108 protein-coding genes (1 of these 108 cut by a window edge) are annotated in these 114,020 nt (G+C 56.4%); 44 read left to right on the top strand and 64 right to left on the bottom strand.

Annotated features, from left to right (window positions below; all coding sequences use genetic code 11):
• On the top strand, positions 1-258 hold the end of the coding sequence (gene radC, locus MED193_RS13675; RefSeq protein WP_009810329.1) for a DNA repair protein RadC. It extends 519 nt beyond the left edge of the window; 258 of the gene's 777 nt are visible here — the last part of the coding sequence; its start codon lies off the left edge, out of view; it ends in the stop codon at positions 256-258.
• Positions 259-408: 150 nt separating this feature from the next.
• Here the strand turns inward: radC and MED193_RS13670 are convergent, their stop codons facing one another.
• The 3 genes from MED193_RS13670 to secA all read right to left on the bottom strand — a co-directional run bounded on the left by MED193_RS13670 (position 409) and on the right by secA (position 5,900).
• A complete protein-coding gene (locus MED193_RS13670) occupies positions 409-1,965 on the bottom strand; it encodes a phosphate ABC transporter substrate-binding/OmpA family protein (protein ID WP_009810328.1) in 1,557 nt (518 codons plus the stop codon).
• Positions 1,966-1,989: 24 nt separating this feature from the next.
• Positions 1,990-2,943 carry a hypothetical protein gene (locus MED193_RS13665; RefSeq protein WP_009810327.1) on the bottom strand — a complete coding sequence of 318 codons (954 nt, stop codon included), beginning with the start codon at positions 2,941-2,943 and terminating at the stop codon, positions 1,990-1,992.
• A gap of 251 nt (positions 2,944-3,194) precedes the next feature.
• A complete protein-coding gene (gene secA, locus MED193_RS13660; protein ID WP_009810326.1) occupies positions 3,195-5,900 on the bottom strand; it encodes a preprotein translocase subunit SecA in 2,706 nt (901 codons plus the stop codon).
• 178 nt (positions 5,901-6,078) lie between these two features.
• Between secA and MED193_RS13655 the strand changes: the two genes are divergently transcribed.
• From MED193_RS13655 to mutT, 3 genes are read left to right on the top strand one after another with little or no spacing between them, the layout of a single operon-like run.
• Positions 6,079-6,930 (top strand): peptidylprolyl isomerase, encoded by an 852-nt coding sequence (locus MED193_RS13655; RefSeq protein ID WP_009810325.1) that lies wholly within the window; start codon positions 6,079-6,081, stop codon positions 6,928-6,930.
• 2 nt (positions 6,931-6,932) lie between these two features.
• Complete coding sequence (argJ, locus tag MED193_RS13650) at positions 6,933-8,159, top strand: bifunctional glutamate N-acetyltransferase/amino-acid acetyltransferase ArgJ (protein WP_009810324.1); 1,227 nt, start codon at positions 6,933-6,935, stop codon at positions 8,157-8,159.
• Positions 8,156-8,554 carry an 8-oxo-dGTP diphosphatase MutT gene (gene mutT / locus MED193_RS13645; protein WP_009810323.1) on the top strand — a complete coding sequence of 133 codons (399 nt, stop codon included), beginning with the start codon at positions 8,156-8,158 and terminating at the stop codon, positions 8,552-8,554. The genes argJ and mutT overlap by 4 nt, the downstream gene beginning before the upstream one ends.
• Positions 8,555-9,325: 771 nt before the next feature.
• Here the strand turns inward: mutT and infB are convergent.
• The 6 genes from infB to pip all read right to left on the bottom strand — a co-directional run bounded on the left by infB (position 9,326) and on the right by pip (position 16,795).
• Positions 9,326-11,824: a translation initiation factor IF-2 gene (gene infB / locus MED193_RS13640; RefSeq protein ID WP_009810322.1), complete on the bottom strand. Its 2,499-nt coding sequence runs from the start codon at positions 11,822-11,824 to the stop codon at positions 9,326-9,328.
• 8 nt (positions 11,825-11,832) lie between these two features.
• Complete coding sequence (locus MED193_RS13635) at positions 11,833-12,453, bottom strand: RNA-binding protein (RefSeq protein ID WP_009810321.1); 621 nt, start codon at positions 12,451-12,453, stop codon at positions 11,833-11,835.
• Positions 12,454-12,484: 31 nt separating this feature from the next.
• Positions 12,485-14,110: a transcription termination factor NusA gene (gene nusA / locus MED193_RS13630; RefSeq protein ID WP_009810320.1), complete on the bottom strand. Its 1,626-nt coding sequence runs from the start codon at positions 14,108-14,110 to the stop codon at positions 12,485-12,487.
• On the bottom strand, positions 14,110-14,700 hold the full coding sequence (gene rimP / locus MED193_RS13625; protein WP_009810319.1) for a ribosome maturation factor RimP: 591 nt from the start codon (positions 14,698-14,700) through the stop codon (positions 14,110-14,112). The genes nusA and rimP overlap by 1 nt, the downstream gene beginning before the upstream one ends.
• A 272-nt stretch (positions 14,701-14,972) precedes the next feature.
• Positions 14,973-15,818 (bottom strand): ABC transporter substrate-binding protein, encoded by an 846-nt coding sequence (locus MED193_RS13620; protein ID WP_009810318.1) that lies wholly within the window; start codon positions 15,816-15,818, stop codon positions 14,973-14,975.
• Positions 15,815-16,795, bottom strand: coding sequence for a prolyl aminopeptidase (gene pip, locus MED193_RS13615; RefSeq protein WP_009810317.1), 981 nt, complete (start codon positions 16,793-16,795; stop codon positions 15,815-15,817). Before pip ends, MED193_RS13620 begins: the two co-directional genes overlap by 4 nt.
• 50 nt (positions 16,796-16,845) lie before the next feature.
• Between pip and ubiG the strand changes: the two genes are divergently transcribed.
• Positions 16,846-17,592, top strand: coding sequence for a bifunctional 2-polyprenyl-6-hydroxyphenol methylase/3-demethylubiquinol 3-O-methyltransferase UbiG (gene ubiG / locus MED193_RS13610; RefSeq protein ID WP_009810316.1), 747 nt, complete (start codon positions 16,846-16,848; stop codon positions 17,590-17,592).
• A 370-nt stretch (positions 17,593-17,962) separates the two neighbouring features.
• Here the strand turns inward: ubiG and MED193_RS13605 are convergent, their stop codons facing one another.
• From MED193_RS13605 to MED193_RS13590, 4 genes are all read right to left on the bottom strand, one after another.
• Positions 17,963-18,403 carry a MarR family winged helix-turn-helix transcriptional regulator gene (locus tag MED193_RS13605; protein ID WP_009810315.1) on the bottom strand — a complete coding sequence of 147 codons (441 nt, stop codon included), beginning with the start codon at positions 18,401-18,403 and terminating at the stop codon, positions 17,963-17,965.
• Entirely contained in the window at positions 18,403-19,233 is an 831-nt protein-coding gene (locus MED193_RS13600) for a carbon-nitrogen hydrolase family protein (RefSeq protein ID WP_009810314.1), read from the bottom strand. Before MED193_RS13600 ends, MED193_RS13605 begins: the two co-directional genes overlap by 1 nt.
• Before the next feature lie 32 nt (positions 19,234-19,265).
• A complete protein-coding gene (gene grxC, locus MED193_RS13595) occupies positions 19,266-19,523 on the bottom strand; it encodes a glutaredoxin 3 (protein WP_039966889.1) in 258 nt (85 codons plus the stop codon).
• 82 nt (positions 19,524-19,605) lie between these two features.
• Positions 19,606-20,334, bottom strand: coding sequence for a ComF family protein (locus tag MED193_RS13590; RefSeq protein ID WP_009810312.1), 729 nt, complete (start codon positions 20,332-20,334; stop codon positions 19,606-19,608).
• A 13-nt stretch (positions 20,335-20,347) separates the two neighbouring features.
• On the opposite strand from MED193_RS13590, the gene MED193_RS13585 reads away from it, so the two are divergent.
• The 3 genes from MED193_RS13585 (at position 20,348) to MED193_RS13575 (ending at position 25,473) form a co-directional block, all read left to right on the top strand.
• Positions 20,348-21,178, top strand: a complete 831-nt coding sequence (locus MED193_RS13585) for a hypothetical protein (RefSeq protein WP_009810311.1) — start codon at positions 20,348-20,350, stop codon at positions 21,176-21,178.
• 153 nt (positions 21,179-21,331) lie between these two features.
• Positions 21,332-22,393, top strand: a complete 1,062-nt coding sequence (hemH, locus tag MED193_RS13580) for a ferrochelatase (protein ID WP_009810310.1) — start codon at positions 21,332-21,334, stop codon at positions 22,391-22,393.
• A gap of 71 nt (positions 22,394-22,464) precedes the next feature.
• Entirely contained in the window at positions 22,465-25,473 is a 3,009-nt protein-coding gene (locus tag MED193_RS13575) for an aminotransferase class III-fold pyridoxal phosphate-dependent enzyme (protein WP_009810309.1), read from the top strand.
• Between the two features lie 90 nt (positions 25,474-25,563).
• Here MED193_RS13575 and MED193_RS13570 read toward each other — a convergent pair whose 3' ends face one another.
• Positions 25,564-25,746, bottom strand: coding sequence for a hypothetical protein (locus MED193_RS13570; protein ID WP_009810308.1), 183 nt, complete (start codon positions 25,744-25,746; stop codon positions 25,564-25,566).
• Between the two features lie 137 nt (positions 25,747-25,883).
• The gene (locus MED193_RS13565) at positions 25,884-26,504 is read right to left on the bottom strand and encodes a L,D-transpeptidase (RefSeq protein WP_009810307.1); all 621 of its coding nucleotides are present in this window, start codon (positions 26,502-26,504) and stop codon (positions 25,884-25,886) included.
• Positions 26,505-26,671: 167 nt separating this feature from the next.
• Between MED193_RS13565 and MED193_RS13560 the strand changes: the two genes are divergently transcribed.
• On the top strand, positions 26,672-27,163 hold the full coding sequence (locus MED193_RS13560) for a CAP domain-containing protein (protein WP_009810306.1): 492 nt from the start codon (positions 26,672-26,674) through the stop codon (positions 27,161-27,163).
• An 89-nt stretch (positions 27,164-27,252) separates the two neighbouring features.
• Here MED193_RS13560 and MED193_RS13555 read toward each other — a convergent pair whose 3' ends face one another.
• The 8 genes from MED193_RS13555 to MED193_RS13520 all read right to left on the bottom strand — a co-directional run bounded on the left by MED193_RS13555 (position 27,253) and on the right by MED193_RS13520 (position 36,693).
• Complete coding sequence (locus MED193_RS13555) at positions 27,253-27,777, bottom strand: murein L,D-transpeptidase family protein (RefSeq protein ID WP_009810305.1); 525 nt, start codon at positions 27,775-27,777, stop codon at positions 27,253-27,255.
• 66 nt (positions 27,778-27,843) lie between these two features.
• Complete coding sequence (locus MED193_RS13550; protein WP_009810304.1) at positions 27,844-28,659, bottom strand: ion transporter; 816 nt, start codon at positions 28,657-28,659, stop codon at positions 27,844-27,846.
• A 28-nt stretch (positions 28,660-28,687) separates the two neighbouring features.
• Positions 28,688-29,935 (bottom strand): class I SAM-dependent RNA methyltransferase, encoded by a 1,248-nt coding sequence (locus tag MED193_RS13545; RefSeq protein WP_009810303.1) that lies wholly within the window; start codon positions 29,933-29,935, stop codon positions 28,688-28,690.
• Positions 29,936-30,035: 100 nt separating this feature from the next.
• A complete protein-coding gene (locus tag MED193_RS13540; RefSeq protein WP_009810302.1) occupies positions 30,036-31,883 on the bottom strand; it encodes an ABC transporter ATP-binding protein in 1,848 nt (615 codons plus the stop codon).
• Positions 31,880-33,718, bottom strand: coding sequence for an ABC transporter ATP-binding protein (locus MED193_RS13535; RefSeq protein WP_009810301.1), 1,839 nt, complete (start codon positions 33,716-33,718; stop codon positions 31,880-31,882). Before MED193_RS13535 ends, MED193_RS13540 begins: the two co-directional genes overlap by 4 nt.
• Before the next feature lie 230 nt (positions 33,719-33,948).
• Positions 33,949-35,118, bottom strand: a complete 1,170-nt coding sequence (locus MED193_RS13530; protein ID WP_009810300.1) for a CCA tRNA nucleotidyltransferase — start codon at positions 35,116-35,118, stop codon at positions 33,949-33,951.
• Complete coding sequence (locus MED193_RS13525; RefSeq protein ID WP_009810299.1) at positions 35,118-35,711, bottom strand: CoA pyrophosphatase; 594 nt, start codon at positions 35,709-35,711, stop codon at positions 35,118-35,120. The genes MED193_RS13530 and MED193_RS13525 overlap by 1 nt, the downstream gene beginning before the upstream one ends.
• A complete protein-coding gene (locus MED193_RS13520; RefSeq protein WP_039966887.1) occupies positions 35,704-36,693 on the bottom strand; it encodes an Hsp33 family molecular chaperone HslO in 990 nt (329 codons plus the stop codon). The genes MED193_RS13525 and MED193_RS13520 overlap by 8 nt, the downstream gene beginning before the upstream one ends.
• Before the next feature lie 95 nt (positions 36,694-36,788).
• Between MED193_RS13520 and MED193_RS13515 the strand changes: the two genes are divergently transcribed.
• A complete protein-coding gene (locus tag MED193_RS13515; protein ID WP_039966193.1) occupies positions 36,789-37,232 on the top strand; it encodes an NUDIX hydrolase in 444 nt (147 codons plus the stop codon).
• A gap of 179 nt (positions 37,233-37,411) precedes the next feature.
• Here the strand turns inward: MED193_RS13515 and MED193_RS13510 are convergent, their stop codons facing one another.
• The gene (locus tag MED193_RS13510; RefSeq protein WP_009810296.1) at positions 37,412-38,644 is read right to left on the bottom strand and encodes a PP2C family protein-serine/threonine phosphatase; all 1,233 of its coding nucleotides are present in this window, start codon (positions 38,642-38,644) and stop codon (positions 37,412-37,414) included.
• A gap of 205 nt (positions 38,645-38,849) precedes the next feature.
• Between MED193_RS13510 and MED193_RS13505 the strand changes: the two genes are divergently transcribed.
• Positions 38,850-39,173: an Hpt domain-containing protein gene (locus MED193_RS13505; protein WP_009810295.1), complete on the top strand. Its 324-nt coding sequence runs from the start codon at positions 38,850-38,852 to the stop codon at positions 39,171-39,173.
• 192 nt (positions 39,174-39,365) lie between these two features.
• Here MED193_RS13505 and ilvA read toward each other — a convergent pair whose 3' ends face one another.
• From ilvA to MED193_RS13490, 3 genes are all read right to left on the bottom strand, one after another.
• Complete coding sequence (gene ilvA, locus MED193_RS13500; protein ID WP_009810294.1) at positions 39,366-40,592, bottom strand: threonine ammonia-lyase IlvA; 1,227 nt, start codon at positions 40,590-40,592, stop codon at positions 39,366-39,368.
• A gap of 75 nt (positions 40,593-40,667) precedes the next feature.
• Positions 40,668-41,393: a hypothetical protein gene (locus tag MED193_RS13495; protein WP_009810293.1), complete on the bottom strand. Its 726-nt coding sequence runs from the start codon at positions 41,391-41,393 to the stop codon at positions 40,668-40,670.
• Between the two features lie 152 nt (positions 41,394-41,545).
• The gene (locus MED193_RS13490) at positions 41,546-42,301 is read right to left on the bottom strand and encodes a hypothetical protein (protein ID WP_009810292.1); all 756 of its coding nucleotides are present in this window, start codon (positions 42,299-42,301) and stop codon (positions 41,546-41,548) included.
• 127 nt (positions 42,302-42,428) lie between these two features.
• Between MED193_RS13490 and MED193_RS13485 the strand changes: the two genes are divergently transcribed.
• From MED193_RS13485 to MED193_RS13460, 6 genes are all read left to right on the top strand, one after another.
• A complete protein-coding gene (locus MED193_RS13485) occupies positions 42,429-43,655 on the top strand; it encodes an argininosuccinate synthase (protein ID WP_009810291.1) in 1,227 nt (408 codons plus the stop codon).
• A 158-nt stretch (positions 43,656-43,813) separates the two neighbouring features.
• The gene (locus MED193_RS13480; protein WP_009810290.1) at positions 43,814-44,860 is read left to right on the top strand and encodes a YjgN family protein; all 1,047 of its coding nucleotides are present in this window, start codon (positions 43,814-43,816) and stop codon (positions 44,858-44,860) included.
• On the top strand, positions 44,857-45,894 hold the full coding sequence (locus MED193_RS13475) for a M48 family metallopeptidase (RefSeq protein WP_009810289.1): 1,038 nt from the start codon (positions 44,857-44,859) through the stop codon (positions 45,892-45,894). Before MED193_RS13480 ends, MED193_RS13475 begins: the two co-directional genes overlap by 4 nt.
• A 49-nt stretch (positions 45,895-45,943) precedes the next feature.
• The gene (locus tag MED193_RS13470; RefSeq protein WP_009810288.1) at positions 45,944-46,396 is read left to right on the top strand and encodes a DUF1810 domain-containing protein; all 453 of its coding nucleotides are present in this window, start codon (positions 45,944-45,946) and stop codon (positions 46,394-46,396) included.
• A gap of 119 nt (positions 46,397-46,515) precedes the next feature.
• Entirely contained in the window at positions 46,516-46,800 is a 285-nt protein-coding gene (locus MED193_RS13465) for an SCP2 sterol-binding domain-containing protein (RefSeq protein WP_009810287.1), read from the top strand.
• A gap of 76 nt (positions 46,801-46,876) precedes the next feature.
• Entirely contained in the window at positions 46,877-47,248 is a 372-nt protein-coding gene (locus MED193_RS13460) for a hypothetical protein (RefSeq protein ID WP_009810286.1), read from the top strand.
• A gap of 37 nt (positions 47,249-47,285) precedes the next feature.
• Here the strand turns inward: MED193_RS13460 and MED193_RS13455 are convergent, their stop codons facing one another.
• The gene (locus MED193_RS13455; RefSeq protein ID WP_009810285.1) at positions 47,286-47,999 is read right to left on the bottom strand and encodes a hypothetical protein; all 714 of its coding nucleotides are present in this window, start codon (positions 47,997-47,999) and stop codon (positions 47,286-47,288) included.
• Positions 47,999-48,907 carry a D-amino acid aminotransferase gene (locus MED193_RS13450; RefSeq protein WP_039966886.1) on the bottom strand — a complete coding sequence of 303 codons (909 nt, stop codon included), beginning with the start codon at positions 48,905-48,907 and terminating at the stop codon, positions 47,999-48,001. Before MED193_RS13450 ends, MED193_RS13455 begins: the two co-directional genes overlap by 1 nt.
• Positions 48,908-49,066: 159 nt before the next feature.
• On the opposite strand from MED193_RS13450, the gene msrA reads away from it, so the two are divergent.
• A complete protein-coding gene (gene msrA / locus MED193_RS13445) occupies positions 49,067-49,732 on the top strand; it encodes a peptide-methionine (S)-S-oxide reductase MsrA (protein WP_009810283.1) in 666 nt (221 codons plus the stop codon).
• A gap of 106 nt (positions 49,733-49,838) precedes the next feature.
• On the opposite strand, the gene MED193_RS13440 is transcribed toward msrA, so the two are convergent.
• Together MED193_RS13440 and MED193_RS13435 are read right to left on the bottom strand one after the other, a co-directional pair.
• Entirely contained in the window at positions 49,839-50,711 is an 873-nt protein-coding gene (locus tag MED193_RS13440; RefSeq protein ID WP_009810282.1) for a ribokinase, read from the bottom strand.
• 5 nt (positions 50,712-50,716) lie between these two features.
• Positions 50,717-52,972 carry an NADP-dependent malic enzyme gene (locus tag MED193_RS13435; RefSeq protein ID WP_009810281.1) on the bottom strand — a complete coding sequence of 752 codons (2,256 nt, stop codon included), beginning with the start codon at positions 52,970-52,972 and terminating at the stop codon, positions 50,717-50,719.
• A 177-nt stretch (positions 52,973-53,149) separates the two neighbouring features.
• Here MED193_RS13435 and mutS point away from each other — a divergent pair, with 177 nt between their 5' ends.
• The gene (mutS, locus tag MED193_RS13430; RefSeq protein WP_009810280.1) at positions 53,150-55,768 is read left to right on the top strand and encodes a DNA mismatch repair protein MutS; all 2,619 of its coding nucleotides are present in this window, start codon (positions 53,150-53,152) and stop codon (positions 55,766-55,768) included.
• A 99-nt stretch (positions 55,769-55,867) separates the two neighbouring features.
• On the opposite strand, the gene MED193_RS13425 is transcribed toward mutS, so the two are convergent.
• Both MED193_RS13425 and hrcA read right to left on the bottom strand, forming a co-directional pair.
• Entirely contained in the window at positions 55,868-56,428 is a 561-nt protein-coding gene (locus MED193_RS13425; protein WP_009810279.1) for a nucleotide exchange factor GrpE, read from the bottom strand.
• Between the two features lie 12 nt (positions 56,429-56,440).
• Positions 56,441-57,508 (bottom strand): heat-inducible transcriptional repressor HrcA, encoded by a 1,068-nt coding sequence (gene hrcA / locus MED193_RS13420; RefSeq protein ID WP_009810278.1) that lies wholly within the window; start codon positions 57,506-57,508, stop codon positions 56,441-56,443.
• Between the two features lie 142 nt (positions 57,509-57,650).
• Here hrcA and rph point away from each other — a divergent pair, with 142 nt between their 5' ends.
• Genes rph through MED193_RS13400 form a run of 4 tightly spaced genes read left to right on the top strand, consistent with a single transcriptional unit; the run spans position 57,651 to position 60,500 of the window.
• Positions 57,651-58,364: a ribonuclease PH gene (gene rph / locus MED193_RS13415; RefSeq protein ID WP_009810277.1), complete on the top strand. Its 714-nt coding sequence runs from the start codon at positions 57,651-57,653 to the stop codon at positions 58,362-58,364.
• Positions 58,361-58,975, top strand: a complete 615-nt coding sequence (rdgB, locus tag MED193_RS13410) for an RdgB/HAM1 family non-canonical purine NTP pyrophosphatase (protein ID WP_009810276.1) — start codon at positions 58,361-58,363, stop codon at positions 58,973-58,975. Before rph ends, rdgB begins: the two co-directional genes overlap by 4 nt.
• The gene (gene hemW, locus MED193_RS13405) at positions 58,968-60,122 is read left to right on the top strand and encodes a radical SAM family heme chaperone HemW (RefSeq protein ID WP_039966190.1); all 1,155 of its coding nucleotides are present in this window, start codon (positions 58,968-58,970) and stop codon (positions 60,120-60,122) included. The genes rdgB and hemW overlap by 8 nt, the downstream gene beginning before the upstream one ends.
• A 24-nt stretch (positions 60,123-60,146) precedes the next feature.
• Positions 60,147-60,500 carry a YbaN family protein gene (locus MED193_RS13400; RefSeq protein ID WP_009810274.1) on the top strand — a complete coding sequence of 118 codons (354 nt, stop codon included), beginning with the start codon at positions 60,147-60,149 and terminating at the stop codon, positions 60,498-60,500.
• Here the strand turns inward: MED193_RS13400 and MED193_RS13395 are convergent, their stop codons facing one another.
• From MED193_RS13395 to MED193_RS13365, 7 genes are all read right to left on the bottom strand, one after another.
• Positions 60,501-61,406, bottom strand: coding sequence for a ParB/RepB/Spo0J family partition protein (locus MED193_RS13395; RefSeq protein ID WP_009810273.1), 906 nt, complete (start codon positions 61,404-61,406; stop codon positions 60,501-60,503). It abuts the gene before it with no gap.
• Between the two features lie 14 nt (positions 61,407-61,420).
• The gene (locus tag MED193_RS13390) at positions 61,421-62,230 is read right to left on the bottom strand and encodes a ParA family protein (protein ID WP_009810272.1); all 810 of its coding nucleotides are present in this window, start codon (positions 62,228-62,230) and stop codon (positions 61,421-61,423) included.
• Positions 62,223-62,843 carry a 16S rRNA (guanine(527)-N(7))-methyltransferase RsmG gene (rsmG, locus tag MED193_RS13385; protein ID WP_009810271.1) on the bottom strand — a complete coding sequence of 207 codons (621 nt, stop codon included), beginning with the start codon at positions 62,841-62,843 and terminating at the stop codon, positions 62,223-62,225. Before rsmG ends, MED193_RS13390 begins: the two co-directional genes overlap by 8 nt.
• Positions 62,840-64,714 carry a tRNA uridine-5-carboxymethylaminomethyl(34) synthesis enzyme MnmG gene (gene mnmG, locus MED193_RS13380; protein ID WP_039966885.1) on the bottom strand — a complete coding sequence of 625 codons (1,875 nt, stop codon included), beginning with the start codon at positions 64,712-64,714 and terminating at the stop codon, positions 62,840-62,842. The genes rsmG and mnmG overlap by 4 nt, the downstream gene beginning before the upstream one ends.
• A gap of 12 nt (positions 64,715-64,726) precedes the next feature.
• Positions 64,727-66,013, bottom strand: a complete 1,287-nt coding sequence (gene mnmE / locus MED193_RS13375; protein ID WP_009810269.1) for a tRNA uridine-5-carboxymethylaminomethyl(34) synthesis GTPase MnmE — start codon at positions 66,011-66,013, stop codon at positions 64,727-64,729.
• 32 nt (positions 66,014-66,045) lie between these two features.
• Positions 66,046-67,317 (bottom strand): transcription termination factor Rho, encoded by a 1,272-nt coding sequence (gene rho / locus MED193_RS13370; RefSeq protein WP_009810268.1) that lies wholly within the window; start codon positions 67,315-67,317, stop codon positions 66,046-66,048.
• 176 nt (positions 67,318-67,493) lie between these two features.
• Entirely contained in the window at positions 67,494-67,949 is a 456-nt protein-coding gene (locus MED193_RS13365) for a CopD family protein (protein WP_009810267.1), read from the bottom strand.
• Positions 67,950-68,361: 412 nt separating this feature from the next.
• Between MED193_RS13365 and MED193_RS13360 the strand changes: the two genes are divergently transcribed.
• From MED193_RS13360 to dnaQ, 4 genes are read left to right on the top strand one after another with little or no spacing between them, the layout of a single operon-like run.
• Entirely contained in the window at positions 68,362-68,961 is a 600-nt protein-coding gene (locus tag MED193_RS13360) for a nucleoside triphosphate pyrophosphatase (RefSeq protein ID WP_009810266.1), read from the top strand.
• A complete protein-coding gene (locus MED193_RS13355; RefSeq protein WP_009810265.1) occupies positions 68,958-69,791 on the top strand; it encodes a shikimate dehydrogenase in 834 nt (277 codons plus the stop codon). Before MED193_RS13360 ends, MED193_RS13355 begins: the two co-directional genes overlap by 4 nt.
• Positions 69,788-70,381, top strand: coding sequence for a dephospho-CoA kinase (gene coaE, locus MED193_RS13350; protein WP_009810264.1), 594 nt, complete (start codon positions 69,788-69,790; stop codon positions 70,379-70,381). Before MED193_RS13355 ends, coaE begins: the two co-directional genes overlap by 4 nt.
• Complete coding sequence (gene dnaQ, locus MED193_RS13345; protein ID WP_009810263.1) at positions 70,374-71,105, top strand: DNA polymerase III subunit epsilon; 732 nt, start codon at positions 70,374-70,376, stop codon at positions 71,103-71,105. The genes coaE and dnaQ overlap by 8 nt, the downstream gene beginning before the upstream one ends.
• Before the next feature lie 73 nt (positions 71,106-71,178).
• On the opposite strand, the gene secB is transcribed toward dnaQ, so the two are convergent.
• Positions 71,179-71,664 (bottom strand): protein-export chaperone SecB, encoded by a 486-nt coding sequence (gene secB, locus MED193_RS13340; RefSeq protein ID WP_009810262.1) that lies wholly within the window; start codon positions 71,662-71,664, stop codon positions 71,179-71,181.
• Positions 71,665-71,755: 91 nt separating this feature from the next.
• Positions 71,756-72,274: an FxsA family protein gene (locus tag MED193_RS13335; RefSeq protein WP_009810261.1), complete on the bottom strand. Its 519-nt coding sequence runs from the start codon at positions 72,272-72,274 to the stop codon at positions 71,756-71,758.
• A 116-nt stretch (positions 72,275-72,390) separates the two neighbouring features.
• Between MED193_RS13335 and MED193_RS13330 the strand changes: the two genes are divergently transcribed.
• From MED193_RS13330 to MED193_RS13320, 3 genes are read left to right on the top strand one after another with little or no spacing between them, the layout of a single operon-like run.
• Positions 72,391-73,047, top strand: coding sequence for a Tim44/TimA family putative adaptor protein (locus MED193_RS13330; RefSeq protein WP_009810260.1), 657 nt, complete (start codon positions 72,391-72,393; stop codon positions 73,045-73,047).
• A 5-nt stretch (positions 73,048-73,052) separates the two neighbouring features.
• On the top strand, positions 73,053-74,120 hold the full coding sequence (locus MED193_RS13325) for a murein transglycosylase A (protein WP_009810259.1): 1,068 nt from the start codon (positions 73,053-73,055) through the stop codon (positions 74,118-74,120).
• On the top strand, positions 74,120-74,719 hold the full coding sequence (locus MED193_RS13320) for a Smr/MutS family protein (protein ID WP_009810258.1): 600 nt from the start codon (positions 74,120-74,122) through the stop codon (positions 74,717-74,719). Before MED193_RS13325 ends, MED193_RS13320 begins: the two co-directional genes overlap by 1 nt.
• 15 nt (positions 74,720-74,734) lie before the next feature.
• Here MED193_RS13320 and MED193_RS13315 read toward each other — a convergent pair whose 3' ends face one another.
• From MED193_RS13315 to hslV, 4 genes are all read right to left on the bottom strand, one after another.
• The gene (locus MED193_RS13315) at positions 74,735-75,859 is read right to left on the bottom strand and encodes an alpha/beta hydrolase (protein ID WP_009810257.1); all 1,125 of its coding nucleotides are present in this window, start codon (positions 75,857-75,859) and stop codon (positions 74,735-74,737) included.
• A gap of 105 nt (positions 75,860-75,964) precedes the next feature.
• On the bottom strand, positions 75,965-77,278 hold the full coding sequence (gene hslU / locus MED193_RS13310) for an ATP-dependent protease ATPase subunit HslU (RefSeq protein ID WP_009810256.1): 1,314 nt from the start codon (positions 77,276-77,278) through the stop codon (positions 75,965-75,967).
• Between the two features lie 13 nt (positions 77,279-77,291).
• Positions 77,292-78,362, bottom strand: coding sequence for a hypothetical protein (locus MED193_RS13305; RefSeq protein ID WP_009810255.1), 1,071 nt, complete (start codon positions 78,360-78,362; stop codon positions 77,292-77,294).
• A 1-nt stretch (position 78,363) separates the two neighbouring features.
• On the bottom strand, positions 78,364-78,954 hold the full coding sequence (gene hslV / locus MED193_RS13300) for an ATP-dependent protease subunit HslV (protein ID WP_039966884.1): 591 nt from the start codon (positions 78,952-78,954) through the stop codon (positions 78,364-78,366).
• A 255-nt stretch (positions 78,955-79,209) separates the two neighbouring features.
• Between hslV and MED193_RS13295 the strand changes: the two genes are divergently transcribed.
• Positions 79,210-79,401, top strand: a complete 192-nt coding sequence (locus MED193_RS13295) for a DUF1127 domain-containing protein (protein ID WP_009810253.1) — start codon at positions 79,210-79,212, stop codon at positions 79,399-79,401.
• Positions 79,402-79,470: 69 nt separating this feature from the next.
• Here MED193_RS13295 and MED193_RS13290 read toward each other — a convergent pair whose 3' ends face one another.
• From MED193_RS13290 to regB, 11 genes are all read right to left on the bottom strand, one after another.
• A complete protein-coding gene (locus MED193_RS13290) occupies positions 79,471-79,836 on the bottom strand; it encodes a Lin0512 family protein (RefSeq protein ID WP_009810252.1) in 366 nt (121 codons plus the stop codon).
• Complete coding sequence (locus tag MED193_RS13285) at positions 79,833-80,183, bottom strand: Lin0512 family protein (RefSeq protein WP_009810251.1); 351 nt, start codon at positions 80,181-80,183, stop codon at positions 79,833-79,835. Before MED193_RS13285 ends, MED193_RS13290 begins: the two co-directional genes overlap by 4 nt.
• A 164-nt stretch (positions 80,184-80,347) precedes the next feature.
• A complete protein-coding gene (locus MED193_RS13280; protein WP_009810250.1) occupies positions 80,348-80,563 on the bottom strand; it encodes a DUF6500 family protein in 216 nt (71 codons plus the stop codon).
• A 71-nt stretch (positions 80,564-80,634) separates the two neighbouring features.
• Positions 80,635-80,955 (bottom strand): thioredoxin, encoded by a 321-nt coding sequence (trxA, locus tag MED193_RS13275; RefSeq protein ID WP_039966187.1) that lies wholly within the window; start codon positions 80,953-80,955, stop codon positions 80,635-80,637.
• A 62-nt stretch (positions 80,956-81,017) separates the two neighbouring features.
• The gene (gene addA / locus MED193_RS13270; protein WP_009810248.1) at positions 81,018-84,386 is read right to left on the bottom strand and encodes a double-strand break repair helicase AddA; all 3,369 of its coding nucleotides are present in this window, start codon (positions 84,384-84,386) and stop codon (positions 81,018-81,020) included.
• On the bottom strand, positions 84,383-87,340 hold the full coding sequence (gene addB, locus MED193_RS13265) for a double-strand break repair protein AddB (protein ID WP_009810247.1): 2,958 nt from the start codon (positions 87,338-87,340) through the stop codon (positions 84,383-84,385). Before addB ends, addA begins: the two co-directional genes overlap by 4 nt.
• Positions 87,327-88,043: a nucleotidyltransferase family protein gene (locus MED193_RS13260; protein WP_009810246.1), complete on the bottom strand. Its 717-nt coding sequence runs from the start codon at positions 88,041-88,043 to the stop codon at positions 87,327-87,329. Before MED193_RS13260 ends, addB begins: the two co-directional genes overlap by 14 nt.
• Entirely contained in the window at positions 88,043-89,050 is a 1,008-nt protein-coding gene (locus MED193_RS13255; RefSeq protein ID WP_009810245.1) for an aminoglycoside phosphotransferase family protein, read from the bottom strand. The genes MED193_RS13260 and MED193_RS13255 overlap by 1 nt, the downstream gene beginning before the upstream one ends.
• Positions 89,037-89,570, bottom strand: a complete 534-nt coding sequence (gene tsaE / locus MED193_RS13250) for a tRNA (adenosine(37)-N6)-threonylcarbamoyltransferase complex ATPase subunit type 1 TsaE (protein WP_009810244.1) — start codon at positions 89,568-89,570, stop codon at positions 89,037-89,039. Before tsaE ends, MED193_RS13255 begins: the two co-directional genes overlap by 14 nt.
• 109 nt (positions 89,571-89,679) lie before the next feature.
• The gene (locus MED193_RS13245; RefSeq protein WP_009810243.1) at positions 89,680-91,236 is read right to left on the bottom strand and encodes a PAS-domain containing protein; all 1,557 of its coding nucleotides are present in this window, start codon (positions 91,234-91,236) and stop codon (positions 89,680-89,682) included.
• 89 nt (positions 91,237-91,325) lie between these two features.
• Complete coding sequence (gene regB, locus MED193_RS13240) at positions 91,326-92,717, bottom strand: sensor histidine kinase RegB (protein ID WP_039966186.1); 1,392 nt, start codon at positions 92,715-92,717, stop codon at positions 91,326-91,328.
• Positions 92,718-92,858: 141 nt separating this feature from the next.
• Between regB and MED193_RS13235 the strand changes: the two genes are divergently transcribed.
• The 3 genes from MED193_RS13235 to MED193_RS13225 all read left to right on the top strand — a co-directional run bounded on the left by MED193_RS13235 (position 92,859) and on the right by MED193_RS13225 (position 95,286).
• Positions 92,859-93,476 carry an SCO family protein gene (locus MED193_RS13235; RefSeq protein ID WP_009810241.1) on the top strand — a complete coding sequence of 206 codons (618 nt, stop codon included), beginning with the start codon at positions 92,859-92,861 and terminating at the stop codon, positions 93,474-93,476.
• Positions 93,477-93,571: 95 nt separating this feature from the next.
• Complete coding sequence (locus tag MED193_RS13230) at positions 93,572-94,126, top strand: ActR/PrrA/RegA family redox response regulator transcription factor (RefSeq protein WP_009810240.1); 555 nt, start codon at positions 93,572-93,574, stop codon at positions 94,124-94,126.
• Positions 94,127-94,134: 8 nt separating this feature from the next.
• Positions 94,135-95,286 carry a DUF563 domain-containing protein gene (locus tag MED193_RS13225; protein ID WP_009810239.1) on the top strand — a complete coding sequence of 384 codons (1,152 nt, stop codon included), beginning with the start codon at positions 94,135-94,137 and terminating at the stop codon, positions 95,284-95,286.
• Positions 95,287-95,312: 26 nt separating this feature from the next.
• Here the strand turns inward: MED193_RS13225 and MED193_RS13220 are convergent, their stop codons facing one another.
• The gene (locus MED193_RS13220) at positions 95,313-95,909 is read right to left on the bottom strand and encodes an HD family hydrolase (protein ID WP_009810238.1); all 597 of its coding nucleotides are present in this window, start codon (positions 95,907-95,909) and stop codon (positions 95,313-95,315) included.
• Between the two features lie 275 nt (positions 95,910-96,184).
• Here MED193_RS13220 and ahcY point away from each other — a divergent pair, with 275 nt between their 5' ends.
• The gene (gene ahcY, locus MED193_RS13215) at positions 96,185-97,576 is read left to right on the top strand and encodes an adenosylhomocysteinase (protein ID WP_039966185.1); all 1,392 of its coding nucleotides are present in this window, start codon (positions 96,185-96,187) and stop codon (positions 97,574-97,576) included.
• A gap of 618 nt (positions 97,577-98,194) precedes the next feature.
• Entirely contained in the window at positions 98,195-98,536 is a 342-nt protein-coding gene (locus MED193_RS13205) for a DUF2853 family protein (RefSeq protein ID WP_009810235.1), read from the top strand.
• 335 nt (positions 98,537-98,871) lie between these two features.
• On the opposite strand, the gene MED193_RS13200 is transcribed toward MED193_RS13205, so the two are convergent.
• Genes MED193_RS13200 through tsaD form a run of 5 tightly spaced genes read right to left on the bottom strand, consistent with a single transcriptional unit; the run spans position 98,872 to position 102,067 of the window.
• Complete coding sequence (locus MED193_RS13200; protein WP_009810234.1) at positions 98,872-99,267, bottom strand: DUF1761 domain-containing protein; 396 nt, start codon at positions 99,265-99,267, stop codon at positions 98,872-98,874.
• A gap of 47 nt (positions 99,268-99,314) precedes the next feature.
• Entirely contained in the window at positions 99,315-99,737 is a 423-nt protein-coding gene (locus MED193_RS13195) for an EVE domain-containing protein (protein WP_009810233.1), read from the bottom strand.
• Entirely contained in the window at positions 99,737-100,009 is a 273-nt protein-coding gene (locus MED193_RS13190) for a YciI family protein (RefSeq protein WP_009810232.1), read from the bottom strand. The genes MED193_RS13195 and MED193_RS13190 overlap by 1 nt, the downstream gene beginning before the upstream one ends.
• Position 100,010: 1 nt before the next feature.
• On the bottom strand, positions 100,011-100,973 hold the full coding sequence (locus MED193_RS13185; protein WP_009810231.1) for an NAD(P)H-dependent glycerol-3-phosphate dehydrogenase: 963 nt from the start codon (positions 100,971-100,973) through the stop codon (positions 100,011-100,013).
• The gene (gene tsaD / locus MED193_RS13180) at positions 100,970-102,067 is read right to left on the bottom strand and encodes a tRNA (adenosine(37)-N6)-threonylcarbamoyltransferase complex transferase subunit TsaD (RefSeq protein WP_009810230.1); all 1,098 of its coding nucleotides are present in this window, start codon (positions 102,065-102,067) and stop codon (positions 100,970-100,972) included. Before tsaD ends, MED193_RS13185 begins: the two co-directional genes overlap by 4 nt.
• Positions 102,068-102,142: 75 nt before the next feature.
• Here tsaD and MED193_RS13175 point away from each other — a divergent pair, with 75 nt between their 5' ends.
• The 8 genes from MED193_RS13175 (at position 102,143) to flgK (ending at position 113,139) form a co-directional block, all read left to right on the top strand.
• Positions 102,143-102,907, top strand: coding sequence for a uroporphyrinogen-III synthase (locus MED193_RS13175; RefSeq protein WP_009810229.1), 765 nt, complete (start codon positions 102,143-102,145; stop codon positions 102,905-102,907).
• A gap of 53 nt (positions 102,908-102,960) precedes the next feature.
• Positions 102,961-104,226, top strand: a complete 1,266-nt coding sequence (locus tag MED193_RS13170; RefSeq protein ID WP_009810228.1) for a hypothetical protein — start codon at positions 102,961-102,963, stop codon at positions 104,224-104,226.
• Positions 104,227-104,236: 10 nt separating this feature from the next.
• Positions 104,237-105,748: a heme biosynthesis protein HemY gene (locus MED193_RS13165; RefSeq protein ID WP_009810227.1), complete on the top strand. Its 1,512-nt coding sequence runs from the start codon at positions 104,237-104,239 to the stop codon at positions 105,746-105,748.
• A 157-nt stretch (positions 105,749-105,905) separates the two neighbouring features.
• The gene (locus tag MED193_RS13160) at positions 105,906-107,528 is read left to right on the top strand and encodes a GMC family oxidoreductase (RefSeq protein ID WP_009810226.1); all 1,623 of its coding nucleotides are present in this window, start codon (positions 105,906-105,908) and stop codon (positions 107,526-107,528) included.
• Positions 107,529-107,546: 18 nt separating this feature from the next.
• Entirely contained in the window at positions 107,547-109,169 is a 1,623-nt protein-coding gene (locus tag MED193_RS13155; RefSeq protein ID WP_009810225.1) for a long-chain-fatty-acid--CoA ligase, read from the top strand.
• A gap of 220 nt (positions 109,170-109,389) precedes the next feature.
• Positions 109,390-110,223 carry a flagellar motor protein MotB gene (locus MED193_RS13150; protein ID WP_009810224.1) on the top strand — a complete coding sequence of 278 codons (834 nt, stop codon included), beginning with the start codon at positions 109,390-109,392 and terminating at the stop codon, positions 110,221-110,223.
• Between the two features lie 124 nt (positions 110,224-110,347).
• Positions 110,348-111,649, top strand: coding sequence for a flagellar hook protein FlgE (locus MED193_RS13145; RefSeq protein WP_039966184.1), 1,302 nt, complete (start codon positions 110,348-110,350; stop codon positions 111,647-111,649).
• Between the two features lie 44 nt (positions 111,650-111,693).
• Positions 111,694-113,139 (top strand): flagellar hook-associated protein FlgK, encoded by a 1,446-nt coding sequence (gene flgK / locus MED193_RS13140; protein WP_039966183.1) that lies wholly within the window; start codon positions 111,694-111,696, stop codon positions 113,137-113,139.
• 80 nt (positions 113,140-113,219) lie between these two features.
• On the opposite strand, the gene istB is transcribed toward flgK, so the two are convergent.
• Positions 113,220-114,011 (bottom strand): IS21-like element helper ATPase IstB, encoded by a 792-nt coding sequence (gene istB / locus MED193_RS13135; protein WP_009810588.1) that lies wholly within the window; start codon positions 114,009-114,011, stop codon positions 113,220-113,222.
• Between the last annotated feature and the right edge of the window lie 9 nt (positions 114,012-114,020).

The raw sequence follows: 114,020 nt of genomic DNA, 5'->3' as shown, positions 1-114,020 counted from the left end.
GAGGAACAGGCCCGTGGTACTGTTGATCACGTGCCGGTCTACCCCCGCGAGGTGGCGAAACGGGCGCTGGATCTCAATGCCAGCGCTCTCATCCTGGTGCACAACCATCCTTCAGGCGATCCGACGCCCTCAGCCAGTGACATCGACATGACTGGGCGAATCAATCAGGCGCTTACGCCGCTGGGAGTTACCCTGCATGACCACCTGATCATTGGCAGCGATGCTGAGCTCAGCTTCCGCTCCGAAGGCCTGTTGTAGCTGCCACAGCAGCCAAGGGCGCAACTGCGCCGCGTCAGCGGCGCCAGGCCCAAAGCGCTTTGTCTCATCTGTGATGAGGCCAAAAGCTGCGGGAGCTCCCCCTTAACGGCGTAGCTCAGTGGCCGGGCGACAGACCAAGGGGGCCATAGGCTATTGCACCCAAACCTCAACCCGGCGGTTGACCTGACGGCCCCAATCACTGTCATCGCAGGCCATGGGCAGCGCCTCGCCAAAGGCATCCACCTGGACGTCAACCCGCGCAACACTGCCCGCCTCGGCGGTAGCGAGCACCGCATCGCGGACGCCCTGCGCGCGCTTCAATGCAATTGCCCGGTTCCCCGATGCAGCACCATCCCCATCGGAGAACCCAACAAAATTGAGCACCTTGCCATCATACAGTCCGGTTTCAAGCGCCCGCGCCAATTGCTCGATATTGCTACGCGACTGCGCATCCGGACGGGCAGAGCCTGCCTCAAACCGAAAAGAAGTAGTCAAGCGGCGAAACCCGGTTAACCTTTTGACCAGACGTTGCAATTCTTCCAGTTTCACCTCTGGCCCCGCTGCCAAAATCGCATTGCTCAGCCGATCACCCTGGGCGTTCATCGAGATTCGCTCTGGCGCCTGGTCAACGAACCCGGCGCGACGGATCACGATCTGCGCACCAGGGCCTCGCGCATAGGCGAGAAAATCTCGCGCCACCTTGGCCAGGCGGCGCTGCGGCAGATAAAGAAACATTGGCGCTGTCAGCGGGTAATCCTCGGTCTTGATGCCCCGTCGATTGGCCCGCAGCGAAAACCCACAGCTCCCCGTCAGCGTCAGCATCCGGGCCGTGCCGGTGTTGGAGAAACTGCTGATGCCAATCGCAAAAGGATCTGTTGCCACCCGCCGCACCAAAGTCGTGCCACGTTCATGATAGCGTAAATCCTGGGTCAACTGCTTTCCGGATGCCGCCAGAACGCGATCTGCAAAACCCTGGGTCAAACCGGAGGTCTCCAAAGGCATATGCACAGTGATTGGTGCATCAGGCCCGCCAAGCGCTTGCCAGTTGGTGATTGCGCCAGAAAAGACCCCTGCCAGATCCGGGATCGAGATCCGCGTAACCGGGTTTTCAGGTGAGACCACAGGCACCATGGCGTCCAGCGCTACAATCCGGCTGCGCGTCGCCGCTGTCATATCACCCAAGCCAGCAGCCCTGGCCAAAGTCTGTTCCGTGGCACGGATTTCGCGCCGTGCCATGACAATATCAGCCTGCTGTGCGATCAGATCAGCAAAGCCCACATCGGTTGAACTGACCAGAAAGGAAAACCGTGCGACTGGTCGCCCCTCACCCTGCAACAAGATATACTCAAAGTTGCCCTTCGGCAGGGGATCACGTCGGGTTTTATACCCATTGCGCAGGGCAAAACCCTCGATCAGTGCCGGCAGCAGCACTTCCGCCATATTTGCCGAACCCGAGAGGGTCACCTCGGCAACAAAATCTGACAGGCTAGGACAACCCGGTCCTTCGCAGCTGACCCCTGACCCATCAAGAGTCAATTCGCCGAACTTGGTATCAACCCGATAGAATTCTCCGTCAAACCCCAAGAGATTGCCAGAAATCTCAACCGCACCATCCGGTGAGGACAGGGTGACATCCTGAGCTCGCCCAATAGTCGCGGGGACAAAAAGGAAAAGTGCGGCGCAGATCGCCGCACGAAAATTGACCATTTGAATTCCTGAGTTAACCGCAGATCACTTGGCTGCGATTTTCAGGTTTTCTACCAGATTATTCAACACCAGAAAATCACCTGAGGCGCTGCAATCAGGCATGTTGAGAACCAAATCCCGTGTTTGCACCCGCCCCTGCACAACGCGCAGGCTCTGAGCAGCTATTTCACGGCCACAATTGATCTGCGTAATCTCTGCCTCAACACTGATTTCGATGAGGCCGGCCTCGACCGGAGCGCTACTGACATCCCGTTGAAAGCTGTAGATCTCCGCCAAGCGTGGCGCCAGCTGTTGGGGATCACCGAGCCGCACCAGGTGTCCAACGCTCTTCTGTGCAGGGTCTGCCCCATGCCAGACGTGACCCTGTTCGCCATATTGAGCCCCAAACTCACGGGCATGTATTTCAAAGCCACTATTCCCGCCCCATTGCAGAACCACCCGGTCCACTTGTGCCATATCTGGCACCTTGACCTGGGCTACGGCACCAATCATCGTCTCTGTCAGGGGCGAAAGGCTGACAGGCTCGACAATAAAGGTAGCCGTTTCCGACAGCGCGGGGATAATCAGGTCCAGCTGCCCCTTTGCGTCCAGCGTCTCTGTCACCATCATACCCTGGTGGTGCAGAGTAACCCGTTCCTTGCCCCGACAGGGCGCGGTGACCTGAAGCTGTACCAAAGCCCCCGGCAGAGCCGTTCCTCGCACCTGCATCGCACAGGGTTCAGGGACCAAGGTGGGCTCGACGGAGGCCGCTTCCTGCGCCTCGACGAGGGCAGGTTTAGCCGATGTCAGTGTGATTTTTTCAATGGCAACCGGGCTGGCCAAAGCAGGTTCCTGTGGCAATGCAACCCCGGTCTGTTCAGACAGCTGATCTTCATTCACTGCTGCAGACCCAGTGGCTGAGGGCTGCATAAAGAAACCAATTCCCAAGGCGCAGGCCGCAGTGGCTGCGCTAATCAGAACGATACGTTTATCCAGCATATCTACCCTCCAAGCACCCGTTTCAAAACCTATTTCGGGCTATTACAACTGACGCCCAAAAGGAGGCCGGTTTATGACCACCCCTTGATAAGATTCAGGCATTTATTCTCAATTTGACCGAATGCATCGCAGGTTCCTGCTTTGCCCCGGAGGTGAACTCACGCCAATGGGTAGCCAAAAAGAATTAACCCCGACCAAAGGCCGGGGCTATTTATGCATTGTTTATGTTCTGAACCGCCGTGGGCCCCTGATCAGGCCAATCGTCCGTGACAGTGTTTGAACTTTTTGCCAGAACCGCAGGGGCACTTGTCATTGCGGGATGGGTTTCCCCAGGTCGAAGGATCATCCTCAACGAATCCAGGAGCCGCCTCCTCTGGATTGGCTTGAGGTTCTGCAGGAGTCCCTCCCAGTGCCATCTGCTGCATAGCTGCCTGACGTGCGGCCATTTCCGCAAGCATCTTCTGCTGCTCTTCATCTGTCATCGGACGGACACGGCTCAGTTGCTGGGTCACATCTTCCCGCAGCGAATCGAGCATGGATTCAAACAGCTGGAAACTCTCATTCTTGTACTCGTTCAGCGGATCCCGTTGGGCGTAGCCACGGAAACTCACAACGGAACGCAGATGTTCCAGCGTCAACAGATGCTCGCGCCATTTGGCGTCGATGGTCTGCAAAAGCACCTGCTTTTCGATGTTGCGCATGCTTTCAGGACCAAAGGCCCCGGTCTTTTCTGCCATCATCTGATTGGCAGCCTCGCCCAGACGTTCAGACATCTGCTCATCATCGACGCCCTCTTCCGCGGCCCATTCGGCGACCGGTGCATCCATGCTCAGTTTTTCCAGAACGGCAGCGTGCAAGCCTTCGATGTCCCACTGATCCGCATAGGTTTTGGGCGGCATATACTGGTCAATCAGCTCGTCGATGACCTCGTCGCGCATGTCTCCTACGATTTCAGACAGATCCTCAGCCGCCATAATTTCACGGCGCTGGCCAAAGATCACCTTACGCTGGTCGTTCATCACATCATCAAATTTGAGCACGTTCTTGCGCATGTCAAAGTTGCGACCTTCAACCTTTGCCTGGGCGCGCTCCAGCGATTTATTCACCCAAGGGTGAATGATCGCTTCGCCTTCCTTCATGCCAAGGCTCGACAGAACCTTGTCCAGACGCTCGGAGCCAAAGATCCGCATCAGATCATCTTCGAGGCTGAGATAGAAGCAGGTCCGCCCGGGATCCCCCTGACGACCAGACCGGCCACGTAGCTGGTTATCAATACGGCGGCTCTCATGGCGTTCAGAAGCCATCACGCATAGACCACCGGCCTCGAGAACCTTTTTCTTCTCTTCTGCGTGTTTTGCCTCTTCTTCGGCCCGTAAGGCCACCGGATCAGCGTCGGGGTTCGCCTCAAGCGCGGCCATCACGATCATATCAACATTGCCGCCCAGCTGAATGTCGGTCCCCCGACCCGCCATATTGGTGGCGATGGTGACAGCGCCAAGCCGCCCGGCATCCGCAACGATCTGGGCTTCCTGTTCGTGGTGACGGGCGTTCAGCACGTTGTGCTTGATCCCTTCCTTCTGCAGCATCATGCTCAGCAGTTCAGATTTCTCGATCGAAGTGGTTCCCAGTAGAACCGGCTGCCCCTTGGCATGGGCGATCTTGGCCTCTTCTACCATCGCCTGGAATTTTTCAGCCGCCGTGCGGTAAACCCGGTCATCCTGATCTTCCCGCGCGATGGGTTTGTTTGTGGGGACTTCGACCACGCCGAGACCGTAGATCTCAGCAAATTCCTCAGCCTCGGTTAGGGCGGTCCCGGTCATACCCGAAAGCTTGTCATAGAGACGGAAATAGTTCTGGAAGGTCACAGAGGCCAGGGTGGTGTTTTCTGGCTGGATAGTGACCGCTTCCTTGGCCTCAATCGCCTGATGCAAGCCCTCCGACAGGCGGCGGCCTGCCATCATCCGGCCGGTGAATTCATCAATAAGCACCACCTCACCATCGCGCACGATATAGTCCTTGTCGCGCAAAAAGAGCTTATGCGCCCGCAGAGCTGAGTTCACGTGGTGCACCACTGTGGTGCTTTCGGGATCATATAAGGAGGCCTCTGCCTCCAGCAGACCGTGCTCGCGCAGGGTCTGTTCCAGGAAGTCGTTGCCTTCCTCGGTGAAGGTCACACCACGGGTTTTTTCGTCAATTTCGTAGTGCTCTTCAGACAAAAGAGGAATTATCTTGTCGATGGTGATATAGAGTTCCGAACGATCCTCGGCTGGGCCAGAGATGATCAGCGGTGTCCGCGCTTCGTCGATCAAGATCGAGTCGACCTCATCCACGATGGCAAAGTTGTGTTGCTTTTGGAAAACTTGATCCAGGCTGGGCTTCATGTTGTCGCGCAGATAGTCAAAGCCAAGTTCGTTATTGGTGGCGTAGGTGACATCGCAGCCATAGGCCGCCATCTTTTCATCATCAGGTTGCCCCGACCAGATCACACCTGTTGTCATGCCAAGCGCATCAAAAACCTTGCTCATCCATTCGGAGTCACGTTTGGCCAGGTATTCGTTCACCGTCACAACATGTACGCCGCGTCCAGTCAGCGCATTCAGATAGGCAGGAAAAGTCGCCACAAGGGTTTTCCCCTCGCCCGTCTTCATCTCGGAGATGTTACCCTGGTGCAGGAAGATCCCGCCCATCAACTGGGTGTCAAAGGCCCGCAGCCCCAGGGCGCGGCGTGCGCCTTCGCGCACATTGGCAAAGGCCTCCGGCAGCAGGGCATCGAGGTTTTCCCCCTCCAGCGCCCGCTTGCGCAGCTCAGTTGTTTTCTCTTTGAGACCCTCGTCGCTGAGTTTCTCGAACGTTTCTTCCAGCGCATTGATCTGTGCAACCAATGGCCGTGTCGCCTTGATTTTGCGGTCGTTCGGTGTCCCGAAAACCTTTTTGGCGAGTGTTCCGATACCCAGCATGTGTTCTCCAACGATCCTCTTCGTGGTCCTTGTGATAGGCAGGCTTGCCCGTCGTGTTCGCAACCCATAAACAATGGTGGAAACGACGGTCCTGCTCTGGACCTATTTGGGATGTAAGGGGCAGGAAAATAAGTGTCAACGCCGCGCCCCTTTGCGGCCCGGGAATAGGAAGAATACAATGCGTAAAGGTCTCACTTTTTTGCAAGGTACAGCGCTGGCCGTTTTTATGGCGCTCCCCCTGCCTGCCTTGGCCGCGCCACATGCCAATACCGTGATCGCCACCGTCAACGGAGAAGAGATCACGCTGGGTCACATGATCATGGCCCGCGACAGCCTGCCCGACCAGTATAAGCAGTTGCCTGATGATGTGCTCTACAATGCAATTCTTGATCAATTGGTGCAGCAGACTGCGCTGAAACAAGAGCTTCACGGTGGCGTACCCCATTACGTGAAGCTGGCGGTTGAGAACGAAATGCGTGCTCTGCTGGCCGCCAATGTCATCGAAACGGTGATGAAGTCCGCCAGCGACGAAGAGGCCGTGCGCCAGGCATATGAGGATAAATACTCGGACGGCGACGGTGGTGATGAGTTCAACGCGGCGCATATCCTGGTTGAAACCCAGGAAGATGCGCTGGAAATCAAATCCGAACTAGATACCGGCGCTGATTTCTCCATCATGGCCAAAGAGCGTTCCACGGGCCCCTCTGGCCCCAATGGCGGCGATCTGGGCTGGTTTACCAGGGGCCGGATGGTGCCCGAATTCGAAGCCGCCGTTCTGGACCTGCGGGCTGGAGAAATCTCTGCTCCGGTTGAAACCCAATTTGGCTGGCATCTCATCTTGCTAAAAGAACGTCGTAAAACCGCCGCCCCGGCCTTTGAAGAAGTCCGCGAGACCCTCAGCCAGGAACTTCAAAATGCAGCTGTTGAAGCCCGCGTCAGCGATCTGACCGCCGCCGCTATCATCGAACGTCCTGAAATTGACGATCTCGATCCCGCGATTCTGCGCGATCTAAGCTTGGTAAGGAACTAAAGATGGGCGATAGCCTTCCCCGGTCGCCGTTGGCACCCTCCGCTTTTCCGCAACTGCCGGTGATCAGGGGTCTGCGCCTGTGTGCCGGTGCCGCCGGGGTTAAATACCAGGGCCGCAACGATGTGATGCTCGCTGTTATGGATCCCGGGACCACCGTTGCCGGCACATTCACCCGCTCCAAAACCCGTTCCGCGCCGGTACGCGATTGCCAGGAGAAACTGGGCGGTGACAGCGCGGCTGGCGCCGCCATTCTGGTGAACTCAGGCAATTCCAACGCCTTTACAGGCCATTACGGTCAAACCTCGGTTGCGGAGATTTGCGCCGCCGTCGCTGACATCACCGGACTGCCCCAAGCGCGTATCTTTACAGCCTCTACCGGCGTTATTGGCGAGCCCCTCCCCCATGAGCGCATCATCGCGCAGATCAAAGATCTGAACGCAGGCCTAGAGGCGGGCGCGCTAGAGGCCGCCGCAGAGGCCATCATGACCACAGACACCTTTGCCAAAGGTGCCTCTGCCGAGGTGACAATCGGGGGGGCGACCGTATCCATTGCAGGTATCGCCAAGGGCTCAGGCATGATCGCCCCGGATATGGCCACCATGCTGGTCTATATCTTTACCGATGCAAAGCTGCCGCAAGAAGCCTTGCAGGGAGAACTGAGCCGTCTTTGCAATCGCAGCTTCAACTGTATCACCGTAGACAGCGACACCTCCACCTCAGACAGTCTGATGCTTTGTGCCACAGGTGCTTCGGGCGTGAATGTCTCCGACAGTGCCGAATTCTCTCACGCTTTGGAAGCCGTGATGCTGGACCTGGCGCACCAGGTTGTGCGCGACGGTGAAGGCGCGACTAAGTTTGTCGAGATCCAGATCACCGGCGCAGTGGATGACGCGGAGGCCAAGGTCCACGGGCTCGCCATCGCCAACTCCCCGTTGGTTAAAACAGCGATCGCCGGCGAAGATCCCAATTGGGGCCGTGTCGTGATGGCGATCGGAAAATCCGGAGCCGAAGCTGACCGTGATCTGTTGTCGATTTCCTTTGGCGATGTTTTGGTCGCTGAAATGGGCTGGGTCTCGCCAAAGTACCGCGAAGAGGACGGCGCAGCCCAGATGACTCAGGACGAGATCACACTCAAAGTGGATCTGGGGCTGGGCAGCGGCAGCTGCACAGTCTGGACCTGCGACCTCACCCACCAATACATCACAATCAATGCAGATTACCGCTCATGAAAACCGTATTGGTCTCAGCCGTTGCGCTGATTGATGTTGAAGGGCGTGTGCTGCTGGCGCAACGCCCCGAGGGTAAATCCATGGCCGGACTCTGGGAGTTTCCCGGCGGCAAAATCGAACCAGGTGAAACCCCGGAGGCGGCACTGATCCGCGAGTTGCAGGAAGAACTGGGCATCGACACTTGGTCTTCGTGTCTGGCGCCGCTTACCTTTGCCAGCCACAGCTATGAAGCCTTTCATCTGCTGATGCCCCTGTTCGCCTGCCGAAAATGGGAGGGCATACCCCAAGCCCGGGAGGGGCAGACCCTAAAATGGGTGCGCCCGCAAGACCTGCGCGATTACCCAATGCCTGCGGCCGATATTCCGCTGATCCCAATACTGCGTGACTGGCTGTAGGCCCAACTGAAAATGCGGAACACTAAAAGGATCTCCGGCTTGCAGCTTGAGGTCCTTTTTTGGTTACCAGAAATCTGACAAACGGAAACATCTCAGCCTAAATACTGTTACAATTTGCCCGCTTTTCACCGGGAAAATTTGGGACGCGCGACTAACGCCAAGGCATCCAAAAAATGAGCGCAAAAAGTCGAGATTTTTCTAAAAATGATTCTTTGGCGAATCACTGGAAACCTTTTGTTAACCATTTTGGCAGAAATTGGGCGCAGGCACTATTTGGCCAACCATCACACACTAATACTGGATGGATCTTTTAAACGGCTCCTGTTCTCCCCCGGATGCCGACAGGAGATCCTCGGCAGTTTTATACAGGCAATACCTATCGAGTCAGTCACTGCGCTGCGAACATAAGATCTCAAATGATCACCGCTTGTCGCACTGCACTCGAAAGACCACCACTCACTCGCAGAACCGGGGCAGCCAATGGCTGCCCCACCTGCGTGACTCTTTTGGTTAGCGGTGCCGATACCATCGAGACGAGACAATACCGAGGACAGCACCGGTATCCCAAAGCGTGGCTTTCCCCACGCTGTCGTTCGCGGCAAGATGTAAGTGTAGCATCCACCCCGGCCTGAGAGAGCTGTCCCCCCCTGTGCTATCCGGTGTCGGGATGAACGCTACACGAATCCCCGTCGCGCCCTCTATTGGGGGGCGCAAAACAAAAAGCCCCGGCACAACGACCGGGGCTTTTTTATGGGTTCAGGATCTTACCGGTTAGTCGAGGCTACGCTCAACTTCCTGACGCTCGAAGATCTCGATAACATCGTCGGCGCGGATGTCTTCGTAGTTCTCAAAGGCCATACCGCATTCCTGACCAGATTGAACTTCGGCAACCTCGTCCTTGAAACGCTTCAGGGTCTTCAGCGTACCTTCGTGGATCACCACGTTGTCACGCAGCAAGCGCACACCAGCGGAGCGGCGGGCCACCCCTTCGGTAACCAGACAGCCAGCAACCTTGCCAACATTGGAAACCTTGAAGACATCCTTGATCTGGGCGTAGCCAATAAAGGTCTCTTTGATTTCAGCGCTGAGCAGACCAGAAGCGGCCTTCTTCACATCGTCGACCAGATCGTAGATCACCGAATAATAGCGGATCTCGACGCCCTTTTGGTTGGCTGTGTTACGTGCCGAGGTATTGGCACGCACGTTAAAGCCCATGACAGGTGCGCCGGAGGCTTCTGCCAGCGCGATGTCCGTTTCAGTGATGGCACCAACACCAGAATGCAGAACCCGCACGCGGACTTCTTCGTTGCCGATTTTTTCCATCGCTTGAACGATCGCCTCAGCAGACCCCTGCACATCAGCCTTAACCAGAATAGGCAGCTCAGAGACGGTTTCGTCGTCTTTGGCCTTCTGCATCAGCTGTTCCAGAGTTGTCGCAGCACCAGCGGCAGCACGTTTGTCCTTGGCAGCCTGGGCACGGTATTCGGCGATTTCTCGCGCCTGTGCTTCTGTCTCGGTCACGTTCAACACGTCACCCGCTTCGGGAGTGCCGTTGAGACCCAGAACCTCCACAGGAACCGAAGGACCAGCTTCCTGAACACGTTCGCCTTTGTCGTTGATCAGCGCACGGACCTTACCGTACTGCTCACCCACAACAAAGATATCACCCTGACGCAGTGTCCCGTTCTGAACCAGAACAGTGGCAACGGGGCCGCGGCCCACGTCCAGCTGCGCCTCAATCACGGCACCCTGAGCAGCACGATCAGGGTTGGCTTTCAGTTCCAGAATTTCAGACTGCAGCGCGATGGCTTCCAGAAGTTGATCCAGACCCTGACCGGTGTGGGCAGAAACCTCGACGTCCTGAACTTCACCAGACATGGCTTCCACGATAACTTCGTGTTGCAACAGATCGGTGCGCACCTTCATGGGATCCGCAGCAGGTTTGTCGCATTTGTTGATCGCAACAATCATCGGAACTTCGGCAGCCTTGGCATGCGCAATCGCTTCGATTGTCTGTGGCATCACAGCATCGTCCGCCGCCACAACCAGTACCACGATATCCGTTACCTGGGCACCACGAGAGCGCATGGAGGTAAAGGCCGCGTGGCCAGGGGTGTCGAGGAAGCTCAGCACAGTGCCGCTTTCGGTGGTGACCTGATAGGCACCAATGTGCTGGGTAATACCACCGGCCTCGCCGGCCACAACACGGGCGTTGCGGATCGCATCGAGAATCGAGGTTTTACCGTGGTCAACGTGCCCCATGATGGTGATCACAGGAGGACGGGGTTTCAGATCTTCGTCTTTGTCTTCGACTTCGTTGATCACGTCTTCGACGTCAGCATCGGAAACACGGACAACCTTGTGGCCAAATTCTTCGATGATCAGTTCCGCAGTATCGGCGTCGATGGTCTGGTTCTGAGTGACCATCATACCCATTTGCATCAGCGACTTCACAACTGCGCCAACACGTTCGGACATCCGGTTAGCCAGCTCCGAGACAAGGATCGCCTCTGGCAGCTGTACTTCGCGCAGAACCTTTTCGCGCTCAACCGTGCCACCCATTGCTTTTTGGCGGGCACGCTCTTGCTTACGCTTCATCGAGGCCATGGAGCGGTGACGGTTACCCGCACCACCTGTGGCCTGACCCAGTGTCAGCTTGCCGGAACGACGGTTGTCGTCGCCGGTGCGGGCTTTAGCACTGCGGCCACGTTCTTCGCGCTCACGATCGGATTTGCGAGGTGTTTGCGCTGGTGCCGGTTTAGAGGCTGGGTTGTTGCGTGGCGCGACGGTCTCGGCAGGCGCAGCTTTTTTGGCGGCAGGCTCAGCAGCACGTTTGGCGGCCTCTGCAGCTTCACGCTTCTTGCGCTCTTCCTCTTCGGCCTTTTGACGGGCTTTTTCTTCCGCTTCGCGCTGCTCGCGTTCCTTGGCCTCAGCCTCGGCACGACGACGGGCACGCTCTTCTTCGCGGGCTTTCTCTTCAGCAGCACGCTTTGCCGCGTCTTCGGCCTCACGAGCCTTAGCAGCCTGCAACGCCTTCAGGCGGCGGCTCATCTCTGCATCGGTAATCCCTGCGGGGCGGCGCGAACCGTCAGTTGCAGGCGCGGCATTGCCGCCCTTGTTGCCACCCGGCTTGGGCACCACAACGCGTTTGCGCTTGGTTTCCACCACGACATTCTTGGTCCGCCCGTGGCTAAAGCTCTGTTTTACGTTCCCAGGCCGGGAACCGCCGCCACGCAGACCCAAGGTCTTTTTGCCGTCACTATCGCTCATAAAGCTCTTTATCCTTCTGTGCGGCCGCTGCCGCCCACCATTTCACGCAAACCCTGCAACCGTTGCGCCTCGTCTACAACACGTTTGCTGAGTCCACCAGAGGCGAGCGCCGCATGTATCATAGTTTGACGCCCAAATGCCATCCCCAGCTCATCCGCAGTGAGACATCCGATAAAACTTCCCCGATGCGGGGTACTCAATTTCGATTTGCCGCGCCCTGATCCATCACTTGCTTGAATCAGAACTGTAGCATGTTCTTTACCTAGCCAATCCTTGACTTTCTCATACCCACCAACAGCCTGACCCGATTTGCGGGCCAGACTTAGCAGATCCACCAAACGGCGCAGCGTCTGACGCTCCACCTCATCCGACAGATCCTCAGGCAGGGTCACCGGCGCCTTGAACCCGCGGGCAAAGAGTTTCTTCTTTACCGCCAGATCCAGTGCTTCACGGCTGGCGGTCACATAAACCCCGCGCCCTGGCAATTTGCCAAAGATATCGGGTACCACCTGAGCCTCAGGCCCCATCACAAATCGAATCAGACCCTGCTTTGGCTGGATCTCACCAGTCGCAATACATTTGCGTTCCGGCCCATCGTCGTGATTTTTGCTGGCGCCACCGCGACCCATGCTCACTCTCTCCTACTCGGAAACCCGAGGCTTACGCCTCGGCTTCCTCTTCATCACCTTCGACAGGTTCTTCTGCACCGTCCTCGGCACCAATCAGATCATCAGGATCCACCCAGCCCAGCATAACGCGCGCGGTCATGACCAGTTCTTGGGCCTCTTCGAGGCTCATGCCAAAGGGTTCCAGAATACCGTCATCCTTGATCCGCTCACCATTATCGTTGGTCCAGCCACCAGCCAGTTCCCAATCCGCGCAGGTCGCGAAATCTTCCAGGGTCAGGATTTCATCCTTGGCCAGGGCCTCAACCATCGGCGGTGTCAAGCCATCGAACTGAATCAAGCTATCCTCGGCGCCCAGCGCGCGTGCCGCATCAATGGCGGCCTTTGCCTTGGCTTCAAGGAAATCACGGGCACGGGCCTGCAATTCTTCGGCTGTACCGTCATCAACACCGTCGATGACAGTCAGCTCGTCCAGCTCAACATAGGCAACCTCTTCCAGGTTGGTGAAGCCTTCGGAAACCAGCAGCTGGGCAAAGAACTCGTCCAGATCCAGAGTTTCCATGAACAAGCCTGTGCGCGCTTCGAATTCCTTCTGGCGGCGGGCCGACTCTTCTTCTTCGGTCATGATGTCGATGTCGAGACCGGTCAGTTGCGAGGCCAGGCGCACGTTCTGACCCCGGCGACCAATCGCCAAGCTCAGCTGCTCTTCGGGCACCACAACTTCGATCTTACCGGCTTCTTCATCCAGAACAACTTTTGACACTTCGGCAGGCTGCAGCGCGTTAACCAGGAAGGTTGGCTGATCATCATTCCAAGGAATGATGTCGATCTTTTCACCCTGCAGTTCGTTCACAACAGCCTGAACACGGCTGCCGCGCATACCCACACAGGCGCCAACCGGATCGATCGAGCCGTCATTCGAGATCACGGCAATCTTGGCGCGCGAACCGGGGTCCCGGGCTACGGCCTTGATTTGGATGATACCATCATAGATTTCAGGAACTTCCATCTTGAACAGCTCGGCCATGAACTCTGGCGCGGTCCGGCTGAGGAAGATCTGCGGGCCACGGGGTTCGCGGCGCACATCCTTGATGTAGCAACGGATGCGGTCATTGGGGCGATAGCTTTCACGACCAATTTTCTCGTTGCGACGCAGGATGCCTTCACCAGCGCCTACATCGACGATGACATTGCCGTATTCCTCGCGTTTGACCAATGCGTTGATGATGGTGCCTGCGCGATCCTGGAACTCTTCAAATTGACGATCACGTTCCGCTTCGCGCACCCGCTGCAGGATAACCTGTTTAGCAGATTGTGCCGCGATCCGACCCATTTCCACCGGGGGGACTTCTTCGACAAAGGTGTCACCAACCGCAGGGTTTGCCATATACTGCTTGGCCTGCTCGACGGTCATTTCGGCCTGGTAGTTTTCCAGCGCCTCATCCTCAACAACCGAACGCACACGGGTAAAGGTCGCCTTGCCGGTCTTGCGGTCGATCGACACGCGAATATCCATCTCGCTGCCGTAGCGGCTCTTGGCGGCACGGGCGAGGCTTTCTTCCATCGCATCAACCACCAGACCGGGGTCGATCATCTTTTCGCGCGCCACGGCTTCGGCAGTTTGCAACAGCTCTAGCTGGTTTGCAGAGGTGATAGCCATTACTTGTTCTCCTCTTCGGACCCTTCGGCCTCGATCTCGTCGAATGCGTCTTCGTTTAATGTGCCGGCAGCTTTGCGCTGGCGCAGCATTTCCGTGATCAGATCATCAGTCAAAACCAGCTTGGCATCTGAAAGCCAATCAAATTTCAGACCAATGGTAACAGTCTTGCCCTGATCTTCGATATTGATCAGAACTTCGTCCTCTTCGGTGCCCGCCAGTTCACCCTTAAAGCGGCGGCGGCCACCAACCAACTCATCGGTTTCCAGCTTGGCCTCATAGCCTTCAAACATGTCAAAGTCTTTCAACCGGGTCAGTGGCCGGTCGATACCAGGGCTGGAAACCTCCAGCGTATAGGCATCCAGAATTGGGTCCTCAACATCCAGTGTGGCGCTCACCGCACTGGAGACGACGGCGCAGTCATCAACCTCGATACCGCCCTCAGGCTTATCCGCCATGATCTGCAGCGTCGTGGTCTTGCCGGACATCAGGCGAATGCGCACCAGCTCATAGCCGAGATCCTCAATCACCGGGATAAGGATTTCGGCAAGGCGGCGATCTATCGCGGCTTTGGCAATCAAGTCGTTGGTCATTTAGCTTCCCACAATCGGGTTGGCCACAATCGGGTTGGGCGGTGGATTTGGCGTCCCTTGGGACACAAAAAAACGGGCGCGCGGCCCGTTGAACTAATCCGGAGGTGTCTTGAACCAGAGCCCAACACGCCGCTGTTGAAAAGCCATATACGCCCCTTGTTACGAATCTGCAAGCCTTGTGTTGCCAAGTGTTGCAACGACCCAGGTTGCAGCGCGTCAGTCCTAAATCCGCAGCCAGTCTGCGGGTCCGCCAAGCGCCAGGTCAGCTATGGTCACAGACGCCACCACCGTTCAGCGATACGGCCATCGTCCAGGGCGGATTGTTGTCCCACCACCCGGGGAATGCCCACATCGGATCGGGTGGCCAGGGCCATATCCTCGGCTGAGGGGTGATACAGAAAACCGCCGCGCTTCAACAATTCGGCTGGTTGCGGCAGAGCAGCCACATCGACAAAACCATCGCGCAGGGCCTCAGCCCGCACAGCAGCGTCAGGAATGACAATCACCTCCAGGCTGTCGATCCAACCCGCCTGACCATCCTTGTAGTGGCCGACAACCTTACTGGCGCGAAAATGGCGATCGGTCTGGGCGCGTTCCACCTGATAGCAACCGCTTCCCACCAACGTTGCCAGTGGCAGGTCCACCGCTCCCTGGGGTGCGATCGCATACCCCTGGCTGGCAAGCAAATAGGGTAAATGCGGGTTCGGTTGGGTCAGTTGGATTTCAACCTGATACGGCGCCAGCGAAGTGACCGACATGTGAACATCGCCCGCAACGCAACGCCCCTGTAGCGAAGCCACAACATCTGCGGCCTGCAGGGCCGTACCATCATGGAAGGACACATCCTGGCGTAACTCGAACCGCCAGGTCTGTGCGGCGTCACGGCTTTCCCAGGCAGAGGCCAGCTCCGCACGCAGCAGCCCATCCGGGGCAATCTCGGTCAGGCAATCCAACACTGCTCCCCGCGCGACCAGGTCCAACAACCCGCTTTCCCGCGGCAACGCCAAACGCAGTGCCCCCCCAGCCCGTGGCGAGGCCGAAAGCGAGGTGCCAGTGGCGGCCAGCAGGGCAGCTGCGGCACCAGAGGTAAAAAGCGCGCGTCGGTCGATACGGGTCAAGGCAACAGTTCCCCTGCAATGCGGTCCATGGCCAGCACCAGCTCTGCGCTGATTCCCGGCTCTGACAGAGCATGCCCTGCATTGCGTACCATGATCAATTCCGCATTTGGCCACAACTCATTCAGCTTATAGGCCGAAACGGGCGGGCAAATCATATCATAGCGCCCCTGCACGATGGTGCCGGGAATATGCGAGATACGGCCCATATTGGCCAGAATCTGCCCATCAAAATCGAGAAAGCCGCGATGGGTGAAGTAGTGGTTCTCCAATCGCGCAAAGGCACGGGCGTAATCACCAGGGCCCTCAACCGAGGTTCCATTGGAATGAATCGAGGCCAGCGCATTTTCCCAGGCAGACCAGCTGCGGCCAAGCGCCACCTCTTCGGACCGGTTTCCAGAAAACAACCGCTTGTTATAGGCTGCAATCAGGTCACCACGCTCAGCTTCGGGAATGGGGGCGACGAACTTGGCCCAGGGTTCCGGCCAAAATCGGCCTGCACCACCGCCGTAGAACCAGTCCAGTTCCGCAGCCGTCATCAGAAACACGCCGCGCAAAACGAGCTGCATCGCGCGCTCCGGGTGAGTCTGCGCATAAATCAGCGATAAGGTCGCGCCCCAGCTGCCGCCAAAAACAACCCAGCGGTCAATCTCAAGCTGCCTGCGGATTTCCTCCATATCGGCAACCAGATGCCAGGTGGTGTTGTCCTCGCAGGAGGCATGTGGCTGTGACCTACCACATCCCCGCTGATCAAACAGAATGATCCGGTAGATAAGAGGATCAAAGTAGCGCCGCATCGCCGGGCTGCTGCCGCCGCCTGGCCCCCCATGGCAGACCACCACAGGGATACCGCGCGGATTCCCAGACTGTTCGACATAGATCTTGTGACCCTGCCCCACTTCGAGCATCCGCTGGTCAAAAGTATCAAGCGGGGGATAAAGATAATGCACTGCGCGCTTTTGATCCGTGAATTTGTCCATTACTGACCTAGATGACATCATAGTTTACAAAAGAACATACGGAGACAGGAATGCAAGCGCCTCAATCCACAGTCGACCCGGCGGAAATCGCAAAATTTGAGGCCATGGCCGCCGAATGGTGGGATCCCAATGGCAAGTTCAAGCCGTTGCATATGCTCAATCCCTGCCGTCTGGACTATATTACCAGCCAGATTGCTGCTGAATTCGACCGGGATCTGACACAGCCTGAACCGTTTAAGGGATTGCGTCTGTTGGATATTGGCTGCGGCGGCGGGCTTTTGTGTGAACCCATGTCCCGTCTGGGCGCAGAGGTCACCGGTGCCGATGCCGCTGCGGGCAATCTGCCGGTGGCACGTCTACATGCGGAACAGACCGGCCTTACCATCGACTACCGTCACACCACCGCCGAAGACATGGCCGCCGCAGGCGAGCAGTTTGACGTTGTGTTAAATATGGAGGTGGTGGAACATGTTGCGGATCCACTCAGCTACCTCACCGCAACCCGCCAACTCCTCAAACCTGGCGGGCTGGAGATCTGTTCCACCATCAACCGTAACCCAAAAAGCTATGCCATGGCCATTTTTGGCGCTGAAGTTGTCATGCGTTGGTTGCCGCGCGGCACCCATGAATGGAACAAATTCATCACCCCAGACGAGCTGTTTGATCTGCTGAGCAAAGCTGGCTTAACCCCGGTCGATCGTAAGGGGTTTGTCTTTAACCCTATCAGCTGGAAGTGGTCGATCTCAGACCGCGATCTTTCGGTCAACTACGTCACCGCGAGCATCAAGGAACGCTGAAAGAAAATGATCGCATCCAGGGGCACATAGCGATGATAACGCTCACCTAACCTTTTGGATATGACCGTTATCTTTTGCAACCTTGGGGAGTAGGCAAAAAACGAATATGGTATTTTTAACTTACCTTTTTAGGTCTGTCTGACCCGGGGGCAGGAAGTTCCCCTGGTCATGAAACCCATGTGAACCCTTCCGCCAAGGCCTTTTCGCCTTGGTTCTGCCACCACTCACATCTCGACAGAGGGTTTATTTGGGAAAGGGGGTGCCTAACTTTGGGCACCCCCGCACTGTTTTAGACTGCGACAGTGCGGCAGCGGGAAAACCGGCAAATGGGCGGGCCCTACGTAGAGTTACATTCTCACCCCATAAGGGTTCAGTTGGTTTCTTCGAGCTTTACGCGCAACTCGCGCAGGATGGGCAGAGTCGCGCGGACCCGCTCCCCTCCGAGATCGCGCACGACTTCAGATATCAATGGCACGATACTGGCCAAAGCAGCATCACGCGCCTGCCGCCCGGCCGGGCTGATCGCCACCATTTTACGCCGGGCATCGTCCCAATCTGGGCGGATGTGGATATAGCCCGCAACTTCCAGCTTGTTCAGCGTATTGGTCATGGCGCCGCGCGTCACATGAAAAGCCTTGGCCAATTGCGCCGGGGACCGCTCAACCCCAGTGCGGGTGAGATGGTTCAGAACAGAGAAATGCGACAGCTCCATTCCTTTTGGCAGGGCCTTGCCCAGACGCGAACGTGCAAGCTGGTCCGCCATCAAGATCTCGCTAAACAGCGAGACCGCCAAAGAATGGGATTCTTCCATCAGGGTCCGTTAAACTCTCGATCATGGGTCAGGGCGGGGACGCGCCTGCGTGCTTCTGCCACTTTTTCCCTATCAAGATCAACGTAACTTATCCCAGGTTCTGTGCCTGCATCCGACATAATCTCGCCCCAGGGTGCGACCACAAGAGAATGACCGTAGGTCTTGCGCACCCCGCCCCGGCTGGATTTATGGGTGCCTGTTTGCGCAGGTGCCAGCACATAACAGCCTGTCTCGATGGCGCGCGCCTGAAGCAACGCGTGCCAATGGGCCGCACCTGTGACCGGCGAGAACGCCGCTGGGGCGATTATTATTTCAGCACCTGCCTTGGCCAATGCCCGGTGCAGATGCGCAAAGCGCAGATCATAGCAAATTGTCAGCCCCAGGGTGCCAAAGGGAGTTTCGGCGACTACCGCGCGATTGCCTGGCCGGTAGCCATCGGATTCCCGAAAGGTTTCTTCTGGTGTGACCTCGACATCAAACATATGGATTTTGTCATATCGCGCGATGATCTCACCCTGCGGCGAGATCAGGAACTGGCGATTGGCAAACCGCCCGTCCTCATCATGGGTCTTGACCCCAAAAGAGCCCAGCGACAGCCAGATACCGTGGTCGGCAGCGGTCTGACACAGCGCCTTGAGGCTGGCGTCTTCCTCTTCGTCACACAGCACCTCCTGCTGATGCGCACGGCTCAGCGAGACGCAGTTGCTCACCTCGGGGGTCAGGACAAACCCGGCGCCATTCTCAACCGCCTCAGCGATCAGGCGCTGAAGCAGGTCCAGGTTTTCGCTTGGGGAATCACTCGATGTGATCTGCAACAAGGCGGCGCGCATCTGGGTGTCCCCTTCTGGCAGTGTTTCACAGTTCAGGCCGCGAGCAAGGAATCCAGCTTACCCGCCTGCTCCAATGCATAAAGATCATCGCAGCCGCCCACATGGGTGTCACCAATAAAGATCTGCGGCACGGTATAACCACCGTTGGCGCGCTGGATCATCTCCTGCTTACGTCCCGGATTGGTCAGCACGTTGACCTCGGAAAACTCCACGCCTTTTTGGTTCAGCAGGCGTTTGGCCGCGTGGCAAAAACCACAAAGTGGCGAGGTGTAGATTTCGACCGATTTCATGCGGGTCTCCAATTGTGTGATGTCGATGTTCTGCGCCATATGGGTTCATATTGCAATAATTGCCAGTGGCGGCAGTCGCGGATCACGCCCGTGTGACCCGTGCCAGTACTGCAACCCGGACATCAGCGGCCCCGGCCTCACGGCAGGCATCTGCACAGGCAGTAAGGGTCGCGCCTGAAGTCATCACATCATCTACCAGTAATACGACCCGTCCCTGCATCAAAGCGCGATGGCGGGGATGGGCAACAATGGCCCGGCTTAGCGCCGAAAATCGCTGCGCCCGGGTTTTGCCCTCCAGGCTGGGGGTAACCTTAACCCGTTTCAGCATATCCGGCCAATAATCCAGCCGCGCCTGTCGGGACAGGTGTTCAGCCAAAAGAGCAGACTGATTATACCGACGTTTTAACAGCCGCGACCAATGCAACGGCACTGGGCAAACCAAGGGATTATCACGCAGTAGAGGTGCAGCTGCACGTTCGATCCAGCCCGCGGCCGGTGCAGCAAGATCGGTACGATCACCATGTTTCAGGGCCATTACCAGATTGCGTGCCTTGTCCTTATACAGCATCGCCGCTCGGCCCTGGCTCCAGGGGCGTGACATAGACATGCATTCATCACAGTCTAACCGGTAGCCATCCTCATCCCCAGGTAAAGGCACACCGCAGCCTTCGCAAACGGTACCGCTGATAAAATGCGCCTCCCCCCAGCAGCCGCCGCACAGGCCAAAGTCTTGTTCAACAAATTCATCGCAGCCCAGGCATTTGGGCGGATAAACAAGCGAAACAGCGGTTTGAAACTGCGCGCGCAACATCTAAAAAGCCCCCATGACGCAAGCACCCAAATCACAGCCAGAGCTGTTCGACCGCCAAGCATTGGCAATCCATCGCACCCGCCACCAGCCTGAGGCCTTGTTCCTTCACGACCTGGCACGGGATGAGGTTGAAGATCGCTTAACATTGGTTAACAGGACCTTTACAAAACCTGCGATTGTTTCACCTTTTGCTAACATTTGGCGAAATACCTTCCCTGATGCCCGGATTGTGGCTGATGACGAGGTGTTGGCGCTCACGCCTGGCGCCCATGATCTAGTGATTCACGCGATGGGGCTGCATTGGGCCAATGACCCGGTTGGGCAGCTGATTCAATGTCGGCGCGCCCTCGCCGAGGATGGTCTGCTCTTGGCCATCACGCTCGGCGGTCGCACCCTGCACGAGTTGCGCAGCGCCCTGGCGGAAGCGGAGACTCGTGTCACTGGCGGACTGTCGCCGCGTATCGCCCCAATGGGCGAGGTCCGGGATCTGGGCGGGTTGCTGCAACGCGCGGGCTTTGCCCTGCCGGTCGCCGATGTGGTGCCGCTGACGGCGCAATACCGCGACAGCCTGCATCTGATGCAGGAACTGCGGGCCATGGGCGAGGGAAATGCAATGGCCCAGCGCCTGAAACACCTCAGCCCGCGCGCTCTGTTTGCACAGACCGAAGCCATCTACCGCGCGCATTTTGCACTGAAGAACGGCAAGCTGCCCGCCACCTTTGAGCTGGTCTGCCTCACCGGCTGGTCACCCTCTGAGACCCAGCAGCAGCCCCTGCGCCCCGGCTCGGCCAAGATGCGCCTTTCAGAGGCGTTGAAAGTGCCAGAAACCAAATTGCCAAAATAGACCCGCGACCCCGCCGATAGGAAAAACAAATCACTGCGCCAATATGATCCAATTGGCCTTTGGCCGCGTAACATCTTATCTTATGGCGAAATGTGACCCTCGCCACGACTTTCACAAGCAATGCTTTGCCGCAGATACAGGACCACCGCCCCTATGCTGGATTCTTCCGCCCCCGCCACCTGCCCCGCCCATGCGCCAGCCGATCACCCCAAGATCAAAGGCGAAAAGGTCGGCATTCTGCTGGCGAACCTCGGCACGCCAGATGACTACAGCTATTGGCCGATGCGCCGCTATCTGGGCGAATTCCTGTCGGACAAACGGGTGATCGACTACCCCTCCTGGAAATGGCAGCCACTGCTGCAATTGATTATCCTGACCAAACGCCCATTTTCCTCGGGCGCAGCCTATAAGTCGATCTGGAATCACGACAAGGGCGAAAGCCCGCTAATGACCATAACCAAGGATCAGACCGCCAAGATGGCTGAGGTGATGTCGCAGCGGTATGGCGATCAGGTCATGGTTGATTTCTGTATGCGCTATGGCAATCCGTCGACCAAGTCCAAGGTCCGCGAGATGGTCGAGGCCGGCTGCCAAAAGATCCTGTTTGTGCCGCTCTACCCGCATTACGCCGGCGCCACCTCGGGCACCGCCAATGACCAGTTCTTTCGTGCCCTGATGGAGGAGGTCTGGCAACCAGCCGCGCGCACCATCGCGCCCTATTTTGATCAACCCTCATATATTGAGGCCCTAGCCCGCTCGGTGGAAGAGGCCTACGCCAAGGCCGAGAAACGCCCCGCTATCCTGGTTGTCTCCTACCACGGGATGCCAAAACGCTATCTGATGCAGGGCGATCCCTACCACTGCCAGTGCCAAAAAACGACGCGCCTCTTGAAAGAACGCCTGGGCTGGGACGACACTGAGATCACCACTACCTTCCAGTCAGTCTTTGGCCCCGAGGAATGGCTGAAGCCCTATACCGTTGATCATGTCGCGACCCTGGCCAAAGAGGGTAAAAAGAACATTGCCGTGATGGCACCTGCCTTTTCCGCCGACTGTATCGAGACCTTGGAAGAGATCAACGAGGAGATCAAAGAGAGCTTTGAAGAGGCCGGCGGCGAGGACTTCCTGTATATCCCTTGCCTCAACGACGACGCCGACCATATCGCGGCGCTTGCCGGCGTCATCGAGAATAATCTCAAAGGTTGGCTGGACTAATCTCCCCTCCCCGGTCCAAATAGGATCCAATATTGGACTGCTGGTTTTCGGCAGACGGGGAGACAATTGCAATGAACCTACAGCACTGGGCTGATGCCCTGAATTCCCATTGGGGCCTCACCGCAGATCTGCGCCGCCTGGACGGCGAATATGATCTAAACTTCATAGCAACAGATGCAGACGGCACCGGCTATATACTCAAGGCGATGCGCCCCGGATGCGAGGCCTGGCTGGTCGAGATGCAAGTGCAGGCCTTTCAACATATAGCGGCACAGGCCCCAGAGCTGCCTTGCCCTCGGGTGATCCCTAGCTCAAATGGCGAGGCCATGCTCTCCCTGCCGGATGACAGTGGCGCGGATCGGCTGTGCTGGGTTCTCGAGTGCCTGCCCGGAAAATGCTACGCTAATGCGGCCCCCAAAACAGCTTCGCTGATCCATGAGGTCGGTGCGGCTCTGGGAGGTGTGGGTAAAGCGCTAGCAGATTTTCAGCACCCAAACCTGGCACGGGATTTCAAATGGGATCTGATGCAGGCGGGTTGGGTTGGTTCGGAAATTGATTCTCTTTCTGATCCCTCCAGGCAGTCTCTAATAAAGGAAATAGAGACCACTTTTGCCAATTTGGAGCCTGTATTACAGTCTCTACCGAAACAGGCGATCCACAATGACGCCAACGATTACAACATTATGGTCACGGGTGAGCTGACAGAACCCCGCCGCGTTTCTGGCCTGATTGATCTGGGCGATATATGCGCCGCGCCGCGTGTCTGTGACCTGGCAATTGCCGCCGCCTATATCGTGCTGGACCACCTAGACCCTGAGGCGGCGCTGACCGCATTGGTGGCCGGCTATCACAGCACCTACCCACTGACCGCGCAGGAGGTAGATCTGATCTATCCTTTGCTTCGGATGCGATTGGCCGTGAGCGTGGTGAACTCCACCCTGATGGCGGCGGAAAACCCCGACGACCCCTATGTGACCATATCCCAGGCCCCAGCCTGGCGCTTCCTTGAGGGGCACGATCTGCACCCTGGATTGCTCTCGGCCCGGCTGCGCGCCGCCTGCGGTATGCCGGTGGTCGAAGGTGCGGAACGGGTGATGGACTGGCTGAACTCGGAGCGCGGCAATTTTGCCCCTCTAATGGGCGCAGATCTAAAGGATGCCCCGATGGGATCCTTGTCGGTAGAAAACTCCACATGGCCCCAAAACCCCTTCCACATGCCCCTCCAAGAGGCCGCCCGCGTCGGTGAGGAATTTGAAGACGGCGACAAGATCTGGCTGGGCTACTACCACGAGCCCCGGCTGATCTACACCGAACCCGCCTTTCGCAAAGGTCCCCATAAGGCAAGTAATCGGCGCACCGTACATCTGGCAGTGGATGCCTTTGCGCCGGCCGGCACGCCAATGTTTGCCCCCCTGGCAGGCGAGGTCTTTGTGGTGGAGAATCGCACCGGGCATCTCGACTATGGCGGCGTGATCATCCTGCGCCATGAGACCCCTGCCGGAGATCCGTTTTATACCCTGTACGGTCACCTGGATCCTGAATGCTGCGAGCGCCTGGCCCAAGGTGACCAGATCGAAAAGGGCGCCCAGTTCTGCCGTCTAGGCGATGCCAGCATGAATGGCGGCTGGGCTCCCCATGTGCATTTCCAGCTGGCACTCACCACCCAAGGCATCGAAGCAGACTGGCCTGGCGTTGGCGACCCGGACGAGATGTATATGTGGCGCGCCATCTGTCCCAATCCAGCAGCGCTGCTGAACCTGCCAGATGAAAAATGCAGATATCAGCCCACCAACAAAGACACTATTCGGAAAGGGCGCCAGGATCATTTTGGCGACAACCTCAGCCTGACTTATTCCGATCCGGTGATGCTGCTGCGCGGCTGGAAACACCATCTGTTTGACGAATGGGGCCGCCCCTATCTGGACGCCTATAACAATGTGCCCCATGTCGGCCACGCCCATCCCCGTATTCAAGCGGTAGCGGCGGATCAGCTGAAACGGATGAACTCCAACACCCGCTACCTGCACCCGGCGCAAACCGCCTTTGCCGACAAGATCCTGTCCAAACTTCCGAATCATCTAGAGGTCTGTTTCTTTGTAAACTCCGGCAGTGAGGCAAACGAGCTGGCCCTGCGTCTGGCGCGGGCTCATACCGGGGCCAAAGGCATGGTGACACCAGATCACGGCTATCACGGCAATACCACCGGGGTGATTGATGTCTCTGCCTATAAGTTCAACGCCAAGGGCGGCATCGGCAAATCCGACTGGGTGGAGCTGGTCGAGGTGGCAGATGACTACCGGGGCAGCTTCAAAAGAGACGACGCTGATCGGGCGCAGAAATTCGCGGAGTTGGTCGATCCTGCTATTGAGGCCCTGCAAAAGCGCGGACAGGGTGTGGCCGGGTTTATCGCCGAAACCTTTCCTTCGGTTGGCGGCCAGATTATCCCACCCAGGGGCTACCTGCCTGCAGTTTACAAGAAAATCCGCGCGGCAGGTGGCATTTGCATCGCAGATGAAGTGCAGACAGGGCTGGGTCGTCTCGGCGATTATTACTTTGGCTTTGAACACCAGGGCGCCAGCCCAGATATCGTCGTTATGGGCAAGCCGATCGGCAACGGCCATCCCATCGGCGTGCTTGTCACCACCCGCGCCATCGCCGATAGCTTTGCCAAGGGGCCAGAGTTCTTTTCGACCTTTGGAGGGTCAACGCTGTCCTGCCGCATGGGCAAGGAGGTTCTGGATATCGTGGATGACGAGGATCTGCAGGAAAATGCCCGACTTATGGGTGCAGATCTGATTGCCGGTCTCAAAGCACTGGAAGCTAAACACAGCTGCGTTGGTGATATACGCGGAATGGGACTGTTTCTTGGGGTGGAGCTGATCAATGCGGATGGCTCGGAGGCGACGCAGATCTGTGCTTATGTGAAGAACCGCATGCGGGACCATCGCATTCTGATCGGCAGTGAAGGGCCAAAGGACAATATCCTCAAGATCCGCCCCCCTTTGACCATCGACGCGGAGGGCGTTCAGATGATTCTTACGGTCCTGGATAGCGTCTTGTCCGAAGTCGCGCTGCCCTAGGCAGCCGACAAGCCCCTGCGGGAGCAACAACGGCACAAATAAAAAAGGCGGTGGAAAACCACCGCCTTTTTAAAGTCTTTAAAACAGCAATTAGCTGCTTGCAACAGCCGCGCCAACCAGGACGAGCAGCAGCAGTGGCAGCAGGATGCCGCTGGAAGAGCTGGTTGCAGCTTCTTCGATTACTACGGGCTCAACGATTGGCTCAGCCAGGTTGCCAGCAGAAGCGGTGGATGCAGCGGCGGTCAGAGCGGCTGCGAGTACAAGTTTGTTCATGTTAACCTCCAGAATTAGCGCAGACCGAAAAATGGCCTACGCACCCAAGACTTACCTCGTGATTTTTTCTAACCAGTAAACCCTCGGAATTGCAATTGCTTGTTGATATTTTTCGACCTTCGAAACGCAGTATGTCGTCAAATTAGCAACACTTGAGTCCCCACCTTAGCCACCTCAAACAGTTCCGCGATATGCTCATTGTAGAGACCGATACAGCCATTAGAGGATTTGCGGCCAATCTTGCGGGTATCATGGGTTCCGTGGATCCGATAATACTTCCAGCCAAGGTACAAAGCGTGTGTTCCCAGTGGGTTATCAGGGCCTGGCGGAATATAGGCTGGCCACTCCGGGTTGCGTTTACGCATGTTCGGCGTGGGTGCCCAACCAGGGCCATCAACTTTGCGTGTAATGGAGGTGCGCCCCCTGCGGGTCAGGTCATCCGACAGCGGTACAGATGAGGGGAAAAGTCTGTAGTTATTCCCATCTTCAGACCAATAGTGCAAAGCGCGGCTGTCGATATCGACAAGAATCGCTCCCTTGCGCAGATGATCAAAGTAAGGCTGCCAGCGTTTTGCCCGAAAAGCTGAGATATTCCGCTTTACCGGCGGCTCTGGTTCGGGCGGCGGGCGCAGCGGGTCAAAGGCCTGTTCTTCCTCAGGTTCTGGCGCCACTTGCGACAGGGCAGGCGAGGCAACCAAGGCCGCAGATCCGGCAAGGAACTGTCGGCGGGTGCCGCCGTTTAAAAAGAGTCGTGTCATCTGAAATTTCCTGCGCGATTAAATCCGAGCTGATCTGCATAGTATGGCCGGAAAGCCGCAGTCGCAAATCAAACCATGAATTTTCTGAGCAGATTTCTGCAGGCCTGTTTGCACAGCCCTCAAAGGATAGGGTAAGTGCTTGGACGAACGATAGAGCGAGATTTGAGATGAAGCGTGTATTTTTGATCCTGATGGCCGCCACGCTTGCTTTGGCCGCAGCCTGCACGCCCACATCAGAAACAGGAAGCAGCGGTTCGGCCTATCGCATCCGCAACGCTGACAAAGTCCAACTGCGCATGTTGGATTCCGTCAATGCGCTGCGGCAGGCAGCCGAGGCCCCACAAGTTCAGTTAAACGCCCAGCTGAATGCCGCAGCCGCAACTCATTCCCGTGACATGTCAGTCCAGAACCGCCCCTGGCACTTCGGCTCTGACGGGTCGTCTCCGCTGGATCGGGTTGCACGGACCGGATATGTTGGTGAAGTTCAGGGGGAAAATATCTCTGAAACCTATGAAAACGAGCTTCAGACGCTCACGGCCTGGATGGAAGATGCCAGCACCCGCGCAGTAATACTGGACCCAAAGGCGACCAATATGGGGTTCTCTTGGTTCCAAGAGGCCAATGGGAAAATTTGGTGGACTATGGTGATGGCCAACTAGGTCAGTAGCAACACTCCTAGACCAGCAAAAAGGGGCCTCAGCGGCCCCTTCGTTTTGGTAAGAACGACCTGCGCAGCAGTTCCTACACCCTAGGCGCGCAGGGCAATGGGCGTCCCATCGCGCACCATCGCATAGATCTCTTCGATCTCGTCGTTCTTCACCGCAATACAGCCCGCAGTCCAGTCAGAGACCCGCGCCGCGCGTTTGCGGTCTTTTTCATTGTTAGGCTCGCCATGAATGAATATCTCACCACCAGGGCGTTTGCCCAGCGCGCGGGCATGGGCACGATCCTCAGCGTTTGGATAAGAGATGCCAATCGACAAGTGAAAAGCGCTATTGGGATTGCGCCGATCGATACGATACAGGCCTTCAGGTGTTTTGCCATCGCCTTCGACACGTTTGTGCCCAAGTGGCGCAAAACCCAGATCCATCTTGTATTCGCGCAGGATATCTTCTCCGTGCAACAGATAGACCTTGCGGGCACCCTTGTTGACCACAACGCTGGTCACCTCTGGTCCACCATAGGTCTTAAACCGGCTCACTTGCGGGCCTCTGCCGCAGCCAGCCACTGCCAGGCTGGCAACTGCCGTTAGTCCGAATGCGCGTCTGTCCATGTCTTCTTCCTGTGTGGCCTGCTCGCCTTTTTTAGCGCCATATCCCGAATCGACAAAGTTTCAAAATCACAACTTGCTGTTTGGCACTTCAACCGAAGCGGTTTCGGCGGTTTTAACCTCATGGAGCTGCGCCTCGATGGTCTTCAGACGCTCCAGCACCTCGTCACGGTAGGCATCCGTGCGCTCGCCTTCTTCGGCGGAATGGGCGTCCTGCATTGAGTTCACAATCAGACCCACCAGCAGGTTCACCACCGCAAAGGTGGTCACCATAATAAAGGGCACAAAGAAGGCCCAGGCATAGGGGTAGACCTCCATCACCGGCCGCACGATACCCATGGACCAGCTTTCTAGCGTCATGATCTGAAACAGCGAATACCCCGATTGCCCCAGGGTGCCAAACCATTGTGGGAAGCTATCGCCAAACAGTTTGGTCGCCATGACCGAGCCGATATAGAAAATGATCGCCATCAGCAGAAAGACAGACCCCATGCCCGGCAAGGCAGTGACAAAGCCCTCAACCACCCGGCGCAGGCTGGGGGCGACAGAAATCACCCGCAGCACCCGCAAGATACGCAGTGCCCGGAGTACTGAGAACCCCTGAGCGCCAGGCACCAGGGCCACGCCAACGATCACGAAGTCAAACAGGCTCCAGCCGCTGAGGAAGAATTTGAAACGCCGCACGATGAGCTTAATCGCAATCTCAACGATAAAGACACCCAGGCAGATCTTGTCGATCAAATGGATCAAATTCCCAGCCCGTGCCATCGCGACCTCCGAGGTCTCAAGCCCCAGGGTCACCGCATTGACCATGATCACCGCCAAGATGAAACGGGTAAAACGGGCGTCTTCCAAAAGTCTGTTCAAACGATCAATCACAGTCATCCGGCTCCACTATCGGCGTAAGTTTGGATTAGTCATCCAGTGAAAAACTGGCAACCAGTTCGGTATGGGCAGACCATCTGAACTGGTCAACGACCTGCACCCAATTGAGGCCATAGCCGGCCTCTACCAGAGCCTTTGCATCACGGGCAAAGGTCACGGGGTTACAGGACACATAGGCAATCACCGGCATCCGGGCCTCAGCCAGCTGCGCCACCTGTGCCTCGGCACCGGCACGGGGCGGGTCAATCACAGCTGCCTCATAAAAGGCGCCAAAGGGTTTCAGATCCTCAGGCAGCAGAGGATTGCGGAACAGATCACGCACCTCAGCGGTGACTTTCTTTAGCCCCCTGGCCTGACGCCAGCCATTCTCCAAGGCCTTGATCATTGCAGGCTCACCCTCGAGCGCAAGAACCTCGGCTTGTGCCGCCAGTGGCAACGAGAAGGTGCCGCAGCCCGCAAAGAAGTCGACAATGCGCTTGGCGCCCTTGGTGATCTCCAGAACGCCAGCCAGCAACGCGGCTTCGCCGTCGCGCGTGGCCTGCAAAAAGGATCCAGCAGGCGGGCAGACGCGCGCCAACCCAAAGGCCTGCAGAGGCGGCTGCTCCATCGCCACCTGCTCGTCCTCCCAGGTCAGCCGCGCCACCCCATGCTGTCCGGCTAGGGCGGCAAGGGCACTGCGCAAAGCGCTATCCAATGGTTTGCCCTCGCGCACCATCACATCCAACCCGGTTTCCGAGGTGGTCAGTGTCACCGACAGTGGCGTCTTTCGGCTGGCCCCTGCCATCGCCAGGGCCTCGGCCAGCGGGATGGCGGCGATCAGATCCGGGTCCAGCAGCTGGCAATCCGGGATCGGTGTAATCACCCCTGAGGCACGGCCGTGAAACCCAGCCATAGCGCCCTTTTTGGTGCGCCGCACAGCCAAGGTCGCACGTCGGCGCGACTGGGCAGGCGAGGTATGGATAGGCCGAAATGTAGTCTCCACCCCCTGAGCCTCAAGCGCCTTTTCGACAATCCCCAGTTTCCAGTGGGCGACAAAGTCATTGCTGGCATGCTGCAACTGACAGCCCCCGCAGGATTTGTAATGGCGGCAAGGCGCCGCGATACGGTGCTCCGACGGGGTTTCGATTCGGATATCCGTCAATTGCGTGCCCTCTTGCACACCGCTTACCTGTTCATCCGGCAGGGTACGGGGGGCAAAAAGCGGGCCATGGGCGACTCCGTCGCCTTGGTGGCCAAGGCGGAGGATGGTTGCTGTGGTTCTGGCTACATCTGTCATTCGCGCTAGATAGCGACTGCGGCTCAATGAAAAAAGAACAAAACCCGACAAACGCTGAGAAAGCCGGGTTTCATACGCGCGGACCGGGCTTTTGGCTAGATCACTCTGCGGCGGCAGTGCCTTCCTCGTCCGTGCAGATGAAGCCGCCGGACTGACGCGCCCAGAACTGAGCATAGAGCCCGCCCGAAGCCAATAGTTCCGCATGGCTGCCAACCTCGGCGATCTGCCCCTGCTCCATCACAATGATCCGGTCCATCTCGCTGAGCGTAGACAGGCGGTGGGCGATGGCAAGAACCGTCTTGCCCTGCATCACCCGTTCCAGCGCCGCCTGGATCAGCGCCTCGACCTCGGAATCAAGCGCTGAGGTTGCCTCATCCATGATCAGAATGGGTGCATCCTTGAGGATTGCCCGCGCCAGAGCGATGCGCTGTCTCTGGCCACCGGACAGTTTGACCCCCCGCTCGCCCAGGAAGGCGTCATAGCCCTGCCGCCCCTGCCCGTCTTCGAGATCGAGGATAAACTCATGCGCCTCGGCCTGTTTGGCCGCCGCGATCAGCTCTGCCTCGCTGGCATCTGGCCGCCCGTACAGAATGTTTTCCCGCGCCGAGCGATTGAACATGGCAGTTTCCTGGGTGACCATGCCAATCTGACCGCGCAGAGAATCCTGTGTCACTCGGGAGATATCCTGCCCATCAATCAAGATCCGTCCACCCTCCCCATCATAGAGCCGCAACAAGAGCGAAACGAGGGTAGATTTTCCCGCACCGGAAGCGCCAACGATGCCCAGTTTCTCGCCGGGTTTGATGGTGAGCGTGATATTGCGAATACCGCCCAGATCACGGCCATAAGCAAAGCCAACCGAGTCAAAAGTGATCGCCCCTTCCGTGACCCGCAAAGTCTCTGCGTCTTGCAAATCTTCGACCCTATCTGGGCGGGTCAGGGTCTTCATACCGTTCTCAATCTCGCCCACGTTAGAATAGATCGCCATCAGGGTGAAACTCACCCAGCCAGTCATCTGGGCAATGCGGATCGACACTGCGCCGGCGGCAACGATATCGCCCTCCGTCGCCATGCCACTCCGCCACAGCAACAAGGTCGCGCCGATCAGCAGGACAGGCAACAGACCCGCGAGGGTCATCAGGCAAAAGCGGAAGCTGGCAGCAAGGTAACCAAACTCCAGCGCCATATCGCGGAACTTAGCCATGGCATCCTGGGCACTGCGCTCCTCATGAGAGGCATGGGCAAACAGCTTCACTGTCTTGATGTTGGTAATACTATCCACCACCTGTCCCGACACCATCGCCCGCGCCCCAGCACGCTTTCCAGACCGCTGTCTTACCCGTGGCAGGAAGTATCGGATAAGAGCAAAATAGCCAATCAGCCAGAGACCAAAAATCAAGGTAATGCGAAAATCAATCGCGCCCAGCAGCGCAAGAGAGCCAACCAGAGAAGCCAGAGCGAAGGCCACCACATTGATCATCTCGGTCGCAACCGAGGTCACAGCCGAAGCTGTCTGCATCTGTTTCTGTGCAATACGTCCCGCAAAGTCATCGTCAAAGAAACGCACCGACTGACCCAGGGTCCAGCGATTGAGTCGTGACAGGACCAAGGGGTTCACATTGGGCTGCACCACAATTGCATTGGAGGCAGCCGACAGACCAAAAAGCACCGGCCGCACCAACATGAAAAAGCCCAGCGCGCCCAAGATCACCAAGAGATTGCCACTGGTAAAAAAGGCCTCTGGCCCGCTGGAAAGCGCGGTATCAATCACCAATCCCAAGAAATAGGCAGTCCCCGCCTCCATGGCGCCGGCAAAGCCGGAAATCGCAGATGCCAGGATGAGCATCGGCCAGGCCCCGGCCAACACCCAGCGCAGAAACCCACCCAGGTTCTGCGGCGGCGGGCCCTTGGCGGGCTGAAACGCGTCGATGAGATTGCCTAGCTTCATTCTGCTGCCTCGATATTCAAGAATCCGCCGGACTGGCGCGCCCAGAACTGCGCATAAAGCCCCTGGGCCTGCAATAGCTCTTCATGGCTACCCTGCTCTGCGATCTTACCCTGGTCCAGTACCAGAATGCGGTCCATCCGTGCGATGGTGGACAGGCGATGTGCAATCGCCATCACCGTCTTACCCTCCATCATGCCGTAGAGAGTTTCCTGAATAGCGGCCTCGACCTCGGAATCCAGTGCCGAGGTGGCCTCATCCAACAGAAGGATAGGCGCATCCTTCAGGATCACCCGCGCCAGAGTGATGCGTTGCCGCTGCCCACCTGACAGTTTAACCCCGCGCTCGCCCACATGGGCCTCATAGCCGCGGCGCCCCTGCGGATCCTCGAGATCCAGAATGAAGTCATGCGCCTGCGCCTGTTTGGCGGCGGCAATGATCTCTTCCTCGCTTGCATCAGTACGGCCATAGAGCAGGTTGTCCCGCACCGAGCGATGCAACAGCGCGCTGTCCTGCTGCACCATGCCGATATGGCTGCGCAGGCTGTTCTGCCTCACAGCGCGAATATCCTGGCCATCGATCAGGATTTGCCCCGCATCCGGGTCGTAGAACCGCAAAAGCAGCTTAACCAGGGTCGATTTACCCGCACCCGAGCGCCCGACAAGGCCAATCTTCTCTCCTGGTTTGATCACCAGATTCAGTTGATCCAAACCGCCAGCCTCGCGGCCATAGTGATGCGACAGATCCTTGAGCGTAACTTCGCCCTGTGTCAGCCGCAGCGGTGCCGCATTCGCGACATCCACCAGATCAATAGGTTGGGCGATGGTCTCCATCCCCTCGGCCACCACACCCAACTGGCGAAAGAAGGAGGTCAACGCCCACATGATCCAGCCTGTCATGGCATTGAGCCGCAATGTCAGCGCCGTTGCCGCCGCCACAACCCCGGCCGAAGCCGCGCCAATCATCCAAAGATGCAGCGCCCAGCCGACCACGCCGACAATCAGCAGCCCGTTCAACGAGACAAGAACACCGTCCATCACCGTGAAGATGCGCATTTCCTTCTGAAAGGTCAGCCGCGTGTTCTCAATGGCGTCTTTGGCATAGTCAAGTTCCCGATCATCATGGGCAAACATCTTAACCGAGTGGATATTGGAATAGCTGTCCACCACACGCCCAGTCACCGTAGATCGCGCATCGGAGGCCGCCTGGCTGGCCGGCCCCACCCGCTGAATCGTCCAGCGCACCAAAAACCCATAGAGTACAAACCAGATGAGCAAAGGCAGCATCAAGCGCGCGTCCGCAACCATCAGCATGATCGCCGCGCCCACCAGATAGGCCAGGGAAAAGGTGATGGCGTCAAAGACCTGAAACACCACTTCACCTGCGGCAGGCGGTGTCTGCATGATCCGGTTGGCAATCCGGCCGGCAAAGTCATTCTCAAACCAAGAGACAGACTGCCGCAACACATGTTTATGAGCCCGCCAGCGGATCAGAGTCCCAAAATTCGGCAGAATACTATTGTTCAGCAACAATACATCCGCCAGCTGCAGCAAAGGCCGCAACAGTAGGATGAACAGCGCCACCAGGATCAGCTCGGTTCCGTAGTTCTGCCAAACCTGTTCCGGCGGGTTCGACAGCAGGTCAACCACCCGCCCCATGTAGTAGATCAGGCCGATTTCAATCGCCGCCACTATGACAGACATACAGGCGGTCAAGATGAACACGGCTTTGAACGGCTCAGAATAGGCCTTGAGAAAAGGCCAGAGCCGCGTTGGTGGCTGATCCGTTTCCGGGTAGTCGCAATAAGGATCAATGAGATTTTCAAAAAAACGAAACATGACAGGTGCTCCAGTTACTTGAGCAAATAGGGAATGCAAGAATGCAGACAAGAGGCGGAACCGTGCCCCCCTCCAAAACGGGTGGTACGGCGTTAGCTAAACCAGATCCCGTAGTACATTCGCATTCCTCCCGGCATGATTGTTATGGCTAAGGCAGAATTAGCCATATATTCTACGCCCTGTCACCAGCGTTTTTAAAAACTCTGCGCCAAAGGCCTGGACATGTGGCGCTATTTCAACTTTTGCAGCAGCTCATTCCGGTTCAGGGTAAAGCCCGACTGGATCCAGGCGCTTTCCAGTTTTTTCAGCGCTGCGCCGAGGGCAGAACCTGACAAGTCTGGCATCAGATCCGCTGCCTTGAGGGGAAAGACCGCCTCAGAGCCACGCGCCAGATCAGAGCCTAAATTGGGCGAAACGGGCTCTTCCAACAGCGCCGAGCGCAACACTGAAGCCTGTAATGCTATGTCACGTCCCAATCTATAGCTCAGTTCAGCGGGTAAGATTACGCCAGTGGCAGCCTCTCGCAGATGCACCAAAAGACGCGCCTCAGCCTTGCTTAACCGCAAATTCTCTTGCAGCTCTGAACCGCCCAGCGCCGCCAACCGACAGACCGGATCAAGGGAGATGTCTCTGTCAGGGTGGTGAGCTTGCAGATGAATTAAAGGCGCCAGTGAGCGATCATCCGCCCCAGGGAGGATTTGGTTCAAGACGCCAATCTGGCGCATCGCCGCAATTGCAGGTGCTGGATCTGGGGCTGCCAGGAGTTTCAGGACCTCGCTTGTGACTCTCTCCAGAGACAGCTGCGACAGCCCCTCTAGATTGGCCGCGATCGCCGCCAGAGCTTCGGGGTCAAATCCCGCATCCTTGTCGCCATACCAGGCATGGAATCGAAAATAGCGCAGAGTTCGCAGGTAATCTTCGCGAATGCGGTTTTCTGCGGTTCCGATGAACCGGACCCGCCGCGCCGCCAGATCCGCCATCCCGCCCAGGGGGTCAACGATGCTGCCATCGGGGCGCGCATAGATCGCGTTCATGGTGAAATCGCGTCGCGCAGCATCCTCTGCAATGTCTTTGGAAAAGGCCACTACTGCCCGGCGACCATCGGTCGCCACGTCCTTGCGAAAGGTGGTCACCTCATGCGGGATCTGATCCTTCACCAGTGTTACCGTACCATGCTCAATCCCGGTCGGGATTGCCTTGATCCCGGCAGATTTGGCCAGGGCCAGCACCTCCTGCGGGGATGCATCGGTGGCAATATCAATATCCGAAACCGGCACCCCCATCAGGGCATTGCGCACGCAGCCGCCGACAAACAGAGCCTCAGCTCCCTGTGCTGTCAAAGCGGAGCAAACGTTTTGCGTTGCCGCGTCCCGAATCCAGGTTTCCCCAGCGAGAGCCATCACTGCATCACCCCAGCCAGATTGCGCAGCATTCGCGCTGTCGCACCCCAGATGTAATAGGGGCCAAAGGGCACTGTGTAGTAGTGTCGACGGGTGCCGCGCCAGCTGCGGGATTCGACGATGTAGTTTTTCTCGTCCAACACATGAGCAAGCGGCACCGAAAAGACTTCGGCAACCTCGCCTGCCTCAGGCCTAATCTCAAACCTTTCATTCAGCAAGGCCACCACGGGAGTGACCTGGAAACTGGTCACGGTCTCATGACTCGGCAAAAGACCGATGACCTCTGGCAGCTCAGACGGCAGGCCGATCTCTTCCCAGGCCTCCCGCAGGGCGGCCGCCGTGACATCAGTGTCCCCCTCATCCACCTTGCCACCGGGAAAGGCGATCTGACCAGGGTGATGTTTCAACACGGATGACCGTTTGGTGAGAATGACCCGAGGCACCTCTTCTACCAAAGAAATCGCCACCAGCACTCCAGCGGGGCGCAACCTTCGGTCCTTGGGCACTGCCAGGTCAGGGTTGAGATCAAAATCAGATGATCCCATCCCCTGCTGAGCCAATGCGGCCGTCAGAGTTTGCCGCAGGTCAGTCACCCTCGGCAGTTTCCGCTTCAAAGCCAACCGTCTTTGGATCCAGATCGTAATGCGCGCTACAGAACTGGCAATCAGCTGTCACCCGACCATCCTCGGTTGTCATGGTGGCAATGTCCTTGGCGGAATAGATCGACAGGCTTTGACGCACGCGGTCTTCGGAACAGGTGCAGCCAAAATGAACCGCCTGCGAATCGTAGACCCTTGGTTCTTCCTCGTGGAACAGGCGCAGCAGCAGCTCAGTCGGTGTGACCGAGGGACCAATCAGTTCCAGCTCTTCGACCGTGCTCAGCAAGGTGTTGACGCGATTCCAGTTTTCCTCAGCCTCACCTTCAACAAGGTCCGCAGCCTGAAGCGTGGCACCGCTGCCTTCGCCATCCGCGGCCACAAAAGGGGAGGCCTTGGGCATATGCTGCATCATCACACCGCCAGCGCGCCAGTGTTCGGCTACCCCGGGAGCAGAGGATTTCCCATAGGTCAGGGTAAAGGTCGTGGGCAGCTGCTCAGACTGAGCAAAATATGCACCAGCACAGGCCGCCAATGATTCGCCATCCAGCGCCGCGATCCCCTGGTAGGGTTTGGTGCCCTCGCCTTGGTTGATCATAACGGCAATGTAGCCTTCACCCACCTGATCAAAGGGAGCACCTGACGTCAGGCGATCGGCATCATAGCTGGCATAGGCGCGGATCCGGGCCGGCTCCCCCTCACTCTCGGGCGCGTAGTAGTCCGTGGCAATCATCCGAACCGGGCCTTTGGACTGAACTTGCAATGACAGTTTCCAGCGCAGTTTGATCGTCTGACCAATCATTGCGGTCAATAGGGCCATCTCAGCCACCAGGGCCTCGACCTGGGGCGGATAGTTATGCTGCTTCAGAATACCATCCAGCGCCGAATCAAGCCGCACCACACGGCCCCGCATATCGGAGGCATCAAGCTGAAAAGGCAGGACGGTATCGTCCCATGCGATTTTTGATCCAAGAGTCATTTTTGATCCAACGGTCATGGGGGTTTCATTTAGCGCCGGTGATTGGCATATCGAGCCTATATAGGGTTTTCCACGATAGAGTGAAGGGGGCGCAGATGATCAGGCGATTTGGTGAGGTACCGCGGCAAAATCAACGGTATCGCATGCGCCCTGGCGCCTATGCAATTTTGCCACGTAATGGTCGGCTTTTGCTGACCTGCCAGATGGATCCACATCCGGATATCCAACTCCCAGGCGGCGGCATTGATCCTGGCGAGTCCCCTCTTCCCGCCCTGCACCGCGAGGTCTTTGAAGAGACTGGATGGTCAATCGCGGCCCCCAAGCGACTTGGGGCCTTTCGCCGCTATACCTTTATGCCGGAATACGATCTCTGGGCAGAAAAACTGTGCCATATCTATCTGGCCCGCCCGCTGCGCAAAATCGGACCCCCAGCTGAAGCCGACCACCAAGCACTCTGGCTCCCCCCCAGCGAGGCGATACATCAACTCGGCAATGCGGGGGACCGACATTTTGCCAAACTCTTCGTCTCCCTTACCTAGATCAAAACCCAGCTTCGCCTATCTAGGGCAACCCGCAATACCAATCGCAACCGCAGACCGCCTATGCGGTCTGCCGGGCCCAACAAGAGCGGATTATCTTTGATAATCTGACGATTGGCGGGAGCCCCCCGGAAGCGACCCGTTAAACACCATAAGCTCTGGCGCGCCTTCAACAGATGTCAGGGACCTTCGTATTCAAACAGGGTTGCGGAAACATCATCCTCCAACCCGTGCTCTTGCGACATGATCTGCGTGAGATTCCAATATAGGTCATCCAAAAATTCTTTGCCGCTCTGACGGGCGTCACATTTGCTGATGAGGTCCATCAGGCCCTCAACCTCAAGCATCTCACCATTCTCCAGACGGGCCTCAGTAAAACCATCGGAATAGAGCAACAACCGATCACCTTTTTCAAGAATGACCTCTTCTTGACTATAACTGATGTCCGGCACCAACCCGATGGGAACCCCACCCTTGCCCAGGAACTCTGTCGTGCCATCGCGTCGTAGCAACAGGGGATGAGGATGGCCAGCCTGGACCATCTTCAGCACACCACTACGCAGATCCACGATGCAATACGCCATGGTGAAGTATTCTTCGATACCGGTGTCCGCAATCAGGCGAGCGTTCAACAAACGCGCCACCTCATCCGGTTGGCGCAGCGCGTAAAAGCGTTTGAACCGCTGCTCCATCCCGACATTCTGGTCAAAATAGGTTGAAGACAGGTAGCCCCCCAGACGGGCAGTCATCATTGCCGAGGTAATACCATGGCCTGAGACATCAATCGAATAAAAGCCGATTCGGTTCACGCCTGGGCAGAACATGCCAACCAGATCGCCACCGATATGACCGCAAGGCTTTAGCAACAGGCTGACGGTCGACGACCCGAACTCCTTGGAAAGTTCAGGCACCAAGGATTCCTGAATCTTGCGGGCTTGGATAAGATCCTTGTCGATAGCGTCATAGACGCTCTGCAACTCATCCAGAGTATCTGACACGATCCGGTTTTTCTCGGACAGTTCACGCTGCATTTTAAGGATACGTTCCCCGGCAGAAATTCGCGCGCGCAGCTCATCCGAACTTACAGGTTTGGTCAGAAAATCATCGGCCCCTGCATCCAAGCCTTCTGCGACCTCGTTCTTCTCGCTTTTCGAGGTCAGCAGAATAAAGTATGCGTAGTTGTCTCTGGACTGCTCACGAAAGGCTTGGCAAAATTCCAGACCGTTCATCCCCGGCATCATCCAGTCGCTGAGAATCAAATCGGGCGGATCCTTGCGACATATCTCCATAGCCGCTTCGCCACTTTCCGCCTCAACAACATCAAAGCCCCACTTTTGCAGAGAGGCCACCAGAATACGACGCTGCAAACGGCTATCGTCGACAACCAACACACGGCTGATCGACCCGCTCATAGCGTGTTCCTCTTTGTCCGGTGAACTGTCTGGCAGCACCCTTGGCACCTCTTACAATATGGTCGCTTATCTGCTGTCACTATCAGGGCAGACCTTTAATAGGATATGAATATTGCAAATTGTCTCGCGCCACGTTTTTCACCATAAATTTACTACATACAACCTATGAGTCTCACTCAAACTGAAGGCAAATAGGAACAGGACCATGATTGACTGGCCTCGGGTAAAAGAACTGAAAGACGAAATCGGGCCAGACGACTTCGGCGAAGTTGTGGAACTTTTTCTCGAAGAAGTCGAAGAAATTATTGAAAAGCTTCGTAGCGATGATCGTAGCCAGCTTGAACAGGATCTGCATTTCCTGAAGGGATGCGCGTTGAATCTTGGATTTGATAGCTTCTCCAAGCTTTGCCTCAGTGGGGAACGCCAATCTGCTGAAGGTGGTGCTGCCCAGGTCGATCTTCCCGCCATTCTGGATATGTTCGAAGCCTCCAAAAAGTGTTTCCTCGCAGACCTGCCCAAACTGGACTAAATCCTTCACGATATGAAATAAACATATGTTTTCAATACGCTATATTTCACTTCGTAGATCTCAGATGGTCGTAATATGGCGATAGCCTCATCGATTTACCGGCAAAGACTGCGCTTGGGACATTTCCGTGCGCTGCTGACAAAAATATCAGCCCCAGCCTATCCTTGCCCGCCTTTGCAACAGCCTCACACCTCAGATCAAGAACTGCGCCAGAGTCTCGTCATTGGTGATATCCGTGTAGGCCATGCCTGCAGCATCCAGCCGGGCAAAAAGGTCAGAAAAATTTTCTGGCCGCTTGGTTTCGATGCCTATCAGAACCGAACCGAAGTTGCGCGCTGACTTTTTCAGATACTCAAATCGGGCAATATCATCCTCAGGTCCAAGAATGCCAAGAAACTCCTTCAAGGCACCTGGCCGCTGCGGCAACCGCAACAAAAAATATTTTTTTACGCCAGAATACCGCTGTGCCCGCTCTTTGACCTCAGGTAAGCGTTCGAAATCGAAATTCCCGCCAGAGGTGACGCAGACAACAGTCTTGCCGCGAATCCATGTGCGCAGGTCGCCCAGCGCCTCGACCGCCAAAGCCCCAGCGGGCTCCAGAACGATTCCCTCAACATTCAACATCTCGATCATGGTGGCGCAGACCCGGTCCTCGGGCAGTGCAATCACATCTGGTAATGGCACATCTTTTAGAACCTCAAAAGGGCGCTGCCCCAGTCGCCCAACCGCTGCGCCATCAACAAAGGTATCCACCTTATCCAGGGACACCGGGCGCCCTGCCTTTAGCGCCGCCCGCAAACAGGCCCCACCGGCGGGTTCCACATAAAGACTATGCACCCGATCGCCAAACCAGCTGGTCACCCCGGCAGACATGCCACCACCGCCTACCGGCAGGATGACATGTTCAGGCGCGCGGCCCAACTGGGCCTCGATCTCCACCGCGATAGAGCTTTGTCCCTCGATCACATCAGCATCGTCAAAGGGGGACAGAAAATGCCCGCCCTCGCGGGCGCACCACTCCTGAGCCGCCGCCAGTGTGTCGTCAAAATAGTCGCCTACCAGATGGATCTCGACATTTTCTCCGCCAAAGATCCGCGTTTTCTGGATCTTTTGCTGCGGCGTGGTCACCGGCATAAAGATCACACCTTTGACGCCAATGTGTTTGCACATAAAGGCCACGCCCTGCGCGTGATTGCCCGCCGAAGCACAGACAAACAGCTGCTGATCCTGCTGCTTGCGCATCGCATTGAACGCACCCCGGATCTTGTATGACCGGACCGGGCTCAGATCCTCACGCTTGAGGTAGATATCCGCGCCGAACCGCTCGGATAGGTGGGCGTTTTTCTGTAGCGGCGTGGGCGGAAACACATCGCGCATCGCCGCCTCGGCCGCACGGGCCTGGGTCATGAAATCAGTCATATCCCTTGAGTGGCGCAAGCCTGCCCGCATGGCAAGAGGGCAGGATCAAAGCATACCGAAGAATACCCAAAGCAATCAGATGTTCCGGCCCTCAACGGCGATCCCATAGATCGTGGTCAACACACTGATCCCCACCATGGTATAGGCCCATTGCATCACACCCATAAGGATCACCCCGATCAGAATGTTGACCTGAAACCAGACCAGCATGGCTGCCCCACCACAGAGCAAGGCAAATAGGATCAGCAGCAGGGCCGCACCCAGCACTGCGCCAGAGATGCTGGCGGTTGCCTCCCAGGCCTGTTTCACGCCCATAGACTCCCCCAGGGCCGCAGCCGGAAGAAGCGGCGACAAACGGTAAAAGGCCCAAAGGGTCGCTACGGCAATCGCCAGCATGGCCAAGACAAACAGCGGGGTGATATTGCTGAGCGCAATGCCAGCGATAGCGCCCGCAGCCCCAGCACCCAGCGCCAAGCCAATCATCATCAGCAAAATGACAACAAAATAGGCAAACATACGGCTGCCATGGAAGGTCGGCAGGCTGCCGCCGCGTTCTTCCAGCAGCACAAAACGGTGCCAGGCCACGGCCACCCACAGACCTGCGATAGCGCTCAGAAGTGTCAGCAGCAGATTGGGCCCAGTGTTTTGCGGTGTCCCAGCTTCCAGATTGTCGATCGCCATCGCGCCCCCCAGAAACAGGTTCAGCAGCATGGTGGCAATCAGCGGCGAAGAAATGCGCAGCGCATCGCGCAGGTTGTGGTTCAGCAAAAACACCGAATGAGAGAAGATCTTCCAGCCCATACCAGCTCATAACTCCCTAAAGACAAGCTCAAAATTCCTGGCCACGTTAGGAGAGTGTGCAGAAAAGGAAAACCCCGGTTGTCGTTGGCCAACGACTAAACATTTAAACCCGAATGGACCTAAGAACCAGAAAAACCAAAGAAAGCTCGTCTCTAAACTTCGCGGCCTTCCACGACGACACCGTAGATGGACGTGAGAATGCTGATGCCGATCATTGCCCAGATGCACTGTGCGGCCGCCGTGATCAAACTGCCAAGAAATGAACTCACGGGGACTACCACAACCCCAATGCCATAGCCAAAAGCAAAGTTTAACAGGTAGAACAAAGGCAAGATCATCAAAATCGAGCTTGGAACTTTAGAAGTGGTTCTCCAGGCCTCCGTCAATGTTGTTTTCTGTCCCAGCGCCACAGCTGGAAAAACAGGGGACAGTCTGGAGGTAATCCAGAACATAACAAAGAAAGCAGGGAGGGGTATGAACGATTCCTGAAGGAAAAAATACAGTGAAGGCCCCAGAAAGGCAAAGAGCAGCGAAACAGCTACGACGACAAGCAACCCCAGCATACCGGAGGCAAGGCCGACCAAAAGGAAGGCTCCGAAGTATTCAAGAAAGGGTCGGCCATAGAAACTGGGCAATAGGCTACCCTCTTCTTCCAGCAGAATGTAGCGATGCCAGGCAATGGCCACCCAAATGGAAACAAAAACCTCAGTCAACCAGATGGTCAATCCAAACCAAATCCAACCTGTTGATCCATAGACTAAATCTTCCGCTGGTCTTGCATAGATCAGCAAGGTAACCACAAAGGTTGTTGCGATCATTGGCCAAAAGATACTGGCTGCGGCATTACGGTTCCAGATCAGCAAAAGCACTGAATGGCAAAAAACTCTCCATCCGATCACAGCCAACATCCTCAAATAAGTGCAAAGAATTGCCAGTCTTCCTATACGTGTGCCCCGCGAAGGAAAACCCCAGGAAACCTTGCCCTCACGTCGGAAACCCGCTATCGCCCTGTCGATCTGACTGAGAGGAAATTCTATGTCCGCGCCCAAGAAAGTTGTGCTGGCCTATTCCGGTGGCCTTGATACCTCCATCATCCTGAAGTGGCTGCAGACCGAATACGGCTGCGAAGTTGTCACCTTCACCGCCGATCTCGGCCAGGGTGAAGAGCTGGAGCCCGCCCGCAAGAAGGCTGAGCTGCTCGGCATCAAGCCGGAAAACATCTATATCGAAGACGTCCGCGAAGAGTTCGTACGCGATTTTGTCTTCCCGATGTTCCGCGCCAATGCCGTCTACGAAGGCCTGTATCTGCTGGGCACCTCGATCGCACGTCCGCTGATCTCCAAACGTCTGGTTGAGATCGCCGAAGCCACTGGTGCCGATGCGGTGGCCCATGGCGCCACCGGCAAGGGCAACGATCAGGTTCGTTTTGAACTGGCCGCCTATGCGCTGAACCCCGACATCAAGGTAATCGCGCCCTGGCGTGAGTGGGACCTGACCTCACGCACCCGTCTGTTGGAGTTTGCCGAGCAGAACCAGATCCCGGTCGCCAAGGACAAGCGTGGCGAAGCGCCTTTCTCGGTGGACGCAAACCTGTTGCACACCTCATCAGAGGGCAAAGTTCTGGAAGATCCCGCCGTAGCCGCGCCGGATTATGTCTACCAGCGGACAGTGCATCCCGAAGACGCGCCAAATGAGCCCGAGTTCATCGAAATCGGCTTTGAAAAAGGCGATGCGGTCTCGATCAATGGTGAGGCCATGTCGCCCGCCACTATCCTGACCAAGCTCAACGAATACGGTGGCAAGCACGGTTGCGGTCGTCTTGACCTGGTTGAGGGTCGTTTTGTCGGCATGAAATCACGTGGCATCTACGAGACCCCCGGCGGCACCCTGCTGCTGGAAGCGCACCGCGGCATCGAGTCCATCACCATGGACCGGGGCGCGATGCATCTCAAAGATGAGCTGATGCCAAAATATGCTGAGCTGATCTACAATGGCTTCTGGTATTCCCCTGAGCGCGAAATGCTGCAGGCCGCCATCGACGCCAGCCAGACCCATGTCACCGGCACCGTGCGTCTGAAGCTCTACAAGGGCTCCGCCACCTGCGTTGGTCGCTGGTCGGATCATACGCTCTACTCTGAGGCCCATGTGACCTTTGAAGAAGATGCCGGCGCCTATGACCAGACCGATGCGGCAGGCTTTATCCAACTCAACGCGCTGCGTCTGAAACTTCTGGCCGCCCGCGATCGCCGCCTGAAAAAGTAAGTCGCTTTAGACACTGTTATTTGGAAGGGGCCGCACCGAGGGGTGTGGCCCCTTTTTGCAACAACCGCCGATTGCGACCGATCCAGGACTTGTTATTCCTTTTAATACTTCAACCCTAAGAATATTCATCTTTGGCATTGGTTTTAGGGAGTATTATAATGTCGGCTCAGGAAGATTTTGAATTCCGTGGTACCGCGCGGGAATGGTTCGGTATTTGGATCGTCAATTTGTTGTTGTCGGTCCTCACCCTGGGGATCTATTCCGCCTGGGCCAAGGTGCGCAGCAAGAAGTACTTTTATCAGAACACCTGGGTTGCCGGGCGCAACTTTGAATATCACGCCACCGGTAAGCAAATCCTGATTGGCCGGTTGATCGTGATTGCTGCGCTGTTTGCCTATGGCCTGGCAGCAGCCTTCTCTCCTCCGCTCGCAGTGGTCATCATTTTGGCCATCTTTGTCTGCATGCCGATACTGATTGTGCGCAGCGCCAAGTTCAACGCGCGCAACAGCAGCTGGGGCAATGTGCGGTTCAATTTTGATGGTGAAACCGGGGATGCCTACCGGGTCTACATGGGCATTCCGATCCTTGTCGCGCTCAGCCTTTACACCGCCTTCCCCTTTTGGGAACGCGCAGTCCAGCGTTTTGGTGTCAACGGCCACAGCCTGGGCAAGGCCCGCTTTCACTTCGATAGCACTATTGGCCCATTCTATAAGGTTTTCCTGCTCGCAGCTGTCTTTGGTGTCCTCGGCTTTGTTGGCTATGGTTTCTATGTCATCCCCAGCATAATGGACCTGCAAGGCAATACTGGCCTGGATGCCCAACGCAAAATGATCACCGCCATGACTATCGGCTATGTCTTTCTCTTGGTGATGTTTGTGCTTGGCGGCGTGATCTACACGACCCTGCTGCGTAACATTGTCTATGCCGCAACCACCCTGGGCCCCAATCAACACGGGTTCCGCTCCACCATCTCTGTCGGACCAATGCTCTGGCTGGCCCTTTCGAATGCTCTGGTGGTGATCTGTACGCTTGGTCTGATGTTACCCTGGGCACAGGTGCGTATGCATCGCTATGTGGCACAGAAAACAGCCCTGCTGCCCAATGGCACCCTGGAAGAATTCACCGGTGAGATCATCAGCGACACCAATGCGGTCGGGGATGCCTATTCGGATATCGAAGGGATCGATCTGGGTCTCTCAATTTGACCCACCCACAAGATTCAAAAATCAGGGGTCGGGCCTTTGCGCCCGGCTCCTCTATCTTTGTCACCGCCGAACTCACAGCCACACCAGACACGATCTACCTGATAGATCCGGACACCAACAAGCTTCTGTCCCGGGTGCCTCGCAATGACGTCCGGTTTGATGCCCCGGTCGGCACCGGCCCGCGCAATGTTCATTTCCCAGACCAATGGATGTTTCAAACCGAAGATCCGCAGGTCTCCATCATCCTGCAAGAGCCGCTGAGCAGTCGCCTACTGCGTCATTTCGAGATTTTCAGCCCGCGTCTTGGCCTGGTGATAGCCGGCGCCATTGGCGCCATCTTTATGGTCTGGAAATGGGGCCTGCCCGTACTGGTGGCCCTGGCGGTCTGGATGACCCCTGACAGCATGACCCGCCAGATCGATGCCTCTACCCTGGCCTCACTTGATCTGATCATGGCCAAGGACAGCAAGTTGTCACTGGACCAACGCGCAAACCAGCAAAAGCTGATGCAACAGCTCTTGCCCCATGTGGATCTGCCAGGTCGTGACATTGTTCTCAAATTCCGCAGTGTCCCAGGCGCAGGTCCAAACGCCATGGCCCTGCCCGGGGGCACCCTCATCTTGACCGACGAACTGGTCACGCAATTTGGCGATGACCCCGATCTGATCGCAGGTGTTCTGGCCCATGAAATAGGCCATGTCGCTGAGAACCACAGTCTCAAACAGCTTTATCACTCCCTGTCCATCTACCTACTGATCGCACTGGTTGCCGGCGATGTGGGGCCGATCCTGGACAGTATCGCGCTGGAAGGTCAGACTGTGATCAACCTTTCCTTTTCTCGTCGACATGAGCTGGATGCGGATAGCTATGCGCTGCATCTGATTGACCAGGCCGGTTTTTCCAACACAGGCCTGCAACGCTTTTTCGAGGCGATCAAATCCTATGACGGCAACAGCGATTGGCGTTCCAGCCATCCGCTCAGCCGTGACCGCATTAGAAACATTGAGGAATTCAATCAGCGACTGGCGCAGTAACTCTGCTTGGGCTAGGGTCGGCAAAAGACCAGCGCAGACGGAGTTTAACATGAACGATCAAGAGGATGACCTCTTTGAGGATGACTTTGCGGAAGAGCTGGAGATGTTTGTCGAAGCTCAGGACACCGTCTGGGCAGATGTCCTGGCAGAGTTGAAAGCGGGCAAAAAGACCGGCCATTGGATGTGGTTTGTCTTTCCACAACTGGCAGAACTCGGCCAATCCCATATGGCGCAGCTCTACGGCATCGAAGATCTCTCAGAAGCCAGCGCCTATCTGGGCCATGAGGTGCTGCGCGCCCGCCTCGTTGAGGTCTCTTCGCTGATGCTCACCCATCAAGGGCAAGACCCCGCTGAAATCCTGGGTGCAACAGATGCCAAGAAACTGCGCTCCAGCATGACCCTCTTTGCTGCTGTTCCTGGCGCACCTGATGTCTTTGCAGAGCTCCTCGCCACCTTCTTTGCTGCCACCCCTTGCGATGTAACACTGGAAGCCATCGCCTAGCTGATCGTTTAGGCTCTATTTCAGGGCTTTTCTCGTGGTTTCCGCCTCGTCAGGCTTGCCTGTTTCAAATGGCTTTCCTACCTCTAGGCAGATAGAGAAAGTTTCTGAGGGGCATCCAAATGGCGCTAGAAGACATCGCACAAGGCATATCCGACGGTCTCCAGGACAAGACCTTTGATGGATCCTTGAAGTTCGATTGTGGCTCAGATGGCGTCATAATTTTGGCAGACGGGACTGCGTCGACAGATAATCGCGACACCGATTGCACCATAAGCCTGACCCAGGAAAATCTGGTGAAGCTGCTCACAGGTAAACTGAACCCAATGACCGGAGTCATGATGGGAAAGCTCAAAATCTCAGGTGACATGGCCACTGCAATGAAGTTGGGAAAGCTGATCGGCTAGTCCACACCCCTTGGTTGATCTTTTTCATTGATTCAGGCATCCGTTTTCATATTCGCACAAAAATATGAGGACATTGATGAAACATCTCCTTCTTGGCCTTGCGGTTGCATCTTTGGCAGCTTGTTCCGTAGACCCGCAGCAAGCCGCTGACCGGCGTCAGGCTCTTATTCAGCACGTATTTCCTAATCCCGCTGACCAGCGCGGCCTGCATTTGGTTTTCCCAATAGAATCATTTGGATATTACAATAATATGGAGATCATCTTCTTCCCGGATGAGGTCTCCCAAAACGCCGTTTCGCAGCGTGTCGCGCGCTACTGTGCTCCGCATACCGGAACAACCAAAGCCTATACAAAGAGACCGGCTCAATCCATTTCTGCGACACTGGCAGACGGTAGCAAACGTCCGGCCACCCAGGTTTGGTTCAGCTGCAAGCCTCCCAAGAGCTAACAAACTAGGGCTCTGATTTTTCCAGAGCCCTATTCCCCTAAATCTTGAGTGCTTTCATTGCCTCATAATAGGGCATGGCCGCGTCCAATACTGAGCGCAGATCATCTGGTACCTCCGGCAAAGACCCTTCTGCTCCGGAAAATCCCGTCGAACGCCTCACAGCCCCATACCAAACAGGTGCCCAGATGCCATCGCTCGCATGGCCGCCCCTCGGCCAAGTCAGCATTCTTGACGAGGATGGCAGGCCGATCGCCGCACACAGCTGGTCCAGCTTGGCTTCTGGGTTCTCACGAATATCATGGCTGTCGACGACAACTGGTTTCTGGCCCCAGCTCCGGCAAAGATCAAACAGCTCTGCCTGTTGACGAAAACCGATATCATCTAGCGTTGGGTTTTCACGCTTTGCTGCATAGGAGGCAATGACCCGCGCTGGGTGGCGGATTAGGAATACATTTGTCACCTCACGCATCCACTCCCGTGGCACCCCCTCAATCATATGCTGCGTCATATGCTTTTGGTAGAAGTGTGGCTTTGCGCCGGGAACCGGACCCAATAGGGTCTGACAAACCTCTGCCGCTTCCTGGGATTGGCTCTCCAAAATCTCTGCACGCATCGGGTGCTGCAGACCAGTGAGCGCTAGATAGGCCGCGTAAAAGGGCTCATCCACCACGGTACAGTCACTGCGATTGCCAAAGGCATACATCATCGCCGTCGACAGATTGCGCGGACCGGACCACATCGCAATCCGCATCAGGCACACTCCGCTTCGATCAGGGCCTTGTACAGTCCCCGAATTCGCTCGGTTACTGGCCCCATTTTACCGCTGCCAATCTGCCGCCCGTCAATATCGCCAACCGGGGTCTGAGCGCCAAAGGTTCCGGTTAAAAACGCCTCATCGGCCCCATAGGTATCGACGAGGGAATAGTTGCGCTCGTAGACAGGAATGTCATTGGCGCGGCACAGGTCGATGACTTTTTGCCGAGTAATCCCATTCATGCAGTAATCCCCTGTCGAGGTCCAAACCGCGCCTTTACGCACGATGAAAAAGTTGCAGGCATTGGTGGTGTTCACAAAGCCATTTACATCCAACATGAGCCCCTCATCAGCACCAGCTTTCTCAGCGGCGATACAGGCTAGGATGCAGTTCAATTTGGAATGAGAATTAAGCTTGGGGTCCTGGGTCATCGGCAAGCCCCGCAGATGCGGCACCGTCGCCAGCCGGATAGGGCGAGGCAGGTTCGGCTTGGAATGTTCCATGATGATCACCATGGTTGGCCCCTGCTGCGACAACGAAGGATGCTGAAAGGGGCGTGTCTTGACCCCCCGGGTGATCATAAGCCGCGCATGGGCGTCAGAGGTCATTTCATTGGCTTTTTGTGTCTCTAACAAGGCAGTTTTTACCCCTGCTCGATCCATACCAATATCCAGATCAATTGCCTTTGCGGCCTCGAACAACCGGTCCAGATGTTCATCCGCAAAGGCCCAGGTGCCATTATAAAGTCGCAACCCTTCCCAGACCCCGTCCCCCAGCATAAATCCGCTGTCATAGACACTCACGGTGGCCTCTACCTTAGGAACAATCTTGCCATTGAGGTAGATCAGGATCTCTTCGTTGCGCTGATCCTCTGTGGCCTGATGGGTGCTCATTTTTTCGGACATGCTTAGGCTTTCTGACATGAAGGGTATCTTTTGAGGCACGCTAGAAGGATTGGATCCAATTTCCAAGCGGTAACTTGCGCTCACCTCCGCGTGACATTTGATGTCACTGGGTTGAGCGAGACCCAAAGCCTCTGCAGGGTGAGAAAAACGGAGGTCAACATGCAGATTTTCAAAACCCTGAAACCCGTCGCGCTCACTGTCTTTATGTTGCTTGCCCTGGTGCTACGTGGCGAGGAAGCAAAGGCCCAGACGCAAGAGACGCTCACTGTCGCAGGCGGTTGCTTTTGGTGTGTGGAAAGCGATTTTGAATCAGTGCCCGGCGTGATCGAAGCCATCTCTGGATACACTGGTGGCACAACCAAGAACCCGACATATGGCGAAGTTGGTAAGGGCAGCACTGGTCATCTGGAAGCCGTGCAGATCATCTTTGATCCCACGCAGGTCAGTCGGCAGCACCTGCTGGAACTCTTTATCAGGTCCGTTGATCCCACTGATGCAGGGGGACAGTTCTGCGACCGTGGTGAAGTCTATAGCACGGCGATTTTTGTCTCTAACACACAGGAAAAGGCTCTGGCAGAGCAGGTTCTGGCCCAAGCGCAGGCCGATTTGACCCAACAGGTGGTCACGCCAATCCTTCCAGCCAAGACCTTTTATCGCGCTGAAGACTACCATCAGGACTACTACAAAGGCAGCAAACTGATTTTTACCCGGTTTGGCCCCAAACGTCAGGCTGCGGCCTACAAACGGTATCGCCAGGCCTGTGGCCGGGATGCGCGTGTGGCCGAGCTTTGGGGCGCAGCGGCTCCCTTTGCCAGTAAGCACTAGTAAGATGCGAAAGGGGGCCAGCCCCCTCTTGCGCGAGGCGCAATTCACCCCTGGGATATTTCAGGCCAAATAAAACTGGAACAAAGCCGCGCCAGAACGAGCCGAGTTAAAAATGGGCGTTTTGGACTTCTTTTAGATCAGGGATGACATCAGCGGTGCCATGACGTGTCACCATCAAGGCGGCCGCCCGCGCGGCCAGGCCCATAGCCTGTGGCATGGGAAGTCCGCGGTCCAAACCAGACAGAACATAGCCGGTAAAGGTGTCCCCTGCCCCCGTTGTATCAATGGGAGTGACAGGAAGCGCTGCAACCTCTGAGGCCTCATCAGATGTGCTTGTATAGTGGCGAGCACCTTTGGCGCCCAGGGTTACAATCACATCCGCTACACCAAGAGCATCCGCGGATTTGCCTGTTGCCTGCTGCAGTTGTTTGGCCTCGACTTCATTCAAAAACAGTAGATCGAGGTAGGGCAAAATGAGACGCACGGCCTCTGCCTCAAAGGGAGCAGCGGCATAGGCCACCTTAAGCCCCAGGGCCTGGGCCATTTTTGCGGTCTCGACCTGCATATTGGTCTCGTTTTGGAGCACCACAATATCGCCGGCATGTGCCATGCTGAGAGCCTGACCAACCTGATCTGCTGGGATCGACCGATTGGCGCCGGGAAACAGGATAATCTGATTCTCGCCTGCCTGGTCCACCGCAATGATGGCATGGCCAGTGGGCAGATCCAGTGTGGCGATGTGGCGTGTATCCACTCCATATTCCATCAGCCGCTCAACCGCCCAATCCCCTTCGGGGCCAATGGCACCAATGTGATGCACCACAGAACCCGCGCGGGCGGCGGCGACCGACATATTGGCCCCCTTGCCGCCCAGGAACTGGTCCAATCCATTTGCCGCCAGGGTTTCACCGGCGACTGGCAGATGGGACATGGTGTAAACCATATCGGCATTGATGGAGCCCAGATTCCAAATCGCCATGTTGTTTACCCGATATTGCAGGCTGCCAGAACCGCCATATTCAGAACGTCATTGGCGGTGGAGGTGGTGGAACAGATCTGGATCGGTTTATCGATGCCAGACAGGATTGGGCCAACAACTGTAGCCCCGCCCATTTCCTGCATCAGCTTCACCGAGATCGACGCCGAGTGACGGGCGGGGACAATCAGGATATTGGCAGGGCCGGTCAGGCGCTGGAAGGGGTAGGCCTCTTGCGCAGCAGCATTAAGCGCCACATCCACGGTCATTTCGCCTTCATATTCAAAATCCACGCCACGTTTGTCCAGGACGGCCGGGGCAAGGTGCATTTTCTCCGCACGTTCCGAAACAGGATAGCCAAAAGTCGAAAAGCTGACAAAGGCCACGCGCGGGTCAAGCCCCATATGGCGGGCAACGCCGGCGGCACGTTCAGCAATATTGGCAAGGTCATTTTCATCTGGCCATTCGTGCACCAAAGTATCGCCAATCAATACGATGCGCCCCTTGTGTAGCAAAGCCGTCACCCCGGCAGCACCGTGGCTGTTATCCGCATCAAACACGTGGTTGATCTGATCGAGAACATGCGCCGATTTGCGGGTCGCGCCAGTCACCAAACCATCGCCATGGCCATGGGCCAGCATCAGCGCCGAAAAGACATGGCGATCCCGGCCAACCAGACGATGCACATCCTTACGGTCGAAACCTTTGCGCTGCAGACGCTTGAACAGGAAGTCCTTATAGACATCAAAATGCGTTGTATTGGCCGCATTGACGATCTCCAGCTCGCGCACTGCATCGCTTAGCCCCGCAGCTTCCAATTTCTGTTTGACGTCTTCGGCCCGGCCCACCACCAGCGCCTTGCCAAAGCCAGAACGCTGATAGTTGACGGCGGCACGCAGCACCCGTGGATCATCGCCCTCGGCAAAGATCATGCGACTTTGAGCTGAGCGCGCCCGCGCATTCAGTCCGCGCAGAATTGAAGCCGTCGGATCCATTCGACCTTTGAGGCCAATTTCATAGGCCTCCATATCAATAATCGGACGACGCGCGGCACCGGTATCCATGCCGGCCTTAGCAACGGCAGGAGGGATACGGTGAATAAGGCGCGGGTCAAAAGGTGTCGGGATGATGTAATCGCGGCCAAAGGTAAGCGACTTACCGTAGGCTAGGGCCACCTCATCTGGCACGTCTTCGCGCGCCAAAGCTGCCAAGGCGTGGGCGCAAGCGATTTTCATCTCGTCATTGATAGCACGGGCATGAATATCCAGAGCACCGCGGAAGAGATAAGGGAAACCAAGCACGTTATTGACCTGGTTTGGATAGTCGGAGCGACCTGTGGCAACGATGGCATCAACGCGGACCTCGTGTGCCTCTTCCGGGGTAATCTCGGGATCAGGGTTTGCCATGGCAAAGATCACCGGATTGTCTGCCATCTTGGCAACCATGTCCTGGGTCACCGCACCCTTCACAGACACACCCAGGAAAACATCAGCACCATCCATGGCCTCTTCCAGAGTGCGCAGTTCGGTGGTGACGGCATGGGCCGATTTCCACTGGTTCATGCCTTCGGTGCGACCCTGATAGATCACCCCCTTGGTGTCACAGACGATGCAATTCTCATGCCGCGCGCCCATGCGTTTCAGCAGTTCGATACAGGCGATGCCCGCCGCCCCTGCCCCATTCAGCACGATCCGCACATCTTCGATCTTTTTGCCCGAGATATGCAGCGCATTAATCAACCCAGCTGCACAGATCACCGCGGTGCCGTGCTGGTCATCATGGAAAACCGGGATATCCATTTCTTCCTTGAGCTTCTGCTCAATGATGAAACATTCAGGCGCCTTGATGTCTTCGAGATTGATGCCGCCAAAGGTTGGCCCCATCAGACGCACCGCCTCGATGAATTTGTCCGGATCTTCGGTATCCAGCTCGATATCGATCGAGTTCACATCAGCAAAGCGTTTAAAGAGAACCGACTTGCCCTCCATCACCGGCTTGGAGCCCAGAGCACCCAGATTACCCAGACCCAGAACCGCGGTGCCGTTGGAGATCACCGCGACAAGGTTGCCCTTGTTGGTATAGTCATAGGCAGTCTCTGGATTGGCCGCGATCGCCTCGCAGGGCACTGCAACACCAGGCGAATAAGCCAAGGACAGATCACGCTGCGTCGTCATCGGGACAGTGGCGTTGATCTCCCATTTCCCCGGCGTCGGGTCCAGGTGAAAGGCGAGGGCTTCTTCGTCGGTAATCTTCGCTTTGGGCATCGTATCTGTCGTTCTTTTCTATGGGGCGTTTCTAGGCGGGCTGGAACTTCATAGCCCAGCCGATCAGTTGCCACAACGACTATACGTTTTCACCTTTCGCCGCAGGCCGGCGATTTGTATGGTCCGACAACCAAAATACCGAAATCGCGGAGATCTCCCTTGGCCACAGTCACGCCCATGATGGCGCAATACCTCGACATCAAGGCACAATACCCGGATGCGCTACTGTTCTACCGAATGGGCGATTTCTACGAAATGTTCTTTGACGATGCCATCAACGCCGCCGAGGCACTGGACATCGCCCTGACCAAGCGTGGCAAACATAATGATCAGGACATTCCCATGTGTGGCGTGCCCTTTCATGCTGCCGAGGGCTATCTGCTGACCCTGATCCGCAAGGGCTTTCGCGTTGCTGTGGGAGAACAGCTGGAAACCCCGGCGGAGGCCAAGAAACGTGGTGGTAAATCGGTGGTCAAACGCGACGTGGTGCGACTGGTCACCCCGGGCACCCTAACCGAAGATTCCCTGCTCGAGGCCCGACGCCATAATTTCCTCGTCTCTTATTCCCAATTGCGCGATGATTCCGCCCTGGCCTGGGCCGATATCTCAACCGGTGCCTTTCATGTGATGCCCATCAGCCAGGTGCGCCTGTCACCCGAGCTGGCCCGACTCGCGCCTTCAGAGCTGATCGTTGCGGATGGCCCGATTTTTGAATCCACCTCTTCTTTGGCCCAAGAGTACAAAATTCCGCTGACGCCTCTGGGCAAGGCAAGTTTTGACAGCACCGCAGCCGAAAAACGCATCTGTTCCCTGTTTGGTGTCAACGCTCTGGATGGCTTTGGCAGCTTCAGCCGGGCCGAAGTCTCGGCCATGGGTGCTTTGATCGACTATCTCGAGATCACCCAAAAAGGAAAACTACCTCTTCTGCAAAAACCGGTCCAGGAAGCGGAAGACCGCGTGGTTCAAATCGACGCCTCTACCCGCGCCAGTCTGGAGCTCACCCGCTCACTCTCTGGTGCGCGAGCCGGCTCACTGCTCTCGGTGATAGATCGCACTGTCACTCCCGGCGGTGCCCGCTTGCTGGAGCAGCGTCTGTCCAGCCCTTCGCGCAATCTCGATGTGATCAATGCCCGGCTGGCGGCCCTGGATTTTGTGGTCGAACGCGATCAGCTTTGTGAAGAACTGCGCGACGCCCTGCGCAAAACCCCGGATCTGGACCGGGCGCTGTCCCGTCTGGCACTGGATCGAGGCGGTCCACGGGATCTTGCCGCCATCCGCAACGGGCTGGCCCAGGCTGACGCCATCGCCAGTAGAAACGCCAGCGAAGATCTACCGCCTCTGGTTACCGCAGCGACTGCTGACCTTACCGGTTTTGACGCGCTTCTGGATCTGTTGGATGCGGCTCTCGTGGCCGAGCCACCGCTTTTGGCCCGTGACGGCGGCTTTATCGCCGCTGGTTATGACGAGGAGCTCGACGAGGCCCGCACCCTGCGCGACGAAGGCCGATCCGTTATTGCGGGCATGCAACAGGACTATTCCGCCCATACCGGCATCACCTCGTTGAAAATTAAACACAACAATGTGCTGGGATATTTCATCGAGACGACCGCCACCCATGCCGATAAAATGCTGTCGCCGCCGCTGTCTGAAAAATACATCCACCGCCAAACCACCGCAAATCAGGTGCGTTTCACCACGGTCGAACTCAGCGAGATCGAAACCCGTATTCTGAATTCCGGAAACCGCGCTCTGGAAATCGAAAAGCGGCTCTATTCAGAGCTTTCTGGGGCTATCCTGGACCAGGCCGCACGACTGAACGCCGCAGCCCGAGGTCTGGCAGAGATGGATCTACTGACCGCTCTGGCCGATCTGGCGCGTGGTGAAAACTGGACCCGTCCCCTTGTGGATGCCTCGCGCGCCTTTGCCATCACTGGCGGGCGGCACCCGGTTGTAGAACGGGCGCTGCGACAACAAGGCGGCGAGAGATTTGTCGCCAATGATTGTGACCTCTCCACCAGCAGCGGTGCCGCCATCTGGCTTTTGACTGGTCCCAATATGGCAGGTAAATCGACATTCCTGCGGCAAAATGCACTGATTGCCCTCTTGGCGCAGATGGGCAGCTATGTACCGGCTGAATCCGCTCATATTGGATTGGTCAGCCAGCTGTTCAGCCGGGTTGGCGCCTCGGATGACCTGGCCCGTGGGCGATCAACATTCATGGTCGAAATGGTGGAAACCGCCGCTATTCTCAATCAAGCAGATGATCGCGCCCTGGTCATTCTGGACGAAATCGGCCGCGGCACCGCTACCTATGACGGGCTTTCCATCGCCTGGGCCACCCTGGAACACCTACACGAGGTCAACCAGTCCCGCGCGCTTTTCGCCACCCATTACCACGAGTTGACCCAACTCTCGAACAAGCTCACCGGCGTCGACAATGCAACCGTTTCGGTCAAGGAATGGGAGGGCGAGGTGATCTTTTTGCATGAGGTGAAAAAGGGCGCAGCAGATCGCTCATACGGGGTGCAGGTGGCGCAGCTGGCAGGCCTGCCCGCTTCTGTCGTTGCCCGGGCCCGCGACGTGCTGGACCTGCTGGAACAGGGCAGCCGCGAAGGCTCAGGAGCCAAGATCCAAATCGACGATCTCCCCCTCTTTGCCGCAGCCCCGCCGCCACAGCCCAAGGTCCAGACCGCGCCTTCCCCAGTGGATGAGCTGCTAAAGGATCTGCACCCGGATGAGCTGTCGCCACGTGAAGCGCTTGAGGCACTCTACCGCCTGAAAGAGGCCGGAAAATAGAAGAGAGCGGCTGCTATTCGCGCGCCGCTCTTTCACTTTTCCAAAAATATTCGCGCCGCAGGCAACGGGCCCATCGGCCCGTTCTACCCATGTTCTATCCTAGGCAGGGGTCGAGGACACGCCAACCTGCGCCGGGCGCAGCAACCGGTCATGCAGCATAAAGCCCTCAGCCGAGACCTGAATGATATCACCAGCCTTGGTTCCGGGTACTGGCGCCTCAAACATGGCTTCGTGCACCTGCGGATCAAAGCGATCGCCAACCTGTGGTGACACAATGCGCACGCCGTGTTTTTCAAACACACCCAGCAGCGCACGCATGGTCAGTTCGACACCCTCGATCAGAGCGGCAGAAACTTCCTTCTGCTCTTCGGTAGCCGATTCAACCGCGCGTTTCAGATTGTCAAAGACCGGCAGAATATCGCGCGACAGCTTTGAACCGCCATATTGCTCGGCTTCGCGACGCGCTTTATCGCCACGTTTGCGAGAATTCTCAGCATCGGCCAGGGCGCGCATAAAGCGGTCTTTGTATTCATCCCGCTCCGCCCGCAGCTCGTCCAGCTCAATCGCAGCATCGTCCATTTCAGCCATTTCCGCTGCCAGCTCTTCCGCCTCGACATTTTCGATGTCGTCCAAAAAATCGTCGTTTCTGGGCTCTGCCATTTTTCTCAACCTCTAGCTCCGGTCAGAAAGCAACTTCCCAACCAGTTGCGCCGTGTAATCCACAATCGGCACTATTCGTCCGTAATTCAGGCGAGTCGGGCCAATCACCCCAACCGCGCCAATGATCTTTCGATCCGAGTTCATATAGGGAGAGACCACCAAAGAGGAACCCGAAAGTGAGAAAAGTTTGTTCTCTGAACCGATAAAAATGCGAACACCCTCACCGTCTTCGGTCAGTTCCAGGAATTCTGCGATATCCTGCTTGCGCTCCAGGTCATCAAACAGGCTACGGATGAGGTCCAGCTCCTCGGGTACGCCGCCACCTTCCCCTAAGAGATTTGCCCGGCCGCGCACAATCAGCCGCGCCTTTTCGCTATCGTCTTCCTCCCAGGCCGCCAGCCCGCTTTCGATCATGTCCTGTGCAAGAACGTCTATCTCTTGTCGGCGGGCATCAATCTCCTTTTGCATGTCACGCCGTACACCGCTCAGCGTACGACCCTCGATCAATGCATTCAGAAAATTTGCTGCCTCGCGCATCGAGCTGGGTGTTTGCCCCGGCGGTGGGGTAAACAGACGATTTTCCACATGACCGTCGGAAAACACCAGAACCACCAGCGCCCGATCCTGCGCCAGCGAGACAAATTCTATATGGCGAATTTCGCTTTCCTGTTTCGGTGTCAGCACCAAGGAGGCCCCCTGAGTAACCCCCGACAGAGCCGAGCCTACCCGGTCCAACATGCCACCAACATCGCCTGCGGTTTTGCCCAATGTAGCGTCGATCTTTTCCCGATCCCGCGCTTGCAGATCTTCGACTTCCAGTAGCCCATCGACAAACATTCGCAGGCCCTGTTGCGTTGGTATACGTCCAGCGCTCACATGAGGGCTGTCCAGCAGACCCAGATACTCCAGATCCTGCATCACATTGCGCACTGTCGCCGCACTGACCTTTTCATTCAAAGACCGTGTCAGCGTCCGGCTTCCCACTGGTTCGCCGCTTGCAAGATAGCTTTCTACAACCGTCCGAAACACTTCGCGGGAGCGGTCGTTCATGTCACTGAGTATTTCTTTGGCGTCGGTCATCTACGATTTTACAGTCATTTTCTGGATTGAGGTCACCCCGCGTACCAATTTGCATTAAAGAGCGAATAGGGAAAAGGTCAATCATGCTTGCATCCCCGCACTCCCGGCGGCTATCGGAAGAGCAGCAAAAAAAGGATAGCCCATGCGCCCCTCCAATAGAGAACTAAACGAAATGCGCTCTGTCTCCATTGAGACAGGTTTCACCAAACATGCCGAAGGGTCTTGCCTGATCAAAATGGGCGAAACCCATGTCCTGTGCACCGCCAGCCTGGAACCTCGGGTGCCCTCCTTTATCAAGGGTTCCGGCCTCGGCTGGGTCACCGCAGAATACGGAATGCTGCCCCGTGCCACCAATACCCGGATGCGTCGCGAAGCAGCAGCTGGCAAACAGGGAGGCCGCACCGTTGAAATCCAGCGGTTGATTGGCCGTGCCCTGCGCGCCGGCGTTGACCGCGTCGCCCTGGGTGAGCGTCAGATCACCATCGACTGTGACGTGTTGCAAGCGGATGGCGGCACCCGCTGTGCCGCAATCACCGGTGGCTGGGTGGCCCTGCGTTTGGCTGTGAACAAGCTGATGAAAGCCGGTGAGGTCAAAATCGACCCGCTGATGGATCCGGTCTCTGCCATCTCCTGCGGCATCTACGCCGGCCAGCCTGTTCTGGATCTGGACTATCCCGAAGACTCAGAGGCTGGCGTTGACGGCAACTTCGTAATGACCGGCTCTGGAAAGTTGATCGAAGTGCAGATGTCAGCTGAGGGCTCGGTCTTCTCGCGCGATCAGATGAACCAGTTGATGGATCTCGCCGAAAAAGGCACCCAGGAATTGGCCGCACTGCAAAAGGCAGCCTGCGCATGACCCGCAAATTTGAAGGCGACCAGATCCTGGTCGCCACTCATAACGCAGGAAAGCTGCAAGAGATTACCGAAATCCTCGCACCCTTTGGGGTCAAGGTTGTGGGTGCGGCAGAAATGGATCTGCCGGAACCGGAAGAAACCGAAGACACATTTGTTGGCAATGCCCGGATCAAGGCCCATGCCGCCGCGAAAGCCACAGGCCTCCCTGCCCTGTCTGACGACAGCGGCATCACCATCGATGCTCTGGATGGTGCGCCCGGTGTCTATACAGCCGACTGGGCCGAGACTGGAAATGGCCGAGACTTCATGATGGCGATGACCCGTGCCAATGATGAAATCTCCGCAAAAGGCCCCGATGCCCCGCGCTCCGCACAGTTTCGCTGCACCCTGGTTTTGGCCTGGCCGGATGGGCATGACGAGGTTTTTGAAGGCGTCATGGCCGGCGACCTGGTCTGGCCCATTCGTGGCGAAGGCGGCTTTGGCTATGACCCGATGTTCATGCCCGAAGGCTATGACGTGACCTGTGCCCAGATGGACAAGGCCGAGAAGAACCGCATCAGCCACCGTGGCCGTGCGGTCAGCGCCTTTGTCAAAGGCTGCTTCAGTGGATGATTGGCGTCATGGGGGCTTTGGCCTATACGTTCACTGGCCCTTCTGTCAGGCCAAATGCCCCTATTGCGACTTCAACAGTCACGTCACCGCAAAAATAGACCAAAAGGCCTGGGTCAGAGCCTACTTGAGTGAACTCAAGAGAGTCTCACAGGGAATGGAAGGCCGGGTTTTGAACTCGGTTTTCTTTGGCGGCGGCACACCGTCACTGATGATGCCAGAAACCGTCGCAGCCGTGATCGAAGGCGCACGTGAAATCTGGCCCTTTGCCAATGACATCGAAATCACCCTTGAGGCAAACCCCGGATCGGTCGAAGCTGGCCGTTTTGCAGGCTACCGTGATGCCGGCGTCAATCGGATCTCCATGGGCATCCAGGCGCTGAACGACGTAGATCTGCGTCGCTTGGGCCGTATTCATTCCGTCGCGGAGGCCCGCGCGGCCTTCGACATTGCCCGCAATTGTTTTGACCGGGTCAGCTTTGATCTGATCTATGCCCGCCAAGGTCAGGATCTGGCCCATTGGAAAAGCGAACTCACTGAGGCGCTGACAATGGCGATTGATCATCTGTCGCTCTATCAGCTGACCATCGAAGAAGGCACTGCCTTTGGCGATCGCTATGCCCGTGGCAAACTGCGTGATCTTCCCACGGATGACAGCGCCGCTGATATGTATCAAGCCACCCAAGAGATCTGTGCGGCCCATGGCATGCCTGCCTATGAAATCTCCAACCATGCCCGCCCTGGAGAGGAATCCCGCCACAACCAAATCTACTGGCGCTATGGAGATTATGTCGGCATCGGACCCGGCGCCCATGGCCGTGTGACACTGAATGGCCAACGCTATGCCACCGAGACTCATCGCGCACCTGGTGCCTGGCTCAAAGCCGTCTCAGAGGGCTCCGGTGAAAGCCTATGCCAAGCCCTGCCCCGTGAAGACACGGCAATAGAGTATATGATGATGTCTATGCGCCTGGCCGAGGGAATGGATATCACCCGCTATGCCGCACTATCGGGACAAGAACTCCCCCAGGACCGGATCGCAGACCTTGTTAATCTTGGCATGGTGACTACATCGGATCAGGTGATCCGCGCGACAGATCAAGGTCGTGCTGTCCTGAACGCAGTACTACGCGAGCTTTTGGTTGATTGACCCATTGGAAGTTGGATTAGATAAATGCGATTTCTCTATGCTGCGCTTGGACTGCTATCGCTAGGCCTGGGTGTCATTGGGATCGTTCTTCCGCTTCTGCCAACCGTCCCCTTCTTGCTTCTTGCCGCCTTCTTCTTTGCCAATTCCTCCGAACGCCTGCATTCTTGGCTGATCAGCCATCGTACATTTGGCCCCATGATTCTGGACTGGAACGAACGCGGTGCCATTCGACCAGCCGCAAAAAAGGCGGCGACCCTTTCGATCGCCGCCGTTCTTTTGCTCTCATTTATCTTGGGAGCCCCCTCCCACGTCATCCTGATTCAGATCGTTGTTCTAACAGCTGTCTTGACCTTTATCTGGACGCGCCCTGGAGCCTGATCACTTGCTGAGAATATTGCACAGCTCATCGAGCTGATCCAAAGTCTCATAACTGATCGTGACAGAGCCGCTCTCACCGCCAGTTTTATGATCTATCGAAACTTTCATCCGCAGTATCGCGGAAAGATCGCCCTCTAACGCTTTGGTATCCGCGTCCTTGTCCGTCGGTCGAGGAGATCTGCGCGCGGCCGCGGGGGCCTGGAGACCCGCGGCGTCCTTTTTGACCAGAGCTTCAGTCGCGCGAACAGACAACCCACCTTTGACAATCTTCTGTGCCAGTTCTGAAGCATTGTCAGAAGTGATCAGCGCACGCGCATGTCCTGCTGAAAGCTTGCGGTCATTGACCAATGCCCTCACGTCCTCTGGGAGATGTAGCAAACGCACAAGATTGGCGATGTGACTACGGCTCTTTCCTAGGGCCTCCGCCATCTTTTCCTGGGTATGACCAAAGCGCTCCATCAGCTGCTTATAGCTTTGAGCCTCTTCCATCGCGTTCAGATCCGATCGCTGGATGTTTTCAATGATGGCCACTTCCATCATCTCAACATCCGAATAGTCCCGGATAAGCACAGGAACCTCATGCAGCTGCGCGGCCTGGGCGGCACGCCAGCGGCGTTCGCCCGCAACGATTTCATACATATCGCCATCGCGGGGCCGAACGATCAGGGGCTGCAGAACCCCCTTTTCCTTGATCGAAGCCGTCAGATCGTCCAGATCTTCTTGTAGGAACTGCCGACGTGGCTGATCCGGATTGGCCACAACCTTCTCAATCGGGACCAGAACCTCTGCATTACGCGGAGTCTGTACTTCTGTACTGGTGCTCACTGGCTCTGGGTTCACGTCTGCCATCAAGGCAGACAATCCACGACCCAATCCGCGAGGCTTGTTCTTCGCTTTTTCTGACATTTTGTACTCCGCTCTCACGCCGCGATTGTTTGGTTGTTTGATATCAACTCTTCCGCCAAAGCCCGGTAAGCTCGCGCGCCCAATGAATTGCCATCATAGTTCAGCACCGGCAAGGCATAGGACGGTGCTTCGCTGACCCGGACATTGCGGGGGATCTTAGTCTTGAACACCAACTCTCCCAGATTGTCCCGTGCGTCCTGCTCAACTTGCTGCGACAGGTTATTACGACGGTCAAACATAGTGAGAACGATCCCCTCAATCCGCAAACCAGGGTTGGCCGATTGGCGTACCTCACGAATGGTAAGCAATAATTGTGAGACTCCTTCCAAGGCAAAGAATTCACTTTGCAAAGGGATCAGCACAGAATGAGAGGCCACCATGGCATTCACGGTTAAAAGGTTAAGAGAAGGTGGACAATCGATTAACACATAATCCCAATCGTATTCGTCCATCGCCGTCTGCCGCAGGGCGTCGTGCAGCAAGAAGCTACGTTTTTCATTGGCAAAAAGCTCAATATCAGCTGAGCTCAGATCCACAGTCGCAGGAATAATGCATAGATCCTCGATATCAGTAGTGCGAATCACTTCATTTAGTGGTGCATCGTCAACAAGTAGATCATATGTAGTGGCATCTCTGTCAGTGCTATCTATGCCCAAACCAGTGGAAGCGTTGCCCTGTGGATCCAGATCCACTACCAGAACGCGCAAACCCGTCTCTACCAAAGCTGCTGCAAGGTTAATTGCAGTCGTTGTCTTGCCAACCCCACCCTTTTGATTTGCAACCGCGATAATTCGTGGCCCATCTGGGCGAGATAAGTCAGGCACGAGCAACCCCTTTGATCTTAAGAACAACTGCTTCAGTCTCAGTCAAACTTGTAATCGGTTCAACTTCGAATCGCCATCTCTCTGCAGCTTTATCCACCTCTTTTTTCCAGCTTGCTCCTTTCGGAAACACACCCAAGCCATTCTTGGCAAGATGTCTTTCTGAAAAATATAGCAACGCGTCCAGATCTGCGACAGCACGCGCCGAAAGAACATCTGCATTCTGCGGGTCAGCCTCTTCGATCCGCTGATTCAAAACAGTAACCGGCACACCACATTCGCGGGCTGCGGTCCTCAGGAAAGCCGATTTGCGCTGATCACTCTCGATTAGAGTGACCTTAGTCTTGGGGGCATGTTCTGCTGCCATGATCGCCACGACGATACCGGGAAATCCCCCACCACTGCCAATATCCACCCAAGACACGCCGAGATCTTCGACACAGGTAAAGACCTGAACCGAATCAACGATATGCCTGTTCCAGAGGTCTTGTAGGCTGTTTTTGGAAACCAGATTAATACGGGGGTTCCACTTCAGGAGAACCTCTTCAAACTTCTCCAACCGTTCTATTGTTTCACGTGAAACATTCAGCTGTTCAAGGAGTGCTCTATCGCTCATCCCGCTTTCTCCTGTGAACGGGAGTTCTTCCTTAACCTGGCCAGAACCAAAGCCAATCCAGCCGGTGTCATTCCGTTAATCCGGCTCGCTTTCGCCAGGGTTTCAGGCCGCGTAGTGGATAGTTTTTGCTGCAACTCCGCAGATAGCCCATCAATCGATCCGTAATCGAACTCTGGTGGGATAACATAGCCTTCATCCCGCTTAACCGCTGCTATCTCTTTTTCCTGCCGTGCTATGTAGTGAACATAAAGTGCATCCCGTTCCAATTGCCGTCGGATGTCAGAGCTGGCATGGGCGCATTCAGGAAGTAAGGGAACAAGATCCTCGAAACACACATCAGGAAAGGCCAATACCTCAAACCCCGTCCGTTTGTTCCCATCCTGGTTAACATATATTCCCGCCTCAGAGATCTGCTTTGGCGTAAAGACGCCATCCTCCATCTTGGCCCGAATGTCCGCCAAATGCTCCATCTTAGCGGTAAAGGCGGTTTTTCGCTCTTCCGAAATGCAACCAGCCTCGATGGCCAGGGGCGTGAGCCGCTGATCCGCATTGTCTGCCCGGAGAGATAGCCGGAACTCCGCACGGGATGTAAACATACGATAGGGCTCAGTCACGCCATGCGTTGTCAAGTCGTCGATCATTACACCGATATAGCTGTTTGACCGGCCAAACATCACTGGTTCTTGCTCTCGGCACTTAGCCGCTGCACTTAGACCGGCCACCAATCCCTGGGCAGCAGCTTCCTCATATCCCGTTGTTCCATTGATCTGACCGGCCAAATAGAGGCCAGGAACATCTTTCAACGACAGGTCCAAGGAGAGCGCACGAGGGTCGATATAGTCATATTCAATCGCATAGCCCGGTTGCAAAATCTCTGCTTTTTCCAAACCCACAATTGACCGCACGTAGTCCGCCTGTACATCCACCGGAAGGCTGGTGGAAATACCGTTTGGATAGACCGTATGATCTGTGGCACCTTCCGGTTCCAAAAAGATCTGGTGAGAGGTCTTATCTGCAAATCTGACAATTTTGTCCTCGATTGACGGACAATACCTGGGACCGACGCCATCAATATGCCCACCATACATCGCGGAACGGGACAGGTTATCCCGTATAATCTCATGAGTTTTTTCATTTGTATGGGTTATACCACAAACGACTTGTTTCGCGGACAACTCCTTGGTCATAAAGGAAAAGAACGTTGGATCCTCATCCCCAGGCTGTCCCTCCAAGATATCCCAATTGATCGTTCGACCATCCAAACGCGGCGGGGTACCTGTTTTTAGCCGTCCCATAGGGAGTTTGAAGCTATCCAACCGCTCCGCCAGTTTCACTGAGGGACGATCGCCCATCCGCCCGCCTGGTTTGGACACATCACCAATATGGATGACCCCACGCAAGAAGGTACCCGTGGTCAGGATTACGAACCTGCTTCGGATCTCACTTCCATCAGCGAGAACAACACCCTGAACTGCGGTGCCCTGCATCAAGAAGTCGGTCGCTTCTCCTTCGATGATCTCCAGATTTTCCTGCACGTCAGTCCGTTTCAACATCTCACGGCGGTAGATTCCGCGATCTGATTGGGCACGGGGCCCCTGCACAGCTGGGCCCTTTCGTCGGTTCAGGAGGCGAAACTGAATACCCGCCAGATCGGCAACCTTGCCCATCACGCCGTCCATTGCGTCGATTTCGCGGACCAGGTGTCCTTTTCCCAAGCCACCGATTGCCGGGTTACAGGACATCACGCCAATACCCTCGCGTGTCAAAGTGATAAGAGCGGTCCTGACCCCCATACGTGCTGCCGCATGGGCTGCCTCGGTACCAGCGTGGCCACCACCGATAACAACAACGTCAAAGTCTGAATGTTTCACGTGAAACACTCCCTATTTTCCAAGACAGAAACTGGAGAAGATCTCATCCAAGAGATTTTCAACACCTACGCGCCCAACCAACATTTCCAGAGAACGAACTGCTGACCGAATGTCTTCAGCCGCTATTTCATAGAACTCCGCACCCCGTTGCAAGACCAACTGTGCTTCACTCAGGCTATTCAAAGCAGCCAGCATCATATCCCGATGACGGGCCCGCGTCGCTACACCCACCTGTGTGGACCGATCCTTCAGCGTATCGGAAATATGGGTCACCAGGCGGTCAACCCCCTGCCCTGTTTTCCCTGAAATGGATCCGTCGGAGATCTCTCGCATGTCTGCTTTTGGGCGCAAACGAATGTCTCCAGGTCTCATCTCCAAATCAATTGCTTCGTCTGGCTCAACTAAGAAAACCCGCAGATCTGCTTGTTCTGCGCGCTTGCGCGCCAGCTCAATACCGATACCCTCAACATGATCATCGGTATCCCGTAGGCCGGCGGTATCCAAGAGGGTGACAGGCAAACCAGCCAAATCCATCCGGACCTCAATCACATCACGTGTCGTGCCGGCATATTCTGACGTGATGGCCGCCTCACGGCCTGCAAGCATATTTAGAAGAGTGGATTTTCCCACATTCGGCGCACCAATGATCGCAACTTCAAAACCGTCGCGAATGCGCTCAGCAATTTTGACGCCCTTTGTCTCTGCTTCCAAATCCTGTGCCACAGAGTTCAGAAGGGTTGTCACCTCAGGAGTAACATCAACAGGGACGTCTTCATCAGCAAAATCTATAGTCACCTCAATCAAAGAGGCCGCTCGTATGAGATCCACCCGCCATCTTTCGGCCAACTGCCCCAGACCACCAGACAGAACCACCTGAGCTTGCTTACGTTGAGCTTCAGTTTCCGCATCAATCAGATCAGCCAGAGCTTCAACCTGGGCCAGGTCAAGCTTACCGTTTTCCAATGCCCGCCGGGTGAATTCTCCGGGCTCTGCCAAACGCAGATCAGGGGTTCTAGTCAATCGATCCAGAACTGCTGAAACTACAGCTGTACTGCCATGGACTTGGAATTCGACAATATTTTCGCCGGTAAAACTCGCCGGCGCGGCAAAACTAAGAACCAGAGCTTCATCCAGTTGGCTGCCATCAAAATCAATAAGGCGACGCAGCCCCCGCCCCTTGGCAGGGAGGGGACGATCACAAATCTGATTCGCTACACCAAGTGCATTAGGGCCAGAAATGCGAATGACTGACACCCCAGCCTTCCCCTGTGCGGAGGCCAGTGCAAAGATCGTATCCATCTTGGCCTTCCTCTATTTCTGGCCTTCGGCTGTTAGGTGTTCATTGAGTCAAAGAAATCAGAGTTAGATTTGGTTTGCTTCAATTTGCCCAGGAGGAACTCTACCGCGTCAGTTGTGCCCATCGGGTTGAGGATACGACGCAAGACAAAGGTCTTGGCCAGATCGCCTTTGTCGACCAAAAGCTCCTCTTTCCGGGTGCCGGATTTGAGGATGTCGATAGCAGGATAGACCCGTTTGTCGGCAATTTTGCGATCCAGAACCAGTTCGGAGTTACCGGTACCTTTGAATTCTTCAAAGATAACCTCATCCATGCGGCTGCCAGTATCGATCAACGCGGTGGCGATAATGGTAAGCGAACCGCCTTCTTCAATGTTCCGGGCAGCCCCAAAGAAACGCTTGGGGCGTTGCAGGGCGTTCGCATCTACACCACCGGTCAATACCTTACCAGATGAGGGCACAACTGTGTTGAACGCTCTACCAAGTCTTGTGATCGAATCAAGCAAGATAACAACATCTCGCTTATGTTCGACCAAACGCTTGGCTTTCTCGATCACCATTTCTGACACAGCAACGTGGCGTGTAGCGGGCTCGTCAAAGGTGGAAGAGACAACCTCGCCCTTTACCGAACGCTGCATGTCCGTGACTTCCTCTGGACGTTCGTCGATCAACAAAACAATGAGGTAGCATTCAGGGTGATTCTTCTCAATAGAGTTCGCAATATTCTGCAAAATCATTGTCTTACCCGTACGTGGCGGTGCCACAATCAGGGATCGTTGGCCCTTGCCGATGGGCGCAACCAGGTCGATCACACGGGCTGAACGATCTTTCAGGGTGGGATCCTCGACTTCCATCTTCAAACGCTCATCAGGGTAGAGCGGTGTAAGGTTATCAAAAGCAATCTTGTGGCGCGCCTTTTCAGGATCTTCAAAGTTGATCTTAGTGACGCTGGTCATCGCAAAATAGCGTTCTGCATCCAGGGGGGCCTTGATCTGGCCCTCGATGGTATCACCCGTACGCAGCGAATGCTTACGGATCATTTCTGGCGAAACATAGATATCATCCGGGCCTGGCAGGTAGTTGGCCTCTGGCGAGCGCAGGAAACCGAATCCATCCTGCAGCACTTCCAACACGCCATCGCCGCCGATTTCCCATCCCTCATCTGCGCGCTCGCGCAGGATCTGGAACATCATCTCACCCTTACGCATGGTGGAGGCGTTTTCGATCTCCAGTTCTTCGGCCATAGACAGAAGGTTCTTGGGGCTTTGCGCCTTGAGATCAGAAAGATTGAGGGATTCGACGGTCATCAATATATGGCCTTTTTGCCCCGGCTATTTGGGGAGAGCTGCTATTATCAAGTTCGGAGAACACGAGTGCCCGGACGGGCCTGTTGGACGCCATACATAGGGGGTGAGGAGACTTAAGTCAAATGCCCCTACAGACGCGCTGTATCGCCTTAAATGGCCGCTATGGGGAGCTGTGGTCAGAACTTGAAGATCACTGAAACGACAATCACCACCATCAGCAGCGTGGGGACTTCGTTCATCATCCGATACCTTCGACCGGTGAGACGATTTTTCCCAGCCGCAAAGTCCCGCTGACGCATCAACAGCCAATAGTGGAACCAGCTCATTCCCAAGACCCCCAAAGCCTTGCTCCAGGGCCACACAGAGCTCCAATCGACGATCCCAGGGGTCATCACCATGAACAGCCCTGCACCCCATGTCACCGTCATAGCTGGGCGCATGATCAAACGATGCAGTTTGTCTTCCATGGTAACAAAGATCGACAGGCTTTCAGGAACCTTCTCTGCCTGCTCCACGTGATACACGAACAGCCGCGGGAGATAGAATAAACCCGCCATCCAGCTGAGCACTGCCATGATGTGCAGTGATTTGGCATATGGGTAGAGGGTGAACATCCAGTCTGTCAGGTCCATCGGTCTCTCGCTTAGGCTTAGATGACCCACCCTTATAATAATAAAGAAAGATTTAAAGGATGATGTTTTTGTAGGGACAAGGGTTTCGGTGGATTATTCAGTCTTTCACCGGCTTATCCCCAGTGTGAATGAATAGCTTGCCCCAAAGTTGCCACATTGGTGACACTTTGGTTAACATCTTTGAAAATAAGGGTAATTAACACTTTGTTAACCTAGATTACTCTGGGGATAACCTTTGGAGGAATCGGGGAGATCATAGATATCCCGGTTTGGAGAGTTATCCCAATCCCCGGCGGAGGAATCAGCGGATCCTTTCCTGGAATTTCCACTTTTCCTGTGCACTTGCCAAAAGCGCGGAAAACCATACAAACCATCCTATAAACTTGCGCGTCTTTTCCATGGGGTTTTCCACATGTCTGCCCACATCCTGTTGGCCTCCGGTTCTGAAATCCGTGCGCAGCTGCTGCGTCAGGCCGATGTGCCTTTTGAGGTGCAAATCGCGCGCGTGGATGAGGAGGCGATCAAAGCTTCACTCTTGGCCGAGGGTGCCAATCCCCGTGATATTGCCGATGCACTGGCCGAAGCAAAGGCGCGCAAAGTCAGCATGAAGAATCCAGGACCATTGGTTTTGGGGTGTGACCAGGTGCTGGATTTTGAGGGTGCGCTTCTGTCAAAGCCAAAAAGCGAAGAAGAAGCCCTGGCGCAGCTTAGCGCGATGCGTGGAAAACGACATATGCTATTGTCTGCTGCGGTGATCTACCGCGATGGGGAACCCATCTGGCGTCATGTAGGCCAGGTCCGTTTGCGTATGCGGGAGTGTTCGGATGGCTACCTGTCTTCTTATGTGTCACGCAACTGGCACAGTATTCAGCACGCAGTTGGGGCCTATAAGCTGGAAGAAGAAGGCGTACGCTTGTTTTCTAACATTGAAGGGAGTTACTTTAATGTTCTGGGACTACCTCTGGTGGAACTGCTCAACTATCTGGGACTACAGGGTGTAATTGATCAATGAGCGATAAAAAGATCCCTCTTGCCGGCGTGATCGGCTGTCCGGTGGCGCATTCGAAATCGCCGCAGTTGCAGACACATTGGCTCAAGACCCACGGCATTGCGGGGCATTACGTGCCGATGCATGTGGAGCCAGAGGACCTGGAAACAGTGATCCGGACCCTGCCAAAGGCCGGGTTTGTCGGCGTCAATGTCACGATCCCGCACAAAGAAGCCGTAATGAAGATCGCTGACAAGGTAACGGACCGGGCCAAATTGATGGGCGCGGCCAATACAATTATCTTTCGCAGTGACGGCAGTATCTTGGCGGATAACACGGATGGATACGGTTTTATCACCAACCTGCAGCAGGGTGCTCCGGATTGGGTTCCGACCAGTGGCCCGGCAGCAGTTCTTGGCGCGGGTGGTGCCTGTCGCGCTGTTGTGGCCTCTTTGATCGAGGCCGGGGTGCCGGAGATCCTGTTGACCAACCGCACGCGTGAACGGGCGGAGCAGCTTCATAGCGATTTTGGTAAGCGTATTCAGGTGGTTGATTGGGTTCTGGCTGGCAACATCATTGAAGATGCTGCCCTGGTGGTAAACACCACTTCGCTTGGTATGGTTGGAAAGCCGCGCCTTCGGGTCCCTTTGGATGGGCTAAAGCCAAATATGGTTGTTACTGATCTGATCTATTCCCCGCTCAAAACCAATCTGCTGCAAACCGCCGAGGAGATGGGTTGCACAGTGGTTGATGGGCTCGGCATGTTGTTGCATCAGGCGGTGCCTGGCTTTGAACGTTGGTTCGGCCAGCGGCCCGATGTGGATACTGCGACACGGGCAGCGGCGCTGCGATGACATTTCATCTTGGCCTCACTGGCTCGATTGGTATGGGCAAAAGCACCACGGCCGGTCTGTTTGCACAGATGGGATGTGCAGTCTGGGATGCGGATGCTGCAGTGCACCGGATCTATGCGGCTGGGGGTGCGGCTGTTGTTCCGGTGCAGGTGGCTTTCCCTACTGCAATTGTTGAAGGTGCCGTTAGCCGGGAGGCTTTGAAACGGATCCTTGCCAAGGATCCCGCAGCCTTTGAGCAGCTCGAAGCGATTGTGCATCCCCTGCTGGCGGCAGATCGCAAGGCCTTTCGTGATGCTGCCACCAGCGACATCTTGGTTTTTGACATCCCGCTGCTGTTTGAAACCGGTGGTGAGGTCGCAATGGATGCCGTGGCCTGTGTCCGGGTTGATGCCGAGACGCAGCGCGCTCGGGTATTGGACCGCGGCACCATGAGTGAAGCTCAGTTTGAGCAAATCCTTGCGAAACAAATGCCGATTGATGAAAAATGCGCCCGCTCTGATTTCATTATCGAAACGGATACGCTTGATCATGCTGAGGCGCAGGTGGGCGGTATTCTGGACCAGATCAGAAAGACATTAGCAGATGCGTGAAATTGTGCTCGATACCGAGACCACAGGCTTTGATCCTTTTTCCGGCGACCGCATCGTCGAGATCGGGGCGGTTGAGCTGCTCAATCACATGCCAACCGGTGAAACTTTTCACGTCTATATCAATCCCGAACGCAGCATGCCGCAGGAGGCCTTTGGGGTTCATGGGATTGGCCCGGACCTTCTGGAGCCACCGCAAAAGCCAGAGAAAGGCCAGGTCACCCTGCGTGACAAACCGGTCTTCGCCAAATTTGGGCAGGCTTTTCTGGATTTTGTGCGCGATTCGCGGATGGTGATCCATAATGCCAGCTTTGACATGAAGTTCCTCAACTTTGAGCTGGACCGGATGGGGCTGCGCACTTTGCCGATGGAGCAGGCATTGGATACTCTGGCGATGGCGCGCAAGCGCTTTCCTGGCTCGCCGGCAACGCTGGATGCGCTGTGCCGTCGGTTTCAGATCGACAACAGCAATCGAACGCTGCACGGTGCCCTGCTCGACTCTGAAATTCTTGCAGATGTCTATCTGGAACTTAGCGGCGGGCGTCAGCCGGATTTTGGTCTGTCCACCAATGCCACCGCTGGCGGTGGTCAGGTGGTCGAAGATTGGCGCCCTGCCCCGCGCCATACGCCCCTGCCTTCGCGTCTCACAGCAAAAGAGGCAGAAGCACATGAGGCCTTTGTGGAAAAGATGGGCGAGGATGCGCTGTGGAACCAGATGCAGGGGTGAAACACCCCAGACCCTGAAACAAAAAACGCCGCTGAACGGATCAGCGGCGTTTTTGTTTAGTATGGCAGAGAGCTTACTGCTGGAGCGTGGCCTCGGACTGACGGCGGGCCAGCTCGTTGCGGTAGATCGCAACAAAATCGATGTTGTCGAGGTTCAGCGGTGGGAAACCGCCGTCACGGGTTACATCGGACACGATGCGACGCAGGAATGGAAAGGTCATGCGGGGGCATTCGATCAGCAGGAAAGGATGCAGCTGGTCTTCTGGAACACCTTCGATGTTGAAAACGCCGATATACTCCAGTTCAAGTACAAACAGAACGTCGCCGCCCTCTTTGTTTTTGGACTCGATGTTCAGCTTGGTCATGACCTCATATTGGTTCTCAACCGAGCGTTTCTTGGCATCCAGGTTGACCGACACATTGACGTCAGGCTGAACTTCACCGCCGGCGCCCTTTTGGGCCATGACGTTTTCAAAGGACATGTCACGGATATATTGACCCAGGATATTCATCTGGACCTGGGGCTGCTGTGCGCCCCCGTTTGCGCCATTTTCGGCCATTGAGATACTCCTAAAAAATCAGTTTGACCCGTGCTTAACAGCTTGGTTCCGGTATCTCAACGGCTAGGAAGTCTCGCAAGTCTGCGACAGGTTATTTTGGACCTTCGACCCAACCAGAAGGCTTTTGATTGGGCTTCCTGGGCCTTACCTCTTCGAAGTCACCATCAATGATATCGCCGGGACCAGAAGGCTGGGTGCTTTGCCCTCCCCGCCCGGACATACCGGACCCATGCATGGTGCCGGACCCCATCTGAAACTGCGCCACGGTGACCCGCTTGCTGATGTAGCGATAGACCGCGATCCGCACTGGCGGCATTAGCAGGGCAAAGCCAAAGGCATCGGTGAAAAAGCCGGGCGTCAGCAGCAGCGCGCCGGCAAAGAGGATCATTGCGCCATGTGCCAGTGGCTCAGCCGGGTCAGAGAGGGTTTGAAAGGAATTTCGCATCTGCCCCAGTGCCAATCGACCCTGCGAGCGCACCAGCGAGGTGCCCAGCACCGCAGTCAGCACCACAATGGCCAATGTTGGCCAGAGGCCGATCGCACCGCCCACCTGAATGAACAGGCCAATTTCAATCAAAGGCACCATCAGAAAGGCGAGAAAAAGATACATATGGAGCTTTCCTTAGAACATTCGCTGAACGGTAGACTTGCCACCCTCAAGCCCCTACATAAGGAGTGAACGCCCAGGTTTCAAACCGGGCTCGGAATATCCAGCGAGAGGTTCTTATGGAGTCGCCCTTGATTAGTCTTTTGGTTTTGGCCGGTATTGCGGTGTTTTTAATCCTGCGTCTCAGAAGTGTTCTGGGCACACGCGAGGGTTTTGAAAAACCGCCGGTTGCCCCAACACAAAAGCGCAGCAACGGTCCTGACCTCGAAGTGATCGAGGGCGGTCCTGATCGTGATATCACCGATTATGTCGAAGAAGGATCAGATCAGGCAAAGGCACTGGCCGCGATGAAGCGGGTTGAGCCTTCGTTCCAAGTGGGCGAATTTGTTCAGGGCGCGCGCAGTGCCTATGAAATGATCCTCATGGGATTTGAGAAGGGTGAGCTGGACGATATCCAGGGCTTTCTCGCCGAAGATGTTTTTGACAGTTTTGTCGAGGCCGTTGCACAACGCGAGGATCAAGGTCTGACTATCGAGGCTGAGTTCATCGGTGTACGCGAAACCGCAGTGGTTGACGCCATTTTTGATGAAACCACCGGGGTTGCAGAACTGACTATGCGCTTTATCGGTGAAATGACCTCTGTTGTACGGAACCGTGAAGGTGAGATCGTCGAAGGCGATGCCAAAGCGATCAAGCGCCAAAAAGACATCTGGGTCTTTGCCCGTAGTATGGGTGTTGATGATCCAAACTGGCAGCTGGTCGCCACGGACGGGTGAGTGCAATGCTCCGGGATTTCTTCCGGGCAGCAGCTCTTGCTGGGGCTGCGATGACGGCCAGCGATGCGGCTGCCGAAACCACCTACAAGATGCTGGACTTCTCCCAACTCAAGGGTTGGGAGGATGACAATCACGCTGCAGCTCTGAAGGTTTTTTTGGAAACCTGCCCTGATCTGAAGGACCAGGACTGGCAGAACCTCTGTGCTCTGGCGCAGTCTCAGGCACAGATTCTGTCCCAGCCGGAAGGTAAGACCGGCGCCCGCAGCTTTTTCGAACTGTTCTTTCGGCCTGTATTGATCGAGGATGGGACCCCCGGCCTATTCACTGGTTATTTTGAACCAGAACTCGATGGATCCCGCTACCGTACATCGCGGTTTCGCTACCCGGTTTACCGGATGCCGCCAGAGGCAAAACACAGCAATCCATGGTTGCCGCGTCGCGATATCCTGACCGGTCCGGTGATGCAGGGGCGGGGCTTGGAAATTGCCTGGGTCGATGACCCGGTCGAATTGTTTTTTCTTCAAATTCAAGGATCGGGCCGCATCCGCCTGAACGATGGAAGTACTATCAGGATTGGCTATGGCGGTGCAAATGGTCACCCCTATAGGTCGATCGGCACAGAGATGGTGCGCCGCGGCATCTACAAGGCACATCAAGTCAGTGCGCAAGTAATCAAGGCCTGGGTGCGGCGCAATCCGGTGGCCGGGCGTGAATTACTGCTGCACAATCCATCTTATGTTTTCTTCCGTGAAATTCGTAAGATCCGCCCCTCCAAAGGGCCGGTTGGTGCAATGAACAGGTCTGTGACCACGCTGCGCACGCTGGCGGTTGATCCCAAATACACGCCGCTGGGCGCGCCTGTTTGGATGGAGAAGGATGGCGAGACGCAGATGCGCCGTTTGATGATTGCACAGGACACCGGATCCGCTATCAAAGGCGCGCAGCGCGCTGACGTCTTTTATGGAACCGGCGATAGCGCAGGTCAGGCGGCAGGTCGGCTGCGCGATCCGGGCCGGATGGTGGTTTTGCTGCCAATTCAACGCGCTTTTGCGCTGGTTCCGGATGAGTACTAATGAGCAGGCGCAAACTGACATCTGAAGAGGTAGAGCTTTGGCACCAGGTGGTAGAGCACACTGAGCGCCTGCATCCCGGGAGCCACACGATACCGCCTAGCCTGCCCTTGCCAAAGCCCAAACCGGCCAAGGTGCCTCAGGGTCGGTCTGAAAACCTACTGGAGGCGTTTGAGCTGGGCAGCAAAGCCAAGCCAAAACCACAGCGGCATAGTTTGAAACCGACGCCAGCCAAAGCCTTGGCCTCCAATCCGTTGCAAATGGACGAAAAAGCCTTTCGGCGCATGAAGCGTGGCAAGTTAAAGCCAGAGGGAAAACTCGATCTGCACGGCATGCGGGTTGATAGTGCCCATCCAGCGCTCACCCGGTTTATCCTGTCAGCGCAGGCATCGGGAAAACGGCTGGTCCTGGTGGTCACGGGTAAGGGCAAGGACCGGGATGAGCCAGGGCCAATACCGGTTCCAAGGGGCGTTTTGCGCCATCACGTGCCACAATGGTTGGCCCTTCCACCGCTGGCGCAGGCAGTTCTGCAAGTCACACAATCCCATGTGACCCACGGCGGAGAAGGCGCTTACTACGTCTATTTGCGTCGCACCCGTTAGCGTACTGAGGCTGGTTTAGCGGTCACCGCCGGTAAAGGTCATCATTTGAGCCTCGCCGGCGCTGTCGCGATTGACAACGGTATCTGGCAAGATTTGTCTAAACTCTTCGACGGCCTGAGGCCGGGTCTCAAAGGCACCTTCCGTTGCCTGGGCCTTATTCAGCAATGCAAGGAACGTAGGGGAGGTCGCAGTGACAAAATGACCAGATTCCGCACTATCCGCAAAGGCTGTTGTGTCGACAATATCAATTGGCAGGTCAGAAACGGCTTCGATTGAGCTCAAACTCCCCAAACGTTCCCTGCTATGGGTTCCGCGGATCCGCCGGGATATGTTCAAGATGGTGTCTTTGCTCGATACAAAGACCACAAAGGGTTCAGGTACCGTTTTGAACTGTTGTATCTGGCTGCGAAACACATCCAGATCCAGATCCGGCGACAGAAGGATCACGCCAGCTAGGTTCTGCTCTGACCAATTTGGCGATCTGATCTCGATCTGACGCAGGGCCTCCATCGCCAAAAGCGAACCCATGGAGTGGGCTGCAAGAACGATCCGTCTTGCTCCGGCCTTGTTGAGGTGCCGCAATAGCTGCTCTAACCCATCTCGGGCAAACAAGACACTGTCCCCGTCATAAGCATAGCCCAAAGGGCTGCCCAGGCTTGGCCATGAGTATACGATTGTTGCACCAGGCGTATCCAGATCATGGCTCAGCTGTGCCGCGCGAAACGCGGTTTCGGCCTGGGTGCTATTGAAGCCATGAACAAAGACAAGCACGTCCCGTTCATCAGGAGGAAACTGATTTAGCTCGGCTTGCAGGCGCTTATCAAAGTCTGACTGATGTGGAAACTGATGCCGTGCGGCGAGAGTGAATTGGGTTTCCGGATTTGGGTCTGCATATCCAAACTCCAATTTTCCTGGTGTATGGTTTGGCGGTATCGAGACCGTCAGCTCAAGAAGATGATAGTCTTCGCTCCGCTCTGGTCCAAAGGATCCATCGGGTAATTCATTCCGGTTTGTGGCGACAAAAACGGTTCTTGCCGTACCGACCTCCAGGGCCGAAGGCGTGACCGGAGACAGGCTGCGATCAGTACAGCCCAGGGCAAGCAAAAGGCTGAGGCCAGCAGCCAAACGGAGGAAAATCATAAGAAACCTTTGTTTAATCTTGCCGGAAAATCTGGCCCCAGGCTAGCAAGCCGGGAGCCAGAATAAAACCGATCTCTGCAGGATTACAACAACAGCTCCCGAGGTCTAAAGCACGTAGCGGCTCAGATCGCTTCTGCTTGCCAGCTCGCCCAGGTGCTTGCCCACAAAACTGGCGTTTACAGTGACTTTCTCGCCGCCCCTATCGGGAGCGTTGAACGAGAGTTCCTCAAACACCCGTTCAATCACAGTATAAAGCCGACGCGCGCCGATGTTTTCCACTGAATGGTTTACCTCTGCTGCAATCTTGGCGAGCGCGGCAATACCATCTTCGGTAAAGGTCACTTCAACCTCTTCGGTCTTCATCAAGGCGGTATATTGTAGCGTCAGCGCATTGTCGGTTTCCGTTAGGATACGGACAAAGTCGGTCTCGCTCAGCGAGCGCAGATTGACCCGGATTGGCAAACGGCCCTGCAATTCAGGCAAGAGATCGGAGGGTTTAGCAACATGAAAGGCACCGGAGGCGATGAACAGGATATGATCTGTCTTGATTGGGCCGTGTTTGGTGCTGACCGTGGTGCCTTCGATCAGGGGCAGTAGATCCCTCTGTACGCCTTCACGGCTGACATCCCCCCCGCGGGCGTCTGACCGGGCGCAGACCTTGTCGATTTCATCCAGAAAGACGATGCCGCTTTGCTCTACCGATTCAATAGCAGCGCGGGTGACCACCTCATCATCCAGCAATTTGTCGGCCTCATCACTGATCAAAACTTCATAGCTTTCAGCAACGGTCATCTTTCTGCGCACGGTACGCCCGCCCATGGCCTTGCCCAGGAGATTCCCGATATTGAGAACCCCCATATTGCCGCCACCAGGCTGACCTGGAATATCAAACATATTGCCCATGGGGTTGGAGCTATCGGCGACATCCAATTCGATCAGCGCGTCATCCAGCTGACCTGATTTCAGTTTTTTGCGGAACACTTCACGTGTGATTTCGCGAGCATCTTCGCCAGCCAGCGCGTCGATCACCCTGTCTTCTGCGGCCTTTTGGGCCTTGGTTGTGACGTCTTCACGCATGAATTCACGGGTTTGAACGATGGCACTATCCACCAAATCGCGAATGATTTGTTCAACGTCACGGCCAACATAACCAACTTCGGTGAATTTGGTTGCTTCAACCTTGATGAAGGGCGCACGGGCCAGCTTTGCCAGGCGACGGGAGATTTCGGTTTTCCCGACGCCGGTGGGTCCGATCATCAGGATGTTTTTGGGATAGACCTCGTCGCGCAGGTCATCCGAGAGCTGTTTGCGGCGCCAACGGTTGCGCAACGCTACGGCCACGGCACGTTTTGCCTCGGCCTGTCCGATAATAAAGCGGTCCAGTTCAGAAACGATTTCGCGGGGTGTCAGGTCAGTCATGGGATGTCTCGTTTCAGTGAGAAGGAGGAAGGCGGTGCAGCGGCAGCACACCAGCCAAAGGAGAGAGCAAGGTCGCCCGGATCCGCGCCCAGAAGGCGCCAAGGATCACCAGGAAGAAACCAAGCAGAAGAATGGTCATCGCGGCTCCCTCGCCATCAAAGACGGTGCCAGCCAGGGTCACACTGTAGCCGATGGCAGCAATCAGGAAGGAGCGGCGGTCAATGATGATCGCCACCAGTGCAAAGGCAAAAAGGACAGCAACCAGCGTCAGCTGCGCGCCAGTTGTGCCTTGGTCCAGCAGGCTCAGAGCAATGGTATTAACCAAGGCTGGCGCTGCAACAACATGCAGCCAAAACCCTTGGGCTGCGCGGCGGGTGACGCGATGCGGATCGCTGAGGTCAAACATCATGGCGACCGCAAAGACGGCAATCCCCACAGCCAGCGTTACCCAGGCAAAGGGACCAGAGGCGGAGAATAGGAAGAAATCGCTAATCCCATCTGGCCGGCCAGCCTGTTCTGCGGCCATCATCAGGGTGAGGGCAAAAACCCCAAGCGCAATCAGCGCCATTGCAAATGGTACCCGAAACCGGAACCAAAACAGCGCCACCGCAGCCGTGGTCAGTGCCATAGGCAGGGGTAGGCTGGATAGATCGTTCTGCGCCACCATAAAAGGTTCGGAAAAAAACGCGGTAATCCCCGTACCAGCGTTGGCGGCCCAAAGCAGGGACAGGGCAATGGCTGGGGCGATCATACGGCGACGGCGGATGAAATACTCGGCAAAGATCCAGAGCAAAACAGCCCCCAATGCCGAAGAGCCGATGGTCTTTTCAACATATCCACCTAAGGATCCTGCGATATAGGCTGCGGTGACGGCGGCCCAGCCTGAGGCCAGAATGAGCATGCCAATGACGATAAAAATCTCGTTGAAGCCTTTGAACAGCTCAAAGGGTTCATCGCCAGGTGCCAAGTCCTCGCGCGCGCCACGTCGGCTGTGGGACATTGCCAGTAGAGAGGCGGCTTGCGCCTCGCTTATCAGGCCAGAGCCAACGGCGGCGCGAATGTCATTCTGGTCGATCTGGCTCACATCAGCTCTCCGAAGTGATTTTTGACACATCGCCATCCGCGGCAATGCGTTCTACGGTTAGCCGTCCATTTGTATAGACGCAGATGTCAGCGGCAATCGCCATTGCGTCGCGGGCGACCGCTTCAGCGTCACGATCACTGTCCATCATGCCGCGCGCGGCTGCCAAGGCAAAATTCCCACCCGAGCCAATCGCCGCGACGTTATGCTCGGGCTCCAACACATCCCCTGCCCCGGTAATCACCAAAAGCTCGGTCCCGTCGGTGACAATCAGCATGGCTTCGAGTTTTTGCAGATATTTATCGGTTCGCCAGTCTTTGGCCAGTTCAACACTGGCCCGCGCTAGTTGGCCGGGTGTGGCTTCCAGTTTCGCCTCTAGACGTTCCAACAGGGTAAAAGCATCGGCGGTGGATCCGGCAAACCCTACAATAACGTCAAAACCGCCAGGGGATAGGCGGCGCACCTTGCGGGCCGTACCCTTGATCACCGTCTGCCCAAGAGAGACCTGCCCATCGCCGGCAATGACCACTTCACCCCCCTTTTTGACACCAATGATGGTGGTTCCGTGCCAGCCAGGGAATTGATCATCTGCCATTTTTACCTCCAGTTTTGTTGCCATCTATATGGATCCATCTCTGATGCTGTACAAGGCTCGGCGGGATCCTCAGGGGGGTGCGCCTACCTGTATCTCCTCCGGTGTCTTCTTTCGGCGTTAACAAACTGCCAACTTGCTATGCGCAGAGCGCAAAACGGGACTGTTTAATGGGCAATTGTAGGACTCAGTAAGCTCTCCTACATGAGGCTCACAAGCAGACAACGTGAATACACACGAATTTAAAGGACTAGTGCAATGACGACCGCAAACCTCCATGCGCCGCTGGGCGCAGTCTCCGTTCTTCGTTTGGTAGACGGAATCATGAACTTCAAAACCAACATGGTTGAATGGAATGAATCCCGCCAGACCCGCAAAGCGCTGTCTCAGCTCACCGCGGCACAGTTGGACGACATCGGCCTGTCGCGGGCTGATATCTCCAAACTGTAAGATTTGCAGACCGGGTGCAGAAGCACCAGATGATTTAAGCCGCTCCTGACCAGGGGCGGCTTTGTCTTTTCAGGAGCAGAGCTTGTAAGCAGTTGATTGATCCGGCAACCAGGCCTCAATCGCGGCGGTGGCCACTACATGCATGCCGTCAGACCCTGGATCCACAATGTTCAACCCGCCTTTGACGGCCCTTACAGTCGCGTGCCCACGCGGCAGATCCTGCGCTACCAGATCACAATCTACCTGCGAAGGGTCTTGCACCGCAATGGTGACTTCCACCCGCATCTCTGTGTGATCAATACCCAGTTTGGAAAACAAGGTGATCGACGAGTGATGCAGGGCGTCCTGCACTGCCCGCCGTGCGGCCTTGGTGTAGTCCTGACCATATAGATCGTTGCCAGTACCCATTTCCAAAATGATGCGTTTGTCGCTCATGACACACTCTCCATATCGAATGAAACAATTACCGCTGCATTTGCAATCACCGTCACGCTTTGCCCCTGGGGTTTTGTCACGTCCAACCCGCCCTCCGTCACCGTGATACTGGGCTGACCATAGGGAAAAATCGCCCTCAAGGCCTCAACATCCACTTTGTCTGGCTTGGCCACCCCAATTTCTGCATCAATGATCATGGCTTCTTTGGGGAAGTCAAACAGCTCTGCAAGGCTGACAGAATTATGCCAAAGCGCGTCCTTGATCGCCCGTTTGGCCGCTTCTGTGTAGTCCTCTCTCCTGAGCGAAGTGCCCATGCCGAACTCCACCAATACCCGTGTTTTTGCCATGCCTGCCTCCCGTTTTTGCTGTTTGCACACTCTGTGCAGCCCAGCCCAAAAGAAAACCCCATATCTTCATTTGGCCAAAAATATCCCAGGGGAGTCGCCTTTGGCGACGGGGGCTGCGCCCCCTCGGGACGATCGTCCAGCGCGAAGCGGCCAGATGAGCGAGGCTACTCAGCCCGTAGCATTTCACGTATTTTTACCGCCTTTTCGAAATGGTCCAGGTGATGCTTTTGGATCCACCAGGATGCCACCTGCATCAGCAGATCAGGATCATCATTGCGATTTTTGAAAAAGGCATAAAAGGAGAGGCCCACGCCCTCGCCTTTCTTGGCAATCTTATCTGTGCAGATGGCAATGGCTTTTTGGCGAAAATCTGGGGTCATAAAGCTAGTCCTTGAAACGAAAAAAACGCCCTCTGTTGAGGGCGTCCTTAAAAATTCTGAGATCCGATTGATCAGATGGACTCGTTGATCCAGCTCTGCAGCGCGGCCTTTGGCGCGGCACCAGCACGGTTGGAAACAACCTGACCGTCCTTAAAGATGAACAAAGCCGGAATACCACGCACACCCATGGCTGCAGCGGAGTTCGGGTTGCTGTCCACATCAACTTTGACGACTTTTACCTTGTCGCCGTATTCCGCCGCCAGCTCTTCCAGAGCGGGGCCGATCTGTTTGCAGGGACCACACCATTCGGCCCAGAAATCCACCACAACGGGGACTGCGGAATTCTTGACTTCGGCGTCAAATGTTTCGTCGGTGACGGCTACGGTGGACATGTTCATGTCTCCTGAGATCTATGGCAACTGGAGTTGGAACCTAGGTAGAGCGTAACAGATCGTCAAGGTTCCAACACCTCCTTGAGCGCATCTGTCACAAGATCGTGCGGCAGGCTCATCAGGCTGGCATTGCGAGTCCATAACAGCGCGGTCTCGATTGGACGATCTGGGTAGATCTGCGCCAGGGCATGGCCATAAGCCCCCATCTGACGCAGCAGTCCCTTGGGGCAGGCGGCGGCAGTATTGGGCACTTCAGCGTTCGATTTGAAGTCCACCGCCAGCACCTTGTCAGGCCTAACAACCAGGCGGTCAATGATACCATACAAGCGTTGGCTGCCAAAATGGGCTGTGACCGGCACCTCCGCCAGGGTATCTGGTGCAAAGATATGCGACAGGCTGGCATTCGACAGGACGGCGCTGGCCTCGGCCAAAAGCGCGGCACGATCTGTGGCCTCAGACAGCAAACGATCCGCCAATAGCGGCCAATCGCTACTTGGATGCCCAGGCAGATGTTCCAGCAGCAGGTGTAGACGGCTACCGCGGGCTTTGGCCTCTTCTTCGTCCAACCCCTGATCGCCAGGCAATGCCTTGGCTCCTCCCAGATCCGAAGGGGTAATCGCAGGTTCTGGTGCCAGATAGGCGGGCGCCAGGTGGGTAAAGATCTCCGGTAATACTGAGCGGTGCTTTGATTGAACCTCTTTTGAGACCAGTTCGAGCCCTTCCCAATCACCATGGGACAGACGCAGACCTTCGCCGCCGGGCAGGTCGCATTTGGTGGCACCGCCTTCGAGCAGTGCTGCCTCGACCCGCTGATACCAACTGTCACCTTCTTTCGACAGCGTTCCGGCGGTGGCCACGATCAGCCATTTCTCGGCCCGCGTCAGCGCGACATATAACAGCCGCAACCGCTCATTTTGTTGTTTTTCTTGCGCCGCTTCGCGGGCAGAGAACAGCAGATCCGGCATCTGATCCTTGGGCAGTTTCCACAGGGGTGTGCCATCCGCCACCATGATTTCGGCGTCACTGGGCGCGTTGCGCTTGGCGGTATCGGGCAGGATCACGATGGGTGCTTCCAAACCTTTGGAGCCATGCACTGACATCACCCGGATCATATCCCCCGAGGCCCCCATCTGCCGCTTAATATCCAGATCATCGGTCTGCATCCAGACCAGAAACCCGGTGAGGCTGGGAATATCTGACCGTTCATATGCCAGGGCCTGGGACAGCAGCGCATTGATACCATCCTCGGCTTCGGCTCCGAGACGTCCCAGTAGTTTTTGCCGCCCCTGATGGCGGGTTAGGATGCGCTCGATCAAATCAAAGGGCCGCAGAAAATCGGTTTGGTCACGCAGGTCATCCAGAACTGCCATGGTTTCGGGAAACTCTTCGCGCCGGTCGCGCAGGGCAGGCCACAGGTGTTTGCTGCTGCGGCGATGGGCCAGGTCAAACAACATCTGTTCGGACCAGCCAAACAGTGGCGATTTCAGCACCTCAGCCAGTGCCAGAGAATCCTCTGGCGTGGCGAGAAAAGACAGGAGAGCGGCGATATCTTTCACTGCCAACTCTGCCCCAACCTTCAGCCGGTCGGCGCCGGCAATGGGCAGGTCGGCATTTTTACAGGCGCGGATGATCTCAGAAAACAGCTCGGACCGGCGTTGCACCAGAATGAGAAAATCCCCGGCATGCACGGGGCGACGCTGAAAGGTGCCTCGTGTGGGGCCATCCTCGGGAATGGTCACCTTGTTGTCGATCATCTCCTTGATCTGACGGGCAATGCGCTCTGCCAGAATAACCGTGTGGTGGCGGCTACCAGGTCGATCTACTGGGTCTGTCCAGTCGCTTTCATCGTCGTCATCGGTCTTTTCCACTGCCGGCCACAGGTCTACCCGCCCGGGCAAGTCGGATTTAAAGGCGCGATGCAGGGCGTCGCTATGAAACCCGGCGCGTGGGCTGTCCTTAAATACCAGATCCACCAGCCGCAGGATCGCCGCAGATGAGCGAAAAGAGAATTCCAAAGCTGCGTTTTGCAGCCCTGATCCGGATTCGGACAGGCGATTGGCAAATTCCACCTGCATCCGATCAAAGGCATCCGGGTCAGCCCCCTGAAAGGAATAGATCGACTGCTTTTTGTCGCCGACCACAAAAATGGTGCGCTCGACATCGGATCGCGCGCCAATCCCGGCGGTGAATTCCTGCGCCAGTTTCTCGATCACATCCCATTGCACCGGGCTGGTGTCCTGGGCCTCATCCACCAGGATATGGTCGATGCCACCGTCCAGGCGGTACAGCACCCAGGCCGCCACCGCCGGATCATTCAGCAGATGGCGCGCGTTGAGGATCAGATCGTCAAAATCGAGCCAACCACGCTGTTGTTTGCGGGCTTCATATTCCGGAAGAAAGGCCTGAGCGAACTGGTGCAGATCCTGGGATTTTCGTGCCGCCATCAGGGCCAATCGTTTGGCTCGAGCGCTCTCCACCCGCAGCATCAGTGGTTCCAGCTGGTCCATCAGGGCAACATTGGCTTCGCGCAGTTTCTTGGTAGGGAATTTCCCCACTTTGGCGGCAAAGGGATCAGCAGCGCTGGCGCCGGTCAAAAAAATACTTTCCAATGTGGCAAGATCAGCCAGTGTCGGCGTGGTGATCCCTGCCAGTTTGGCAGCTGCGCGCTGATCGGTGGTACCGCCTGTCTCCAGCATGGCGCGGGTGCGCGATAGCAATTCCGCCTCGCCGCCCAAAAATACCAGAGCCTCTAGAGCGGGCTGATCAAATTCTTCTGGCAGATCAAACCGGGCCAGTAGCGCAGGCCAGTCCAGCGCTATTTCAAATTCGGCGCGTCGTTGGCAGATCGCGGCGGTCAGATCCTCAAAATCACTGCCACCCACATGGCGCGCCAAGGGTTCTACCAAATGGGCATGATCGCGCTTGGCCATATCCTCGACAATCTCGGCGCGCAACAGGGATGCGGCGCGGTCCTCCATTTCAGAAAACTGTGGGCTGACGCCGGCCTCCAGCGGGAAACGGCGCAGGAGGGACGAACAGAACGAGTGAATGGTCTGGATTTTGAGCCCACCGGGAGTCTCAATGGCACGGGCAAAGAGCGTGCGGGCCTGGGCCAGATCCTCAGAAGCGGTATTGACCTCGCCCAACTCGCCAAGCGCAGCGGTGAGTTCGCTGTCCTGGAGCATGGCCCATTCGCCCAGACGCTGAAACAGCCGGTTCTGCATCTCGCTGGCGGCGGCCTTGGTATAGGTGAGGCAAAGGATGTGCTGAGGCTGCACGCCCTTGAGCAACAACCGCGCCACCCGGTCGGTCAGCACCTTGGTTTTGCCTGATCCGGCATTGGCTGCGAGCCAGGTTGAGGCATCAGGGCGCGCGGCGCGAAACTGCGCTTCGGAGGCGGCATCACGATGTTTCAGAGGGAGGTTGCTCATGTCAGATCCTCGGGCTCGGGCGTGGCACTGCGATCCCATTCACCAAACCGGGCCAAGTGGTCATAGTCCCCTGCAATATCATCGCGATGCACCATGCGGCGGCTGGAATAGCCCTGGTCCTGTTCAAAATAGGCGCCGATCAGCTGTTTCAGTTCCTCCCAGATCTTGGCCGGGGGCTGGTCTGATAGCGGTGCAGGCACATCTTTCAGATTGCTACCCAGGCCGATAAAGGCGGCGCGCGCGACCTCGGCGGGGCCGATTTCCTTGAACGCACCTTCCTCAGCCATGGCGGCTTCGATCAACAACTGTTTTTCAAATTTTTTCTGCTGTGCTTCCGAGGGCGGCGCGCCGGTCTTGTAGTCATAAAGATGCAAAAATCCGCGCTCATCTTGGTCGATACGGTCGGCCCGGCAGGCTATGGTGAAATCCAACGGCTCCAGCCGGGCTTCGCCCATGGCCTCGAGTTTCAGCGGGGTGGCGCGGCTTTGGCGGGATTGCTCAGCCAGGATGAAGTCGCCGGCCAGTCGCTGAATGCGGCTGAGCCATAAAAGGCGCGCCACGGGCCAAGGGACATCCCGTTCCAACAGGGCACGGGCGGTCTCGATCAGGTGATCGGCTGTCAGGCGGCTGGGGTCTTCCAGGCTGTCCCTGATAAAGTCCTCAAAAATCTCATGCACAACAGTGCCGCGCAACAGGGCGTCAGGTTCCTGTACCAGCGGGTTGAGAGGACGCAACCGCAACACATGTTTGGCATAGATCGCATAGGGATCACGGATCAGGCGTGGGATTTCGGTGATGGTCAACCGGCGCGGGCGGCTGGCAACCGGCGGGCGCGGGGAGGGGCGCGGTGCACTCGGCAACTCGGTTGGTTGTTCCAGAGCTTCTGCCCAGTCTAGCCATTCCTGCCCACGTGCCCGCATCGCGTCCAGTGCTGCCTTGCCACCCTGATCGGGCAGGCCGGACAACAGATTGGTCAGGCGATTGAGCCAGCGCGAGGCCACGGTATCGGCCTCATCCGAGCGGGCAGCGCGGGTGAGCCATACCTCAGGCGCCGCCACGGCCTGCTGGAAGTCATGTGCAGACAGGCCAATGCGGCGTTCAGGCAGCAAGAGACCGGCCTGATGGCGCAATTGCCGGTTCAGCCAAGGATCTGGCTTGGCCGCTTCCGGCCAGCTGCCCTCGTTCAACCCGCCCAAGATAACCAAATCGGCACCCTGCACACGGGCCTCCAACGTTCCCCAGATCATGATTGATCCATAGGGGGTGTCGCGGTCGCGCACCTCGCCTTGCGACAGGATGGCCGACAGAAGATCGGCAAAATCGCGGGCTGACATCTCGCCACCGTGTTCGGCCTCAGCCTCCAGATTGGAAAAGATCTTGAGCGCCTCAATGCCAGCTTTCTTTTCCCAGAGCGTGCCGCTTTCCCCCTCTGCTTGGACTTGACTGCCAGCGGCAATCGCCTCGGCGCGGGCGCGTAGCAGCGCGACCCAATCAGTGAGGGGCAGTGGTGTGGTTACCTGCTGGTCGGCAAAGTTTTGCGACAGCCAATCTGTCCAGCCAAGTATCAGATCGCGCTCCATGCCAAAGGCCGCAAAACTCTCAGCATCGGGAAAGGGCGGCCCATTGCGGCGCAGATCGAGCTCATAGTCACGGGTATGGCGCAGATGCTCACCGCGCGCGGCCTCGGCACTGCTGCCATCATTGGTCAGCGGGTGTTTCAGCAGGGTGAGCAGCGCATCCGCTGTCAGTGGTCGGCAAAACAGTTCGGCCACGTGGCGCAGGAACCGCCCGGGAGGGGTTAGCTGCAGGGGAAGGCCGGCGGAATCATCGGGCAGGATACCCCAGCGATCCAGCGCCGCGGACACCAGCCGAGTCAGCATCCGGTCGGGCGAGATCAGCGCGGCTGTTTTGCCCTCCTCGGCAGCCTGGCGCAGGCGCAGCGCAATGGCCAGGGCCTCGCCGCGCGGGTTTGGGGCCTCGACCAGGGTGACATCGGCACAGGCCTTGTCCAACTGGGTCAGTTTTGGCCCTTCGCTCATCCAGGCATGGGTGACAGGTGCCGGGCGCAGGGCCAGCGAGACCAACCGGTTGCGGGCAGGCGAGACCGGCTCATCTGGGCTCCAGCGTCGCACCTCGCGGGGAGTCATGTCGAGGTCGGACAGCAGTTTGGCAAAGCGATACTGCGGGTGATCCTCGGAGGTGAGTGCATCGCGTAGATGGGTCCAGACCTCGGCGGGTTGTTCAAAATCATATCCGGGCAGTACCACGGCGCCCTGGGGCAGGCGGGCGATGGCTTCCATCAGCATATGGGTGGTTCCACGCGAACCCGTGGAGCCGGCCAGGATCACCGGATGCTGGGGCGGCTCTACCTGCCATTTGGCGATGAGGTTCTCGACCATCTGGCGTTGCCGAGCCTGAACATCAACGGTGTCGCTATGCAAATCAATAAACTGATCGACGATTCCGATGAACTGCTGTGCTCGCGCCCAATGTCCGGACATATCTGAGATATCCAGATTTCGGATTACTTCGGTGCTGACGCCTTCGCTTTGCATCTCATCGACCAGATTGGCCAGACTGTCCGAAAGATCATAGAGCGAGGACCGCGCCGCAAGATCCGGCTGTGCATCCAGCAGCTTGGCAATTAGCTGCGACAGTTCCAATCGGCGCCGTAGCGGCGGCAGCGGCGGTGGCAAACCTTGCAGATTGGCCTCGCGCGCTAGATCTGTGAGCAGGCGCATACGTGGCAACAAGAGCGCAGGGCCTTCCTCAAACAGGTTGCGACAACGGCGCATCATTCGAGAGGTGTTGAGGATAAGGTCAACCCGCGCCAAACCCTCTGGGGGCTGGGATGTACTGCGCTCAATAAGTCCCTGCGCCAGGGCGCGGGGAAAATCCACTCCGTTTGGGACGGCAAAAACGCGGGGGCTGTCTTGAGGTTCAAACAATATCATTGGCAATTAGATCCTCGGCGATGGCGATCCCTTCCGGGTGACCCACATCGCACCAGTGACCAGGATATTCTACTGCAAACAACCGTTCTGAATTGGCTATTTTGTTCCACAGAAGATTGAGAGAAAATACCTGATCTTCGATGTTAAGCAGCCCGTCGGTTTTGAGAATTTGCACGCCCCCATAGACCAGGTCCCCTCCGCGGCTGATGCGCCCCGCGCTGTCGCAGCTAAAATCCCCTGCACCTTTGCGGCCCCAGCAACGGGCAATGGGGATACAGACCAGTAGGGCATCCATTTCCATTGGATTCCAGGCGTTCAACGCGATTTCAAATGGGTTCACCCCTTTCCAAATCACATCTGTATTGGCGGTAAAGACAGGCGCAGGTCCCAGCAGGGGAAGGGCTTGTCGCAGCCCGCCGCCGGTATCAAGCACTTGGGGCTGTTCCGGGCTGAGCAAAACGTCCTTCGGCGCGAGATGTGCCTCCAGGATTTGCGGCAAGTAATGCAGATTAGCGACGACCCGGTCTGGCTGGATAGCCTGCGCCAGCTCCAGCGTGTGGTCGATCAGCGGGCGTCCGGCCACGGCAATCATCGGTTTCGGGCAGGTCTGTGTCAGCGCCTTCATACGGGTGCCAAAGCCGGCGGCAAAGAGCATCACGTTGGGAATAGCGCGAGACGTGTCAGAGAGAAGGTCGGTACCCATCAGCGTAGCTTGGCCAGGTTTTCGGGGGTTGGCGCGGGCAGCTCCTTTAACAGCATATCCGCCAGCGGGGCGAGAGCGGGGTGTTCCAGGCCGTTTACTACATGAGCCCACACCCTAGGGATCAGCTCAAGATACTGGGGTTTGCCAAAATCTTGCGACAGCCGGGCAAACACACCCAGAATGCGCAGGTTTCTTTGCACGCCGATCACCGCATAGGCGCTGCGAAATCCAGAGCTGTCCAGCTGGGTACTCGCCAGATAGCGGTCGATCATACGGGCTTCGATACCAGCAGGCACGTCGCGGCGCGCATCCTGTAACAGCGACACCAGATCATAGGCGGGGTGACCGACGCGAGCGTCCTGAAAATCTATCACTCCGACCTGCGCCACCCCATCGCGATCGGGCAGGTACATTAGATTTTGCACATGAAAATCGCGATGAACAAAAACCGTGTCGCCCTTTATGGTCTGACGCAAAATATCCTCAAACTGGTTTTCAAACCGGTTTTGCAGATCAGCAGTCACCGTGCCGTTGATGGCGCCGCAATAGCGATCAATAACCAAGGCGGACATCTCGGCCATGACGCGGGGCCCCAGGGTCTCTAGGTTGGGAAGCCCACCGGATCCTGAGCTCCTATGCAGTTGCAGCAGAAAATCCGTGGCCAGGGAATACAGCCTGCTTTCCTGGGCGGGATCTTGTTTGAGTACCTCATAAAAGCGCTGATCGCCGAGATCTTCGGTCAGCAAAAAGCCGTTTTCAGCATCCTCTGCGATGATGGCAGGGGCGCTGAAGTCGAGGGAGCGCAGGTAGTTGGCGATGCGCACAAAGGGGCGGATTGTTTCACCGCTATTTGGGGGAGAATCCATCAAAACCAAATGACGCCCATCTGGGCTGGTCAGACGTTGATAGCGCCGCGCCGAGGCATCTCCGGCCAGGGGCACAGCGCTCCAGTCGCCGCGGCTGGTTCGCTGCAAAAACGCTGCAATCTGTTCATCACGCTGTGACATTTGCTATCTCATTCATGCGGTTTTGCCATTTGGCATCGCTCCAGGTCAAGGTCAGGTGGCGGCAGTCTTCCTCTGCTGGATCGAGCGAGAGTTCCAGATGTAGCGCATGTGGTGGTGTCAGCTCTGCCAAACGGTCGGGCCATTCAATCAGGCAAATGGCGTCATCAAAGGCTTCAAACAGGCCCAATTCTTCAATCTCTTCGAGTGCAGAAAGACGATAGAGGTCCGCATGCCACAGCTCCCCCCTGGGGACATTATAGGTCTGAACCAGGGTGAAAGTTGGCGAGGGTACATCTTCGGGATGGACCATGAGCGATTGGATCAAACTGCGGGCGAAATGGGTTTTTCCGGCCCCGATTGGTCCCTCCAGCAAGAGACAGTCGCCCGGATTTAACTGCGTAGCCAGGTGACGCGCCAACTCTGCTGTTGCCTCAGCAGAGGTCAGCAGACAGGAAACCGAGCTATCTGCGCCAGATGTGCCGGGAAAGTCAGAAGAGGTTTGATCGCAGGATTTGGTCATGGCTGCACAATGCCTCTGGGCTGCACCGGCTGCAAGCGCGAAGGGCGCAATCCCTTACCTGGTGATCGCGCCCTTCTGGGTCCTTGGGGTTGTCAAAAGGCCTCAAGAGTCAGGCAGAGCCGCCTTGATCCGTAATGGCAAATTTTTGTTGTTCCTTGGGGGGTAATCCTGGTTCTGGCGTTTGAAAGCTGACCATTGTGGCACCGTTCTGGATTGCGGTCACTTTGCACAGCAGCGGTGTACCATCGCGCAGTTGCACCTGGGTCCACCAGGGCGTGCGCCCATCACTGCCTGCCACAAAGTCGCGGATCTCACCCCAGGCCGGGGTCGCCGTGCAGGTGTCTTGCCAAATGCGGGCCGCATCCATGATGGAGACCTTTGCAAAGCTGGCATCGGGGTCCATTTTCCACAGGGCGTGATAGGTCTCATTCGAGAAGGTCATGGTGCCGTCATTGGCAAATACCGCAATTGCTTCGCCCATCTGATCCATGATTGATTGGCCCATTTCCAGCTCAGAGCGGAACTGGCGAGTCAGGGTGACCTCGGCGGTGATATCTTCAAACAGGAAGGCAATAGCCCCATCGGGGTGCGGACGTCCTGACACAGAATAGACCGAGCCCGAAGGTAGAGACCACGTTTCCTGGTAGCGACCTTCGGCAGCGGCCTCAAGCAGGTCTTCAATCTGGTGACGCCAGCTGGAATAGTTCTTGGGCTCTGGCATCATGCGTTGATCGCGCAGGCGGTCAAAGAAGGTCATCAGGGTGGGTCGCGCACTGAGGAAACCAGCTGGCAGCGCGGTCAGGTCAATCAAAACAGGGTTGAACAGGACCAGCTGACGATTGCGGTCAAAGATCGCCAGCCCAATAGAGAGTTGGGCAAAGGTTTTGGCTAGGGTCTGCACAAAGTTGCGCTGGGCGACCTCGGCATCGACGACGGCGTTTACATCCACTGCATGGCACAGCCAGCCGGCCTCGGTTTCGGTGGTTGAGATATTGTACCACAGGCGTTTGGTGGTATCCGGCATCGGGATCGAGATCCGCTCAGCCTTGCCGCTGGATTTTGGCTCATCCAGATTATCGAACAGGGGTTCAGAGAATTCTGCGTCACGACCGCGGAGTTTTTGGCTAAGATCATCGTAGGCAAGGTTGGTCCAGGTCACGGCACCTTCGTCGGATTGCAGCCAGACCGGGTAGGGGGCCTGATGCACTGCTGCGCGCAGGGTGGTGAGCTCTTGGTCCAAAGACTTATTTTGTTCTTCCAGGGTGCTGCGGCGCAGTTGGACACGGGTAATACCATCAATCCATTCGCAGTGGGCCTCGCGGCTTTCGGCAGAAGCGGTTCCAGAAAGAACCAAGGGGCCGACATCTTTGAGAAAGCCGGGACTTTGAGGCAGGCCTGGGTAATTGCGGGCCAATTGGTCCCGCAGCATGTTCCAACTGAAATGCTCTGCATGTTCGCCGATGAACTTGCGTGCCCCCGATGACCAGCCAATCAGATTGGTGTCATCAAAGAGAAAAACCGCATCGGTGCGCCCATCGCCAACCAACAGATCTTGTTCCATGCCTTTGGAACGTTGCTCAGGCGAGAGCCACCAGACGGCGACGGCTGCAGTGGCGCAGCAAAGTGTGGCCAGCATCAACCATTCGATCGAGATGATATTCTGCATTTTGTCCTGCCTCTCGTCAGTACTTGTTTTCCCTATGATGGCTCGAAAATGGTTAACTGTAGTTTAATTGATTACCTAAAAGTGAACAGTTAAATTTCTATCCATTTATTTTCCCCTTTTGGTACGGCGTTCTCTCCTATCAATGCGTCAATTTTGCTGCGGGGCCAAGAGACCTTTACGATGGCACCGCAGCGGTCCTGCGGATGGGGCTGCGGCTTGGTGGCGCCATTGGTGAATGTGAGCTCGGCGCCAGTGCGTTCGAGGAGAGTTTTGGCGATGAACAATCCCAGCCCCATCCCCTGATATTCAGGACGCTGTTTTCGGTCACTTTCGCTGCGCCGCCGTTTCATGAATGGATCGCCAATCCGCCCCAATAGATGGGAGGGAAAGCCGCGCCCGTCATCGCCGATGGTCAGGCAGATCCGCTCATCGTTCCAGGCAGCGTCAATCCAAACTGTCGAGCGGGAGAAATCAACGGCGTTTTGCACGAGGTTGCGCAGCCCGTGAATGATCTCTGGTTTGCGCAGTATGGTTGGATGCTGAAAACTGCCGTGCTCCAGCGGGCCCTCATCAAACTGGATTTCCTTGCCACGATTGAGATGGGGCTCAGCCGCCTCGTGGATCACTGTTGAAAGGGGTGCCTGACGCAGATGAAGATCGTCTTTGCCCGCCCGGCCCATGTCCCGCAGGATATGGCGGCAACGCTCAGCCTGTTCGCGAATAAGCGCCGCATCTTCGCGCAGATCCGGATGGTCTTCCAACTCGTCGATCAACTCTCCGCTGGCAAGTTTTATTGTCGCAAGCGGGGTCCCCAGTTCATGGGCGGCGGCGGCAACCACGCCGCCCAGATCGGTGAGCTTTTGTTCCCGTGACAGGGCCAATTGGGTCGCAGAGACCGCATCGGACATGCGCCGCATTTCAGTGCTGATGCGAAAGGAGTTGGCGCCAATAAACAGGATGGCGATCACAATAGCTGTCCAGTTGCCAAAGATGAACACATCCGGAATGCGCAGAACGAACCCCTGGGCCGTGCGCAACGGCATGTGAAATTCGGCCATCAAGGTCACCAGGATGATGGCAGTGCCCCCAATGATTAGGGTGGAACGAAGTCCCATCATGGCAGCGGAAATGGTCACTGGAGCAAGCACGAGCAGGGCAAAGGGATTATGCAGCCCCCCAGAGAGATAAAGGAGGAACCCCAATTGCAGCAGGTCGAACAGGACCATCAGAAAGTTCTCAAACTCCGACAGGCGCTTGTTTTCCGGGAACACAAAGATCGCCAGCAAGTTACTGATCACTGAAACGCCAATGGCCAATAGGCACAGGCCCAGCTCCAGTTGCAGATTATACAGCTTCTGCGCCACGGTGATGGCAATGAGCTGACCGGCAATGGCAAACCAGCGCAGCATGATCAGGGTTCGCAGGCGAATCCAGTGGCTGCGCTCCTCACCCAGCATTAAGCTAAATTCTGTATCGCGCATGCTAGAGCTCCTGGAGCTTTGGAAGGTTCAAGATGGCTCGCGGATCTGTGACCCTTTGGCCTGCTTGCATTGTCTGTGTTTCTTGATAGGTCTGGCGACGGAAACGATCAACTCTCCTCCTTAAACATAAAGTGTGATCACATGGCTCGCCTCTATTCAATTCTTGCTGTTCTCTTTGTCGCTGCGCTGGCAGGCGGTACCTGGTTGTTAACGCGCGGCGGTGACGCAGACCAGTTTGCCCAGTGTCGCGGCAGTGCTATCGCGAGCGGTGGCGATGCAATTGGCGGCCCGTTCGAGTTGATCAACAGCAAGGGGGAGACTGTTACTGACAAAGACGTCTTTACCGAACCATCCCTAGTGTACTTTGGATATACCTTCTGCCCTGATGTCTGCCCACTGGATGTGTCGCGTAATGCGGAGGCTGTAGATGTGCTCGCGGAACGCGGCATCAGCACCACGCCAGTCTTTATTTCGATCGATCCAGAACGCGACACCCCCGAGGTGGTCGGCGATTTTGCCTACAACATGCATGAAAAGATGATTGGCCTGACCGGATCACTGGAGCAAGTCAAAGCGGCAAGCCGGGCCTATAAGACCTATTTTAAACGCCAACCTGGCGATGAAGACTACTACTTGGTTGATCACTCCACATTTGCCTATCTGGTGCTGCCTGAGATCGGATTTGTTGACTTCTTCCGCCGCGATGAAACCCCTGAACAGGTTGCTGACAAGGTCAGCTGCTTTGTCGAAAACATGTAACAGGGGATGAGCTGTTTGACCTTCTGGGCCGGGTCGCTAGTATCAAATTCAAGAACAAGCGTATAAATATATGCAAAATTGGCGGAGAACCGGGCATGGCCGAGAATGCACTGCAGGAAATTGGACCAGATAAGTCACTCTTGCTTGTCGATGATGACGAGCCCTTTCTGCGACGCTTGGCCAAAGCTATGGAAAAACGTGGTTTTGAGGTGGAAACCGCTGGTTCGGTTGCAGCAGGCAGTGCGATTGCGACAGCGCGCCCGCCGGCCTTTGCCGTAGTGGACCTGCGGCTTGAGGATGGCAATGGGCTGGATGTGGTCGAGGTGCTGCGCGAAAAGCGCCCTGATAGCCGAGTTGTCGTGCTGACTGGATATGGTGCCATTGCTACCGCAGTCGCAGCGGTCAAGATTGGCGCAACGGATTATCTGTCAAAGCCCGCGGATGCGGCGGATATTATGAATGCGTTGCTCAGCGGTGACGACGAGCTGCCGCCGCCCCCTGAAAATCCGATGAGCGCCGACCGGGTCAGATGGGAACACATCCAGCGGATCTATGAGCTGTGTGATCGCAATGTCTCCGAGACCGCGAGGCGACTCAATATGCATCGCCGGACGCTGCAGCGTATTCTGGCAAAGCGCAGCCCTCGGTAGGGACTAAGATGTCAAATAATACAAGCGGACCGGAGTTTGACCCGGACGACCAGCCTTTGCCCACGGGGGGCTGGTCTGAAGAAATGCTAACCCTTGCAGATGCCTGCGTAGTGCCGCCCAAAATCAGCGCTTTGGTGCAGCCGGCGGGGGTTCTCTATTCCGACGGCAGCTACTGCCCAGAGGCGGCGCTCTGGCGCAAGTTTCGCCCGATTTCCATAGAACCGGAACGACCCAGAAAAGTCCGGCAAACCCTGGAGGGTCGTTGGCTTTGGGGTGGGGTGCTATGGGCTCACTTTGGGCATTTCTTAGTTGAAAGCTCTTCGCGCCTTTGGGCCCTGCCCAGCGTGGAAGATGATATTCGAGGCGTCATCTTTATACCCAAACGCCCAAAAGTCGGCAAAGATGTCCGAGGCTATCATCGTGAGTACCTGTCGCTGTTTGGTACGGATCTACCGATAGAGGTGGTGGATCGACCCACCCGCGTCGAGGAACTGGTGGTCCCAGGGCAGGGGTTTGGCCTGGGCAAAATCACGGTAGGGACGCGCAAGTTTCGTCGTACTGTTCATGACAGGTTTGCCACTCATGTTGAGGCGGACGGCCCGGAGAAGATCTACATCTCACGCTCGAAGCTGGGCCTAGGCAAAGGGGGGCTTTTGGGGGAAGAACAGCTGGAAACCCTGCTAGAGGCTGAAGGCTATGAGATATTTCATCCTCAAGAACACAGTCTCACGGTCCAGGTCGCCCGCTACAAGGCGGCCAAGCAGGTCATTGCCGCTGACGGGTCTGCGCTACATCTTTTTGCCATGGTGGGGCGCCCAGAGCAAAGGGTTGCAATGATCCTGCGCCGCAGTTCGGGCGCCAATAACTTGCTCGCAAAGCATGTAGAGAGTTTTTGCAGATGTAATCCGGTGGTGATTGGCGGTCTGCGCGCGGAATGGGTGCCTGAAAAATCCGGTAAATCCAATCGGTTGAGCTTTGGCGAATTGAATCATCAGATCATCGGCGAAACTCTGTCGCGTCTGGGCTTCATTTCGGAAACTGCCGCGTGGCAAGTCCTGTCCGAGGAGGAGCGCAATCAGATTCTGCAAGACAAAGGTCTGGGTGGGCAGAGCGGTTTTGTTGAAGCTAAGCCCAAGCGAAAACGCGAAAAACCCTCCTGATCTGCAGGGCAGCGGCTTCTTTGATATCAAATTCTACTCAGCAGATCCGTATGGCGGGCAACAAAGGCTTGGCGGACCTGAAGAGGCGGGCGTAAATCGATAGCGAGCCCCTCTGTCACTTCGGTTTTGGGCTTGCCAAACAGTTTGTTGGCTTCGGCCTCAGAAAAACCGGCGATCTGCACGGCCTCCATCCAGGCACTGACCTTATCCGCTCGTTTGATCTGGGCTTTGACTGTCTTTGGCAGCTGCGCAGGCAGGCCAAATTTGATGTGGATGGCCGAAGTCAGACGCTGGTCCAGCTCGCTATAGCCTGGCCCCACAGCAGCCTTTACCGGAGAGATCATATCGCCGATGACATATTCAGGGGCGTCATGTAGGAGAGCCGCCAGTTGCCATTTCACAGCGGCCTTGGGATACATGCGCGAAAACAGCTCCTCCACCAGTAGCGAATGCTCTGCCACTGAATAGGCAAAATCCCCGCGCGTTTGACCGTTCCAGCGCGCGACAAAGGCCAAACCGTGGGCGATGTCGCTGATTTCGATATCCATGGGTGTGGGATCCAACAGATCCAGGCGGCGACCCGAGAGCATACGTTGCCAGGCGCGGGCGGGTTTGGCGGGCATAGAAAAAATCCGGTGGTGCGTCGATTGTCTCTGACTAGCGTTTTGCATCTCGTTGGGGAAGCGGTTTTGCCTATGGCGCTTAGCATTTTGAGGGCAAAGGCCTGTCGCCAGCGTCGAGCCAGGGTCCCAAACCCGAGGTTTTCGACATTCAGAGGCAAAATTTTGCGGGGAAATGAGGGCTCCGGACACGGAATGTCCCCATATTCGTTGCTTATAAACTATTGCGATGTTACCTGCGGCGATAAATTGCACTCGTAACCAGAATGGAGCCGACCATGGCCGAGGATTATATCGTAAAAGACATTGCGCTAGCCGGATTTGGCCGCAAGGAATTGGACATCGCAGAAACCGAAATGCCGGGCCTGATGTCATTGCGCGCAGAATACGGCGAAGAAAAACCGCTGAAGGGCGCGCGCATCGTTGGCTCGCTGCACATGACCATTCAGACAGCCGTTCTAATCGAAACACTGGTCGCGTTGGGCGCGGATGTGCGCTGGGCTTCCTGCAACATCTTCTCGACCCAGGACCACGCTGCTGCTGCCATCGCTGAGGCTGGTGTTCCTGTCTTTGCGATCAAGGGCCAGACCCTGGTAGAGCATTGGGATTACCTGGACAAATCCTTCATGTTCCCCGAAGGAGCCAACCTGATCCTCGATGATGGTGGCGATGCAACACTGTACGTTTTGCTGGGTGCCCGTGTTGAGGCCGGCGAGACCGATCTTATCGAAGTGCCCACTTCGGAAGAAGAAGAAGCCATCTTTGCCCAGATCAAGAAGCGTATGGCCGAAACCCCCGGCTGGTTCACCAAGACCCGCGAAGCGATCCTGGGTGTTTCCGAGGAAACCACCACTGGTGTTCACCGTCTGTATGAACTGCAGAAAAACGGCCAGCTGCCTTTCCCTGCGATCAACGTGAACGATTCGGTCACCAAATCGAAGTTCGACAACAAATACGGCTGCAAAGAATCGCTGGTTGACGGTATCCGCCGCGCCACTGACACCATGATGGCCGGCAAAGTTGCCGTTGTTTGTGGTTACGGCGATGTTGGCAAAGGCTCGGCTGCCTCGCTTGCTGGTGCTGGCGCGCGCGTGAAAGTCACCGAAGTCGACCCAATCTGTGCCCTGCAGGCCGCCATGGACGGTTTTGAAGTTGTCCGTCTGGAAGATGTTGTCGACAGCGCTGATGTCTTCATCACCACCACCGGCAACAAGGACGTGATCCGCATCGAGCACATGCGCGAGATGAAGGACATGGCCATCGTTGGCAACATTGGCCACTTTGACAACGAAATCCAGGTTGCAAACCTGAAGAACCACAAATGGACCAACATCAAAGAACAGGTCGACATGATCGAAATGCCCTCGGGCAACCGTCTGATCCTGCTCTCTGAGGGTCGTCTGCTGAACCTCGGCAATGCGACAGGTCACCCGTCGTTTGTGATGTCGGCATCGTTCACCAACCAGGTTCTGGCTCAGATCGAGCTGTGGCTGCGCGGCGATGAATACAAGAACGAAGTATACATCCTGCCTAAGCATCTGGATGAAAAAGTTGCGCGTCTGCACCTGGAACGCATCGGCGTGAAACTGTCTAGCCTGACCTCTGAGCAAGCCGCCTATATCGGTGTGACCCCCGAAGGTCCGTTCAAGCCAGAGCATTACCGCTACTAAGATCTGATCCAGATCTGAAAAATGGCGCCATCCAAGGGAGACCTTGGGTGGCGTCTTTTTTGTAAGACAGGCTTCCAGTTCGTCAGAATTGGGTGCTCGGAACTGTTTTATTGTCTTTTATAGAACTTGCAGTTGCTGGCTGTGAGACGCTGAAGCATCACCTGATCCGGGGGCAAACAGTCCCAATAAAAATTGGAGTTCGGGCCCAGTCTGAAGGTCATCAGGACGTCGTGGTGAACAAGGGCACAGTCAACTTCATGAGGCAGCAGGTCAGTGTCGCTGTGTGAAATTGCCAAGATGTTGCATTGCTGCTCTGCATCTTGAACCATGAGTTTGTACCGATGCTTTTGCCATTGCAGAAAAGCTGCTCCTAGCAAGCCTAAAATCGCAGCAACCAAGAACACCCGCTTCATAGCATCAGACCTTTGTGTCCTGACATGCAAATCCAACTTGAAAACTGTCAGACTGAACCCACCGCGTAAAGATCACGGAATGCCTTGGGGGGAAAAGCTGGCAAAACTTTTCCTTTGTCTCTTGCCGCTCTGGCGTTAGTCTTTCGTTAAGCCTCTGCAATTTCTTGATTTTGGCCGACCACAACACTGTAGCTGGAGAACGTTTATGGGTAAGAGAGACGATCTGATCGCGCAATATGCTGATGATCTGAAAAACAAATGCGGCATGGAACCAGACATGGACCTGCTGACCAAGGTTACCATTGGTTGTGGTCCTGCGATCTATAATGCCGATGCCTCCACCGTGGCCTCAAGCCAGGAGAGCGAGCTGGAAACCGTCAAAGACAACTTCCTGATCAAAAAACTGGGTCTGGCCGATGGTCCGGAGCTGATGGAAGCCATTGGCAAGGTTGTTGAGATCTATGGCAAGTCCGAGCGCAATAAGTATCGCGCGGTTGTCTACTACATGCTGACCAAACATTTTGGCAAAGAATCTGTCTACGGTTAAGCCAGAGGCGAAGCAATATCCTGTCTAAGGTATTGCTTTAGAATATAAATTCTAGCTCTTGAGAGTTAAGCACCCGGCGAAAATCGCTGGGTGCTTTGCATTTGAATGGTATTGTCCGTGCATTGGGTTTGCAAAAACATCCACAAGTGAGCTACCACAAAGGAACCAGCCAGGACGGCTAGGACGGAATTTTCATACGCGTGTGGTGGACTGTGGAGCACGCGGGGTGGAAGGGAAGATCCTACCTGTCGGTTGGATCTTCCCTTTTCTATTTTACCCATAAGAGGGCGTGGCTTTGACAGACAGCTCTGAGTTGCTTTGGCCGGATCTGGTGTTCAGAACAGACAGAGCACCAGGCCAATAGAAGCGCAGGCCAGCGCGGCATAGCCACCATCAATAACAGTCAGTTTCACTGGGCGCCCGGCGTAGAGGTTGTTGAGTGCAATCCAGGGACTGATGAAAAACAACCCAACCCCAAGGCCAGCAATTAAGCCAGCACCCGCTGTGGTGATCCCGGACAGGGCAAAGACATGGCGCATCATGCCGGCCACCAGCAATTGCAACACAAAGCTGAGGGCAAAGATCATCGGGGTCTGGCCGCTCTCTGGTTTGCCATCTGTCCCGCGTTTGATGCCAGCGGCAACCATCCAGGGCTCTGCCAAGATGCCGTAATAAACCGCGCCCAGGGCAAAACCCGCCAGCGCAGCGGCCAAAACATTCAGAATTTCCAAGGTTCATCTCCTCCCAAACACATCCGCTTGATGAAAAGACTGCCAGATCAATCCGCTTCTGTCTGCCCCAAGGCACAGACCGCACGCCATTCGGCTTCTGTCACCGGTTGCACTGACAGGCGCGAGTTGCGCACTAGAATCATCTCTTCCAGCCTAGGATCCGCCTTGATCTGATCCAGGCTTACTGGCTGGGTAAATGCGCGCAGGGCTTTGATATCGACGCAATCCCAGCGGTCATCTTCGGTGGTGCTGTCGGGATGCGATTCGGCGCAGACCTCAACTATACCCACCACCGATTTTTCTTTTTGCGAGTGATAGAAGAAGCCGCGATCGCCAAGGCGCATCTCGCGCATGAAGTTGCGGGCCTGATAATTGCGCACGCCGTCCCATTCCTCGCCCGTTTCACCTTTGGCGACCTGATCCGGCCATCCCCAGGTGGAGGGTTCCGATTTGAACAGCCAGTAGCGCATCAGCCGATGACCTTCTTCCAGGTGATCAGCTCAACCGCCTCAAACAAACCGGCCTTGTTATAGGGGTCCCCTGCGGCCCAGGCCTCGCCTGCGGCCATGTCTTCGATGTCGAGAATGACCAAAGAGCCGGCCATTTCGCCATCCTGATCCAGCAAAGGGCCGGCCTGGGCAACAACGCCGGTCTCTTCGATATAGGCAAGGTGCGCGGCACGGTTGTCCACGCGAGTTTGCAGGTGGCCGGGCTTGTCGCGGGCGATCAGGGCAATCAGCATTTCATTCCTCTTTCAAAGGGCGTGCCAGCAGTTGAGCGCTGGCGGAAGCAATCGTCAAGTCACCATTCAGTAATCCGACGACGGTCTCGGTCAGGGGCATATCCAGCCCCATGGTTTTGGCCTTGGCTGCGGTGGCGCGCGCAGTGGCGGCCCCTTCCACGGTGACAGTGGGATCAAAACCGTCGCCACGTCCGATGGACAGGCCCAATTGGTAATTGCGCGACAGGGTTGAGCTGCAGGTGAGCGTCAAATCACCAAAGCCGGAGAGGCCGGCCAGGGTTTCTGGCTTTGCCCCACAGGCCAGTGCCATACGCTGCATCTCGGCATAGCCGCGCGTCATGAGCGCCGCACGGGCGCTATCGCCCAGCCCGGCGCCAATCACGGCGCCACAGGCTATGGCGATGACATTTTTCAGCGCCCCGCCCAATTCGGCACCACAGGTATCCGTGGTGCGATACAGCCGAAGATTTGCGGTGGTCAGTTGCTCCTGCAAGCGGCGGCACAGATCCGCATCGGCACAGGCCAGGGTCAACGCCGTGGGCAGACCACGGGCAATATCGGCGGCAAAGCTGGGACCGGTCAGCAAGGCGGATCTGGCACCGGGCAGGACCTCAGAGATCACTGCAATTGGGCCCAGCCCGGTTTTCAGCTCAATGCCTTTGCAGCAGGCCACCAGAACTTTGCTGTCCAATGCTTCGCGGTTGGCCTCCAGAACTGAACGCAGTTTCTGCATAGGCACCGCCAGCAGCAGCACCTCGGCACTGGCAGCCAGGTGGAAATCGCTGGTGGGCGTCAAAGCCTCCGGCAGGGGGATATCCGGCAGTCGGGCGGTATTGCAGCGGCCTTCCCGCATCTTTGCGGCATGCTCGGCGTCTCGGGCCCAAAGTGTGACTGGCGCTTGTTTGGCCAATGAAATCGCCAGAGCGGTGCCAAAGGCGCCGGCGCCAAGCACAGAGAGGCTCATGCCTTGGCTCCCTTGCGTCCTGATCCCAGCATCGCCGGGCTGTTTTGATCCAGGGGCCAGCGGGGGCGGGCAGTCAGATCCATCCCGTCACGGGCCCCAGCCCGGAACCGCTCCATGCCGGCATAGGCGATCATTGCGGCATTATCCGTGCACAGGGCCAGAGGTGGGGCCACAAACTGAGTGTCCAATTCTGCACAAACAGTCTCTAATGCGGATCTAATCGCGGTATTTGCAGCCACACCCCCGGCCACAGCCAGGGTTGGCGTGGCGGGATTTTCAGCCAGATAAATTGCTAGCGCGCGGCGGGTTTTGGAGGCCAGAACATCCGCTACAGCTGCCTGGAACCCGGCGCAAAGATCGGCGCGGTCCTGCCGCGTCAGGCCGGATTTTTCGTCAACGATCTGATCGCGCATTCGCATCAGTGCGGTTTTCAGACCGGAAAAGGACAGGTTGCAATCTTCGCGCTGGATCAACGGTCGGGGAAAGCGGAAACGTTTGGGATCGCCGTTCTCGGCCTCTTTCTGCACCGAAGGGCCACCAGGCTGTGGCAGACCCAGGAGGCGCGCGGTCTTGTCAAATGCCTCACCGGGGGCGTCATCAATGGTGCCGCCCAGGCGGGTGAAATCCTCGGGGCCGCGGGCGATCAGATATTGGCAGTGACCACCAGACACCAGCAGCATCAGATAGGGGTAGGCCACATCATCGGTCAAGCGAGGCGTCAGGGCGTGGCCCGCCAGATGGTTGACGCCAACAAGCGGAAGATCGGTTGCGGCAGCAATGCCCTTGGCACACATCACCCCGGACATTACCCCGCCAATCAATCCCGGCCCGGCGGTGACTGCGATGGCATCGAGATCCTGCAGGGTTACTCCGGCAGCGGCCAGCGCATCCACAACGCAGTGGTCTAGCTTTTCCGCATGGGCGCGGGCGGCGATTTCCGGAACGACACCGCCAAAGGCGCTGTGCAGTTCGGTCTGGCCAAAGACGATTGACGAAAGCACCTCGGCGCGCTGGCCTGGCTCTTGCCGCACCACGGCGGCGGCAGTATCGTCACAGCTGCTTTCCAGCCCCAAAAGTGTCAGGCTTTGTGTCATAGTCTACCCGTTGCATCAGATTGCTGGTGGAGCTAGCACCTATAGGGCAGGCAAACAATCCCAGGAGCCCAAAGCATGACCAACGCCCCGGTTTCTGAACGCCGTGCTGAACCCACCAAGATTGCCCTGTTGATGACGCGCCCACTCGAAGCATCGCAGGGATTTGTGGCGCAGCTGCCGGATGAGCTGCAAGCACATCTGGATGTGATTTACGCCCCCTTAATGCGGATACGGGCGCTTGATGTGCCGGTTGCTTTTGACGGACACAAAGGAGTGGTTTTCTCCTCCAGCAATGGAGTTCTGGCGGCAGGTCAGGCGCCGAACTCCTTGCCAGCCTTTTGTGTTGGGCAGCGTACAACCAGAGCCGCAGAAAAGGCTGGGTGGCGCGCGCAATGTTGCGGAGCCACAGCAGCAGAACTGATTGCGTATCTTAGGGATGCCAGACCAGCCGCACCCCTGTTACATTTGCACGGGCGCCATACCCGTGGCGATATTGCGCGAAACTTGGCGGCCGCTGGTCTGCCCTGCGAGGGGCAGACAATCTATGAGCAGCAGCTTTTGCCGCTAACAGATGAGATTATGCAAAAAATCCGGGCGCAGGACAGAGTCATTACGCCGCTTTTTTCACCACGTACTGCGCGGCATTTTGCCAGTCTGGGGCTGGATCAAGTTAATTTGTCTTTGATTGCGTTAAGTCAGGCCGTGGCAGTTGAGTTGAAGGGCTTGCACTACAAAGACTTGCAGGTAAGTAAGATGCCGGATGCTCGCAATATGGCTGTGATGGTCCGTGATGCCGCAGTTCGGTTGGCGCACCTTGAGGGTGGCAATCCGGCGCAGTAGGGTCAGGGCGTTGTGCTGAGTTTAAGTGATTTGAGAATCAAGGGGAGGCCAGTGTGGCTGACAAGACAACTGCGGATGATGTGATCAAGCCAGAGGCTGACACGCAGGACCTTGGGGCAAAGGATGCGCCATCCTCTGAAATAGAAAGCTCTGCCACAGACGAGCTGACAGAGGAGAAGAGCGCTTCGCAGACGCTTGACCTGGGCGAAGAAGATACAGAGGTCTCCTCTGAGACTGAGACCTCAGACGAACAGAGTGAATCCGAAGAGCCACGAAGCGCGCATCAGCCGGAAATCGAACGTATTATTGAAAAACGTGGTGGATTTGGGTCAGCCTTTCTTGGTGGGGCCGTGGCTGCTGTGCTTGGTTTTGTTGTTGGCCAGGGCGGGTTCCTCAACTCGGTTATGCCTGCCAGCCTTCTGGGCAGTGGCGGCATAGACCAGGCGGCTTATGAGGCCGATATGGCAGCCAATGCCAAGGAACAAGCAGCCTTGAAAGAACAGATTGCCGGACTTCAGGGGCAACTTGGTAGTATTGATCTGCCAGATGTTGCGCCTTTGAATACACGTCTTGATGTGCTCGAAGCTGCCGTATCAGCCCTGCGTGATGCTCCGGCGCCGGGTTCTGCAAGCTCTGCCGAGATCACGGATCTAAATGCCCGGCTGGAACAGATAGAAGCACGCCCCCTGACCGATGCGGCTTCTCCCGAGGCGGTTGCCGCCTTTGAGGGCGAATTGGCCAAGTTGCAGCAAAGCTTGGCAACCCAGCGTTCTGAGGTTGAAGAGATGCTGGCCGAGGCCCGTCTCACGGAGAAGGCCAGCCTGGAAGCGGCGCGCATTGCGGCGGCTCAGTTGGCTTTGGCAAAAATCCGTATTTCGCTGGATACAGGCGGCAGCTTTGCCGAGCCTCTGGCGGAGCTGCACAGCCTGCAGGTTGTTGTTCCTCAGGATCTGTCCGGAAGTGGCGAGGCCGGTGTTGCCACGCTGTCTGGCCTGCAAGCCGGCTATGCGCCGCTCGCGCGTGAGGCATTGGCGCTGGCGCGGCAGGAAACCAAGGGCAGCGGTGGTCTGATGGACTATGTCAATCGTCACCTTGGCGCACGTTCGGTGACACCACAAGAGGGAGACGGCGCTGATGCGGTTTTGTCCCGCGCCGAGGCAGCAGTGCAGTCTGGCGCTATTGCAGATGCGCTTGCAGAGATAGAGACCCTGCCCGAGGCGGCCCAAGCGACTTTTGCCGCTTGGCAGGCCTCCGCCCAAACACGTCTGGCAGCCATTGCGGCTGTTGATCAACTGGCCCAAAGCCTGAACGCCAAATAAGGAAGCTGCCATGCTCTGGTCATTGTTGAAAATTCTGGTTTTTGTTGCCCTGGTGGCGCTGATCGCCTTTGGGGCGGGCATTTTGATGGAAACTGCGGGTGGGGTTCAGATCACCGTGGCGGGCACCGAATATACCCTTGGGGCGCTGCAATCGGTGCTGGCGCTGGGTGTGTTGGTGCTGTCAGTCTGGATCTTCCTCAAGCTGCTGACGCTCTTGGTTGCCACGCTCAAGTTCCTCAACGGCGATGAGACGGCGATGTCTCGCTACTTTGACAAGGGACGCGAGCGCAAGGGCTATCAGGCGCTGTCAGATGGCATGATGGCGCTAGCCTCTGGCGAGGGTCGCTTGGCGCTGACCAAGGCCTCTAAGGCGGCGCGCTATCTTGATAATCCGCAACTCACGGATTTGTTGACAGCGCAGGCCGCAGAGATGGCCGGAGATACCCATAAGGCGGCTGAGGCCTATAAACGCTTGCTGAGCGATCAGACCACCCGCTTTGTTGGCGTGCGTGGCATCATGAAGCAAAAACTCTCAGAAGGGGACAAGGACACGGCGCTGCAACTGGCCGAAAAAGCCTTGGCCCTGCGTCCCAAGCACGAAGAGGTTCAGGACACCCTGTTGCAGCTCCAGGCTCAGGCAGAGGATTGGGCGGGTGCGCGCAAGACCCTGTCGGCCAAGCTGAAATCTGGCTCACTGCCGCGCGATGTCTTTAAGCGACGCGATGCGGTGCTGGCCCTGTCGGCCTCGCGCGAAGTTGCAGATGAGGCAGCCTCCCTTGAGCAGCGCGAACAGGCTATTGAAGCTAACCGACTCTCGCCTGACCTGGTTCCGGCGGCGGCTATGGCCGCGCGCGCTTATCTGGAGCAGGGCAAGAAACGCAATGCCATCAAGGTGCTGAAAAAAGCCTGGGAGGCGCAGCCGCACCCAGACCTTGCCCATGTCTTTGCCGAGGTTGAGCCAGAAGAAACCGCCCCGCAGCGGGTGAAACGCTTTGATCAATTGGCGCGGCTCAAGCCCCAGGATGACGAAACCCGTCTGGTTATGGCTGAACTGCATATCGTTGCCGAGGATTTCCCAGAGGCGCGCCGTGCACTGGGTGATCTGGTCGAACGGGCGCCGGATGCGCGAGTGCTAACCTTGATGGCGGCAATCGAGAAGGGCGAGGGCGCTGATAATGCTGTGACCCAGGCCTGGCTGGCACGGGCGCTGACGGCGCCACGTGGGCCGCAGTGGCTCTGCACCAATTGCAACCATATCCATGCGGAATGGGCACCGGTTTGTGAACATTGCACCAGCTTCGACACCCTGAGCTGGCAGCGGCCAGAAACGCCAGAGGTGGCCAGTGCCACAGGTGTGCATATGCTGCCTTTGATCACGGGGGCGACAGCCGCCGCCGATTCGGCCTCTGACGCCGTGGTGGTGCAGGATATTGTTGATGTCGAAGATATCGAACCTGTTTCGCCAGAGGGCCAGGCTTCCGACAGCGGTGAGCCAAAAGAGGCCGATGCCGCAAAGGCCTAGCAGGCTTAAACCGAGGGATTGCAGGAGCAACACAGAGCTGATTGCGGTCCCTTGGCCTGTGTTTTTTGTGATTGCTTCAAATTACGCTGTGTAAGGGTGGACAGCGCTTGTTGCCTTGGCTCTGCTTAAACCCACAGGGTTTTCGGGGAGGGAAGCAATGCAGTTTGACTATGTGATTGTCGGGGGTGGCTCTGCGGGGTCCACATTGGCTGCACGTTTGAGCGAGGAGTCTTCTGCTACGGTCTGCCTGATTGAGGCCGGCGGCAAGGGCGACAGCATTCTGGTGCGTGCCCCTGCTGCGGTTGTTGCCATGCTGCCTGGGCGCCCCAAGATCAACAACTGGGCTTTTGAAACGGTGCCGCAACCGGGGTTGAACGGCCGCAAAGGCTATCAGCCGCGCGGTAAGGCGCTGGGCGGGTCCAGCGCCATCAATGCCATGCTCTATGTGCGTGGCCACGCCAAGGACTATGACGAATGGGCCGATCTGGGCTGTGACGGTTGGAACTGGGAGGCGGTGCTGCCCTATTTCAAACGGGCCGAAAACAACGAACGCGGCAGTGATGCGGTGCATGGTGACAGCGGGCCTTTGCAGGTCAGTAACCAGAAATCCCCACGCCCTATAACGCGCGCCTTTGTCGAGGCTGGGCAGGCGTTGCAGATCCGCGAGGTTGCGGATTTCAACAGCGGCGACAACGAAGGCATCGGCGAATATCAGGTCACTCAGTTCCACGCCAAGGATAGGAATGGTGAGCGATGCTCGGCAGCGGCAGCCTATCTGCATCCGGTGATGGACTGCCCCAACCTGACGATCTTGACCAAGGCCCATGCCAGCCGGGTGCTGTTTGAGGGAAAGCGCGCCACGGGCGTTGCCTATCGCCGGGGCGGCCAGGAGAAGCAGGTCACAGCAAAGCGTGAGGTGATCCTATGTGGCGGAGCATTTAATTCGCCACAATTGTTGCAACTCTCCGGTGTTGGCCGGGCTGAGGATATCGAGCCCCATGGCATCACGTTGGTGCATGAGCTGCCCGGCGTTGGCCAGAATCTGCAGGACCATTTGGATTTCACCCTGGCCTACAAAAGCAAAGATCGCGACAATTTTGGCATCTCGCTGCCCGGCAGTCTGTCGCTGCTGAAACATATGGCCGATTGGCGCAAATCTGGAACAGGTATGCTTTCTACCCCCTTTGCCGAAGGGGCGGCCTTCCTCAAAACCGAAAGCCACCTAGAACGCGCTGATATCCAGCTGCATTTTGTGATTTCAATTGTCGATGATCATGCGCGCAAATTGCACATGGGCCATGGGTTCAGTTGTCATGTCTGCGTGCTCAGACCAAAATCGCGGGGCTCGGTGGGGCTGAGCTCGGCGGATCCCATGGCACCGCCACGCATTGACCCACAGTTTCTGTCCGATCCCGAAGATCTGGCGGTGCTAATGAAGGGCGCGCGTAAGACGCGACAGCTGATGCAGACTGCACCATTGGCGGGCTTTATTCATAAAGAACTCTTTATCAAAGAAGAGCCGGATGACGCAGCGTTGGAGCAGCACATCCGTTCCCGCTCGGATACGATTTATCATCCGGTGGGGACCTGCAAGATGGGGCAGGATGACATGGCTGTTGTCGATCCGGAATTGAAGGTGCGGGGCCTGGAGGGGCTGCGCGTTGTCGATGCCTCTGTCATGCCACGGCTGATAGGCGGCAATACCAACGCGCCCACCATAATGATTGCTGAAAAGGCTGCGGATATGATCCGTGGCCATGCGGCGCTTGCCGCAGAATAATATGAGGAGACAGGCGAAATGCTTGGTAAAATGATGCACAAACCGCTGACAATCAGTTCTCTGGTTGAACATGCGGGTCGTTACCACGGCGAAACCACAGTGACGTCGGTAGAGACCTCAGGCGAGGTGGTGCATTCCAGCTGGGGTGAGATCGAGGCAAACGCCCGTAAACTGGCCGCCGCTCTGGAGCGTTTGGGTGTGGCCCAGGGGGAGCGTTGCGGTACCATCGCCTGGAACAATCGCCGCCACCTGGAGATCTATTTTGGTGTCGCAGGGGCAGGCATGATCTGCCACACGATCAATCCGCGCCTGAAGCCTGAGCAGCTGATCTATATCATCAATCATGCGGCAGATCAGGTCTTGTTCATTGATGCCACTTTTGTACCTGCTGTGGGCCAGTTGAAAGAACACTTCAAGACCATCAAACATATCGTTCTGATGGGGCCTCGCGATGAGGAGGCTGCCGAGGCGGTGCCGGGTATTCTGTTCTATGACGAGCTGATTGGCGCTGAGGCTGACGACTATAGCTGGCCCGTGCTGGATGAGAATATGCCCTCTAGCCTGTGCTATACCTCGGGCACCACCGGCAATCCAAAGGGCGTTCAGTACACGCACCGGACCACAGTGCTTCATTCGCTGGGTGGCAACCAGCCGGATGGCCTGGCGATTTCGGCGCGTGATACCGTGATGGCAGTGGTCCCGATGTTCCACGTCAATGCCTGGGGCGTGCCCTATATCGCTGCCGGTGTCGGAGCCAAGCTGGTGCTGCCCGGGCCAAATCTGGATGGAGAAAGCCTAGTGCGTCTGATCGACGGTGAAAAGGTGACACTGGCGCTGGGCGTGCCAACCATCTGGATGGGCCTGTTGCAGGCACTGGAGAAAACCGGCAGCAAGGCCGAAAGCCTGACTCGCACCGTTGTGGGCGGCTCGGCGCTGCCAACGGTGATGATCCCGGCCTTCCGTGACAAATACGGGGTGGAGCTGATCCATGCCTGGGGCATGACCGAAACCAGCCCGCTCGGAACGTTGAATCATCTGCTGCAAAAGCACCAGGATCTGTCTGATACCGAAAAAGGTGCCATTCGCGAAGGTCAAGGGCGCCCACCCTATGGCGTTGAGTTGCGCATAGTTGATGAGTCCGGCCATGTGCTGCCCCATGATGGGGAAACCCAGGGTGAACTACAAATTCGTGGCCATTGGATCATCGACACCTATTTTGGCCAGGAGGCCAGCGCTCTGACCATGGATGGCTGGTTTGATACCGGAGATGTGGCCACTATTGATGGCGACGGCTACATGATTATCCGTGACCGCTCCAAAGATATCATCAAATCTGGTGGCGAGTGGATCTCGACTGTGGAACTGGAAGATATCGCCATGTCGCACCCTCAAGTGGCCCAGGCCGCTGCCATTGCGGCGCAGCATCCGAAATGGGATGAACGTCCAGTGGTGATTGCCATTAAGTCCGATAGCGCGCTTACCGAAGAACAACTGTTGACCCACTATGAGGGCAAGGTGGCCAGCTGGCAGATCCCCGACAAAGTGGTCTTTGTGACCGAGCTGCCTCTGGGCGGGACTGGTAAGGTTTTGAAAAATAAACTGCGCGAATCCTTTGGCTCGATTCTGCTCGAAGACAACTAAACCGTTCTGCGCCCCACTGATTTGTAGTTGGGGCGCAAAATGTTCACCCTCTATTTACCACGGCTCGGCCATTCTAGAGCTGATTTTGGCCCGTTACTGGCCGTGGCACAGGTGAAACCCTCTCTTTACATGTCTTAACTGCCGGCAAGTTTAACTGTTAAGGGCCATTTAACACCCCAACTGATATCCCAATAGTGGGTGAAAATTAGTGGTGGTGGATATGAGCGCACAAAACGGACTGGCGCCCATTATCATCAAGAAGAAAAAAGTCAGCGGTGGCGGTGGTCACCACGGGGGCGCCTGGAAGGTGGCCTATGCGGACTTTGTGACAGCCATGATGGCGTTCTTCTTGTTGATGTGGCTGTTGAACGCAACAACTGAGAAACAACGTAAAGGTCTGGCGGATTACTTCTCGCCATCGATCCCGCTGAGCCGGATTTCCGGTGGCGGCAATGGCGCCTTCCAGGGCGACAGCATGTTCACCGAAGACATTCAGCCGCAGTCAGGTACAGGTGCGTCGGACATCAATCCAATGGACGCTCAGAAAGCCCAGGGTGAGACAGGTGTTAGCGACGCTGAGAAGGCTGAGGAAGACAGCAAGTTTCGTGCTATCGAAGAGCAGCTTCAGGGGCGTGGCGGTGAAAGCATGGTTTCGGTGGAGATGTCACGGCACATCATTACCCGCGTCACTGACGAAGGTTTGATTGTTGAGCTGTTTGAGACAGACGGTGTCAGTCTCTTTGAGGCTGGAGGCGCAGAGCCAACGCCTCTGTTCCGGGATCTGGTGCGCATGGTTGCGCGGGTCAGTGCCAGTGTGACCAATGACATTGCCATCAGTGGGCATATCCAGTCGCACCCGGTGGTTCTGGCACAGAACCCAGTGTGGGAAATGTCTCATGCCCGCGCAAACGTCGCACGGACACTGCTCGAATCGGGGGGCATGAAATCCAGCCGAATCCACCGGATTACGGGACATGCAGACCGAAAACTTGCGGTGACAAACCCGATGGCGGTTAGGAATAATCGTGTGGAAATCATCCTTCTCCGCGAGTGATCCCCATATAAATCTACCCTCGGGCGGCGCAGTATAAATTGCATTTTATCTGTTAGCCGCCCGTTAAGTGCTGATGCGCTAGCTGTTGCTCCAAGAACGACTTATTGCAGCAGAAAGGCGCAACATGACCATTTCTTCCGCCCTGAATGCCGGTGTTTCCGGATTGAGTGCAAACGCGAGTTCATTGGCCGCAATTTCGGACAATATCGCGAACTCGTCGACCAGCGGGTACAAGAGAGTAGAGACGGATTTCCAATCCATGGTGGTTGGCTCCTCGGGTGGCAGATATTCTGCAGGCGGTGTGTCTGCCAGCAATATGCGCCTTATTGATCAGCGTGGCCCACTGGTTGGCACCAATAACTCGACTGACCTTGCCGTTAGTGGCCGTGGCATGCTGCCAGTTGCTTCGCTGACCGAGATCGAAGGTGGCAATGGTTCACCAACCATGCTGATGACCACAACCGGGTCGTTCCGGACCAATGCGGATGGTTATCTGACGACAAATTCTGGCCTGGTGTTGCTGGGCTGGCCGGCTAACCCGGATGGAACTGTTTCTGACGGCCCACGCGACACGGCCGAAGGGCTGGAGCCGGTTCAGTACAACATGAACCAGCTGACTGGTGAGCCAACAACCAATGTAGGCCTTGGGGTGAACCTTCCTGCGACCGATACCGAAGCGGGCAGCGCTGGCACCGTGCGCAACATGACGGTTGAATACTATGACAACCTGGGCAGCTCGCAGACACTGGGTATCACCTATACCCCGACAGTGCCTGCAACCGGGACCTCAAACGAATGGACCATGCAGATCACTGACAGCGCCTCTGGTGGCGCAGTGATCGGGGAATATACCATGACCTTCAACGATTCCCGGACCGCTGGGGGCTCCCTGGCCTCAGTGACCGCGGTGTCAGGCGGTGCCTATGATCCGGCAACTGGCAGCGTTGTGGTGAACGTGGATGGCGGCCCGATGGAAATCAATCTGGGCATGATTGGCGAAAGCGATGGTTTCACCCAGCTTTCGGATACCTTTGCTCCGGCCTCTGTGACCAAGGATGGTTCTGAAGTGGGCACCATGGTTGGTGTTGAGGTCGACCCACAGGGTTATGTCCGCGCCAACTACGATTCAGGTGCCAGCCGTGTCATCTTTAAGATCCCGCTGGTGGATGTGCCAAATCTGAACGGCCTGAAATCGCTGGATAACCAAACTTACCTGCCGTCTTCAGACAGTGGATCCTACTTCCTGTGGGATGCGGGAGATGGGCCAACAGGTGAAGTTGCTTCCTATGCGCAGGAAGAATCTGCCACCGATGTGGCGACCGAACTGACGGATATGATCAAGACGCAGCGGGCCTATTCGTCCAATGCCAAAGTGATCCAGACCGTCGATGAGATGCTTCAGGAAACCACGAACATCAAGCGATAATAACCGCTGATACTTTGACTCCGGCTTAGAAAGAGCAGCCTGACATGTCTATCACAAGTGCACTTAACTCCGCGATGACCGGACTGACTGCCAATGCGCGGTTGTCCCAAGTAACTTCGGAGAACCTGGCCAATGCGCTGACGCCTGGCTACTCCTCACAGAAGCTGAACCTGTCCTCCAGCCAATACGCGGCTGGAGTCAGGATTGGCGACGTGGAACGCAATATCGATCCAGCCTTGCAATCTACAACCCGCAAAGCTGAGGCCGAATATGCCAAGGTCGAAGTCTATGCCAATTTCTATTCTCGGATGTCGAACTTCGTCGGCACTGTCGATGATAGTACGTCCATTTCGGCTCAGATTTCGAACTTTGATTCGGCCTTAGTCGAAGCCATATCGCGGCCGGATTCTACCGAACGTCTTCATGATCTTTCGGTAAAGGCAGGTCTGGTGGTTCAATCCATCACTGATGCGGCTGAAGGGTTGAACCAGCAACGGGAAGCCGCTGAATCCTCCATTGATCTGCAGGTCGATCAGCTGAACACTCAGCTGAAAGAGCTGGAGAAACTCAATGCGCGGATCATCGTTTCCCAGGCGACGGGTGCAAATACCACGGCGATGGAAGATCAACGTGATCTCCTGGTGGACGCGGTAAACCAGGCCATTCCGGTCAATGTTGTCCAACGTGATCAGGGTCGGATTGCGCTCTATACCGTTGGCGGCGTTGCCTTGCTGGACGGTAAGGCAGCCGAGTTGAGCTTTGACGTGAACCGCACGATTGAGCCACAGATGACCCAGGCGAATGGGCTTTTGTCGGGTCTGGAAATCAACGGGCTTGCAATGGATACCTCCAGCACTGGACCTTTGCGGGGCGGCACTTTGATTGCGGCCTTTGATATCCGCGACAATGTCACGGTTGAAGCCCAGAACGATCTGGATGCCATGGCGCGAGATTTGGTGGAACGCTTTCAGGATCCCGCCTTGGATGCGACAATTGGGGCAACAGATGCCGGGATCTTTACCGACGGTGGCGGCGCATTTGATCCTTCCGACACAGTTGGCCTGTCGGCGCGACTGGAACTGAACGATCTGGTGGCCATGGATGGTCAGGCAGAGACTTGGCGTCTGCGTGATGGTCTCTACGCGGCCACCGAGGGTGACCCTGGTGATGCAAGCCAGCTTATTGCCTATTCCGAAGCCATCAGCGAGAACCGGACAGTTTCAACGACGAAGCTGGGCCTCATTTCTTCGGATCTCAACACGCTCAGTGCCTCTGTCATGTCGCGTTTTGCCCGCGACAGTGACAGTGCCAACAACATGCTAAGCTATGCTGCCACCAGCTACACCGAACTGGCCCAGGCTGAACTGGCTCTTGGTGTGGATTCGGACGCCGAGCTGCAAAACATGATGCTCATCGAGAACGCATATGCTGCAAATGCAAAAATGCTCTCGGCTATTGATGAGATGATGCAAACTCTTCTGAGGATGTAATGAATGATTGTTGATTTGCGTTGAGAACTGACCCGGTATTTTCACCGAGATTTGACCCACCTTTGTTTATGTATCAGCGGTTATGTTTTGGTCAATGTCGGCGTTTCCTTTCGTGTTTTCTTTGCGGCTTCTGAGCTGGCTTTGAAGCGGTAGCTGTCGTTTCCGGTTTCCAGGATGTGACAGCGGTGTGTGAGGCGATCTAACAGCGCCGTGGTCATCTTTGCATCTCCGAAGACCTGGGCCCATTCTGAGAAGCTGAGGTTGGTGGTTATGATGACGCTGGTGCGTTCATAGAGTTTGCTCAGCAGGTGGAACAGCAGTGCGCCGCCGGATGGACTGAACGGCAAGTAGCCAAGTTCATCCAAAATCACGAGGTCAATTTTGGTCATCATCTCTGCCATCTTTCCGGTCTTGCCGAGCGCCTTTTCCTGTTCTAGCGCGTTGACCAGTTCGACGGTTGAGTAGAAGCGAACCTTGCACCTGTGATGTTCAATGGCCTGAACACCGATTGCGGTCGCGACATGGCTCTTGCCCGTTCCAGGTCCGCCGATGAGCACGACATTCTCAGCGTTCTCCATGAACTCGCACCGATGCAGTTGCTTGACGGTCGCTTCATTGATGTCACTGGATCTAAACTCAAAGCCAGCGAGGTCTTTGTACGACGGAAAGCGGGCCACCTTTGTTTGATATGTGATTGAACGCACTTCCCGTTCGGCAATCTCCGCTTTGAGCAATTGGGACAACATGGGTGTTGCGGCCTCAAAAGCTGGGCCACCTTGGGCAACCAGATCTTCTACCGCATTTGCCATGCCATAGAGCTTGAGACTGCGCAGCATGATCACGATTGAGGCTCCTGCTGGGTCATGACGCATGGTACTTCT

Origin of the sequence: Roseobacter sp. MED193 (assembly GCF_000152965.1) — a bacterium.
GTDB lineage: Bacteria > Pseudomonadota > Alphaproteobacteria > Rhodobacterales > Rhodobacteraceae > Pseudophaeobacter.
This window is presented reverse-complemented; position numbering and strand designations above follow the sequence as displayed.

Coding starts and splice junctions, on each gene's coding strand:
- MED193_RS13670 (WP_009810328.1), bottom strand. CDS start 1,965: ATGGTCAATTTTCGTGCGGCGATCTGCGCCGCACTTTTCCTTTTTGTC.
- MED193_RS13665 (WP_009810327.1), bottom strand. CDS start 2,943: ATGCTGGATAAACGTATCGTTCTGATTAGCGCAGCCACTGCGGCCTGC.
- secA (WP_009810326.1), bottom strand. CDS start 5,900: ATGCTGGGTATCGGAACACTCGCCAAAAAGGTTTTCGGGACACCGAAC.
- MED193_RS13655 (WP_009810325.1), top strand. CDS start 6,079: ATGCGTAAAGGTCTCACTTTTTTGCAAGGTACAGCGCTGGCCGTTTTT.
- argJ (WP_009810324.1), top strand. CDS start 6,933: ATGGGCGATAGCCTTCCCCGGTCGCCGTTGGCACCCTCCGCTTTTCCG.
- mutT (WP_009810323.1), top strand. CDS start 8,156: ATGAAAACCGTATTGGTCTCAGCCGTTGCGCTGATTGATGTTGAAGGG.
- infB (WP_009810322.1), bottom strand. CDS start 11,824: ATGAGCGATAGTGACGGCAAAAAGACCTTGGGTCTGCGTGGCGGCGGT.
- MED193_RS13635 (WP_009810321.1), bottom strand. CDS start 12,453: ATGGGTCGCGGTGGCGCCAGCAAAAATCACGACGATGGGCCGGAACGC.
- nusA (WP_009810320.1), bottom strand. CDS start 14,110: ATGGCTATCACCTCTGCAAACCAGCTAGAGCTGTTGCAAACTGCCGAA.
- rimP (WP_009810319.1), bottom strand. CDS start 14,700: ATGACCAACGACTTGATTGCCAAAGCCGCGATAGATCGCCGCCTTGCC.
- pip (WP_009810317.1), bottom strand. CDS start 16,795: ATGGACAAATTCACGGATCAAAAGCGCGCAGTGCATTATCTTTATCCC.
- ubiG (WP_009810316.1), top strand. CDS start 16,846: ATGCAAGCGCCTCAATCCACAGTCGACCCGGCGGAAATCGCAAAATTT.
- MED193_RS13605 (WP_009810315.1), bottom strand. CDS start 18,403: ATGGAAGAATCCCATTCTTTGGCGGTCTCGCTGTTTAGCGAGATCTTG.
- MED193_RS13600 (WP_009810314.1), bottom strand. CDS start 19,233: ATGCGCGCCGCCTTGTTGCAGATCACATCGAGTGATTCCCCAAGCGAA.
- grxC (WP_039966889.1), bottom strand. CDS start 19,523: ATGAAATCGGTCGAAATCTACACCTCGCCACTTTGTGGTTTTTGCCAC.
- MED193_RS13590 (WP_009810312.1), bottom strand. CDS start 20,334: ATGTTGCGCGCGCAGTTTCAAACCGCTGTTTCGCTTGTTTATCCGCCC.
- MED193_RS13585 (WP_009810311.1), top strand. CDS start 20,348: ATGACGCAAGCACCCAAATCACAGCCAGAGCTGTTCGACCGCCAAGCA.
- hemH (WP_009810310.1), top strand. CDS start 21,332: ATGCTGGATTCTTCCGCCCCCGCCACCTGCCCCGCCCATGCGCCAGCC.
- MED193_RS13575 (WP_009810309.1), top strand. CDS start 22,465: ATGAACCTACAGCACTGGGCTGATGCCCTGAATTCCCATTGGGGCCTC.
- MED193_RS13570 (WP_009810308.1), bottom strand. CDS start 25,746: ATGAACAAACTTGTACTCGCAGCCGCTCTGACCGCCGCTGCATCCACC.
- MED193_RS13565 (WP_009810307.1), bottom strand. CDS start 26,504: ATGACACGACTCTTTTTAAACGGCGGCACCCGCCGACAGTTCCTTGCC.
- MED193_RS13560 (WP_009810306.1), top strand. CDS start 26,672: ATGAAGCGTGTATTTTTGATCCTGATGGCCGCCACGCTTGCTTTGGCC.
- MED193_RS13555 (WP_009810305.1), bottom strand. CDS start 27,777: ATGGACAGACGCGCATTCGGACTAACGGCAGTTGCCAGCCTGGCAGTG.
- MED193_RS13550 (WP_009810304.1), bottom strand. CDS start 28,659: ATGACTGTGATTGATCGTTTGAACAGACTTTTGGAAGACGCCCGTTTT.
- MED193_RS13545 (WP_009810303.1), bottom strand. CDS start 29,935: ATGACAGATGTAGCCAGAACCACAGCAACCATCCTCCGCCTTGGCCAC.
- MED193_RS13540 (WP_009810302.1), bottom strand. CDS start 31,883: ATGAAGCTAGGCAATCTCATCGACGCGTTTCAGCCCGCCAAGGGCCCG.
- MED193_RS13535 (WP_009810301.1), bottom strand. CDS start 33,718: ATGTTTCGTTTTTTTGAAAATCTCATTGATCCTTATTGCGACTACCCG.
- MED193_RS13530 (WP_009810300.1), bottom strand. CDS start 35,118: ATGGCTCTCGCTGGGGAAACCTGGATTCGGGACGCGGCAACGCAAAAC.
- MED193_RS13520 (WP_039966887.1), bottom strand. CDS start 36,693: ATGACTCTTGGATCAAAAATCGCATGGGACGATACCGTCCTGCCTTTT.
- MED193_RS13515 (WP_039966193.1), top strand. CDS start 36,789: ATGATCAGGCGATTTGGTGAGGTACCGCGGCAAAATCAACGGTATCGC.
- MED193_RS13510 (WP_009810296.1), bottom strand. CDS start 38,644: ATGAGCGGGTCGATCAGCCGTGTGTTGGTTGTCGACGATAGCCGTTTG.
- MED193_RS13505 (WP_009810295.1), top strand. CDS start 38,850: ATGATTGACTGGCCTCGGGTAAAAGAACTGAAAGACGAAATCGGGCCA.
- ilvA (WP_009810294.1), bottom strand. CDS start 40,592: ATGACTGATTTCATGACCCAGGCCCGTGCGGCCGAGGCGGCGATGCGC.
- MED193_RS13495 (WP_009810293.1), bottom strand. CDS start 41,393: ATGGGCTGGAAGATCTTCTCTCATTCGGTGTTTTTGCTGAACCACAAC.
- MED193_RS13490 (WP_009810292.1), bottom strand. CDS start 42,301: ATGTTGGCTGTGATCGGATGGAGAGTTTTTTGCCATTCAGTGCTTTTG.
- MED193_RS13485 (WP_009810291.1), top strand. CDS start 42,429: ATGTCCGCGCCCAAGAAAGTTGTGCTGGCCTATTCCGGTGGCCTTGAT.
- MED193_RS13480 (WP_009810290.1), top strand. CDS start 43,814: ATGTCGGCTCAGGAAGATTTTGAATTCCGTGGTACCGCGCGGGAATGG.
- MED193_RS13470 (WP_009810288.1), top strand. CDS start 45,944: ATGAACGATCAAGAGGATGACCTCTTTGAGGATGACTTTGCGGAAGAG.
- MED193_RS13465 (WP_009810287.1), top strand. CDS start 46,516: ATGGCGCTAGAAGACATCGCACAAGGCATATCCGACGGTCTCCAGGAC.
- MED193_RS13460 (WP_009810286.1), top strand. CDS start 46,877: ATGAAACATCTCCTTCTTGGCCTTGCGGTTGCATCTTTGGCAGCTTGT.
- MED193_RS13455 (WP_009810285.1), bottom strand. CDS start 47,999: ATGCGGATTGCGATGTGGTCCGGTCCGCGCAATCTGTCGACGGCGATG.
- MED193_RS13450 (WP_039966886.1), bottom strand. CDS start 48,907: ATGTCCGAAAAAATGAGCACCCATCAGGCCACAGAGGATCAGCGCAAC.
- msrA (WP_009810283.1), top strand. CDS start 49,067: ATGCAGATTTTCAAAACCCTGAAACCCGTCGCGCTCACTGTCTTTATG.
- MED193_RS13440 (WP_009810282.1), bottom strand. CDS start 50,711: ATGGCGATTTGGAATCTGGGCTCCATCAATGCCGATATGGTTTACACC.
- MED193_RS13435 (WP_009810281.1), bottom strand. CDS start 52,972: ATGCCCAAAGCGAAGATTACCGACGAAGAAGCCCTCGCCTTTCACCTG.
- mutS (WP_009810280.1), top strand. CDS start 53,150: ATGATGGCGCAATACCTCGACATCAAGGCACAATACCCGGATGCGCTA.
- MED193_RS13425 (WP_009810279.1), bottom strand. CDS start 56,428: ATGGCAGAGCCCAGAAACGACGATTTTTTGGACGACATCGAAAATGTC.
- hrcA (WP_009810278.1), bottom strand. CDS start 57,508: ATGACCGACGCCAAAGAAATACTCAGTGACATGAACGACCGCTCCCGC.
- rph (WP_009810277.1), top strand. CDS start 57,651: ATGCGCCCCTCCAATAGAGAACTAAACGAAATGCGCTCTGTCTCCATT.
- rdgB (WP_009810276.1), top strand. CDS start 58,361: ATGACCCGCAAATTTGAAGGCGACCAGATCCTGGTCGCCACTCATAAC.
- MED193_RS13400 (WP_009810274.1), top strand. CDS start 60,147: ATGCGATTTCTCTATGCTGCGCTTGGACTGCTATCGCTAGGCCTGGGT.
- MED193_RS13395 (WP_009810273.1), bottom strand. CDS start 61,406: ATGTCAGAAAAAGCGAAGAACAAGCCTCGCGGATTGGGTCGTGGATTG.
- rsmG (WP_009810271.1), bottom strand. CDS start 62,843: ATGAGCGATAGAGCACTCCTTGAACAGCTGAATGTTTCACGTGAAACA.
- mnmE (WP_009810269.1), bottom strand. CDS start 66,013: ATGGATACGATCTTTGCACTGGCCTCCGCACAGGGGAAGGCTGGGGTG.
- rho (WP_009810268.1), bottom strand. CDS start 67,317: ATGACCGTCGAATCCCTCAATCTTTCTGATCTCAAGGCGCAAAGCCCC.
- MED193_RS13365 (WP_009810267.1), bottom strand. CDS start 67,949: ATGGACCTGACAGACTGGATGTTCACCCTCTACCCATATGCCAAATCA.
- MED193_RS13360 (WP_009810266.1), top strand. CDS start 68,362: ATGTCTGCCCACATCCTGTTGGCCTCCGGTTCTGAAATCCGTGCGCAG.
- MED193_RS13355 (WP_009810265.1), top strand. CDS start 68,958: ATGAGCGATAAAAAGATCCCTCTTGCCGGCGTGATCGGCTGTCCGGTG.
- coaE (WP_009810264.1), top strand. CDS start 69,788: ATGACATTTCATCTTGGCCTCACTGGCTCGATTGGTATGGGCAAAAGC.
- dnaQ (WP_009810263.1), top strand. CDS start 70,374: ATGCGTGAAATTGTGCTCGATACCGAGACCACAGGCTTTGATCCTTTT.
- secB (WP_009810262.1), bottom strand. CDS start 71,664: ATGGCCGAAAATGGCGCAAACGGGGGCGCACAGCAGCCCCAGGTCCAG.
- MED193_RS13335 (WP_009810261.1), bottom strand. CDS start 72,274: ATGTATCTTTTTCTCGCCTTTCTGATGGTGCCTTTGATTGAAATTGGC.
- MED193_RS13330 (WP_009810260.1), top strand. CDS start 72,391: ATGGAGTCGCCCTTGATTAGTCTTTTGGTTTTGGCCGGTATTGCGGTG.
- MED193_RS13325 (WP_009810259.1), top strand. CDS start 73,053: ATGCTCCGGGATTTCTTCCGGGCAGCAGCTCTTGCTGGGGCTGCGATG.
- MED193_RS13320 (WP_009810258.1), top strand. CDS start 74,120: ATGAGCAGGCGCAAACTGACATCTGAAGAGGTAGAGCTTTGGCACCAG.
- MED193_RS13315 (WP_009810257.1), bottom strand. CDS start 75,859: ATGATTTTCCTCCGTTTGGCTGCTGGCCTCAGCCTTTTGCTTGCCCTG.
- hslU (WP_009810256.1), bottom strand. CDS start 77,278: ATGACTGACCTGACACCCCGCGAAATCGTTTCTGAACTGGACCGCTTT.
- hslV (WP_039966884.1), bottom strand. CDS start 78,954: ATGGCAGATGATCAATTCCCTGGCTGGCACGGAACCACCATCATTGGT.
- MED193_RS13295 (WP_009810253.1), top strand. CDS start 79,210: ATGACGACCGCAAACCTCCATGCGCCGCTGGGCGCAGTCTCCGTTCTT.
- MED193_RS13290 (WP_009810252.1), bottom strand. CDS start 79,836: ATGAGCGACAAACGCATCATTTTGGAAATGGGTACTGGCAACGATCTA.
- MED193_RS13285 (WP_009810251.1), bottom strand. CDS start 80,183: ATGGCAAAAACACGGGTATTGGTGGAGTTCGGCATGGGCACTTCGCTC.
- MED193_RS13280 (WP_009810250.1), bottom strand. CDS start 80,563: ATGACCCCAGATTTTCGCCAAAAAGCCATTGCCATCTGCACAGATAAG.
- trxA (WP_039966187.1), bottom strand. CDS start 80,955: ATGTCCACCGTAGCCGTCACCGACGAAACATTTGACGCCGAAGTCAAG.
- addA (WP_009810248.1), bottom strand. CDS start 84,386: ATGAGCAACCTCCCTCTGAAACATCGTGATGCCGCCTCCGAAGCGCAG.
- addB (WP_009810247.1), bottom strand. CDS start 87,340: ATGATATTGTTTGAACCTCAAGACAGCCCCCGCGTTTTTGCCGTCCCA.
- MED193_RS13260 (WP_009810246.1), bottom strand. CDS start 88,043: ATGGGTACCGACCTTCTCTCTGACACGTCTCGCGCTATTCCCAACGTG.
- MED193_RS13255 (WP_009810245.1), bottom strand. CDS start 89,050: ATGTCACAGCGTGATGAACAGATTGCAGCGTTTTTGCAGCGAACCAGC.
- tsaE (WP_009810244.1), bottom strand. CDS start 89,570: ATGACCAAATCCTGCGATCAAACCTCTTCTGACTTTCCCGGCACATCT.
- MED193_RS13245 (WP_009810243.1), bottom strand. CDS start 91,236: ATGCAGAATATCATCTCGATCGAATGGTTGATGCTGGCCACACTTTGC.
- regB (WP_039966186.1), bottom strand. CDS start 92,717: ATGCGCGATACAGAATTTAGCTTAATGCTGGGTGAGGAGCGCAGCCAC.
- MED193_RS13235 (WP_009810241.1), top strand. CDS start 92,859: ATGGCTCGCCTCTATTCAATTCTTGCTGTTCTCTTTGTCGCTGCGCTG.
- MED193_RS13230 (WP_009810240.1), top strand. CDS start 93,572: ATGGCCGAGAATGCACTGCAGGAAATTGGACCAGATAAGTCACTCTTG.
- MED193_RS13225 (WP_009810239.1), top strand. CDS start 94,135: ATGTCAAATAATACAAGCGGACCGGAGTTTGACCCGGACGACCAGCCT.
- MED193_RS13220 (WP_009810238.1), bottom strand. CDS start 95,909: ATGCCCGCCAAACCCGCCCGCGCCTGGCAACGTATGCTCTCGGGTCGC.
- ahcY (WP_039966185.1), top strand. CDS start 96,185: ATGGCCGAGGATTATATCGTAAAAGACATTGCGCTAGCCGGATTTGGC.
- MED193_RS13205 (WP_009810235.1), top strand. CDS start 98,195: ATGGGTAAGAGAGACGATCTGATCGCGCAATATGCTGATGATCTGAAA.
- MED193_RS13195 (WP_009810233.1), bottom strand. CDS start 99,737: ATGCGCTACTGGCTGTTCAAATCGGAACCCTCCACCTGGGGATGGCCG.
- MED193_RS13190 (WP_009810232.1), bottom strand. CDS start 100,009: ATGCTGATTGCCCTGATCGCCCGCGACAAGCCCGGCCACCTGCAAACT.
- MED193_RS13185 (WP_009810231.1), bottom strand. CDS start 100,973: ATGAGCCTCTCTGTGCTTGGCGCCGGCGCCTTTGGCACCGCTCTGGCG.
- tsaD (WP_009810230.1), bottom strand. CDS start 102,067: ATGACACAAAGCCTGACACTTTTGGGGCTGGAAAGCAGCTGTGACGAT.
- MED193_RS13175 (WP_009810229.1), top strand. CDS start 102,143: ATGACCAACGCCCCGGTTTCTGAACGCCGTGCTGAACCCACCAAGATT.
- MED193_RS13165 (WP_009810227.1), top strand. CDS start 104,237: ATGCTCTGGTCATTGTTGAAAATTCTGGTTTTTGTTGCCCTGGTGGCG.
- MED193_RS13160 (WP_009810226.1), top strand. CDS start 105,906: ATGCAGTTTGACTATGTGATTGTCGGGGGTGGCTCTGCGGGGTCCACA.
- MED193_RS13155 (WP_009810225.1), top strand. CDS start 107,547: ATGCTTGGTAAAATGATGCACAAACCGCTGACAATCAGTTCTCTGGTT.
- MED193_RS13150 (WP_009810224.1), top strand. CDS start 109,390: ATGAGCGCACAAAACGGACTGGCGCCCATTATCATCAAGAAGAAAAAA.
- MED193_RS13145 (WP_039966184.1), top strand. CDS start 110,348: ATGACCATTTCTTCCGCCCTGAATGCCGGTGTTTCCGGATTGAGTGCA.
- flgK (WP_039966183.1), top strand. CDS start 111,694: ATGTCTATCACAAGTGCACTTAACTCCGCGATGACCGGACTGACTGCC.
- istB (WP_009810588.1), bottom strand. CDS start 114,011: ATGCGTCATGACCCAGCAGGAGCCTCAATCGTGATCATGCTGCGCAGT.